Below are 81027 nucleotides of genomic sequence, written 5' to 3'. Positions count from 1 at the left end.
GATCCGCACTTCACGTTTCCCTTCTCGCCGCGTAAGCCGACCTGATAGACGCTACCTGAGCGCTCCGGCGGGCCCGCCCACCGCCACCTCGGCTGTGGGATGCCGGACTCCCCCCGAGCTCTCGATCACGACATGCCAGACTGTATTGCCGCCACCGCGACGCGCGCCGTCGGCGGAGGCCTGGAGTCGAGAGAGAAGGACCTGATCGTGGCCGCAGAAGAGCCGGTAACCTCGCCCGACCAGCACGCTCCCACCCCGGTGAAGGCCGCCCGGATCGCCGGGACCGTGGTGATCGTCATGCTGCTGCTGATGCTGTTCGGCAACCACGAGGGCAACGTCGAGTCGATCTGGCTGATCAGCATCGCCGGCATCCTCGCCGCGATCATGATCATCGACATCGTGCTGCGCCGCAACGGCCTGCGCGACTGATCCGGTCGCCGGGAGCTGTCAAAACGGCCCCGGCCGCGCCCTTCGCAGGGTCGCGGCCGGGGCCGTCGTGCTTTCGCGGTCAGCGCCGGGCGACGATGTCGCGCACCTCGCGCAGCGCCTGCTCGACCTCGGCCTCGTAGTAGCCGCCGGGAACCAGGCCGAGCCGGCCCGGGTCGAGCTCGCCCTCGTTGACCGTGCCGCCGGTGCGGCCGGACAGCGAGCCCAGGACGGTCTCGAACAGCCGGTCGACCTGCTGCGGGTCGTAGCCGCTGCCGAACCGGCGCAGCTGGAACGTACGCCGCAGCTGGTCCACCCGGGCCAGCTCACCGGTGTAGGCCGGGCCCGCGGGCGCCGCCGGCGGCGGGGGCGGAGGCGGGGCGAAACCGCCGCCGCCACCGTACGTGGACGGGTTCGCCGAGGCGGGCGGCACCGCGCCGAACGTGTTCGTGGCGTCGTTGTCGTAGCCGCGCTGGGGCGCGCCGCCGCCGTACACCGGCTGCTGCGCGGTCACCGAGCCGAAACCGCTGCTCGGCCCGTACGGGTCGACGCGCGGCGGCTCGTTGCGCGGGGGCTCCGGCATGCGCGGCGGCTGCGGCCGCTCCATCCGGATCTCACTGGTCATGTCGGCCCGGCCGTGGCCGCCGCCGAAGCCGTCGAAGCTGCCCTGCGGGCCGGGCGGCACCACCGGGACCTGGCCACCCGTGTTCGGGCCCATCCCGGGCTGGCCCGCGTACGACGGCTGCTCGTCGAAGCGCGGCTGCTCGTAACGCGGCAGGGCGCCGCTCGGCGCGTTGGCGGCCGGCGTGCGGGTCGGCAGCGGCGGGGGCGGCGGGCCCATGCGATCCGGCAGCGGCGCGGGGGCGGGCGTCGGCGCACCCAGGCCGGCGCGCAGCTCAGCGCCGCGACCCGGCGCGGCCGGCCGCTCCTCCAGCTCGGCGAGCTGGCGCTCGACCCGGTCGAGGTGCAGGTCGACCTGCCACTCGTCGTATCCGCCGAAGCGCACCCGGAACACGACGTCGCGGACCTCCTGCGACCTCACCTCGGGACCGACGGGGGCGCCGTTGAGCGTCGCCTCCACCCGGTCGAGGAAGGTGTCCACCTCGTCGACCTTGTAACCGCGACGGACCGCCCGGCGGCGGAACCGCTGACCATGCGAGCTCACGACGAAACCTCAATCCTGCTGACGCTCATGCCTTCTCCTCGCCGCGCTCGCACGCAGGCATGAGTCCAAGGCCTCATGATTCGCTCGCAACGCTCGCTCATGCCTCAACCTCGCTCGCAGCCAACTGTCCACATGCGCCGTCAATCTCGCGTCCCCGGGTGTCACGCACCGTAGTGGCCACTCCGGCCGCGCGCAACCTCCGGACGAACTCCCGCTCGACCGGCTTGGGACTGGCGTCCCACTTGCTGCCGGGCGTGGGGTTGAGCGGGATGAGATTGACGTGCGCCAGCCGCCCCGCAAGCAGGCGACCCAGCAGGTCGGCCCGCCACGGCTGGTCGTTCACGTCCCTGATCATGGCGTACTCGATGCTGACCCGGCGGCCCGTGCGAGCGGCGTACGCCCACGCGGCGTCGAGCACTTCGGCGACCTTCCACCGCTGGTTCACCGGCACGAGTTCGTCGCGAAGGTCATCATCGGGCGCGTGCAGCGAGAGCGCAAGAGTCACGGAGAGGTCTTCCTCCGCGAGCTTGCGCATCGCCGGGACCAGACCCACGGTGGAGACCGTCACGTGCCGCTGGGACAGCCCCAGGCCCTCCGGAGCCGGGCTGGTCAGGCGGCGCACCGCGGCGATGACCCGGTTGTAGTTGGCCAGCGGCTCGCCCATGCCCATGAAGACCACGTTGCTCAGCCGGCGGGGCTCGCCGCCCATCACGCCCGACTGCGCGACCCCGGCGAGGTACACCACCTGGTCGACGATCTCGGCGGTGGACAGGTTGCGGGTCAGGCCGGCCTGGCCGGTGGCGCAGAACGGGCACGCCATGCCGCAGCCGGCCTGGCTGGAGATGCAGACCGTGACCCGGTCGCCGTAGCCCATCAGCACGCTCTCGACCATGGAGCCGTCGTGCAGCCGCCACAGCGCCTTGCGCGTGGCGCCGTCGTCGCAGGCCAGCTCGCGGACCGGGGTCAGCAGTTTCGGCAGCAGCTGCTCGGACAGCCGCTCGCGGGCCGCGGCCGGGATGTCGGTCATGCCGGCCGGGTCGCGCTCCAGCCGCCCGAAGTAGTGCGTCGACAGCTGGGTGGCGCGGAACGCCTGCTCGCCCAGGTCGGACACGGCGCTGCGCCGACCGGCGAGATCCAGGTCGGCCAGGTGGCGCGGGGGCATGGAGGCGCGGCGCGCAGTGGCACCGTCACCATCGGTAACGGAAATCAACGGAAGGCTCGTCATGACTGGTCCAGTGTCCCACGTCCACGCGAGGGCGACAGCCCTCGATGGTGCCAACAGTGCTGCTCGGGGTGGTGCCACGCCTGCCCGCGCCGCCCGCTGTGTCTCACCTCACGCCACGGGCGCGAGCACGGACAGCAACAGGTACGCGGTCGGCACGGCGAAGACGATCGAGTCCAGCCGGTCCATGATGCCGCCGTGACCGGGCAGGATGTTGCTCATGTCCTTGATGCCGAGGTCGCGCTTGAGCAGCGACTCGGCGAGGTCGCCGAGCACCGCCGCGACGGACACCACCATGCCGAACAGCACGCCCTTCCAGGGCGCCACGTCCAGCAGGGCCCACAGGATCGCCGCGCTGCCCGCGCCGGTCGCGACGATCGAACCGGCGAAGCCCTCCCAGGACTTCTTCGGGCTGATCGTCGGGGCCATCGGGTGCTTGCCGAACAGCACACCCGCCACGAAACCGCCGGTGTCGGAGAGCACGACCGCGGCCAGCGTCGCCAGAATCCGGTACTTGCCGTCCTCGGGCGTGGTCAGCGGCGCGGCGAAGCCGAGCAGGAACGGGACGTACACCATGATCAGCGCGGCCGCGCCGATGTCGCGCTGGTAGCCGGCCGGGCCGTCGCCCATCCGCCACACCATGGTGGCCAGCACGGTGATCAGCAGGCCGATGCTGAGCGCGTCGACGCCGGAGAACCAGGCCAGGCACATCATCGCCACCCCGCCGCCGAGCAGCGGGATCAGCGGCGGCCGGGCCCCGGAGGTGCGCAGCGCCCGGGTCATCTCCCAGACGCCCAGACCGGCCGCGGCCACCAGGATCACCAGGAACAGCGGCTTGAAGAAGAACAGCGGCGTCAGGATGACCAGCAGCAGGCCGACCGCGACCAGGATGGAGACGGGCACGTTGCGCCCGGCCCGGCCGTAGTCCTTGGCGGCCGGGGCCGGCTCGTCGACGGGGCCGTCGGAGGGGTCGTCATACGCGTCGGGCGCGGCATCGTAGGGCTGCCGCGCCCGGGAAGCGCCGGACCGGCGAGGGTCCGTGTCGTATGGCTCGCTCATCAGACTTCGAGCAGCTCGACTTCCTTGTGCTTGATGAGCTCGTCGATGTGCGCCACGTACTTGGCGGTCAGGTCGTCGAGCTCCTTCTCCGCCCGGCGCCCGTCGTCCTCGCCCGCCTCGCCGTCCTTGACGATGCGGTCGAGCTCCTCCTTGGCCTTGCGGCGCACGTTGCGGATGGCGACCTTGGCGTCCTCACCCTTGCCCCGCGCGACCTTGGTCATGTCGCGGCGGCGCTCCTCGGTCATCGGCGGCACGAGGATGCGCAGCTGGGTGCCCTCGTTGCCCGGGTTGACGCCCAGGTCCGAGTCGCGGATCGCGCGCTCCATCGCGCCCAGCTGGGACGCGTCGTACGGCTTGATGATCACCATGCGCGGCTCGGGCACGCCGATCGAGGCCATCTGCGGCAGCGGGGTGGGCGTGCCGTAGTAGTCGATCACGATCTTGGAGAACATCGCCGCGTTGGCACGGCCCGTGCGGATCGCCGCGAACTCCTCCTTCGCGTGGTCGACCGCCCGGTCCATCTTCTCCTCGGCCTCGAGGAGGGTGTCGTCGATCACGGGCTTCTCCGTCTCTGATCGTGTGCCGCGTCCGACCCGGTGGCGGCGCGGCAGCCTGTGGGCCCCGTTCCGCGGCGCACCTGGTCGCCGGGCACTGACTCCGTGCTGTGCTCTGTCTTCGATCATCCGCCTGCCGGCGGCGTCATGCTCGTATCACGTCCGAGCCCGCGTGGACGTGTCCGCGAACCGCGTACCGTCTCCACGCCCGGAACCCGTCCGCCACGCGGCCATAGGGTACCGCCCGCCACGCCCGCCCCTGCGCGAGGCGTCCACCCCACCCGCCACCACCGTCCCACCGCCCCACCCCCCGTGCCGTAACTCTTGAAGAGTCGCGCTCACCGTGCCCGCCTGATGCCGCAAGTCTTCAAGAGTTGCGGCAGGAGGTGGGGCCGGCCGGCCCGGGCGGCCGGGCGTGGGGTGGGATGGGTGGGATGGGTGGGCAGGGTGTCAGGAGGCGGTGATGAGGGTGCCGATCTTGTCGCCGCTGACGGCGCGGACGATGGTGTCGTCGCCCTCGGCGCCGAAGACGAGCATCGGCAGGCCGTTGTCGGCGCAGAGGCTGAACGCGGCGGCGTCGGCCACCCGGATGTTCTGCCGCAGCACCTCGCTGAACGTGATCTGGTCGATCCGGACCGCGTCCGGGTTGGTACGCGGGTCGGCGGTGTAGACCGCGTCCACGCCGTTCTTGCTCATCAGCACCACGTCGGCGTGGATCTCCAGCGCGCGCTGGGCCGAGACGGTGTCGGTGGTGAAGTACGGCATGCCGGCGCCGCCGCCGAAGATCACGACGCGGCCCTTCTCCAGGTGCCGGATGGCGCGCAGCGGGATGTACTGCTCCGCGACCTGGGCCATCGTGATCGCGGTCTGCACCCGCGTCTCGATGCCCTCCTTCTCCAGGAAGTCCTGCAGCGCCAGGCAGTTCATCACCGTGCCCAGCATGCCCATGTAGTCGGCGCGGGCCCGGTCCATGCCGCGCTTCTGCAGCTCGGCCCCGCGGAAGAAGTTTCCTCCGCCGACGACCACGGCGACCTGCACGCCGCGGCGCACCACGGTGGCGATCTGGCGGGCGACCCCGGCCACGACGTCCGGATCGACGCCGACCTCACCACCGCCGAAGACCTCGCCGGAGAGCTTCAGCACGACCCGGTTGAACTGGTGTCCGGACATCAGCGACCTTTCGTCTCACCGTCGGCGACCCCGACGACGGTATGGAAAAGGGAGGCCGTGGCTGCCACCAGCGACCTCCCTCCTTCAGTACGTTCCGCTCGGGGCGGCTCAGGCCTGGCCGACCTCGAACCGCGCGAAGCGGGTGACCTCGATGCCGGCCTCGGCCAGCACCTGCTTCACCGTCTTCTTCTGGTCGGTGACCGACGGCTGCTCGATCAGGACGAAGTCCTTGAAGAACGAGTTCACCCGGCCCTCGATGATCTTCGGCAGGGCGGCCTCGGGCTTGCCCTCCTCGCGAGCGGTCTGCTCGGCGATGCGGCGCTCGGACTCGACGACCTCGGCCGGCACCTCGTCACGGGTGACGAACTTCGGGCGCATGGCCGCGATCTGCATCGCGACCGAGCGGGCGTCGTCCGCGCCGGCCTCGTCGGACTTGCCGGTGTACTGCACAGCGACACCCACCTGCGGCGGCAGGTCGGCGCTCTTGCGGTGCATGTACACCGCGACAGCGCCCTCCAGCACCGCGAAGCGGCCGATGACCAGCTTCTCGCCGATCTTCGCCGACTGGTCCTGCATGAGGTCGGCGACGGTGCCGTCACCGATCTTCGACGCGAGCAGCGCGTCGACGTCGGCCGGCTTGATCTCGGCGACGTGCGCGACCAGCTGCTCGGCGAGCGCGATGAACGCGTCGTTCTTGGCGACGAAGTCCGTCTCGCAGTTCAGCTCGAGGATCGCGGTGCCCTTGTGGGCGACCAGACCGTTGGCGGTGGAGCGGCCGGCGCGCTTGCCGACATCCTTGGCGCCCTTGACGCGCAGGATCTCCACGGCCTTGTCGAAGTCGCCCTCGGCCTCCTCGAGCGCCTTCTTGCAGTCCATCATGCCGGAGCCGGTCAGCTCACGGAGCCGCTTGACGTCTGCAGCGGAAATAGTGGACATCAGTTCCCTCTTTGGTAGAAGACTTCGCAAGTCGTACCACACGGTGCGGGTCCGGGACCCGCACCGTGTGACAGCGGGTCACTCAGCGGCGGGCGCGGCAGCAGCCTCGGCGGCCGGCTTGTCACCGGTCAGCAGCTCCTGCTCCCACTCGGCCAGCGGCTCGTCGGCCGCGACGGTGCCGGGCTCCGGCTTCACGTCGCCGCCGCGCGCGGCCTTGCCCGAGCGGGCGATCAGGCCGTCGGCGACCGCGGTCGCGATGACCTTGGTCAGCAGCTCGGCCGAGCGGATCGCGTCGTCGTTGCCCGGGATCGGGAAGTCGACCTCGTCCGGGTCGCAGTTCGTGTCCAGGATCGCGATCACCGGGATGCCCAGCTTGCGGGCCTCGTCGACGGCGATGTGCTCCTTCTTGGTGTCCACGATCCAGACCGCGGCCGGGAGCTTCTGCATGTCCCGCAGACCACCGAGGGTCTTGGTGAGCTTGGTCTTCTCCCGCGACAGCTGCAGGGTCTCCTTCTTGGTGTACCCCGCGGCGGTGCCGGTCAGGTCGATCGACTCCAGCTCCTTCATCCGCTGCAGCCGCTTGTACACCGTCTGGAAGTTGGTGAGCATGCCGCCCAGCCAGCGGTGGTTGACGTAGGGCATGCCCACGCGCGCGGCCTGCTCGGCCACGGCCTCCTGGGCCTGCTTCTTCGTGCCGACGAACAGCACGGTGCCGCCCTCGGCGACGGTGTTGCGGACGAAGCTGTACGCCTTCTCGATGTAGTCGAGCGTCTGGCGCAGGTCGATGATGTAGATGCCGTTGCGCTCGGTGAAGATGAAGCGCTTCATCTTCGGGTTCCAGCGACGGGTCTGGTGACCGAAGTGAACGCCGCTCTCCAGCAGCTGGCGCATGCTGACAACAGCCATGTGCAGGCCAATCTTCTCGGCACGGGCCTGGGGCCCGTGCGTTCCCTGGTTGAACCGGTGGCCGGTGGCCGCCGCCTGGCGCCCGATCGTCGGCCATGGTGGAACCCCGCGAACGGGGACCAGGGAGGCCGCCGCCCAGCCTGACGACAGGCGGGAGGGCGCGCGAAGTCGACCACGTGAAGTGGTCGCGATACCCAAGTGTACGCGGTGCCCCGGGTCACTCTCCCCCGGGACACCGTTCGCGGCCGCTACGCGGCGGTGGCGGCCGCCAGCATCAGCGCCGCGCCCACCAGCAGGTAGGCCAGCGGCGTGCGCAGCCAGACCCGGGGGCCCTGGAACTGCACCGCGGTGGCCGCGCCCGTGGTCAGCGCGTACAGGCCGAGCGCGAGGAACGGGAACGCGGTCATCGCCAGCAGCGGCGCCAGCACCAGCCCGGCATCGCTCTTGAACAGGCCCGCCAGCAGCGACTTGAACATCATCAACTCGCCGAAGCCGGCCAGCGCCCAGAACGCGACCAGCAGCGCCGGCCGCTTGCTGCGGTAGATCCCGTCGGACTCGGCCACCGAACGGCGTACCGCGGCCGAGTCGACGGTCGAGGTCGGCTGCTGGATCGGGTCCGGGTTGCCCATCGGCTGGCCGCCGAGCGCGGGCGGCGCGGCCGGTCCGCGCTCACGCGGGCTTCGCGGGGCGAAGTCGATGTCGGGCATCGGCTCGGCCGGGCGCTGGCCGCGCGGCACGAAGTCCGGGTCCGGCGCGCCCGAACGGCTCCCGCGCGGGGCGAAGTCGGGGTCGGCGGGCGGCATCTGCTGGCCGGACCGCTGGCCGCGCGGCGCGAAGTCGGGGTCGCCCTGGTAGCGGTCGCCGCCCCGATCCCAGTCGCGGTCGTCCCGGCCGCCGCCCGGGCCGCTGCTCAGCTCGGCGAGCGAGGAGTAGCGGCTGTCGCCGGAGCGGGGGGCCGGCACCCGGGAGTCGCCGTCGAAGTCGTATGCGTACTGGTCCGGCGCCCGGCGGTCGTCCCGGCCGCCCCGCTGCTCACGGAAGGGGCTGGGCCACTCGGCGAAGTCGTCATGTCCGTCCACGGCCGCCCACCGTAGAGCAGATTTCAGGTTCGCGCCAACGGGCGGCCGCCTTAACAGATCAACAACATGATCAGGCGTATATCCACAAGCGACGCCCCGTCCACAGCCGACGCCGTTGCGGCCGTGGCGATCCGGCCGGAGCACGTGTTCGCTCGGCGCTCATGACGAAGGTGACACAGGCCCTCGGCGCCTGGGGAGAACGCCTGGCCGCGGCCCATCTGCTGGCCGCGGGCATGGTGCTGCTCGACCGCAACTGGCGCGGCGCGGCCGGGGAGATCGACATCGTGGCGCGCGACGGCGACGCAGTCGTCTTCTGCGAGGTGAAGACCCGCCGTGGTGCGACGTACGGCACACCCGCCGAGGCGGTCGCCCACACCAAGATCCGCCGGCTGCGGCAGCTGGCCGCGCAGTGGCTGGCCGTCAGCGGCGTACGCCCCGGCGAGGTCCGCTTCGACGTGGTCAGCGTGCACGCCCCGCACGGCGGCGACCCCGTCGTCGAGCACATCCGCGGCGCGTTCTGACATGCCGCAGCGGAACGGAGGGACGCGATGAGCTACGCGATGGTGCTGTGCGCCGCGCTGGAGGGCGTCACGGGGCACGTCGTGCGGGTCGAGGCCGATCTGGCCGCGGGCCTGCCGGCGGTGGTGCTGAGCGGGCTGCCGGACACCGCGCTCCACGAGGCCCGCGAGCGGGTGCGCGCGGCGATGGTGAACTCCGGCGAGCCCTGGCCGCAGCGGCGCATCGCCGTCAACCTCGACCCGGCGGACGTACGCAAGCGCGGTTCGGCATTTGATCTCCCCATCGCGCTGTCGATCCTCGGCGGCACCGGCACGCTGCCGCTGGCCGGGCTCGACGACGTGCTGGTGCTGGGCGAACTGGGCCTGGACGGCTCGGTGCGCCCGGTGCGCGGGGTGCTGCCGATGGTGGCCGCCGCCGCGCGCCAGGGCATCGCCAAGGCGATCGTGCCGGTCGGCAACGCCGCCGAGGCGGCGCTCGTGCCCGGGATGCGGGTGCTGGCCGCGGACAGCCTGGGCCGGGTGATCGGCTTCCTGCGCGGCCGGTGCGCCCTGATCGAGCCGCCGGACGCGCTCCCCCAGCCGGCCGGCCCGGAGCCCGACCTGGCCGACGTCGCGGGGCAGGAGATGGGCCGGCTCGGGCTGGAGGTGGCCGCCGCGGGCGGTCACCATCTGGCGCTGTTCGGCCCGCCCGGCGCGGGCAAGACCATGCTGGCGCAGCGGCTGCCCTCGCTGCTGCCGCGGCTGGACGACGCGGCGTCGCTGGAGGTCACCGCGCTGCACTCGATCGCCGGTGTGCTCGCGCCCGGCGAGCCGCTGCTGCGCCGCCCGCCCTACCAGGCGCCCCACCACACCGCGTCGGTGCCGGCGCTGGTCGGCGGCGGCAGCGGGCTGGCCCGGCCCGGCGCGCTGTCGCTGGCGCACCGGGGCGTGCTGTTCCTCGACGAGGCGCCCGAGTTCACCCGGCAGGCGCTGGACACGCTGCGCCAGCCGCTGGAGGACGGGACGGTCACGCTGGGCCGCTCGCGCGGGGTGGTGGTGTACCCGGCGCAGGTGCAGGTGGTGCTGGCGGCCAACCCGTGCCCGTGCGCGCGGCCCACCGGCGATGCCGCGTGCGCCTGCACGCCCCAGGTGCGGCGGCGCTACCTGGGGCGCATCTCCGGGCCACTGCTGGACCGCATCGACATCCAGCTGGAACTGCCCCCGCTGAAGGCGGCACACCTGTTCACCGACGCGACCGCGCGGGAGTCCTCGCCGGTGGTGGCGCGGCGGGTGGCCGCGGCGCGGGACACGGCCGCCGTGCGCTGGGCCGAGCTGGGCGCGCGGTGCAACGGCGAGGTGCCGGGCACCGTGCTGCGGCAGCGCCGCTGGCGGCTGCCCGACGACGTGACCCAGGAGCTGCGCCGGCGGCTGGACACCGGCGTGATGTCCGCCCGGGGCCACGACAAGGTGCTCCGCCTGGCCTGGACGCTGAGCGACCTGGCCGGCCTCGACCGGCCCGGCAAAGCCGAGATCAACACCGCCCTGACCCTGCGTGACGGAGGTAAGCAGTGAACATCGTCGACATCCCCACCGGCTCCGCCGACGAGCAGGCGGTCCACGACGCCCGCCTGGTGCTCGGCAGCCTGGTCGAGCCGGGCAGCCGTCGCCTGTACGAGCTGGTCACCGCGTACGGCCCGGTGGAGGCGCTGGACCGGCTCGCCGCGGGACACGAGAGCGGGCCGCTGGCGGAGGCGGCGACGTTGCGGCTGAACGGCCGGCCGCACGCGGAGCTCGCCGAACGGCTCCGGGAGCGCGCCGAGCGGCTGGGCGTGCGGGTGCTCACCCCCGAGTCCGGCGAGTGGCCGGCCCGGCTGGCCGACCTGCGGCACATCAGCGTCGACGGCCCCAACACGATCGACCGGGACACGTACCCGCCGCACTGCCTGTGGCTGCGCGGGCCGCACCGGCTCGACGACACGGTCGAGCGGTCCGTGGCCATGGTCGGCGCGCGGGCCAACACGGTCTACGGCACGCACGCCGCCACGGAGCTGGGCTACGGGCTGGCCGACCGGGGCTGGACGGTGGTGTCCGGGGGCGCGTACGGCATCGACGCGGTGGCGCACCGGGCCGCGCTGGCCGCGGGCGGGCTCACCGTGGCGGTGCTGGCCTGCGGCGTGGACCGGCCGTACCCGCTGAGCAACAACAACCTGTTCGACCAGATCGCCGAGGAGGGCCTGCTGATCAGCGAGTGGCCGCCCGGGACCGCCCCGTTCAAGGTGCGCTTCCTGGTCCGCAACCGGGTCATCGCCGCGCTGTCGCGGGGCACCGTGCTGGTCGAGGCGGCCGCGCGCAGCGGCGCCCGGCAGACCCTGCGCCGGGCCCGGCAGCTGCGCCGCGCCGCGATGGCGGTGCCGGGGCCGGTCACCTCGGAACTGTCGGTGGGCTGCCACGAGGAGCTGCGCCGCGAGCCGCACGAGCCGGTGCGCCTGGTCTCCACCGTGGAGCAGGTGCTGGAGGAGGTCGGCGGCATCGGCGAGCTGGCACCGGTGCCCCGGGGCGCGGCGCGGCCGCAGGACGTGCTCGATCCGATGGAGCGGCAGCTGGTGGACGCGGTGCCGCGACGCGGCGGGGCGTACGCCGAGCAGATCGCCGCCGACGCCGGGGTGTCCCTGCGCGGCGCGCTGGCGATCCTGCCGTCCCTGGTCCTGCGCGGCCACCTGCGCGAGCACGGCGGCGGTTACGCCAGACCCCTGCCGGCCCGGAAGAAGGCCTAGACTCCGGGTACATGATCGGTGATCCCCCCGCCCCGCTGGACGGGGCCCGCGAACTGTTCGCGCTCGACCCGGCGGTCGCTCATGTCAACCACGGCTCGTTCGGCGCGGTCCCGCTGCCGGTCCGCGCGGCCCGGCAGCGGCTGATCGACGAGCACGACGCGAACCCGACCAGATTCGTCACGTCGCGGCTGTGGCAGCGGGTCGCCGCGGCACGCGAGGTCACGGCGGAGTTCTGCGGCGCGGACCCCGCGGGCACCGCGTTCGTCGCCAACGCCACCACCGGCACCGCGATCGTGCTGGCGGCGGTCGCGCCGGGCGCGGGCGACGAGATCGTGGTCACCGACCACGGCTACCACGCCGTCGAGCTGGCCGTGGACGAGCAGCGGCGGCGGCACGGCGTACGCGTGGTGACCGCCCCGGTCGAACTGGGCGCGTCCGAGGCCGACACGGTCGCCGCGGTGCTGGACCGGGTCGGCCCGCGCACCCGGCTCGTGATCGTCGACCAGGTGTCCTCGGCCACCGCGCAGCGGCACCCGGTGCACGCGCTCGCCGACGCGCTGCGCGAGCGCGGGGTGCCGCTGCTGGTCGACGGCGCGCACGCGCCCGGCATGCTGGACCGCCCGGTGGCCGGGCTGGCCGCCGACTTCTGGGTGGGCAACCTGCACAAGTGGGCGTACGCGCCGCCGGGGAGCGCGCTGCTCCAGGTCGCCCCGGACTGGCGGGAGCGCATGGTGCCGCTGGTCGTGTCGCACTCCCAGCCGGACGGCTTCCCACTGTTCCTGGAGCAGCAGGGCACCCTCGACCACAGCCCCTGGCTGGCCGCGCCGGTCGGGCTGGACGTGTTCGGCCGCTACGGCTTCGCCACGATCCAGCGGCACAACGTCGCGCTCGCCGCGTACGGGCAGCGGGTGATCGGCGAGGCGCTCGGCCTGGACCCGGACGCGCTGCCCGACCCGGGCCCGGAGGTGCCGATGCGGCTGCTCCCGCTGCCCGCGAGCGCGGCCCGCGACTTCACCGAGACGGCCGCGCTACGCACCCGGATCAGCGTCGAACTCGGCGCCGAACCGAACGTGATGTGGTGGCGCGAGCGCCCCTACCTGCGCATCAGCGCCCAGATCTACAACACGGCCGCCGACTACGAACGCCTCGCCGCGGGCCTGCCGGGCCTGCTGCGCGGCTGAGCGGGAACCGCAGCGGACTGCGGCCGCCGGGCAGCAGGCGCACCCGGGCGAGCCCGAGCACGGCGAGCGGGTCGAGGTAGACGACTCCGCGCCGCAGTCCCCAGTGCAGGCAGGCTGCCGCCGGGCAGCCCGCGTGCCCGGCGGCGAGCAGGCCCAGCGGGGTGCCCGCGGAGACGGCGTCGCCGGCCTCGACCAGCGGTTCGACGGGTTCGTACGTGGTGCGCAGGCCGTTCGGATGGTCGACGCTCACCACGCCGCGCCCGGCGAGCACCCCCGCGTAGACGACGGTTCCGGCACCCGCGGCCAGCACCGGCGTGCCCGCGTCCGCGGCCAGGTCCACACCGCGGTGGCCCGGCAGCCAGGGCAGCGGTGGCGGGTCGAATCGGCGGACCAGGCGTGGCGTGCCCGCCAGCGGCCAGCGCCAGCCGGCCACCGCCCGTGGCTCGGCGGCGAGGTGCGCTCGGACGCCGGGCGAGACCCGGTCACCCACGGGCATGGGCAACGACGAGCCGATGAGCAGCAGGAGCGCCGCGGTGGGCGCGATGGTCGTTCTCACGGCGGCAGCGTGCCCGACGAGCGGGCCGCCTCGCGACGAGCGACGGGGCACGCCTGTGGACAACCGGACGGTTGGGGACAACCGCCCGATCACGCGCCCGGTGTGCTAGTGCCGGATGCTCAGAAGCCGCCCTCGGTGGGCAGCGAGATGTCGGGCTTCTCCAGCTCCTCGACGTTCACGTCCTTGAAGGTCATCACCCGGACATTCTTCACGAAGCGGGCGGGACGGTACATGTCCCAGACCCAGGCGTCGTGCATCTCGACCTCGAAGTAGACCTCGCCGTCGGAGTTGCGCACGTGCAGGTCCACCTGGTTGGCCAGGTAGAACCGGCGCTCGGTCTCCACCACGTAGGAGAATTGGCGCACGATGTCGCGATACTCCCGGTAGAGCTGCAGCTCCATGTCGGTCTCGTACTTCTCGAGATCCTCTGCGCTCATCGCTCGCCCTCCTGCGGCCCACATCCTGCCGATGAACCGTACCGCGCCGCGCCCAGCGGCGCGCGTTTAGCCACGGAGGCCGGTCGACGCCGTCAGCTCGGCCACCCCGCGCGTCCCGTTCCGCCCCCGCTCCGCCCGTGCCACGTTCTGGTACGAGCGCCGGTGCACCGGGCTCGGCCCGTGCTCCTCCAGCGCCGCCTGGTGCTCGGCGGTGCTGTACCCCTTGTGCAGCGCGAAGCCGTACTGCGGGTACACCATATCGAGCTGTGTCATGATCCGGTCGCGCGACACCTTCGCCAGCACGCTGGCGGCCGCGACACAGGCCGCGACCTGGTCACCCTTCCACACCGCGAGGTTGGGCACGCCCAGCCCGTCCACCGGGAAGCCGTCGGTCAGCACGTACGCCGGGCGGGCCGTCAGCGCCGCCAGCGCGCGCCGCATCGCCGCCACGTTGCACACGTGCAGCCCGCGCCGGTCGATCTCGTCGGGTTCGATGACCACCACGGCGTACGCCACCGCGGTCGCCCGGACCACCTCGAAGATCCGGTCCCGGGTAGCCGGGGTGAGCAGCTTCGAGTCGGTCAGCCCCTCGATCTCGGCCCGCTTGCCGTCCGGCAGCACCACCGCCGCGGCCACCAGCGGCCCCGCACAGGCCCCGCGGCCCGCCTCGTCGGCGCCGGCCACCACCGCGAAGCCGCGGCGCTGCAGCGCGCGCTCCAGGGCGTAGACGCCGCCGTCCACGCGCAGCACCGGGCGCGACGGGCTCAGCACGGGCCGACCCCCGCGCCGTCCAGCACCGCGACCAGGTCGGCCGGGTAGAGGACCTCCGCGGTCTCCCGCAGCTCCGGCACGCTCCACCAGTGGTGGGCGTGCACCCACTTCTGCTCGACCTCGTCGAAGCCGCTGGTGTCGACGCGCCACTCGGGCACCCGTACCAGATAGAAGTCCTGCTCCTGGCGGTAGGCGACGCCGTCGAAGGAGAACTCCGCGACCTCCGAGTGCACGACGGGGCCGAGCTCGGCCGAGGGCACGGCGAGACCGGTCTCCTCGAAGAGCTCACGGGCCGCCGCCTGCGCGGTCGTCTCGCCGTCGTCGAGACCGCCGCCCGGGGTGAACCAGTACTGCACGTCCGGGTGACGGGGGTCGCTGCCGCGGAACAGCAGCAGCCGTCCGGCGGCGTCCACCAGCAGCACCCGTCCGGCCCGCCTCGACCGGCGCTCCACCTGCATGACATGCAGCCTAATTCGTGCGGCCCGCCCGGCACACGCCGGGCGCGGCGGCCTCAGGCGGCGGGCGACGGCCCCGGCACGGCCGCGAAGGTCTCCGGCACGGTCAGCCAGGTGGCCCGGCCGAACGGCCAGAACAGCACGAACGCGCGCCCGACCAGCGCCTCCAGCGGGATGGTGGCCTGCATGATGTCCTGGTTGTGGCCGTTGTAGTTGGCCAGCGAGTCCGCCGAGGCCTCGCGGTGGTCGCCCATCACCCAGACCCGGCCCGCGGGCACCGTGATGTCGAACTTCTGCGGAGCCATCTTGTTGCCCGGATAGACGTACGGCTCGTCCAGCGGCTGCCCGTTGACGGTGATCCGGCCCTGCGCGTCGCAGCAGACCACATGGTCACCGGGCACACCGATGATCCGCTTGATGAAGTCCTCCTGCTCCACCGAGCTGCGCCAGGTCAGCGGGGCCTCGAAGACCACGATCTCGCCCCGGGCCGGCTCGCCGAACTCGTAGGCGAGCTTGTTGACCAGCACCCGGTTGTCGACGAGCAGCGTCTGCTCCATCGAGCCGGTGGGGATGAAGAACGTCTGCACCACGAACTGCCGCACCAGCAGGGCCACGACGAGGGCCACCACCAGCAGCACCGGCAGTTCTCTCCAGAAGGACCCCCGGCCGCCGCGCGGCTTCTTCTCCTCGTCGATCATGCGCCGGAGCCTACGCGGCGCGCCGGGAACCGGTGGCCCCCGGCTCGCCGCGTGTCAGCCTCCGGACGCGGGCTCGGGCACTCCCGCGAACGTGTCCGGCACGGTCAGCCAGGTGGTCCGGCTGAACGGCCAGAACAGCACGAACGCGCGCCCGATCACCGAGTCCAGCGGGACCGTGGCCTCCTCGATGTTCTGGCCGTGGTTGTTGTAGTTGGCCAGCGAGTCGCCCGAGGCCTCCCGGTGGTCGCCCATCACCCACAGCCGGCCCTCGGGGATGGTGACGTCGAACTCCTCGGGCGCCATCTTGTTGCCCGGGTAGACGTACGGCTCGTCGAGCGGGTGGCCGTTGACCTGGATCCGGCCCTGCGGGTCGCAGCACACCACGCGGTCGCCGGGCACGCCGATCACCCGCTTGATGTAGTCCTCGTGCTCCGGGGTGTTACGCCAGCTCTGCGGCGACACGAAGACGATGATCTCGCCGCGCTCCGGCGCCCGGAAGTCGTAGACGAGCTTGTTGACCAGCACCCGGTCGTCGAGGTCCAGAGTGTGCTCCATCGACCCGGAGGGGATGAAGAACGTCTGCACCACGAACTGCCGCACCAGGAACGCCACGATGATGGCCACACCCAGCAGGATCGGCAGCTCGCGCCAGAACGACCCTTTGCTGCTTTTGGTCTGCTCGTCAATCACGCACGGAGCCTACGCGGCGAAACTGAAAACGACGATCACCCGAGCTGTGTTGCCCTGTCGCGTGTAAGCCTGCGGCGTACCACCACCGCGCCGAGCAGCAGCGGCAGGGCCACCGACACCGACGCGCCGGGGGCCGGGCCGGCCGCGCCCGCCGCCAGTTCCGCGTCGGGCACCTTGTCGAACACCTCCTGGTGGGCCACCGAGCCCCAGCGGCTGAACGGCAGCGCGACCACCATCGCCTTGCCGATCACGTCGTCGATCGGCACCTGGCCCTGGCAGCGCGAATCCTGTGACACCAGGCGGTGGTCACCCATCACGAACAGCATGCCGGGCTCGACGATGACCTCGTCGAAGTCGCGGGTGTTGCAGGTCTTGTCGCCCTTGTCGCCGCGCGGGGAGTTGCGGATCACGTACGGCTCGTCGATCGGCACGCCGTTGACGTAGATCCGGCCGTCGACGTCGCAGCAGGACACCCGGTCACCCGGCAGCCCGATGACGCGCTTGATGAAGTCCTTCTCCCCCGGCTGGCTGATGCCGACGAGGTCGCCGACGGTGCGGCCGAGCTTGGAGAAGAAGCCCGCATCCGGGTCCGCGCCGTTCTCCGGAGCCCAGTTGTCGGGCCCTTTGAAGACGATGACCTCGCCGCGCTCGGGGTCGCGGAACTCGTACACCACCTTGTTGACCAGGACGCGGTCGCCGACGAGGAGGGTGTCCTCCATCGAGCCGGACGGGATGTAGAACGCCTGCATCAGGAACGTGCGGATGAGCACCGCCAGGCAGAACGCCACCACCAGCAGCAACGGAAGCTCCTGCCACAGCGGCATGCCCTTACGGCCGCGGCCCCGCCGGCGCCGGCGCTTCTTCCACTGCTCGCCCGTGAACCCGTCGTCGTGGGAGGACCTACTGGTGGGGAGAAGTGCCACAGCTGCCGCCGCTCGTGAAGTTCGCCACTGGATGTCGGCCGCAAGCCTAGAAGAACGGAGAACTTTTCGGGAGTCCCGTTCCGGTACTGATACGAGCTTTAACAAAGGGCGCCTACACGAACGGGCGGTGACACCCGAAGGGGTGTCACCGCCCGTGATCGTCGAGGACGAGGTCTCAGGCGACCTTGGCCTCGCGCAGCTCCTTGATCTTCGCCTTCTTGCCGCGAAGGTCGCGCAGGTAGTAGAGCTTGGCGCGGCGCACGTCACCACGGGTCACGACCTCGACGCGGTCGATGGCGGGACCGTGGAGCGGGTAGGTGCGCTCGACACCCACGCCGAAGCTCAGCTTGCGGACCGTGAAGGTCTCGCGCAGGCCCGAGCCCTGGCGACGGATCACGACGCCCTGGAAGACCTGCACACGGGACCGGTTGCCCTCGACGACCCGGGCGTGCACCTTCACGGTGTCACCGGCCCGGAACATGGGAAGGTCGGTCCGCAGGGAGGCGGCGTCAAGTACGTCCAGCGTTTGCATCGCTGCATCCTTGAATCTCAGCGCATCGGTTGCCGATACGCGTGTGGGCGATACTGACCCAGGCTGGTGCCGCACGAGGGCGGCGGTCCGCTTGGGTCCTCGTCGTCGGCCACGGCGTGCCCGACAGACGGCAGCTGTCACCGTCCGCGGACGGCAACCTCTCTACTCTGCCACATCGACCCGGCGGGCCGGAAATCCAGCCTCGTCGAGCAGGGCAAGGTCACGTTTGTCCAGCGTGGCCGGGTCGAGCGCGGCCAGCAGGTCGGGCCGCCGGGATGCGGTACGCAGCAGCGCCTGGTCGCGCCGCCAGCGGGCGATTCTCCCGTGGTCGCCGGAGCGCAGGATGTCGGGCACGTCGTGCCCGCGCCACGACTGCGGCTTGGTGTACACCGGCGTCTCCAGCAGCCCGTGCGCGTGCGACTCGTCGGCCAGCGAGTCGGCGTTGCCGAGCACACCCGGGATCAGCCGGGTGATCGCCTCCAGCATCACCAGCACCGCGACCTCGCCGCCGAACAGCACGTAGTCGCCCAGCGAGACCTCGCTGACCGGCATGCGTTCCGCGGCGTGGTCCAGCACCCGCTGGTCGATCCCCTCGTACCGGCCGCACGCGAACACCAGGTGCGGCTCGGCGGCCAGCTCGTACGCGGTGGCCTGGGTGAACGGGGCGCCGGCCGGGGTCGGCACCACCAGCCGCGCCGGGGCGCCCTGCGGCACCAGCTCGTCCAAGGCCTGGCCCCACGGCTCGGGCCGCATCACCATGCCCGGCCCGCCGCCGTACGGGGTGTCGTCGACGGTGCGGTGCACGTCGTGCGTCCACCCGCGCAGATCGTGCAGGCGCAGGTCGAGGACCCCGGTGGTGCGCGCCCTGCCGATGAGCGACAGCTCCAGCGGGGCGAAGTACTCGGGGAAGATGCTGACGACGTCGACGCGGATGCCCGTCACAGGTCGAACAGCCCGCCGGGCGGGTCGACGGTGATCCGGCCGCCGGCCACGTCCACCTCGGGCACGATGGCGCTGACGAACGGGATGAGGCCGGTCCGGCCGTCGGGCATGCGTACCACCAGCAGGTCCGACGCCGGCGCGTGGTCGATGCGGAGGACCTTGCCCAGCGGCTCCCCGGCGACGGTGACCACGTCGAGCCCGACCAGCTGGTGATCGAGATACTCGTCCGGGTCCTCCGGCATGGGGACGTCGGCGGAGTCGACGTTGAGGACCGCGCTCTTGGCCAGCTCGGCCATGTTGCGGTCGGGGATCTCCGCGAAGGTCACGATCAGCTCGCCCGAGTGCGGGCGCGCCTCCTCCACGGTCAGCTTGCCCGGCAGTCCCGCCACGGCGGGCTCGACGATCAACGTCGAGCCCACCGCGAAGCGCAACGCGGGCTCGTCAGTACGCGGATGCACCAGGACCTCGCCCCGGATGCCGTGCGCGCGCATGACGTGTCCGACGATCAGAAGCATGTGACTGCTGATCCGCCGTCAGAACGCGTCGACGATGTCGACACGGATGCCCTTGCCGCCGACCGAGCCGACCACCTGGCGCAGGGCCCGTGCGGTGCGACCACCACGGCCGATGACCGTGCCGAGGTCCTCGGGGTGAACCCGGACCTCCAGCCGCGGCCCGCGGCGGTTGTCGACCAGACGCACCCGGACGTCGTCCGGGTGGTCCACGATGCCCTTGACGAGGTGCTCCAGCGCGGGCCGGAGGGCTGCGTCAGCTCTGCTGCTCGTCGCCGGCCGCAACAGCCTGCTCCTCAACCTTGGCCTCGGCTGCCGGCTCGGCAGCCTTCTCCGCCTTCGCGGCCTTCTTCGCCGGGGCGGCCTTGGCGGGCTCGAGGCCCGCGGCAGCCTGGGCGGCGGCCTCGTAGGTCGACTTGCGGTCGGCCTTCGGCGCGGCCACCAGCAGCGGCGGCGGGGCCGGCAGGCCCTTGAACTTCTGCCAGTCGCCGGTCTTGGAGAGGATGGCGATCACGGACTCGCTCGGCTGCGCGCCGACCGACAGCCAGTGCTGCACCCGGTCCGACTTGACCTCGATGACCGAAGGGTCTTCCTTCGGCTGGTAGATACCGATGTACTCGATCGCCTTGCCGTCGCGCTTGGTGCGCGAGTCGGCGACGACGATGCGGTACTGCGGGTTGCGGATCTTGCCCATCCGCAGAAGCCGGATACGAACGGCCACGGTTTTACACTCCTGTGGGATTGAGGTGAGCGCCATCGCCCTGCGTGGGGTTGCCGGGCTCCGTTGCTCGAGACATCGCCGCGCCCCGGAAGTTAGAGGGCAGCCGGAAACGCACCGAATATCAGCTAGCCATTGTGCCAGACGGAACCGGACGGATCGCGCGCGGGCGGTCCCAACCCGCTGTGCGTCGCGGCACGGGCCAGGCCGGATCGGGACGGAAATCACACCAGGTCCCGTCGAACGGGAACGCCCCCGCCTCGGCCAGCTCGATCAGCCGCGCCCCGTCAGCCCGGATGCGCGCCGCGCCCGCCTCGTCCCAGTACTCCGCATGGCCGGTCTTGGCGGCCAGCTCTCCCTCGTCCTTCCAGCGCCAGCTCAGGTCCGGCTCCACCAGCACGTCGAGCGCGTTGTCGGCGAAGTCGACGCCGCACACGCCGCCGTCGCGCCAGCGGACGAAGGGCTCCTCGAGGTTGCCGTACCAGCTGCTGAACTCACCGCCCGGGAAGAACCACCACACCGACCATGGCTCCCCCGGCCGCTGCCACATCAGCAGATCGTTGCCGGCCCAGGTCAGCGGCCGCAGGACGGCGTCCGGCCCCAGCTCGTCGAGCGTGCCGTCGTGGTGGCTGCGGCCGTCCTCGGTCAGGATCCGCCAGTACGTCGTGCCCGCCGGCAGCCACAGCAGCAGCCCGCCCGGCCGGTCCTCGACGACCGTGGTGGCCTGCAGAAACGTGATCCGCCCGCCGCGCCAGCACCGCCGCAGCACGGTCTGCCCCGTCTCGAAGTACATGCCCCGCGACCCTACCGACCCGCCCACTCCCCTGCCGCCCCACGGACGGTCCGGGCAGGGCGGTCAGGCGGGGCGGTCAGCCGGGGCGGTCAGGGGCGGTGGACGCGGGGGCGGTCCCAGCCGGCCGGGACCTCGGCGGGCACCGTCCAGGCCGGGTCGGGCTGGAAGTCGCACCAGGTGCCGTCGAACGGGAACGTGCCCGCCTCGATCAGCTTGACCACCCGCTCGCCCTCGGCCCGCACCGCCTCGCCGTCGGCCACCCAGTAGTGCTGCGGGTACGCCAGGCGCTCGGTGAACTCCTCCTCGTCCTTCCAGCGCCAGGACCGGTCCGGGGTCACCACGATGTCGAGGTCCTGGTCCACGATGTCGACCCCGGCCACATCGCCGTCGTCCCAGCGCTGCCCGGACTCCTCCAGGTTGACGTACCACCGGGTGAAGCGGCCATCCTCGTCACGGAAGAACCACACCGAGTGGTCCTCGTCGCGGGGCAGCCACTTGAGCAGGCTCGGCCCCGACCAGGTGACCTCCCAGAGCTTCGTCTCCGTCTCGATCCACTCCGAGAACGGCATGGCCCGCAGGCCGCGCCGGTCGACGGCGAGGCGGTCCAGCATCGGAGCCCCGCGGGGCACCCACAGCAGCAGGCCCTGCTCGTCGTCGGCGGCGACCACGGCGGTCTTGAGCAGGCCGATCCGGTGGCCGTGGAAGTGGCGGTGCAGGATCACCCGTCCGGGTTCGAAACGCATGTGCCAACCCTAGCGAAGAACTTGATTGACCAAGTCGTATGACACTAGAGTCGTCCCGACGCCACAGCACCACCGCAAGACCCCCGGCCGCCATGGGAGGGCGGAAATGGGCGGCTCACCACCGGACTACCGGACCGGATGGGAGTGGGGGCCGCTCCTGAGTAGTCCCGTTCCGCAACACGCTCAGGAGGACAGGGAATGTCGATTCCCATCGAACAGCACCAGCGGCCCGTCGAGAACAAGCGCATCCCGAAGATCGAGGAGGATGTGACCACGGTGATCGTGCAGGTCGGCGAGATCGCCGAGACGCAGCTCAAGCACACCGCGATGCTGGAACGGCACACCGTCTACCACCAGCAGCACCGGTCGGACCTGACCGGGCTGCGGCGCGACCTGGACGACACCCGCGCCGAGATGAACGCCCGCTTCTCGACACTGGACGACGACGTCGCCGGCCTGAAGACCGACGTCGCCGGCCTGAAAACCGACGTCGCCGAGCTGAAGACCGACATGGCGCAGGTCAAGGACACCCTTGGCGTGATCCTGTCGCGCCTGCCGGAGCGACCGGCCGCGTGAGACGGCGAAAGCGGCCCCCGGAGCCTGACCGGGGGCCGCTTTCGTGTCGTCCGGGTCAGTACGAGCGGGCCAGGATCGCGGTCAGGTCAGGCTCGTCCTGCGAGGCCGGGATCGAGCCGTCGGCCCGGAACAGGCAGCGCACCGTGACGGCGCGCTCGTTGGCCAGCGCCTCGCCGTCGACGCCGACCGCGGACCACGGCACCCGGGCCCAGCCGGTGCCGGCCGCTTCCAGGGCCTCGTCCAGGGTGGACACCTCGACGGTGTGCGCCTCGCGACGGGCCAGGGCCTCGTCGTACAGCGCCTTCTGGTCGGCCTCCAGCGCCGCGGTGACCGCGCCCACGGCCTCGCCGAGCTGCAGCGGCGTCTTCGAGCCGTCGAACCGGCGCACCAGCACGACGCGGCCCTCGGCCAGGTCGCGCGGGCCGACCTCGACCCGGATCGGGTAGCCCTTCAGCTCGGCGTCGACGGCGCGGCGGCCGAACGGGGTGTCGACCCGGTCGTCGAGCTTCACCCGGACCCCGGCCGCGGCCAGGTCCTCGACCAGCGTGCGGGCGGCGGAGGTGATCGAGCCGTCGGTCTCCTTGACCACGGTCACCAGCGCCTGGACCGGCGCGAGCGCCGGCGGGATGCGCATGCCGTTGTCGTCGCCATGGCACATGATCAGGCCGCCGAGCATGCGGGTGGACGTGCCCCACGAGGTCGTCCACGCGTACTCGCGGGTGCCGGCCTGCGAGGAGTAGCCGATGTCGAACGCCTTGGCGAAGTTCTGGCCGAGCTCGTGCGAGGTGCCCATCTGCAGCGCCTTGCCGTCGCCCATCATCGCCTCCAGCGTGTACGTGCTGGTGGCGCCCGCGAAGCGCTCGCGGTTGGTCTTGCGGCCCAGCACGACCGGGATGGCGAGCAGGTCACGCATGTGGCGCTCGTACACCTCGTGGTGGATCTTCAGCGTGTAGTCCTTGGCGTCGGCCTCGGTGGCGTGGGCGGTGTGCCCCTCCTGCCACAGAAACTCCGACGTGCGCAGGAAGACCCGCGGGCGCATCTCCCAGCGGACCACGTTGGCCCACTGGTTGAGCAGCAGCGGCAGGTCACGGTAGGAGTCGACCCACTTGGCCATGAACTCGCCGATGACGGTCTCGCTGGTGGGGCGCACCACGACCGGCTCGGCGAGCTGCTTGCCGCCGCCGTGGGTGACCACCGCGAGCTCGGGCGAGAAGCCCTCGACGTGCTCGGCCTCGCGCTTGAGGTAGCTCTCCGGGATGAACAGCGGGAAGTACGCGTTCTCCGCGCCCGCCGCCTTGATCCGGGTGTCCATGTCGGCCTGCATCCGCTCCCAGATGGCATACGCCGTCGGTCGGATGACCATGGTGCCCCGGACCGGGCCGTTGTCGGCCAGCTCAGCCTTGGAGATCAGGTCCTGGTACCAGCGGGGGAAGTCTTCCGCCCGGGGAGTGAGCACACGCGCCATAGCGGGTCATCCTACTGACCCGCCCGGCCCGCGCTCCCCCCAGCCCGCCCGTGTCCCACCCCGCCCGCCGCCCGAAGTGCTCAAGATCGCCCGACTTGCCAGGCACAGGGGCGAAAGCGCACCCAAGATACGCACACCTGCCCGGCAACTCGAACGATCACGGGCCGCGTGGGCCGAGTCAGCGGACGACGCGGCCGCGCAGGACGATGCGTTGCGGGGCGAGGAGGGTGCGCAGGTCCTGCCGGGGGTCTTCGGCGTAGACGGTGAGGTCGGCCAGGCCGCCTTCGGTGAGGCCGGGGAAGCCCAGCCAGTCGCGGGCGCGCCAGGAGCCGGCCGCGAGCACGTCGAGCGCGGACATGCCCGCGGCGTGCAGGCGCAGCATCTCCTGCGCGGCCAGGCCGTGCGCGATGCCGCCGCCCGCGTCGGAGCCGACGTAGATCGGGACCCCGGCCTCGGCCGCCGCGGACACGACACCCGGGAAGCGGTCGCGCAGGGCGAGCATGTGTTTGGCGTACCCGGGGAACTTCGCCTCGGCCCGCTCCGCGATGTGCCCGAACGTCTCGATGTTGATCATTGTGGGCACCAGGGCGGTGCCCCGGCGCGCCATCTCGTCGATCAAGTCGAGGGACAGGCCCGTCCCGTGCTCGACGCAGTCGATGCCCGCGCGGACCAGCGTCGCGACGCTCGACTCCTCGAAGCAGTGCGCGGTGATGCGCGCCCCCGCCGCGTGGGCCGCGGCCACGGCCGCGGTGAGCGTCGCCTCGTCCCAGGCCGGGGCGAGGTCGCCGCGGTCGCGGTCGATCCAGTCGCCGACCAGCTTCACCCAGCCCGTGCCCGCGGCCGCCTGCCGGGTCACTTCGGCGACCACCTGGTCGGCGGGCACCTCGACGCCGATCTCGGGCAGATACCGCCGCGGCGGCGCGACGTGCCGGCCCGCGCGGGCCAGTCGCGGCACGTCGTGGTCGTCGTCGAGCTGGGCGTACGGGAACGGCGAACCCGCGTCCCGGATCGCCAGCACCCCGGCGTCCCGGTCGGCGTACGCCAGCTCCCGCGCCTGCTCCAGGCTGGTCACCGGGGCCCCGCCGGGCGCGATGCCGATGTGGCAGTGCGCGTCGACCAGGCCCGGCAGCACCCAGCCGCCGTCGCTGATCGTCCGCGCCCCGGCCACCGGGGTCAGGGACACCCGGTCGCCGACCAGCCACAGATCGCGGACCTCGTCGTCGGGGAGCACCACGCCCCGCACATGCAGCGCCGTCGCCATGCTGGCACTGTGCCACACGGTTGATCACGGTGGTTAGGGTGTGCGCCATGTCGCCCCTGCCCCCGTTCCGCCAGGTCGCGCTCTGCCTGCTCGCGGTAGGGGTGCTGCTGCGGCAGGCCCAGCCGTTCCTCTGGGAGGCGTACGGACCCGAGCGGCTCGGCTACCCGGACGCCCTGTTCGCCGCCTTCCTGCTGCCGCTGCTGGCCGCGCTGGTGCTGCCGTACGCCGCGTACGAGTGGTTCGCTCATCGCCACCGGTCCCGGCCCGCCTCGTTTCTGGTCCGCGACGGCGGCTTCGACGCTCCGGTGTCCGCGCTCGCGGGCCGCCGGATCATCATGTTCGGCCTGCTGGCCTTCGCGGTGCCGGTGACCGAGTCGGGCGACCACGGGCGGCAGCTGCTCACCGACCGCCTCATGCTGCCGCTCGGCGTGATGCTGCTGCTGGTTGGCGGCACGATGGTCACCGACGCGCTGCGCCCCGGGCCGATCGTCCGGCTGACCCCGGATCACCTGATCCTGGGCGGATGGCGGCGCACGCGGGTGCCGTGGGACGCGGTCGCCCGGGGCGACGCGCTGCCGCCCGCGCCCGGCGACACGACCTTCTACGTGCGCGAGATCCAGCCGGGCCGGGTGCGCTGGCACAACCTGCCGGTGGACCTATCGCACGTCGACACGGCGTTCCTGGTCGCGGCCGTGCACCATTACACGTTCCATCCGGAGCACCGGCCGGCTGTGGGCACCGAGTCCGAGTTGCGGCGCCTGCGGCAGGTCTGCGCGACGGCGGACAAGAGCCAGGTCGCCACATAACGGCCGCGATGGGCGCGCTGTCTCGGCGGACCCGCCAGGCTCACGTTGATCACCGCGTTTACCGTGTGCGCCCGGCTCCGGATCACCATCGTGGGTTTCGCGCCGGCCGGGTTCGCCTTGCAGCTCGGCCGCAATGTGGCGGTGAACCAGCTCGTCACGGTCGAACGCCTTCCCCGGCGGCGTGTTCACGATCGCCGTCCTCGGGCTGACATTGCTCGGCAACTTCGCGCCGATCGGCGGATACCTGCTGGCTGTCATACGTGGGCGGCCGGTCCCGGCCCGCTTCGTCGTGACGGGAGGCAGGTTCGTCGCGCCCGCCTCCCCCGTGACCGGGTTGTTCGTCGTGCTGGCATGGACCGGCGCGGGCGGGAGCAGCAGTCTCGCCCGGCTGCGTTCGCGCACGTCGACGAGACCTTCCTGACGTGGGCTTGCGGGCACTACGCCGAGCACCGCGCTGCCATCGGCACCGAGGTCGAGCTGGCGCGACTACGCGCGGTGCTGCCCGTAGGCGGCCCAGTGCTTCCGCGCAGTTCCGCCCGGCTGCACGAATCCGAAGCCTGGCTCACGATGACGGGTCACCCGGGAGGCTGACGCGACAGTGGATCGAGGGTGATCCCTTGCGCTTGTTCGAACACATGTTCGATAATGGATGCAGGCGCGGGGCGTCGGCACAGCTGAGTTGATGGCAGTCAGCATCTGTGCCGGCGCCTCCCCGACTGCATGCATCGATCCCATGCAGACGAAGATCGCCACCTCAGGCCCGGCGTCGGGGGGTGACCGGTAGCGGACCCTGAGGTGGCGATCTTCGAAAACTCCGTGCGGCGGACGGGACCTACTTGTCCTTGTCCTTGTCGTCGCCCTTCATCAGCTTGCCGAAGTCGAGCTTCGGGGCCTTGAACGGGCTGCCGCCGCCCATACCCATCTGCTGCTCCAGGGCGGCCGGGTCCATACCCGGCGGAAGCTGCGGCATGCCGCCCATGCCGGGCAGGCCGGCCGGGAAGCGACCGCCGCCGCCACCGCCGCCCTTGGTGCCCTTGCGCTTGTTCTTCGGCGACTTCGTCGCCTTGCGGCGGCCGCCGCCGGGCAGGCCCATCATGCCGCCCATCTGCTTCATCATCTTCTGCGCCTGCTCGAAGCGGTTGAGCAGCTGGTTCACGTCGGTGACGGTGACACCCGAACCACGGGCGATGCGGGCCCGGCGGGAACCGTTGAGGATCTTCGGCGTGCTGCGCTCGCCCGGGGTCATCGAGCGGATGATCGCGGTGACCTTGTCGAAGTGGCTGTCGTCCAGCTCGGCCAGCTGGTCCTTCATCTGGCCCATGCCCGGCATCATGCCCAGCAGGTTCGCGATGGGACCCATCCGGCGTACCGCGATGAGCTGGTCGAGGAAGTCCTCCAGCGTGAACTGCTCGCCCCCGAGCAGCTTCGCCGCCATCTTCTCCTTCTGCTCCTCGTCGAAGGCCTGCTCGGCCTGCTCGATGAGGGTCAGCACGTCGCCCATGCCGAGGATGCGGCTGGCCATCCGGTCGGGGTGGAAGACGTCGAAGTCCTCCAGCTTCTCGCCGGTGGACGCGAACAGGATCGGCTGGCCGGTGACCTCGCGCACGGACAGCGCGGCGCCACCGCGGGCGTCGCCGTCGAGCTTGGAGAGCACGACACCGCTGATGCCGACGCCGTCGCGGAACGCCTCCGCGGTCGCCACCGCGTCCTGGCCGACCATCGCGTCGATGACGAAGATGACCTCGTCGGGGTTGACGGCGTCGCGGATCGCGGCGGCCTGCGCCATCATCTCGGTGTCGATGCCGAGGCGGCCGGCGGTGTCGACGATCACGATGTCGCGCATGTGGCGGCGCGCGTGCTCGATCGAGTCCTTGGCGACCTGTACGGGGTCACCGGTGCCGTTGCCGGGCTCCGGCGCGTACACCTCGACGCCCGCGCGCTGGCCGAGCACCTGCAGCTGGTTGACGGCGTTGGGGCGCTGGAGGTCGCAGGCGACCAGCAGCGGCTGGTTGCCCTGGGCCTTGAGCCACCGGGCGAGCTTGCCCGCGAGCGTGGTCTTACCGGAACCCTGCAGACCGGCCAGCATGATCACGGTGGGCGGCTGCTTGGCGAACTGGAGCCGCCGCGCCTGCCCGCCGAGGACCGCGACCAGCTCCTCGTGCACGATCTTGATGATCTGCTGGGCCGGGTTGAGCGCCTGCGAGACCTGCGCGCCGCGCGCCCGCTCCTTGAGCCGGAAGATGAAGGCCTTCACCACCGGCAGGGCGACATCCGCCTCCAGCAGCGCCAGCCGGATCTCCCGGGCGGTGGCGTCCACGTCGGCGTCGGTGAGCCGGCCCTTGCTCCGCAGCTTGGAGAAGATGCCGGAGAGCCGGTCGCTCAGGGTGTCAAACACAGCGCAACATCCCCAATTGTTCGAGTTCGTCTGAATGAGCGGCTACAGGCAGCCTTGGTAAGGGTAGCCGCTGCCCTCACGGCCCGGTCCCACTGCCGCCAGGGTCATCCCATACCCAAGCCACCACGTGCCACAACCGCCCACCCCACCGCCGCACCCTCCCACGGCCACCAGGCCCCGCCCCGCCCCGTCCCCCATCGACGCTGGCCTATCACGTCGACTGACCGTAGATCATTTTCGATGCGATAGGCCAGCGTCGATAAAATCGGGGATGGGCCGGGGTCAGACGGCGGCGAGGACGGCGGTTTCGACGGCGGGGCGGTCGATGTCGCCGACCAGGTAGAAGGCGTCGACGACGTCGGCGCCGAGGGTGGAGACGCGGGCGGTGCGCACGTCGACGCCGAGCTCGGCCAGCGCGGAGGTGACCCGGAAGAGCAGGCCGGGTGAGTCCGTGGCGCGCAGTTCCAGCAGCGTCGCGCCGGTGGCCTCGCCCCAGATGACGCGCGGCTCGGCCCCGGTGACCGGCTTGCGGCCGCTGCCCAGGCGGCGGGGCAGCCCGAGCTGGTCCAGCCCCACCCGGCGCAGGTCAGCGGCGAGCAGCTCCCGGTCGGGCGCCGTGCCGTACCGGTTGTTGACGGCGCATTCGATGATGGCCCGCTCGCCGATCGTGGACGTGCCCGCGGCGACGATCTCCAGCTTGTGCGTGGCCAGGCAGCCGGCGACGGCGGCGAGCAGCCCGACGCGGTCGTGCGCGGCGAGCGCCACCCAGTCGTCGGCGACCTGCACCACCGGCAGCGGCCCGGCCAGCAGCGCCGGGTCGGGCAGGGTGGGCTCGGGCAGCTGCCCGCCGCCGAGCACCTTGCGCACCCGCGTACACAGGTCGTCGATGAGCTTGGACTTCCACCCCGACCAGGCGGCCGGGCCGGTGGCCTGGGCGTCGGACCGGGCGAGCATCTGCAGCAGTTCCAGGGTGCCGGTGTCCCCGACGAGCTTGGCGACGTGGTTGATCGTCGCCGGGTCGTCGAGGTCGCGCCGGGTCGCGGTGTCGGGCAGCACCAGGTGGTATCGGACCAGCGCGGCGATGGTGTCGACGTCGGCGGGCGGCAGGCCGATCTCGGTGGCGATCTCGCGGGCCAGCTCCGCGCCGACCTCGCTGTGGTCGCCGGGCAGGCCCTTGCCGACGTCGTGCAGCAGGGCGCCGAGCACCAGCAGGTCCGGCCGGGCCACCTCGCGTGACCAGGTGGAGGCGTTGGCGGCGGCCTGCACCAGGTGCCGGTCGAGGGTGAAGCGGTGCACGGGGTGGTGCTGCGGGGTGCCGCGCAGCCGGGTCCACTGCGGCAGCCAGGCCGAGGTGAGCCCGAACCGGTCGCACGCCTCCCACGCGGTGACCAGCCCGGTGCCGGCCCCGAGCAGGGTCAGCAGGGCGGTACGGGCCGAGGCGGGCCACGGAGTCGGCAGCGGCGGGCAGAACCGGGCCAGCCACTCCAGCGTGGCCCGCGCGATGGGCATCTGGTGCTGCGCGGCGGCGGCCGCCACGCGCAGCGACAGCGACGGGTCGGGGTGCGGGCCGACCGCGGCGCGGGCCAGCACGATCTCGCCGTCCGCGGCGACCACGTCCCGGGCGATCGGGCGGCGCACGGCCACCGCCTCGCGGGCGCGCGTGTCGCCGCCGCGGGTGGCGGCGGCGTTCCAGCGCTGCACCGAGCGCCAGGCGTCGGTCAGCGACCAGGAGACGGTACGCGCGTCGAGCCCGATCCGGCGCAGCAGCGCGTCGCCGTCGGCGAGCCCGAGCAGCTCCGCCACCTGCAGGCGCTCCTGGGCCCGCAGCCGGTCGTTGCGGCGGCCGATGCTGACGTGCAGCGCGTCGCGTACGTCGAGCAGCCGGGTCGCGGCGGCGCGCACCTGGGGCGGCAGCGCGTCGGCGACTCCGGCGACACCGATGCCGCGCAGCACGCCGACGTCGCGCAGACCCCCGGCGGCCTCCTTGAGGTCGCCTTCGAGCAGGTACGCCAGCTCGCCGTGGGCGGCGTGGCGCTCCTCGACGAGTTCGCGCAGCCGCAGCAGCTGGCGGCGGGCGGTGCGCCGCCACTGGTCCACCGCGGCTCGGCTGAGCTGCCCGGACAGGGCCGGGTCGCCGGCGATGTGGCGGGCGTCCAGCAGTCCGAGGGCCACCTTGACGTCGTCGTGGGCCGCGTCGAGCGACTCGGCGACGGTGCGGGTGGAGTGGTCCAGGCCCATCCGGGCGTCCCAGATGGGATACCAGAGGGAGGCGGCCAGCTCGTCGATCCCCGGCACCCCGGTGTGCACCAGGATCAGGTCCAGGTCGCCGTGCGGGGTGCACTCCCGGCGGCCCAGGCCGCCGACGGCCACGAGGGCGACCCCGGGGATGTCCGGCAGCAGGCGGCCCAGCCAGCCGTCGAGTGCGCCGGCCCGCGCGAGCCGGGCGACCGCGCCGATGGAGCCCGGCTCGCGCAGCGCTAGGCGCGCATAGTCGGGCCCGGGGCCCGCCGCGCTGTCCGATGCGGAAGCTACGACGTTCCCCGGGCCCATGTGGTCCTCTTTCAGGTTGTTACGGCTACTGCCTCAGAGCGCGTCGAGACCGCGCTCGCCGGTGCGGACCCGGACCACCTCGGAGACCTCGGTGACCCATACCTTTCCGTCCCCGATCTTGCCGGTCCGGGCGGCGGTGACGATGGAGTCGACGACCTTCTCCACGTCCAGCTCGTCCGTGACCACCTCGATCCGGATCTTCGGCAGGAACTCCACCGTGTACTCGGCACCCCGGTACACCTCGGTGTGGCCCTTCTGCCGGCCGTAACCCTGGACCTCGCTGACCGTCAGCCCGGCGACGCCCATGGCGTGCAGAGCCTCCTTCACAGCGTCCAACTGGTACGGCTTGATGACGGCGGTGACCAGCTTCATGCTCAACCCCTCCATCTGGGAACCTTAGCCGGACACCTTTTCGGTGGCCGGTGCCGTCTCTTCCACATCGGCCTTGGGGGCCTTCGTGCCGGCGATACCGGCCAGCGCGAACGCACCGGCGCTGCCGCTGCCCGTGGTGGGCGAGAGGTCGTATCCGCTCTCCGCGTGCTCGGCCACGTCGATGCCCTCCACCTCGGCCTCGGGCTTGACCCGGAAGCCGATGGTCTTGTCGATCACGAACGCGAGCACCGCCGCGACCACGAACGAGAAGACCGTCACGATGCCGCTGGCCAGCGCCTGCCGGCCGAGCTGCGTCACGCCGCCGCCGTAGAACAGGCCGTCCTGACCGCCCAGCGTGGTGATGAAGGAGTTCAGCTCGGTGCTGGCGAACAGGCCGATGAACAGCGAGCCGATCCAGCCGCCGACGAAGTGCACACCGACCACGTCGAGCGAGTCGTCGTAGCCGAGCTTGTACTTCAGGCCGACCGCCAGCGCGCAGACCGCACCGGCCACCAGGCCGAGCAGCACCGCGGGCAGGGTCGGGATGAACCCGCAGGCCGGGGTGATCGCGACCAGGCCGGCGACCGCGCCGGAGGAAGCGCCGACCAGGGTGGGCTTGCCGTCACGGAACCACTCGACGACGAGCCAGCCGAGCAGACCGGCCGCCGTGGCCACCTGGGTGTTCAGGAACGCGACCCCGGTGATGGCGTCGACGGTGAGCTCGGAGCCCGCGTTGAACCCGAACCAGCCGAACCACAGCAGACCGGCGCCCAGGGCGACGAACGGCACGTTGTGCGGCTTGAACTTGTCCTTCGGCCAGCCGATGCGCTTGCCGAGCACGATGGCGACGGCCAGGCCCGCGGCACCGGCGTTGATGTGCACCGCGGTGCCACCCGCGAAGTCGAGCGCGAAGATCTTGGCGCCGATGAAGCCGCCGCCCCAGACCCAGTGCGCGACCGGGATGTAGACCAGGGTGACCCAGGCGAAGGCGAAGACGAGCCAGCCGGCGAACTTCGCCCGGTCGGAGATCGCGCCGCTGATCAGAGCGACCGTGATGATCGCGAACATCATCTGGAAGATGGCGAACACGTAGGTCGGGATGCCCGTCGACGCGCCGGCCAGGAACCAGATCTCGCCCGTCTTGTCGATCGGCATCCCCAGGTACGTGGAGAAGTTACCGATGACCGCGTTCAGTCCCGCGTCGTCGTTCGTGCCGAACGCGGCGGAGAAGCCGTAGACGACCCAGATGACCGATACGAGCCCGATGGAAGCGAAGCTCATGATCATCATGTTGAGGACGCCCTTGGCACGGTTCAGGCCGCCGTAGAACAGCGCCAGACCCGGAGTCATGAGCAGCACCAGAGCGGACGAGACCAGCAGCCACGCTGTGTTACCGGTGTCGATCGTCGGTGGATCTTCAGCGAGCAGCACGCTGCCCTCCTAAGTGAGTGGGTTCCTCCCAGCCAGCCCCCGAGGTCGACCGCCGTGGCTCCGCCGTGTCGGCGGAGTGCCGTTCGTGTCATCCCGGACCGATCGCCGCAGTGCCATCGGTGCTGGTTGGGGGGCAGCATTGCCAACCCACGTTTCACGCAATGACGCGGCTCGGTTTCCGGCACGTCACGATCTGTTTCGTACGTGTGAAGAAATGTTCACACGTGAGGAGACCATTCATGGCGCGTTTCAGCGCAGCGCGTGCTCCAGCGTGTACCGCTCGTAGTCAATCAGCCGAAGGTCGCGAAGCGGCCGCCGAAGGTGGCCCTTCTGCACGATCCGTACGAACGCCGGCTCCCCCGCTGTGGCGAGGCGGCGGATGCCCTCGACGTGGTCCACGATGCGCTTGCGGATGGTCCGCACGAGACGGTGCCGGTCGCGCGGGATCAGCCCGTACGCGTCGGCGAACAGGCGCAGCCGGCGCGGGCGGTCCGGCCGGTGCCAGCCGAGCGTGATCGAGTCCCGGTCACTGAAGATCGGCACCCAGGTCCACGCGGCGTACGCCACGTCGTAGATGCGCGACCCGGGCGAGGCCAGGTCGAAGTCGATCATCGCGAGGGTGCCGTCCGGCCGCCAGATGACGTTGTGCGGGGCGGCGTCGTGGTGGCAGATGATCTCCGCGTCCGGCGGGGGCGGCCCGAACGAGCGCCAGACCCCACCCGGCGGGGTCCGGAAACCGGCCTGTGCGTCGTGGAACATCCGCAGCATGGTGGCGACGGTGACCAGCGCCTCGTCGGTGACCCAGTGCGGGGCCAGCGGGTACTCCCCGCACTCGCCCGGCAGGTACGACAGCACCTCGCGGCCGTGCTCGTCCATGCCCAGGGCACGGGGGGAACCGGTGAAACCGGCGTACTCGAGATGGCGCAGCAGGGCGTGCACGGTCGGCGTCCACGGCCCGGCGTTGCGCCGGACCGTCTCGCCTACCCGCACCACCGTGCTGACGTTCCCGCCACGCAGCGGGATCTCGGTGGGATCCTGGAAAGGGGCTGTCACCATGGACTCGTCAGCTGCTCGTCGCTCGTCGGCTCGTCACTCGTCGCCCAGCAGGGCGGAGACGAACTGAGCGGGGTCGAAGGGTGCCAGATCGTCGGGACCCTCGCCGAGGCCGACCAGCTTCACCGGAATGCCGAGAGCACGCTGCACCGCGATCACGATACCGCCCTTCGCCGTGCCGTCCAATTTAGTGAGCACCACGCCGGTGACATCGGCGACCTCGGTGAAGACCCGAGCCTGGCTCAGCCCATTCTGTCCCGCGGTCGCGTCGAGCACCAGCAGGGTCTCCGAGACCGGGCCGTGCTTCTCCACCACGCGCTTGATCTTGCCCAGCTCGTCCATCAGGCCGACCTTGTTCTGCAGCCGGCCGGCGGTGTCGATGAGCACGGTGTCCACGCCCGCGTCGATGCCCTTCTTGACCGCGTCGAAGGCGACGGCGGCCGGGTCACCGCCCTCGGGACCGCGTACGACCTGCGCCCCGACCCGGCTCGCCCAGGTGGCCAGCTGCTCGGCGGCGGCCGCGCGGAAGGTGTCGGCCGCGCCCAGCACCACGGTGTGGCCGTCGGCCACCAGCACCCGGGCGATCTTGCCGCAGCTGGTGGTCTTGCCGGCGCCGTTCACGCCGACGACCAGGATCACCGACGGCTTGCCGTCCACCACCCCGGTGTGCAGCGAGCGGTCCAGCTTCGGGTCCAGCGCCTCGGTCAGCTCCTCGGCGAGCAGCGAGCGCAGGTCGGTGGTGGTCCGGGTGCCCAGCACCCGGGTGCGCTCGCGCAGCTTCGCCACGATCTCGGTGGTCGCCTGCACGCCCACGTCGGCGCTGATCAGGCTCTCCTCGACCTCGTCCCACGCGTCGTCGTCGAGGTGGTCGCGGGACAGCAGGCCGAGCAGGCCCTTGCCGAAGACGTTCTGCGAGCGCGACAGCCGGGCGCGCAGCCGCACCAGGCGGCCCGCGGTCGGCTCCGGCTTCTCGATCTCCGGCTCGGCCTTCGGCGGCGCGACCGGCGGCGCCGTCTCCACCGGGGCGGGCGGGGCCGGGGCGGGCACGACGGCCGGCTTGCCCGGCGCGGGCTGCTCCTTGGCCTTCTCCGGCGCCGCCTTCTCGGGTGCGGCCTTCTCCGGCGCGGGCGGGGCGATCACGCTCGGCGGGATCTTCTCGCCGCGCTCGATCCCCGGGCGCTCGCCCTCCGGCGCCTGCGGCAGCGTGCCGCGGCCCGGCCGGCGGACCAGGAACAGCGTCAGCCCGGCCAGCAGCAGCAGGCCGATGACGACGAGTACGGGGACGAGCGCGTCTTTCATGCTGGGCATCCTCTCAAACCTCGGGGCGTCCGGCGCACACCGGAGGCCGCGCGCGCCGATACGACAGCCCCGGCCCTGGCTCCCACCGTCCCGATCACGGAGGATGTCCGCGTGGCGAACCTCCTCCTCGGGCCCCTGCTCCGGCGCGTCGACGGTGACCAGGCGGTCATCTGGGTACAGACCGACCAGCCCGCGCGGGTGCGCGTGCGGGCCGGTGCGGCGAGCGTGACGTCGGACACGTTCGAGGCGTTCGGGGTGCACGTGGGACTGGTGGTGCTGGCCGGGCTGCCCGCCGGCGCGAGCTCGTACACCGTCGAACTCGACGGCGCGGCCGTGTGGCCGCTGCCGGGATACCCCGCTTCGGTGATCACCATCCGCGATCCGGGACACGCGGACGCGGTGATCGCGTTCGGCTCGTGCCGCGAGGCGAGCGCGCAGACCCACGCCGAGGCCGGGCACGACCCGGACGCGCTGGAGGCGCTCGGGCACCGGCTGCTCGCGCAGGCCCGGCACGGGCGCGCCGACCTGCCCGACCTGCTGGCGCTGATCGGCGACCAGATCTACGCCGACGGCCTGTCCGCCCCCACCCGCAGCTGGCTGGCCGGGCAGGCGAGGCCGGACTCCGCACCCGAGGGCCACGTCGTCACCTTCGCCGAGTACGTGCACCTCTACCACGAGTCGTGGACCGAGCTGCCGGTCCGCTGGCTGCTGTCCACCGTGCCCAGCGTGATGATCTTCGACGACCACGAGATCATGGACGACTGGAACTCCTCGGCCGCCTGGCTCGCCGAGGTGCGCCGCGAGCCCTGGTGGGACGAGCGCAGCACCACCGGCATCGCCTCGTACTGGCTGTTCCAGCACCTCGGCAACCTCACCCCCGACCAGCTCGACCGCGACCCGGTGTGGACGCGCATCCGGGCCGGCGAGGACGCCACCGCGGTGCTGACCGAGTTCGCGGCCCGGGTCGCCACTCCGGCCGGGCCGGACCCCTACCCGTGGGGATACACCGTCGACGTCGGGCGGACCCGGCTGATCATGCTCGACTGCCGCGGCAACCGGGTGATCGACGGGCCCGAGCGGCGCATGTGGCCCCAGGAGCACTGGGACGACCTCGCCGCGCAGGCCCGCGCCGACTGCGACCACCTCGTGCTGGCCTGCTCGCTGCCCTGGCTGCTCGCGCCCACGATCCATCACGGGGAAGCCGTGATCGAGGTGCTGGCCGCGAAACGGCCCGGCATGGAGCGGCTGCGCCAGAAGTACGACCTGGAGCACTGGGCGGCCGTCGGGCACTCCTTCGACGAGCTGACCGCGCTGATCGCCGGGGTGCGCGGTCCGGCGACGGTGAGCGTGCTCGGCGGGGACGTGCACCACTCGTACGTCGCCCGGGCCGCGATCCCCGGCGCGACCGCGACCGTGCACCAGATCACCTGCTCGCCGCTGCATCAGAGCATCCAGGGCGTCATGCGCACGCTGCTGCGGGTGGGCTGGTGGCGGGCGCTGTCCGGCCCGGCGGCCCTGGTCGCCCGCCTGTTCGGCGTGCCCCGTCCGGGTGTGCGCTGGCAGGCGTACGACCCGCCGTACTTCGGCAGCGCCGTCGCCACGCTGACCCACCACGGCCGCGCCGCCTCGGTCGTCATCGAGGGCACCACCGACGCCACCGGCCTGTCCCCCGTCCTCCGCCACGACCTCACCACCTGACCTCGCCGAGCCCCGTGTCGCCATTCCGACACCGGACCCCACCGGATAACCGCCGCGCCGGGTCGCCGGCTCCGACTCGCCATCGACGTTGGCCTATGACATCGACTGTCACGCGATCGAAGTCGATGTAATAGGCCAACGTCGATCGAAAACCGGGGCAGCGGGCGCGCCGGCCGTCAGGCGGCCTCTGACGCGACCGGCACCGACACCGAGTGGTCGTCCGTGACCAGGGTGACCTTGCCGTTGGCGTGCTCGACCGACAGCAGCGTGCCGGGCGGCAGCACATCCAGCACGTCCGGCGGCAGCTGCACGGTGCCGTCCCCGGCGATGACCGCGAACTCCCGCCCGTCGCGCCCCTCCGAGCCGACCCGGCCGTCCCGGATGGTCACCGCCCGCCCCAGCCGCGCGCCCACATCCGGGTCATGCGTCACGGCCACGATCGTGGTGCCGCGCTCGGTGTTGACCGCCTCCAGCGCCGCCAGCACCTCGTCCCGCGCCGTCCGGTCGAGCTGGCTCGTCGGCTCGTCGACGAGCAGCAACCCCGGCGAGGCGGCCATGCCGACCGCGATCGCGGCCCGCTGCGCCGCACCCGGCGGCAGGTCCTGCACCTTGCGGTGGCCCAGCCCGGTCAGCCCGAGCAGCGACAGGATGCGCTCCGGCGGCTCCAGATCGGCGGGGCGTACGTGCGCCGCCCGGCGCTGGGCCAGCCACACGTTGCTGAGCACGGTGGCGTACGGCAGCAGGTTGCGCCGCGCCCCCTGCAGCACCACGCCCAGGTCGGTGCCCCGCAGCCGGGCCAGCTCGGCCTCGCTGATCCGGCCGATGTCGACCAGGCCGATCTGCACCCGCCCCGCGCTGGGCCGCATCAGCCCGGCGAGCAGCGCGATCAGCGTCGACTTGCCGGAGCCGGACGGCCCGACCAGGGCCACCCGCTCCCCCGGCGCGATGTCCAGGTCGACGCCGGCCAGCGCCACCACGTCGCCGCCCTCGGCGCGGTAGATGTGCACGACCCGGCGGCACACCACGGCCAGACCGGTCAGGCTGGAGTTCTTCACGACGTCGCTCCCTCGCTCCCGCGCGCCACCCTCGTGGCGAGCAGGCACGTTGTCAACAGCACCAGCAGGGCCACCGCGATCGGGGCGGCGACCAGCGGACCCGGCAGGTCGGGCGGGGGCACGGCGGTGCCCCCGTCGCCGAACACCGGCAGCACGCCGCGGGCCAGCGCCCACGACAGCGCCGCGGCCAGCAGGCCTATCACGGTGCCCGCGAGCACCAGGGCGAACCGCCCGCCCAGGTCCGCACCGCGCAGCACCGCCTCGCGCACCCCCTGCGTACGCAGCGACGCCGTGCTCGCGTCGGCGCGGCCGCGTTCGAGCACCGCGGTGACCAGCAGGCCGCCCGCGGCGAAGAGCACGCCGACCAGCGCGGCCGCGGCCAGGAACAGCATCGCGAGCGCGGGGGCCTGCTCCTCGTAGAGGCGCAGCTGCCCGGCCGCGTCGCGCTCGCCGAGCACCTTCAGCCCGCTCGCCTCCAGGCGCTGGACCAGGTCGGCGGGCGCGTCGGCGGACAGCCACACCTCGGGCTCCTGGGCGTCCGATTCGCCGCCCACCCGCAGGTCGGCGTACTGCAGGTCGACCAGCGCGCCGTGCGCCCCGTACCGCGGGACCAGGGGCAGGGTGCCCGTCCGGACGATCGGGACCCGCACCGTGCCGCCCGCGCCGAGCAGCTCGGGCGGCAGGTCACCGGCGGCGACCAGGGGCAGCGGGTCGGGCGCGGGGTCGGCGGCGGCGCGCATGTCGGGGGTGAGCACGCTGTCCACCGACACCCGCAGGCCGCCGGCGGCGGGGGCCAGATCCGGCACGGGCCGCGCGGCGCTGGTCTGCGGCAGCCGCCAGCGGTGGCTCGCCAGGTCCGCGCCGCTGAGCACCGTCTTGCCGGCGGGGTCGCGCAGGTCGCCGACGGTCAGGTCGACCAGGTAGCGCTTGGGCGTGAACAGGTCCACCGACAGCTGCCTGAGCTGGCAGGGACCGGCCGCGCAGGTGGGCGTGGCGATCCGGTACGCGTGCGTGCCCGGCTTCAGCTTCTCCAGCCGGACGCTGGACTGCGCGCCGCCGACGCCGACCAGGCGCAGGGTGAGGCCCGCCGTGGCGCCCGGCTCGATCCGGTCCAGCGTGACGGTGACCTCGACCTCGGCCGCGGTCAGCGAGAGCGGCGTGACCTCGGCGGGCCGCAACTGCCGGGCCACCTCGGCCGGGGCGGTGGTCCCGTACGCGTCCGGCCACAGCGCCACCGCCGCGAGCCGGGAGCTGTCCACCGCCAGCAGTTTCGTCTCGGTGTTCACGTTGACCCGCATGGCCGCCATCGCGTACCGCCCGGCCGGGTCCGCGGTGTGCACCGCGTGCAGCAGGCCGGCCGCGGGCAGCGCCTCTACCTGCAGCACCCGGGCCGCGCCGACCTGCACCTCGGCCCGCTCGTACCAGGCCCGCGCGGCGACGTCCCGGGCCGACAGCGCGAAGCCGAGCAGCCCGAACACGACGGTCAGCAGCACCACGACCCAGTGCGTGCCGCCGCCCCGGGCCAGCGTCAGCGCGGCCAGCCCGGTGCGCAGCCGCCCGCGGCGCAGCGCCCGGCGGCCCAGCCGCTCGGCGGGCACGCCGATCGCACGCGCCGCGACCAGGCCCAGGCCCAGCGCGATGCACAGCGGCGCGAGCAGCCCGATGCCGCCCGAGCCGGTGTCCCCGCCCGCCGCGACCTGGTATCCGGCGACCAGCGCGAGCGCGCCGACCACCGCCTCGACGCCGCCGACGAGGCCGCCGCGGCGGCGCACCCGGGCCCGGCGCAGCAGGCCGAGCACCGGCGTGGTGAGGGCACGCACCTGCGCGAGCATCCCGGCCAGCAGCGCGCCGAGCACCGCCACGGCCGTGTACAGCGCCGACGCCGGGTTCAGGTACACCGGCGGCGAACCCGGCAGCGCGATCGTCGCGAGCAGCGCGGTCGCCGCGTACCCGAGCAGGTAGCCGGGGATCACCGCGACCAGCACCGGCACGGACGTCTCGGCGGTGGCCAGCCACCACCGGGTGCGGGCGGGCACGCCGCGCAGCGCGGTCAGGCCCAGCTCGCCGCGCCGCTGCTCGACGCCGCCGGCCACCGCGATGAACAGGACCAGCCAGCACAGCATCACCAGCGGCACGGCCGCCAGCAGCAGGCTCGACGCGAGCTGCTCCTCGCCGGCCCTGATCCGCGCGATGAGGTTGTCCAGCTCGGAGTCGGTGCCGAAGCCGCCCGCGTCCAGCTCGGACTCGGCGTCGCCGAGGTCGTCGCGCAGCCGGTCGATGTCGTCGAACGCCGCGGGGGTGACCAGGAGGTCCACCATGCGCATCCGGCTGCCGTCGACGGCCGCCACGGAGCGCTCGGTGGCGAACGCGGCGGGCTGATCGAGGCCGGTGAGGACCTGGCGGTCGCCCCAGTACGGGTCGGCGAGCCGGACCGGCTCATAGAAGCCGACGACGGTGAGGCGCACCGGCAAGGGCGGGTCGGGCTCCCACGAACCGGTCGGCGGCGTGCGGAACTCCAGGTCCTGGCCGAGCACTGCGCCGAGTTCGGCGCCGGCGTCCTCGCGCAGCACGACCTCGCGCTCGCCGGTGGCGCAGCGTCCCCGGACGATCACGAGGTGCTCGCAGATCCCGGTCCGGGTGGCCAGGAACATGCCCCGCTCGTTGTCCTCGCCCTGCTCGCCGGTGACGACGACCTGGGCCGAGGTGCCGCTGAGCGTGATCATGCCGGGCACGTACGGGCGCAGCGGCTGGTCGCCGCCCCGCTGGTCGTCCGAGGTCTGCGCGGTGACCACCCGTTCGCCGACGGTGGCCGCGGCCACCTCGACGCCGCGCAGCGACACGGCTGCCGCGTCCTGGTAGAGCGGTCCCGCCGCGGCGGCGGCCGCGGCCAGCGCCGTCAGCAGCAGCGTGATCACGGCCAGCCCGCGCCGGGCCCGCACCATCGCCCACAGCAGCGCCGTCATCGCTGTCCCTCCGCATTGCCGGGGCGGCCGGTGGTGGCCCTGACCAGGGAACGTCCGGCCGTCAGCGCGGCCACCAGCAGCACCGCCGTGGCCGCGGCGATTGCCGCCGCGACCGGCGCCAGACCGGGTCCCGGTGGTGCGAGCCCACCGCTGGCGGTGAGCATCTGCCGGGCCGGACCACTGACTGCCCACGCCACGGCGGCCGTCAGCGCGCCCACCGGCGCGGCGATCCCGATCATGGCGAGGTTGCCGAGGCGGCCCGCGCGGGCGGCCGCACCGGCGGGCAGTCCCTGCGTACGCAGGGCCGCCAGCTCGGCCGACCGGTTACGCCGGTCCGTCGCCGCCAGCACGAGCACGGCCAGTGCCACCAGCAGCACGCTCAGCACCGCCGCGGCCAGGTGCAGCCGCAGCGCCAGTCCCGCGCCCTGCTCGCGGTAGCGGTCGACGCGCTGGGCCACCACCTCGTCGCGCACCGGCACCAGGCCCGCCGCGCGCAACCGGTCCACCGCGTCGGCCGGAGCGGCGGCGTTCAGCCACACCTGCAACTGGATCGCGTTGTCCCGGCTGCCGCTGAGCCGGTCGGCGGCCTGCAGGTCGAACAGCGCCCCTTCGGTGCCCGCGCCCGGCAGCACCGGCGACACCCAGCGCAGGTCCACCGGCCGGGGCAGCGCCTGCAGCGGCTCGATCTCGGCCAGCTCGCCGGTGTGCGCCAGCCACGGCGGCCCGGCCGCGACCACCGGCAGCGGCAAGGGCGCGTCGGACACGTACAGCCTGATGTCGGTGCTGATCTGGCGCGGGTCGCTGGGCACGTAGTTCAGGCTCACCCCGTCGTCGAAGTTGAGCACGGTGACCTCGCGCTCGGCGCCCAGCTCGGCCCGCCACCGCGAGGCCGCGCCGGCGGCCCGTCCCTCCAGCAGGGTGCGGTCCGGGCCGAGCTGGCGCAGCCCGCTCAGCCGGAAGCCGTCGGGTGACACGGGGAAGCTGAGCCAGAACAGCCGGCAGCCGGGCGCGACGGCGCACGCGGGCAGATCCAGCCGGTACTGCGTGCGCCCCGCCCCGTCGGCGATCTCGACCGCGCCGGTGACCGGCGCCCCGTCCGGCCCGACCAGGGCGGCGGTCAGCCGCATGGGCCCGTCGAAGTCAGCGGTGGTGCTCACGTCGAACTCCAGGCCGCCACCTGCCACGATCACCGGCTCGCCCGCCGGGGCGCGCAGCAAGCGGGCGGTATCCGCCGCGGACACGGTCGAGCCGGCCGGCCACAAGGCGACGGCGGCAAGCCGGGCGCTGTCCACACCGAGCAGGGTCATGTCCGGATCGTCCTGGCGGGTCACCGCCATGGCCCAGGCGCCCGCCGGGTCGGCCTTGGCGACCGCGGTCAGCAGCGCGGTACGCGACGGGGCGTACACGGTCAGCGCCCGCGGCGCGCCCAGCGTCAGTTCGGCACGTTCCCGGGCCGCGTTCGCGGCCACGTCCCACGCGCTCACGGTGTACCCGACCAGGGCCACCGCGACGACGGTCAGCGCGACCAGGCGGTCCGCGCCGGGGCGGCGGGCCACCTGGAGCGCGGCGAGCCCGTGCGCGAGCCTGCCCCGGTGCAGCCGGGACGCGCCGAACCGGGTCGCCGCGGAGCGCACCACCCGGGCGGTGAGCAGGCCGACCACGATCGCCAGCAGCAGCGGCGCGAGCAGGGGCAGCCCGCCCTCCTGGCTGTCCGAGGCGTACGACTGCCCGATCGCGGCCAGGGCGACCACCGCCACCCCCAGCTCGACCAGACCGACGCGCCGCCGTCGCCGGGTCGGCACCTGCCGCAGCCCCTCCATGAGCGAGCCGGAGAACACCCGGCGCTCGGCGACCGCGGCGCTGATCATGACGACGAGCAGCGTGCCGCCGGCCGCCAGCAGCGCTCCCTGGCCGAGCACGACGTCCTGCGCCCGCGCGAACGTCGCCCAGGTCAGCAGCCGCACCAGGAGCCAGCCCAGCAGCACCCCGAACGGGGCGGCGACCAGCAGCACGAGCGCGGTCGGGCCGAGCGCGAGCAGCGCCCGGTGCCGCGGCGGCACACCCCGCAGCAGGCCCAGCGCCAGCTCGCTGCGCCGCTCGGAGGCGGTGTAGCCGATCGCCATCAGTAGCACGAACCAGCACACGACCAGCAGCTGCACCGCGCCGAGCGGGGCGGCCAGGCTCAGCACCGCACGGGTGTCCTCGATGCGCTGCAGCAGCCGGGGCAGGCCGTTGTCGATCCGTACGCCGACCAGCCCCATGCCGGGCTTGACCACCTCGGTCAGCCCGTCGAGGTTGCCGGCGGTGAACGCCTCGTCCCCGGCGATCATGTCCACGGTCGCGATCAGCGTGGTGGCCTGGAGCTCCGCCACCGTCGGCGCGGCCACGAACAGCGGGTTGCCCACCCGCTGCGGCCGCGGCGTGTAGCCGGCCCGGCCGGCCCAGTACGGGTCGCCGGTGGCCAGCGGGCCCGCCGGGTCGTACACGCCGACCACGCGCAGCGTCACCCGCTCCGGAGCCCGGTGCGCCTCGTAGACGAACTCGCCGCCGGTGCCGACCCCGAGCCGCTGCGCGGTGGGCTCGCTGATCGCCACCTCGCCCGCGGCGGCGGGGCAGCTCCCGGCGGTGAACACGAGGTGGTCGCACACGTCCGCGCGCATGGACAGCGGCGCGTCGACCGGGTCGGCGCCGGGCACCCGCCCGTCGGCGTGCACCCCGACGATCTCGGTGAGCCCGCTGCCGTCGGTGCGTTCGGCGATCTGGCCGCGCAGGCTGTCGAGCTGGGAGGTGTACCCGTTCGCCGCGGCGATCTCCGCGGTGAACGTGATGGCCCGCTCGGCCGCGGTGGCGGCGCGCAGCTCGGCGGCCACCACGGCGCGGTCGGCGGCGGAGGCGTAGAGCGGCGCGGCGGTGCCGGCGGCGACCGCCAGCACGGCGAGCACGGCCAGGGTGACGGCCTGGCTGCGGCGGCTCGCCAGCACGCCGAGCACCAAGCGAAGCATGCGCTACCTCTTCGGGGATACCCGTCGGGGCGCGGGAAGCGCTTCCACGGGCGGCGGATCAGGGGTGGAGCCCGGCGCGGTCACGGACCGGGGGTGAGGCCGGGCGCGATCGGGTCCGGACCAGGGGTGGGGTCGGGCGTGATCGCGCCAGGGCGGGGGCCGGGTCAGGCCCGGACCAGCTCGGCAGCGCCGTCGAGCAGGTGCAGTTCGGCGTCGCAGGCCGCGGCGGCCTCCAGGTCGTGGGTGGCCAGCACGACGCAGGCGCCCCGGTCCGCCTCGGCGCGCAGCAGGTCGAGCACCCGGGCCCGGTTGGCGGCGTCCAGCTCGCTGGTGACCTCGTCGGCCAGCAGCACCGCGCCGGACAGGGCCAGGCCGCGGGCGATCGCCGTACGCTGCTGCTGGCCACCGGACAGCTCCTCGACGAGCTGCCCCGCCTGCGCGGACAGGCCGACGTGCTCCAGCGACTCGGCCGTGGCGCGGCGGGCGTCCTCCGGGGAGAACCCGTTGGCCACGAGCACGACCTGCACGTTCTCGCCCGCGGTGAGGATGGTGGCGAGGCCGTTGTCCTGCGGGATGAGCACCACCCGGCGCGACACCGCGTCGTCGCGGTCGCGCAGCGGCTTGCCGTCCACGGCCACCGCGCCGCTGACCGGGCGCAGCACCCCCGCCATGGCCCGCAGCAGCGTCGTCTTGCCCGCGCCGGACGGGCCGGTCACCGCGAGCATGCGGCCGGCCTGGGCCGCCACGGACACGTCACGCAGCACCGGCGCTCCGGCGGTGTACTCCACCGTCACGCGGTCCACTACCAGCGACGACATCATCGCCGCGCTCCCCTCGCCGAATCGGGTCGTGCGCACCCTCGCGGCCACCGGAGATCGCTCTCTCAGCGAGAGGCGGCCCTGGAGATCGTCAAGAGTCCGGTAGTAGTCACGCGCAGCATGGAGATCCGGTTGTCACCGCCCCTTACCGGTTCCACGATTCGAGAGAAAGTTTCAGGAGGTCCGTCCGCGCCGAGCCCCGATCCACGCACAGCGTGTTGATCGGATCAGCGCTCCGTAGCGCTCGCGTTGTTGATGCTCTCGCCTGCGCCCACATCGTTTCTGATGTGGGCACATCTCCGAAGGTGTGAGCCGCCGACGAGAGGTCCACTGGTCTGACGTCACCCACCGTCACGGCCCGACCCGGATCCCGCCTCGCCTCGGCGAGCAGCCGACGCACGCAGGGAACGGGCGGGCAGTAGTGCGGGATCAGAGGCCGAGCGCGGCGCGGGCGTACCGCAGGTCGGCCGGGCCGCCCCAGCGCAGGGCGGACAGGCCCGCGACGCGGGCGCCACGGATGTTGCGGTCCGTGTCGTCGACGAAGAGGCACCGGTCGGCGGGCGTCTCCAGAGCCAGGCAGGCGGCCCTGAAGAACTCCTTCGTCGGCTTGTGCACGCCCAGCTCCGCCGAGGAGACGATCGCGTCGAAGTCGTCCTTGAGGCCCAGCACCGCCAGGTCGTCGTGCAGGTCGTCGGTGGCGTTGGTGGCCAGGCCGACCTTGCGCCCGGCCGCGCGCACCTCGCGGACGAACGCGAGCACGGTCGCGTCGACGTACCCGGGGTAGGCGTCCCATTCGGTCAGCGCCGCGGCGGGCGCCCCGGTGTGCGCCGCGATCGCGTCCAGCCACTGCTGCCGGGTCCAGTGCCCGGTGATCGCCGGCAGCTGGCGGGCCCACTCCAGCCCGGACTCCAGCAGGCGGGCCGGGGCGATGCCGTGCCTGGCCTCGAAGTCGCCGTACGCGGACGGGTCGAAGTGCCGCAGCACGCCGTCGAAGTCGATCAGCAGGGCCTCGGCCGGCCGGCGCCTCATTCGGACTCGCCTTTCAGACGCTGGCTGATCACCTCGGTCACACCGTTGCGCATGGTCACGCCGTACAGGGCGTCGGCGACCTCCATGGTGCGCTTCTGGTGCGTGATGATGATCAGCTGGCTGCGCGAGCGCAGCTCCTGGAACAGGGTGATCAGGCGGCCGAGGTTGACGTCGTCGAGCGCCGCCTCCACCTCGTCCATGATGTAGAAGGGACTGGGGCGGGCGCGGAAGATCGCGCACAGCATCGCCACCGCGGTCAGCGAGCGCTCGCCACCGGACAGCAGCGACAGCCGCTTGATCTTCTTGCCCGGCGGGCGTGCCTCGACCTCGACGCCGGTGGTGAGCATGTTGTCCGGGTCGGTCAGCACGAGCCGGCCCTCGCCGCCCGGGAACAGGATCGGGAAGACCACCTGGAACTCGCGCGCGGTGTCCTCGAACGCGGTGGTGAACACCTCAAGGATGCGGTCGTCCACGTCCTTGACCACGGTGAGCAGGTCCTTGCGCGTCGCCTTGAGGTCTTCGAGCTGGTCGGAGAGGAACTTGTAGCGCTCCTCCAGCGCCGCGAACTCCTCCAGCGCCAGCGGGTTGACCTTGCCGAGCAGGCCCAGGTCGCGCTCGGCCTTGGCGGCGCGCTTCTCCTGGATGGCCCGGTCGTAGGGCTCCGGCTCGGCGAGGTCCGCGGAGCCGAGCATGATCACCGGCACCGGGACCTGGGGGCCGTACTCGCCGAGCAGGGTCTCCACGTCCAGCGAGAACTCCTCGGCGGCGCGGGTCTCCAGCTGCTCGATGCGCATGCGCTGCTCGGCGCGGGCCACCTCGTCGCGGTGCACCTCGGAGGTGAGCCGGTTCAGGTCGTCGCCGAGCCGCTTCGCGCCGTTGCGCACCTGCGCCAGCTCGGCCTCCCGGGCCGTACGCGCCGCGGCGATGGTGTCCCGCCGCTCGGCGGCCTCCTCCAGCGCCACGTTCAGCCTGGTCAGCACCTCACGGGTGCCGGACTCGACGGCCTTGGCCACGGCGGCCCCGCGCTCGCGGGCGGCCCGGCGGGCGGCGGCCCGCTCCCGGGCGGCGCGCTCGGCGGCGGCCTGGCGCAGCAGCGAGTCGGCCCGGCCGGCGATCTGCGAGACCCGCTCCTCAGCGGTACGCACCGCGAGGCGCACCTCGACCTCGTTCTGCCGGGCCTGCGGCACCAGCGCGGCGAGCTGGTCGCGCTCGGCGGTGGACGGGTCCTCGTCGACGGGCACCGCCTCGGCGGCCGCCAGCCGCTCCTCCAGCTCGGCCAGGTGCGTCAGGTCCTGCTCGCGGGCGGCGACGGCCTTGTCCCGGGAGGCGGCCAGGCGCTGCGCCTCGGCCTGCGCGGAGCGGGCGGCGGCGCTGACCTCGGCCAGGCGGCGGGCGGCGGCGTTGCGCTCGCCCTCGGCGGCGCGCTTGGCGGCGGCGGCCTCGTCCACGTCGCGCTTGCGCTCGGTGGCGAGCTCGCGGGCCTCGGCGATCTCCTCGCGCAGGACGGCGATCGACTCCTCGGCCGCGGCGCGCTTGGCGCGGGCCTCGTCGACGGCCGCCTGCACCTCGATGTAGCTGGGGGCCTTGGCCGAGCCGCCGGCCCCGGCGAACGCGCCGACCAGGTCGCCCTCGGCGGTCACCGCGCGCAGCGACGGGTGCGCGGCGACCAGCGCCGACGCGGCCCGCAGGTCGGCGACCAGCACGACGTCGCGCAGCGCGCTGGTGATCGCGGGGCGGATGGTGTCGGCGCAGCGCACCACGTCGAGCACCCAGCGGGCGCCGGGCGGCAGCGCCACGTCGGGGCGCGACTGCGGGGTCGGCGTGCCGATCAGCAGCGCGGCGCGGCCCGCATCCTGGATCTTGAGCAGCCGCATCGCCTCGGCCGCCTCGTCGACGCCGGACACCGCGACCGCGTCGGCCAGCGCGCCCAGCGCCGCGGCGAGCGCCGCCTCACAGCCGGGCTCGACGGCCAGCAGCGACGCGACGCTGCCCAGCAGGCCGGGCACCTCACCGCCGCGGGCCAGCAGCGCACCCGCGCCGTCCTTGCGGTTGAGGCCGAGCGCGAGCGCCTCCTCGCGGGCCTTCCAGCCGGTGGCCTCCTTCTCGGCGGCGCGCTCGGCGTCGGAGGCGCGCTTGACCGCCGCGTTGGCCTCCTCGTACGCGGCGACCGCGAGCGCGTGCGCGGTGTCCAGGTCGGCGTTGTCGCGGTCGGCGTCGGAGGTCTGCTCGGCGACGGCGTCGACCTGCTCCTGTGCCGCCTCGGCCCGCATCGCGGCGTCGCCGTACGCCGTGGACAGGCGCTCGATCTCCTCCGACGCGGTCGCGGTCCGCGTACGCGCGGCGTTGACCTGGCCGGACAGCTTCGCCATGCCCTCGCGACGGTCCGCGATCGCCTTCACGGCGGCGACCAGCGCGCGTTCGGCGCCGGCGAGCTGGCGCTCCAGCTCCTGGCGGCGCTCGACGGCCTCGGCCAGGCGCACCTGGTCCTCGGTGAGCGCCTCGCGCAGCGCCTCCTCCTGCTCGCGTACCGCCTCGGCCTCGGCCTCCAGCCGCTCCGGGTCGCGGCCGGACCGCTCCTCCTCGGTCGGCGCGGCCAGGTGCCGGTGGCGCTCGGCGGCCAGCTGGGCGGTGGAGCGGAAGCGCTCCTGCAGCGCGGACAGCTGGTACCAGACGTCCTGGGCCTGGGTCAGCGCGGGCGCGTCGGCGGCGTGCGCCGCCTCCAGCACCGACAGCCGCTGCTGGACCTGCTCGTACTCCTCCTCGACCAGCTCCCGCCTGGTGCGCAGGGCCGCCTCGTCGGCGACCTCCTTGTCCAGGGTCGTGCGCAGCGTGAACAGGTCGTCGGCGAGCAGCCGCAGCCGGGCGTCGCGCAGGTCGGCCTGGATCGTCGCGGCGCGGCGGGCCACCTCGGCCTGCCGGCCCAGCGGCTTGAGCTGGCGGCGCAGCTCGTCGGTGAGGTCGGTGACGCGGTTCAGGTTGGCCTGCATCGCGTCGAGCTTGCGCAGCGCCTTCTCTTTGCGCTTGCGGTGCTTGAGGACGCCCGCGGCCTCCTCGATGAACGAGCGGCGGTCCTCGGGCCGGGCGTGCAGCACGCTGTCGAGCCGGCCCTGGCCGACGATGACGTGCATCTCCCGGCCGATGCCGGAGTCCGACAGCAGCTCCTGGATGTCCATCAGGCGGCAGGCGTCGCCGTTGATCTCGTACTCGCTCTCGCCGGAGCGGAACATCCGGCGGGTGATCGAGACCTCGGTGTAGTCGATCGGCAGCGCGCCGTCGGCGTTGTCGATGGTGAGGGTGACCTCGGCGCGCCCCAGCGGCTGCCGGCCGGACGTGCCGGCGAAGATCACGTCTTCCATCTTGCCGCCGCGCAGCGCCTTGGCGCCCTGCTCGCCGAGCACCCAGGAGATCGCGTCCACCACGTTGGACTTGCCGGAGCCGTTCGGGCCCACCACACAGGTGATGCCCGGCTCCAGCCGCAGCGTGGTCGCGGAGGCGAAGGACTTGAAGCCCTTCACCGTCAGGCTCTTGAGGTGCACGGCGCTCCGAAAATGATCATCAGCGATCCCGCCGGTCGGCGGGTGGCACATGCTATCTGGTCAAAGCTGCAGGGTACCCAACAGGAGATCGGCCACCGGACGCGCCGCCGTTGCCGCCGCTGTCGTATGCCCAACCCTGCCCGACGGTTAAACCGCCGCCGCCGCCCGTTCGGCCCGGCACATGAAAAAGCGCGCCGCCACAGGAGTGGAGGCGCGCATAAGGACTGGTGCACTGTGGCGACGCCGGCAGAAGCGGCGGTCGGCCACGGTCCCGCTCACGCGGGATTTGTTCAGGTCAGAGCCGGCTCGGCAATGCGGAAGAAGTCGTCAGCCTCGGCAGCAGCAGCCGCCAGCCGATCGTTCTCCGCACGCAACCGGGTTACCTCGAACTCCAGTGCCCGCACCGTGGCACGCAACCGGGTGACCTCGTCGAGCATACGCCGATCTGGCGCAGCGGCGACGTGGCCATAGAGGGCCTTCGCCATATCGTCTCCTTGTGAAGCGCTGCCGGTTCGCCGGCCAAACGCGCGCCCAGTTATTCGCGACTCCCGGCCCGTGCCATCCGGAATGTTTCTCCGGATATGGCTGGCGAGCGCGGTCGGGCGCGACTGGCGACGTATCCATACTCCGCCGATACGCCCGTAACGTCAAGTTGCCCTGCGCCACACGTCACGGAAGGTGTCGAGAGGCGACAAACCGCCCCGGCTTGCTAGCGTCAGACGGTGGCACCTCGTGGCCGTTACGCCGGCCGGCATCGTGCGCCTCTGCGGTGGTTGCCCGCGCTGGTCGGCTCGGGCGCACTGCTCGCCGCCCTGGTCGGCGGCGTGCTGGCACTGAGCGGACCCACCTCGACCGGAGGATCGCCCGCGGCCGGCCCCGCGCCTGTCACCGGTACGGGTGACACCGCGGCCTCCCTTTCCGGTGACACTCCGTCATCGCGGATCACCCCGCAGGGGTCGTCGTACCCGTCCCGCGCCCCGTCCGCCGCCACCCCGGGCGCCTCCACCGCGAACCGGCCCGCCGCCGCGCGCGGCGGCACCCCCGCCCCGCGGACCAGTCCCGAAAGCGACCGGATCACCGCCCTGGAAGGGCTGGTCGCCAGCCTGATCAACCGGGAGCGCGAACGGGCCGGCTGCGGCCGCCTGCACACCGACCAGCAGATGGCCGACGCGGCCCGCCGGCACAGCACCGACATGGCCCGGTACGACTACTTCAGCCACACCGGCCGCAACGGCAGCAGCTTCGTCGACCGGCTGGAGGACGCCGGCTACCCGCGCCGCCACGCGGCCGGGGAGAACATCGCCTACGGCTACTCGACCGCCCAGGCCGTCGTGGACGCGTGGATGGCCAGCACCGGGCACCGCAACAACATCCTGAATTGCGACGCGCGGGCGACCGGCGTGGGCCTGGCCTACCAGGATCGCCGGGCGTACTGGACGCAGGAGTTCGGCCGCGAGTAGTGGCGGGCGTGACCAGTCGGCTAGCCGACAGTCACTTCCGGGCAGTCGCGGCACCGCGATATCGGTCGTTGTACGGGCGTGACCCCCCTGCTGCCACTTCCCGCACATCCCCAGCTGAACCCGGAGCTGTGGGCGACGATCGAGGCCGCCGGCGTCGGCGCGACCGTCCTGCTCAACATCGACGCCGGACCCGGCAGCGGGCTCGACCCGACCTGGACCGCGGCGACCACCCGGCTCGTCCGCGCCGGTGCCGGGCTGCTCGGCTACGTCGACCTGGCCTTCGGCGCGCGCCCGGCCGAGCAGGTGCGGGCCGAGCTCGGCCGCTGGGCCGGCTACCCGGTCCGGGGCGTCTTCTTCGACCAGGCCCCGACCAGCCCGTACTCGATCGGCCCGGTCGCCGTCGCGGTCCGCGCGGCCCGCCGGATCGGCTTCGACACGCTGCTGGTGAACCCGGGCCGCCCCACCGACTCCATCTACCGGGGCCTGGGCGCGGTGCTGTGCACCTTCGAGGGCCCCTGGGACCGCTACCGGCACGGCACCGAGGAGGGCGTCCGGCCCGGTGACGCGCACCTGGTGCACTCGGTGCCGCTGGACCAGATCGCGGCCTGCCACGAGCTGATGCGCGGCCGCGGCGCACGGTTCGGCCTGGCCACCCACGAGGCGTCCATCCACGGGGCGTCCGCGGTCGTGCCGGTGCCGGTGTAGCCGTGCGGATCGCGGGGGTACGCGTGCCGGTCAGCGCGGTGGTCGTGCTGGGCTGCGTCGCCTGTGCCACCCCGGCCCGGCCGACGCACTGGTACGACGCCCCGCCGCCGGCCGCCGTACCCGATCGGCTGCGCTGGCAGTGGTCGCTGGCCGCGCCGCCGCAGGCCGCCGTGGCCGACGTGTTCGTGCTGGACGGGTTCACCACCGCGGCGGCCACGGTCGAGGACCTGCACCACGCCCGCCGCCGGGCGGTCTGCTACCTGCCGCTGGCCGAGGTCGAGCGCGACCGGCCCGACGCGGCGCGCTTCCCCGCCGAGATGACCAGCGACGCCGGGCGGGTGCGCTGGGACGCCCCGGAGGGCGAGCTGCGCACCCGGATCACGCCCATCCTCACCGACCGGCTGCGGCTGTGCCGCGACAAGGGCTTCGACGCCGCGGTGCTGGACCAGCTCGCGGGCGCGCCGTCCAGCGTCGTCGACGAGCTGGTCCAGCAGGCGCACCGGATGTCGCTGCCGGTCGGCCTGCTCGACGCCGATCACGCCGACGCGGACCTGACCGTCCCGGACTCCCCCGACCGCCCGCCGGGCTGACCGTCAGCCCGACCGGGCGGCCGTCAGGCCCGGCCCACCGTGCGCGGCCTGGGCTGGCAGCGCGGGCAGGAGAACGACGAGCGGTTCATGAACTGCTCGCGCCGGATCGGCGACCCGCACCGCGAGCACGGCTCGCCCTCGCGCCCGTACGCGTTGAGCGAGCGGTCGAAGTAGCCCGACTCGCCGTTGACGTTGACGTACAGCGCGTCGAAGGTCGTGCCGCCCACCGCGATGGCCTCGCCGAGCACGTCGCGCACGTGCCCGAGCAGCCGCGACGCGGCCGGCTTGGTCAGCTCGTCGCTGGGCCGCTCGCCGTGCAGCTTCGCCCGCCACAGCGCCTCGTCGGCGTAGATGTTGCCGACCCCGGAGATCAGCGTCTGGTCGAGCAGGGCCCGTTTGACCGCGGTGCGCCTGCGCAGCAGCGCCGCCACGAAGTCCGCCTCGACGAACGCGGGGTCCATCGGGTCCAGCGCGATGTGCGCGATCTCCGCCGGCAGGGTCGCGCCGCCCGGCGAGACCGCCAGCCCGCCGAAGGTGCGCTGGTCGACGAAGCGCAGCTGCGGGCCGTCGTCGGTGAAGTCGAACCGGATGTGCAGGTGCTTCTCCTCCGCCGCGGTGGCGGGCTGCACCAGCAGCTGGCCCGACATGCCGAGGTGGCCGACGACCGCGTCCCCGCTGTCCAGCGGCAGCCACAGGTACTTGCCCCGGCGCCGGGCCTCGGTGATCGTCCGCCCGGCCAGCACGTCGGCGAAGTCCTGCGCCCCGGCCGGGTGGCGGCGTACGGCACGCGGGTGCCGGACCTCCACGGTGGCGATGGTGCGGCCGACCACCCAGCGGGCCAGCCCGCTGCGGACCGTCTCGACCTCGGGCAACTCGGGCATGACTCCAGCCTCCCTCGCGGGCCGCCGCGCGTGGCGGCGGAGCAGTGACGACGCCGATGGCCGGGCCGTGGCCCGGGCGTCTCGCACATCATGAACAACACCACCGACGTTCCCGCCGACACCCGCCACGGGCGGCCGGCACAGCGGCGTGGGCCGGTGGCGGCCTCAGGCCTCCCGGGCCTCGGGGTGCGAGATGTCCACGGCCCGGTGCGACAGCAGCTTCCAGGCGTCCTCCGCCGCACGCTGCTCGGCGTCCTTCTTGGTGCGGCCGGTGACGCCGCCGAAGCGCTCGCCGCCGACGACCGCCCAGGCGGTGAACATCTTGGCGTGGTCGGGGCCCTGCTCCTCGATGGCGTACTCGGGCACGCCCCAGCCGTGCGCGGAGGTCAGCTCCTGCAGGCTCGTCTTCCAGTCCAGCGACGCGCCCCGGCGCGCGGACTCCGCCATCAGCGGGTCGAACAGCGCGCGGACCACCTCGGCGGCCTTCTCCATGCCGTGCTCGAGGTAGATCGCGCCCAGCAGCGCCTCGAGCGTGTCGGCGAGGATCGACTCCTTGTCGCGCCCGCCGGTGGTCTCCTCGCCCTTGCCGAGCAGCAGGTGCCGGCCGATGCCGCCGCCGCCGAGGGAGCGGGCCACCCCGGCCAGGGCGCGCGAGTTCACCACACTGGCCCGCAGCTTCGCCAGGCGGCCTTCGGGCAGGTCGGGATGCGCCTCGTAGAGCGAGGCGGTGATGACGACGCCCAGCACGGCGTCGCCGAGGAACTCCAGGCGCTCGTTGGTGGGCAGCCCGCCGTGCTCGTACGCGTACGAGCGGTGGGTCAGCGCCCGCTCCAGCAGCTCGGGCTCCAGCGTCACACCGAACGCCGCGGCGAGATCGGCCGCGGCGGCCTCCGCGGACCGCTCGGCGGCACGCGGATCCTGGGACGGCTTCGAGGCCATCAGTCACTCCCCTCCCGGCGGCTGAGGGGCAGCACAGGTACGGCGACGTCGCCGGCTGGTGAGAACCAGCCGGCGACGTGACGTTTCACAGCTTCCCGGGTGCACCGGGATCGCCTGAGACTCAGACCTCGAGAACCTGGCGGCCGTTGTAGGTGCCGCACACGCTGCACGCGGCGTGCGGCAGCTTGGCCGACTTGCACTGCGGGCAGGCGACGGTCGCGACCGCGCTCACCTTCCACTGCGCCCGGCGGTGACGGGTGTTGCTGCGCGACATCTTGCGCTTCGGGACTGCCACTGTCTTACTCCTCAGTAGTAGTCGGCTGGTCGCCGACCATTATCTCGGTACGGCCGCAGCCGTCGTACCCGGGTCTCGGCCCCCACCGCGGCGAACGCGGCGGGCGAATCACCGATCTAGGGCGCCGGCTCGGCCGGCTCGTCCGGCCCTGAAGAGCCGGTCAGCTTGCCCAACTTCGCCCAGCGCGGGTCGATCTGCTCGTGGGAGTGATCCTCGGGCAGGTCGTCCCAGCGCGCTCCGCATTCGGAGCACAGCCCTGGGCAGTCCTCTCGGCACAGCGGGTTGACCGGCAACGCCAGCACCACCGCGTCCCGCAGCGTCGGCTCAAGGTCGATCATGTCGTCCTGGAGCCGGCCCACCTCGTCCTCGTCCGTGGTCTCGTCCGTGGCGCTGTCCGCGTACGCGAAAAGCTCCTGGATGTTCACGGTCAACGACTCGCCGATGTCGGCGAGGCAGCGGGCGCACTCGCCCGTCACCTCACCGGAGACCGTCCCGGAGACGAGCACGCCCTCCGACACCGACTCCAGCCGCAGATCCAGCGTCAGGTCCGCGCCCTCGGGCACGCCGATCAGCTGAAGACCCAGCTCGGCCGGAGCCGGCACCACCCGTTGGACGGCACGCATCGAACCCGCTCCTCGCGGCAGGTCCCGAGTGTCGAGGACGAGCGGAGCGCGCGGGTCGAGGTGCTTCGTCGAGTGTGCAGACATGAGCTTTCACTGGGCAGGTAGATGGAGGCCGTCATCGCAGGCCGACGTAGAAGATTACCTGAAGCGACAGGCCCCCGTCGAACCGCCACCACCGGTTCGCGCGGTCACGCGCCACAGGAGCCCGTCGCAGCGGCCGCTCGGTGTCATCCGGAGCGCAGCGCAGGATGACACCGATCAAGGCCGCGTAGCGGGATCCGCATGACTCGGCAGCGGGATCCGCATGACTCAGAACGGCAGTGGGCGGTCGTCGTCCCCCGGGACGAACGAGCCGATCTCCCGCAGCGCGTGCATCTTGTCCCGGCCGCGCTCGATGGAGGCCAGCGCACGCGTCAGGAACTGCTCGAAGTTGCCCAGCGCGGTGTCGACGTACTCGTCGACCTCCTCGCGCAGGCGCTGCGCCTCGGCACGGGCCTCGCCGACGATGCGCGAGCCCTCGTGCTCGGAGGAGACAGTGATCTCGTTCACCGAGACGAGCCGGGCGTGTTCCTGCTCACCCTCGTGGATGATCCGGTCCGCCTCGCGCCGCCCGGAGTCGAGGATCTTGTCCCGCTCCTCCAGCAGCGCGGCGGATCGCCGCAGCTCCCCGGGCAACTCTGCCCGGAGCTGGTCCAGCGCGCCGATCAGCTCACCGCGGTCGACCATGCAGTTACGCGACATCGGCACCGATCGCGCGGCTTCCACCAGCGCGATGATGTCGTCAATCCGGTCGAGTGGGTCCACCGACGGTCACTCCTTGTCCAGCGTTGTTGTCCACACCATGATGCGTCCCCCGTCCACCCGTGTGGCAGACCGGGGACCCCTGCGGCGCGTCGCCGCGACGGACCTGCGGCTCAGTCGGTTCCGGCGTCCCGGTACTTCTCCAGCAGACGGCGTTCCACGAGCTCCGGAACGAAGGAGGAGACCTCGCCGCCCCACTTGGCGATCTCCTTGACGAGGCTGGACGCCACGAACGAGTACAGCGGGTTCGTCGGCATGAACAGGGTCTCGACCCCGGACAGGCCGATGTTCATCTGCGCCATCTGCAGCTCGTAGTCGAAGTCGCTGACCGCGCGGATGCCCTTGACCACGACCTGGGCGTCGTTGTCCCGGCAGTAGTCGACCAGCAGCCCGCGGAACGACTCGATCCGCACGTTGGGCAGGTTCTTGGTGACCTCGCGCAGGATCTCGATGCGCTCCTCGATGGAGAACAGCCCCTGCTTCGTCTGGTTCACCAGGACCGCGACGATCACCTCGTCGAACAGGCGCGACGACCGATCGATGATGTCCAGATGTCCCCGGGTGACCGGATCGAAGGATCCGGGACAGACCGCACGCCTCACTAGCTGCTCACCCTTCCGGTAAGACCGCTCCGCCACTCTGCGCAACGGCGCGACCGTACCAAAGGGCGGTCTCCCCGTAACGGCGGCTGCGTTCCCCAGTGACACCCTGCACCCAGGCGGGTTCCGGGGAGCGGCTGGAGCGCTCCACGACCAGCACCGCGTCCTCGGCGAGCCAGCCGTGGCCGGCCAGCCCGGCCAGCACCGCGGCGACGTCCGGCTCGCTCATCGCGTACGGCGGATCGGCGAACACGATGTCGTAGGCCCCGTCGGCCGGCCCGCCGGCCAGCACCGTCGACGCCTTGCCGGCCGCCACCCGGGCCGCGGCTCCCGCGCCGAGCGTGGCGATGTTCTCCCGGATCACCCGGACGGCCTTCGCGTCGGACTCCACCAGCAGCACGTGCGCCGCCCCGCGCGACAGCGCCTCCAGGCCCACCGCGCCGGAGCCCGCGAACAGGTCCAGCACCCGCGCGCCGGACAGGTCCGTCATGGCCTCCAGAGCCGAGAACAGCGCCTCGCGTACGCGGTCGGAGGTGGGCCGGGTGTCGCGGCCGGTCGGGGCATGGAGCCGTCGCCCGCCGTACCGGCCGGCCACAATCCTGGTCACGATCACGACGCTACGGCATGGCCGCCGACCCCCGGTCGTCGTCTGCTCGGTGACGCTGGTTCACCTGTTCATGCGCGCAGCGCCACCGAGATCGAACTCGTCACGCAAATGCGATAACGATTCGGCAACGGTTCCTTTAACTGCTCGCTGAGCACTTAGTGCCCCCGAAGGAGCTTCACTAGGGTCAGGCGGTCGCTTCACAGCTTCACCCTCGTCCCACACACCCCGAACTGGAGCACGTGTGAAGACCCCCTTCCTGCGCCGCCTCGCGGCATACTCCGGCAGTGTGCTGCTCGGCCTCGCGGGCGTCGCCGTTCTGGCCAGCCCCGCTCAGGCGCACCACACCACCGTCACCGCCAAGGCGAAGTGCACGCCGAGCGAGTGGATCATCACTTGGACGGTCGAGAACTGGGACACCAAGCTGACCGCGGTGATCGACGTCGTGGACGACAAGTCGTCCCCCGACAGTGCGATCACGAACATCGTCGACGGCGCCACCCTGCCGGGCAAGGCCAACGGCAAGCTCGGCAAGATCGTCGGTGAGCAGCGCGCCAGCCTCGACACGGCCACCGCCGACCTGACCATCTTCGGCAAGTGGTCCAACGGCGTCACCCAGACCAACGCGGGCCACATCGCGCTCGACAAGTCCGAGTGCGGCAACTACAAGGCCGACCTCACCGGTCAGGCCGCCTGTGACACCGAGACCGGCAACTGGAAGGTCTCCTGGTCGGCGATCAACAAGCACTACACCGACGCCGCCAAGGTCACGATCATCAACAAGGCCGACAACCCGAACGACCCGAAGTTCTCGGCGATCGAGCACGGCGCCGACAACTGGGAGCCGCTGACCGACCTGGCCAGCGTGGTCGGCCTGCACGGCGACGTCAGCATCCCGGGCGGCGGCACGGTCCAGGCCACCCAGTCGGTGCCCGGCAACGCCACCGCGGTGCGCCTGAAGATCCGCCTGAACTGGACCGGCTCCGCCGACACCCAGTCGCGCGTCGTCGCCTTCGAGGGCACCTGCGTGAAGAACGCGCCGAAGCCCTCGGCCGTGTTCGCCTCGGACTGCACCGGCGTCGCCACCGTCACCCTGATGAACGCCAAGGACGCCACCAAGGCGGCCGTGTTCGAGGTCAAGGGCGCGGGCGGCTTCACCACCGAGAAGATCACCATCCAGCCCGGTGAGGACCCGGTCAAGGTGACCGTGCCGAAGGCCGCCGCGAAGGCGATCGAGGTCTTCGAGAACGGCGTCAAGATCGACGAGTACCAGGCCGAGGCCAAGGACTGCCCGACGCCCACCCCGTCGGCCTCCCCCTCGGCTCCGCCGACGCTGCCCCGCACCGGCGCGAACGTCACCATCGTCGTGGTGTCCGGCCTGCTGCTGGTCGCGCTCGGCTTCGCCGTCTTCATGCTGGCGCGCCGCCGCCGGCTGAACATGACCGAGGTCTGATCACTCTGATCACCTGAAAGAAGGGGCGGGTCCGATTCGGACCCGCCCCTTCTTCGTCCCACCCCGGCCCCCTGCCGCAACTCTTAAAGACTTGTGGCCTGGAAGACGCCCGAATGCCCCGACTCTTTAAGAGTTGCGGCAGTGGGGGGCGGGGCGCGGCGGGGCCGAAGGCCGGACCTCGGGCGGTCAGCCCTTCTGGAGGTATTCGGCGCGGTCGTCGTCGACGAGGCGGGTGATCTGGGCGGCCAGGAGCGGGTGGGCGGAGAGGTCGGGGTCCTCGGCGAGCAGGGACTCGGCCTCGGCGCGGGCCTCGCCGATCAGGTCGCGATCGCGCAGCAGGGAGAGCAGGCGCAGGTGGGAGCGCCGGCCGGACTGGGCGGCGCCCAGCACGTCGCCCTCGCGGCGCTGTTCCAGGTCCAGTTCGGCCAGGCGGAAGCCGTCCAGGGTGGAGGCGACCGCGTCCAGCCGCTCGCGGGCTGGGGTGCCCGCAACGGCCTCGGTGACCAGCAGGCACAGGCCCGCGGCGCTGCCCCGGCCGACCCGGCCGCGCAGCTGGTGCAGCTGCGAGACGCCGAACCGGTCGGCGTCGAGGATGACCATCGCGGTCGCGTTGGGCACGTCCACCCCGACCTCGATCACGGTCGTGGCGACCAGCACGTCGAGCTGACCGGCCGAGAACGTACGCATGATCGCGTCCTTCTCGTCGGCGGGCAGCTTGCCGTGCAGCACCCCGATCCGCAGCCCGCGCAGCGGGCCCTCGGCCAGCAGCGGGGCGACGTCCAGCACGGCGACCGGCGGGCGGCGCTCGTCCTCGACGGCGTCGTCGGGCGGCGGGGTGTCGTCGTCGGTGCCGCTGTCGCCGATGCGCGGGCACACGACGTACGCCTGGTGGCCCTGCTGGACCTCCTCGACCACGCGCCGCCAGGCCCGGTCCAGGAACGCGGGCTTCTCGGCGACGGGGACGACGTGCGAGGCGATCGGCGAGCGCCCGCCGGGCAGCTGCGACAGCGTCGACACCTCCAGGTCGCCGTACACCGTCATGGCGACGGTGCGCGGGATCGGGGTCGCGGTCATGACCAGGACGTGCGGCGGCTGCTCGGCCTTGGCCCGCAGCGCGTCGCGCTGCTCCACGCCGAAGCGGTGCTGCTCGTCGACGACCACGAGGCCGAGGTCGGCGAAGTCGACGCCCTCGTACAGCAGCGCGTGGGTGCCGATGACCAGCCCGGCGCTGCCGTCGGCGAGCTTCGCCAGCACCTTGCGCCGCGCCGCCGCGCCCTGCGAACCGGTGACCAGGGCGACCTGGGTGCCGTTCGGGTCGCCGTCGAGTTCGTCGGCGCGCCCGGCGGGGCCGAGCATCCGGGTGATGCCCCGGTGGTGCTGGGTGGCCAGCACCTCGGTCGGGGCCAGCAGCGCGGCCTGCCCGCCCGCGTCCACCACCTGCAGCATGGCCCGCAGCGCGACCAGCGTCTTGCCCGCGCCGACCTCGCCCTGCAGCAGCCGGTGCATGGGGTGCGCGACGGCCAGGTCGGCGGCGATCTCCTCGCCGACGGCGAGCTGCCCGTCGGTGAGCGTGAACGGCAGCGCGGCGTCGAACCCGGCGAGCAGGCCGCCGTCGCGCCGCGGCCGGGGCTTGGCGGGCCAGGCGGCCGCGTCGCGCTTGCGGCGGACCAGCGTGAGCTGCACGGCGAAGGCCTCGTCCCAGGCCAGCCGGCGCTTGGCGATGTACAGCAGCTCCTTGGACGACGGGCGGTGGATCTCGTGCAGCGCCGTGGCCAGGTCGATCAGCTTGCGCTCGGCGCGGATGCGGGACGGCGTCGCGTCCGGCGGCATGGTCACCGTGTCCAGCACGACCCGCACGCAGCGGGCGATCACCCAGGTCGGCACGGCCGCGGCGGCCGGGTACACCGGGATCAGCGCCCCGGCGAACTCCTCCACCTCGGCGGCCACCTCGCCGTCGGCGGCGCCCTGGTCGAGCAGCACGTACTCGGGGCTGTTGAGCTGGCGGCGGCCGCGGAAGTCGCTGACCTTGCCCGCGAACAGGCCCCAGCGCCCGGGGCGCAGGTCGCGCTCGCGCCAGGCCTGCTGGAAGTACGTCAGCACGAGCTGCCCGCCCGCCCCGTCGCCGACGACGACCTCCAGCATGCTGCCGCGCCGCTGCCGCATCGGCCGGGTCGTGGTGCGCAGCACCTGGGCCAGGACCGTGACCTCTTCGCCGATCTCCAGCGTGCGCATGTCGGTGTGCTCGCCGCGCTGGTCGTAGCGCCGGGGCACGTGGTGGAGCAGGTCACCGGCGGTGTACAGGTCGAGGTGCACGGCCAGCGCCTTGGCGGTCTTCTCCCCGACCAGCTTGGTCAGCGGGGTGTCGACGTCAGCGGAGGTCATACCCGATCCTCTCCCGGCCCTGTGACAGGCCGGCCCTCACTCGACGCCCACCAGCAGCGGGTAGTGCGGCTGGCCGCCCGGGTACGCGTGCACCTCGACGAACGGCCATCGGGTGGCCACGTGCGCGGTCACCGCCTCGACCAGGCCGTCCGGGGCCTGCGCGCCGGTGAGCAGGGTCACCAGCTCGCCGCCGCTGGCCAGCATCCGGTCCAGCAGCCCGCAGCACACGACGGTCAGGTCGTCGCCGATCAGGTTGACCTCGCCCTCGACCAGGGCGATGACGTCGCCGGGCCGGCACCGCCCGGCCACCGTGAGCGCCTCCCGGCTGGCCGTGGTGACCTCCGCCGAGCGGCACGCGCCGGCCGCCTCGGCCATCGCGATCACGTCGTCCTCGAACCGGCGGGCGTGGTCGCGCACCGCCAGCGCCGCCAGGGCCTGCACCGGCGAGCGGGTGGGCACCACGCGCACCTTGACGCCCTCGCCGAACGCCTCCTCGGCCGCCGCCTGGCACACCGCGCGCAGGTTGGAGTCGGTGGGCAGCACCGCGACCCGGCCCGCGCCGGTGGCGAGGATCGCGTCGAGCACCTCCGCGGTGGACGGGTTGCCGCCGATCGCCACCGCGCCCTCGGCGATCAGCAGCTCCTCGATGCCGTCCCCGGCCGCGGTGACGACCACCGCGCGCGCCGTCGGGTCGGGCCGCCGCGGCGCGCCCTCGGCGGTCGAGCTGGTCAGGTGGGTGATCTGGATCTGGTACGGCCGCCCGGCCGCGAGCCCCGCCTCCATCGCCGCGCCCGCGTCGTCCACGTGCACGTGCACCCGCCATGTCGGCGCGCCGCCGACGATGACCAGGGAGTCCCCCAGCCGGTCCAGCGCCGCGCGCAGCCGTGCGATCTCCCCGGCGCCGGTGTCGATCAGGAACTGCACCTCGTACGCGGGCCCGCGGTAGGTCAGCGCCGCCGAGCCGTGCCCGTGCCCGGCGTGATCGTGGCCGTGCCCGTGCTCGCCGTCGCGCGGCACCGCGCCCTCGACCTCGCTCTCGTCGTGCTCGCCGGTCAGCGCCTCCAGCAGCGCCTCCAGCAGCAGCACCAGGCCCTGCCCGCCCGCGTCGACCACCCCGGCCGCGGCCAGCACCGGCAGCTGCTCCGGGGTACGCGCCAGCGCCTCCCGAGCGCCCAGCACCGCCGCGCGTACCGCCGCGGGCTCGTCGGAGCCCTGGTGCGCGGCCTCGGCGGCGGCCCGCGCCACGGTGAGGATGGTGCCCTCCACCGGCCTGGCGACCGCGGCGTACGCCGACTTGGCCGCCGCGTCGAGCGCCGCCGCCAGCCCGTCGCCGTCCACGGCGTCGGCCAGGCCGGCCAGCCACTGCGCGCTGATGACGCCGGAGTTGCCGCGCGCGCCCAGCAGCGCGCCGCGGGCCATGGTGCGCAGCACCGCCCCCGTCGACGGCGCGTCCGTCAGCGCGCCGCCCACCGCCTGCTCCGCCGCGGACAGCGTCAGCAGCAGATTGGTGCCGGTGTCGCCATCGGGCACCGGGTACACGTTCAGCTGGTTCAGCGCCTGCTCATGCCTGCTCAAACCGGCCACGGCCAGCGAACTCCAGCGCCTGACCGCCGCGATGTCCAGGACCTCCAGCACGGGCGCAAGCCTATCGGTGCCGCACCCGGTTCTCGCGTTGGGCGTGGTGGACGGTACAGTCATGTCAGCCGTCGCACGGGTCGGATACGACCGGGCGGCTCCGCCCCGATTGGGCACGTGCCCTGCGCGTCAGGTACCCTGGCAAAGTTCCCGGCACAGTGACGCTTGGTCGGGTAGTTGATCAAGACGAACTCAGGAGTATTCCGTGGCTAGCGTGTGCGACGTCTGTGGCAAGGGACCGGGCTTCGGTCACAACGTGCCGTGGTCGAAGAAGAAGACCAACCGCCGCTGGAACCCGAACATCCAGACGGTGCGTACCCCCGCCGGTGGCGGCACCTCCCGCAAGGTCCAGGCCTGCACCTCCTGCCTGAAGGCCGGCAAGGTCGCCCGCGCCTGACGCGAACTTTCCCAAAAGGCCGCCGAGCTGCGCTCGGCGGCCTTTTGCCGTCCCTGTCCCCACCCCGGCCCCGCCCTCCTGGCGCAACTCTTAAAGACCTGCGCCTTCACGAGCGGAGTGAAGGCGCGAGTGTTTAAGAGTTGCGGCCCGAGGGGGCGCGGTGGGCAGGCTGGGCGGGTGGGTCAGAGGTCGCGGCCGAAGGAGCGGCAGCCGGGCTCGTCGCGGTAGTGGCCGAAGTTGGCGATCAGCTGGTAGCCGATGGCCTGGTACATGGCCATGGCCTCAGGCTGGGCGGTGCCGGTCTCCAGGATCGCACGGACCCGGCCGTGCGACCGCGCGTCGGCTTCCAGCGCCGTCATGATCGCCCTGCCGACGCCCTTGCCGCGCACCGTGGCCGAGGCGTAAACGCGCTTGATCTCCGCGATCTCCTCCGAGCCGGCCCAGCTGCGCCAGCCGCCGCAGCCGACCGGCGAGCCGTCGAGGTATGCCACGAAGAAGCCGCCGTCGGGCGGGTCGAACTCGACGGCCTCGATCGGGGTCGCGTCGGAGCCGCCGTACCGTTCGGTGAGGTCGGCCATGAGTTCGGCGATCAGTTTTCGGGCGACCGACCCGCCGTAGCGGGTCGGTTTGATCTCAATCTCGGTCACGGCGCAGAGGATACTGCGCATGCCCGCTATGCCCGGAAGTGGTCCCACCCCTTCGGGCCGTACCACGGGCGGTTGTCGAGCGTCACCGTGCCGCCCTCGACCACCTCGCCGATCACGTGCCAGCCCTCCGGCAGCGCCACGTCCGCGGGGAACGTCGCGGCCAGCGCGTGGTCGTCGCCCCCGGCCAGCAGCCACTGGTACGGGTCCACGCCCAGCGCCAGCGCCGCGTCGCGCATCTGCTCCGGCACCTTGAACGCGCTGCGATGCAGGTTGACGCCGACCTTGCTGGCCTGCGCGATGTGCCCGAGATCCGCGATCAGCCCGTCCGACACGTCGATCATCGAGGTCGCCCCGGCCCGCCCCGCCGCCGGCCCGAGCGCGTACGGCACCACCGGCCGCCGGTACGCCTCGACCAGGATCTTCGGGGTGCGGAAGCCACGCGACAGCACCGTGTACCCGGCCGCCGCGAAGCCGACCCGCCCCGCCAGCGCCACCACGTCCCCGACCCGCGCGCCCGAGCGCAGCACCGGCGGCAGCCCGTGCAGGTCGCCGAGCGCGGTCACCGCGATGGTCAGCGTGGGGCTGGCGGTCATGTCCCCGCCGACGACGCTCGCCCCGACCAGCGCGGCCTCGGTGGCCAGCCCGTCGGAGAGCTGCTCGGCCCAGGCCACGTCCAGGTCCGGCGGCGCGCACAGGCCCACCAGCAGCGCCGTCGCGGTGGCGCCCATCGCGGCGATGTCGGCGAGGTTGGCGGCGGCGGCGCGGCGGCCGATGTCCTCGGCCTCGGCCCAGTCCCGCCGGAAGTGCCGGCCCTCGACGAGCACGTCCGTTGAGGCGACGACCCGCCCGTCGGAGGCGGTGACCAGCGCCGCGTCGTCGCCCGGCCCGACGATGGTGGCCGGCCCGGTCCCCAGCCGCGCCACCACGCGCTCGATCAGCCCGAACTCCCCCGTCCGCGCGATACTCATGCCGCCTCCCCGCTTCGCCCGCCGGCAGCACGGGCCGTCATCGAGATGACCCGGTCGCTCATCCGTTTTCCTCGCTGCGCCCGCTCACATTGGCTTCCTTACTCACCCTTGCGCCTCCTGCCGCAGCCTGTGCACCCTCAGTGAGGTACTTTCACAGGCGGCACGTGTGAAGGAGTCGTCCGTGGTCCACGCTTACATCCTGATTCAGACGTCGGTCGGCAAGTCCGTCGACGTCTCCGCGGCCATCGGCGAGATCCAGGGTGTCACCCGGGTGGACGCGGTGACCGGCCCGTACGACGTGATCGCGATGGTCGAGGCGAACACCGTCGACGAGCTGGGCAAACTGGTGCTGTCACAGATCCAGTTGATACCCAACATCACCCGTACCCTGACGTGCCCCATCATCCACCTATGAGTAACGACCAGACGGCACGGTCGGGCCCAGCGTCCGCCAAGACGATCGCGACCCTGGTCGCGCTGCCGCTCGCACTGCTGGCCGGGTTCGGTTTCTTCCAGGCCATGCGCCCGCCGGCCGAGCCCGCACCGCAGCCCAGCGTCGCGGCCGGCCCGCAGGTGATGCCCACCACGCCGGTGACGATGGCCGCGCCCGCCCTGAACGAGCGGCAGGCCACGGTGTGCCGCGCGCTGCTGTCGCAGCTGCCCGACCAGGTGCGCGACCTGCCGCGCCGTGACGTCAGCGCGGGCCACGAGCAGAACGCCGCGTACGGCGAGCCGGCGCTGACCGTCGCCTGCGGCGGCCCGGCCCCGAGCTTCGCCCCCACCGACGACGTGTACACGCTGGACGGCGTGTGCTGGCACAAGGGCGACGGCGCGTGGACGACGGTCGACCGCGAGGTGCCCGTCCGGGTGACCGTGCCGGCCGCGTACGACACGCCCGGCCAGTGGGTCATCAACTTCTCCAAGACCCTGCTCGCCACCGTGCCCCACGCCGAGCGCATCCCCGTGGGCTGCGGCACCCGCGCCTGACGCTAGTGCAGGCCGGTGCCGCGGCGCTGGGCGGTGCGGATCAGGCGCGAGACGAGCTTCGGGTAGTCGAGGCCGCTGGCCGCCCACATCCGGGGGAACATGCTGGTCGAGGTGAAGCCCGGCATCGTGTTGATCTCGTTGAGGTAGACCTTCAGGTCCTCGGTCACGAAGAAGTCGACCCGGCCCAGGCCCGCGCAGTCCAGCGCGGTGAACGTGCGCACGGCCAGCTCCTGCACCTCGGCGGCGATCTCGGCGGGCAGGTTCGCGGGCAGGTCGTACTCGCAGTCCTCACCGAGGTACTTCGCCTCGAAGTCGTAGAACTCGTGGCCCCCGGCGACCACCCGCACCTCGGCCAGCAGGGACGCCTCGGCGCCGCCGCCGGCCTCGCTCTCCAGCACGCCGCACTCGATCTCACGGCCCACGATGGCCGCCTCGACGAGCACCTTCGGGTCGACGGCACGCGCCTTGGCCAGCGCCGCGTCGAGCTGGTCCCAGCTGCTGACCTTGGTGATGCCGAACGAGGACCCGGCCCGCGACGGCTTCACGAACACCGGCAGGCCCAGCCGCTCCTTGTCGGCCTCGGACAGCTCCTGGCCGTTGCGCAGCACCGCGTACGGCCCGATCGGGATGCCCTCGGCGGCGGCGAGCTTCTTGGTGAACTCCTTGTCCATGGCGGCCGCGGAGGCGAACACGTTGGCCCCCACGTACGGGATGCCCGCCATCTCCAGCAGCCCCTGGATGGTGCCGTCCTCGCCGTACGCCCCGTGCAGCGCGGGGAAGACCACGTCGACCCCGGCCAGCGCGGCGGCGCCCTCGGCCGGCTCCAGGACGACCAGCTCGTGGCTGGTCGGGTCGGCGGGCAGCACGATGGCCTGCCCGGAGGCGGCGGTGATCTCGGGGAGGCTGCGCCCCTCGATGGCGAGCTGCGCCGGGTCGCCCGAGGTGAGCACCCAGCGGCCCTCCTTCGTGATGCCGACCGGCACGACCTCGAACTCCGCCGGGTCGAGCGCGGCCAGGATGCTGCCGGCGCTGACGCAGGAGATGGCGTGTTCGGTGCTCCGGCCGCCGAAGACGACGGCGACACGGGTCTTACGCTGGCTGCTTTCACTCACGCGGCTGACCCTACCGTGCGTTGTGGTGATCCGGTGAAGAGCACGTCGCACGGCACCCGAGGGTGGCACTACCCTCTCGGAGCGTGACCCCTCAGGCGCGCCTGCGGCGCATCCGGTACTGGCTCGTCTTCTTCATCATCGGCCTCGTGCTCAGCGGCGTGACGGCCTTCCCCCTGCTCGCCGAGGTGCGCTGGGTCGACGGCCTGCTGCACGAGGACTGGGTGCCCGCCCCGGCCGCGCTGGTCGAGTTCATCGGCACGGTCCGCGCCGGGGTGGAGACCGCCGACCGGGACTTCCCGTTCCTGGCGTACGGCACGGACTGGCTGGCCTTCGCCCACCTGGTGATCGCGATGGCGTTCTACGGCCCGCTGCGCGACCCGGTCCGCAACCTCTGGGTGATCCACTGGGGCATGCTGTGCTGCGTCGCGGTGATCCCGCTCGCGCTGATCGCGGCCCCCGTCCGCGGCCTGCCGTGGTGGTGGATCCCGATCGACATCTCGTTCGGCCTGTTCGGCATCATCCCGCTGCTGATCGTCCGCCGCCACACCCTGGCCCTGGCCGCGGCCGAAGCCGACCCCGCCCCGGCTCCGAAACCGGCCCCGGCCCCCACCTCGGCCCCCGCCTCGGCCTCGGCCTGACCCGGCGTGACCTACGCCTCCAACGCATTTGCTCTGCACCCATTCGCTTGCTCTGCACCCATGGACGCAACGTTGCGTGGGCGGGTGCAGAGCAAGCTTTTGGGTGCAGAGCAAATGCGTTCGGTAGCACATGTCCCCGCCGACGGCGGGGACCGGATCAGAGCTTCGCGGCCGTGTCCAGGGCCTGGGTGAGGTCGGCGAGCAGATCCTCGGTGTCCTCGACGCCGCAGGAGAAGCGCACGAAGCCCGGCGGCACGCTGTCGCCCCACTGGTGGCGGCGGTCGGCGCTGGAGTGCAGGCCACCGAAGCTGGTGGCCGCAGCGACCAGGGCCGACGCGCGCAGGAAGGCCGCGACGTGCTCGGCCGAGGGCAGCTCGAAGGAGACCAGGCCGGGGATGATGCGCATCTGGCGCTGGGCCAGGTCGCTGTCGCCGGCCCAGCGCACGTTGTCGGCCAGCGGGTGCTCGCGCAGCAGCTGCGCGACCGCGGCCCCGCTGGCGGACTGCTGCCGCAGCCGCAGGGCGAGCGTGCCCATGGACCGGCGGGCCAGCCAGCAGTCGAACGGGCTGGGCACCGCGCCGCCCAGGGTGCGGAACTGCCGCATGGCGTCGAGCAGTTCGGCCGAGTTCGTCGCCGCGTACCCGAGCAGCATGTCGGAGTGCCCGGCCAGTGCCTTCGTGCCGGACGCGACGACCACGTCGGCGCCGAGCTCCAGGGGCCGCTGGCTGAGCGGGGTGGCGGTGGTGTTGTCGACGGCGACCAGCGCCCCGGCGGCGTGTGCGGCCCGCGCGACCTCGGCGATGTCGACCAGGTCCAGACCGGGGTTGGCCGGGGTCTCCAGCAGCACCAGCCGTACGCCCTCGAACGAGGGGTACGGCCCCGCGGTGGGCGCCTCCACCGTGGTCACGCCGAGCCGGTCCAGCGTCGACGCGGCGAACGAGCGGACGTTGTAGTACCCGTCCGAGGGGATCATCAAGGTGTCGCCCGAGCGCAGCACCGACAGCAGCAGGGCGGTGATGGCCGCCTGGCCGCTGGCGAAGGCCAGGCAGTCGCCGCCCTCCAGCTCCCCGATCGCGCTCTCCAGCAGCCGCCGGGTGGGGTTGTCTCCCCGCCCGTACCCGTCGACGCCGGGCGTGTAGCCCTCGGGGTCGAGGTGGTAGGGCGCGGCGAACACGGGGCCGGGCAGCATCGGTGCTCCCGGGACGGGGTCGGGTATGCCTGCATGAAGGGAACGGGTGCTGTCCCCGTACTGCGTTGTCATGCAGAGAACGTAGCGCCTGGTCACTCCGCCTTGGTCGAGCGGGACATCAGGGCCGCGACGGCGACCTTGGGGTCGACGCCCTCGTGGCAGACCCGCTCCACCTGCTCGGTGATCGGCATCTCGACCCCGTGCGAGCGGGCCAGGTCCCGGACGGCCAGGCAGCTCTTGACGCCTTCGGCGGTGTACTTCGTCGCGGCCTGGGCCTGCTCCAGGGTCTTGCCCCGGCCGAGGTGCTCGCCGAAGGTGCGGTTGCGCGACAGCGGCGACATGCAGGTGCCGACGAGGTCGCCGAGCCCGGCCAGGCCGGAGAAGGTCAGCGGGTCCGCGCCGAGCGCGACGCCCAGCCGCGCCGTCTCGGCGAGCCCGCGGGTGATCAGTGTCGCCTTCGTGTTGTCGCCCAGCCCCATGGCGTGCGCGATGCCGAACGCCAGCGCGATCACGTTCTTCACCGCCCCGCCCAGCTCGCACCCCACCACGTCGTCGTTGGTGTACGGCCGGAAGTAGGGCGTGGTGATGGCGTGCTGCACCCGGGTGGCCCGGTCGATGTCGGTGCAGGCGACGACGGTCGCGGCCGGCTGCTCCAGCGCGATCTCGCCGGCCAGGTTCGGGCCGCTGACCACGGCGACGCGTTCCGGCGCGACCCGGGCGGCCTCGACGATGACCTGGCTCATCCGCTGGGTGGTGCCCAGCTCGATGCCCTTCATCAGGGACACCAGCGTGGAGTCGTCGGTCAGGTCGGCGGCCCAGTCGCCCAGGTTGACCCGCAGCGTCTGCGACGGCACCGCGAGCACGACCAGGTCCGCGCCCTTGATCGCCTCGGTCGCGGACGCGGTGGCGGTCACCCGCTCGCCGAGCGGGGTGGTCTCCAGGTATTCGGGGTTGCGGCCGGTGTCGCGGATGGCGGCGGCGATCTCCGGGCGGCGCGCCCACAGCACGACGTCGTTGCCCGCGTCGCCGAGGATCTTCGCGAACGCGGTGCCCCAGGAGCCTGCGCCGAGCACGGCCGCTCTCATCGGGTGCCCTCCACGGTCGCCGTGTCGCCGCCGGCCGGGCCGGCGGTCTCGTTCCTGGCCGCGGGGCTCCAGATCGGCGGGGCCTGGCCGCCGCGGATCTCGGCGAGCAGGTCCCGCAGCCGGATCATGACGGCGTCGGTCATCTCGTTGAGCACCGCCGCGCTCGGCTCCGCGCCGGCCCACTTCGACAGGTCGACCGGCGGACCGGCCCACAGCGACACCGGGATCTTCGGCATGAGCCGGACCTTCTTGGTACGCGGGTCGAAGATCTTCTCCGGGCCCCAGGTCGCGATCGGGATGACCGGGGCGCCGGTGGCCAGCGCCAGCCGTGCCACGCCGGTCTTGCCCCGCATCGGCCACAGCTCCGGTTCCTTGGTGGTGGTCCCCTCGGGGTAGATCACGACCGCGCCGCCCGCCCGCACCGCCTCGACCGCGGCGTCGAGCGCCTTGACCGCGTCGGACGTGCCCCGGTGCACCGGGATCTGCCGGCACCAGTACAGGATCTTCCCGGCGAGCGGGATCCGGAAGACGCTCTCCTTGCCCAGGAACTGCGGCCAGCGGCCGGAGTCGTAGACGTAGTGCGCGGTGGTGAACGGGTCCGCGTGCGACACGTGGTTGACCGCGAGGATCACGCCGCCCTCGGCGGGGATGTGCTCCCAGCCGCGCCAGTCCCGCTTGGTCAGCGCGATCAGCGGCGGCTTGACCAAGCACACCGCGAACCGCGACCAGAAGCCCAGCCTGCGCCGTGCCAACGAAGCCTCCCTGTCCTCCACCCGTTCACATGCCCGCGTCAGGGTGTCCGTAACGCCGCCCGCGAGTGAATCCTCACGGATCATGGTGCGCCCCCGGGCGTTGCGCCACGCACCGGGCTGCCCGGCCCGCCGCTGCCGCGACGCTCCGTCATGCCTCCATGTTCAGCGCATCATGCCATGTCCGTCCGGGTGACGGCCTCAGCCGCCGGAGGCTGCCACCCCGCTGACCGACCGGGCGGGCTGCCAGAATGGCCGAGTGTACGCACCCGGAGTCACCGTGCTGGTGCCGCTGAAGCCGCTGGCCGAGGCGAAGAGCCGGCTGCGCGGCGCCGCCGCCGGGCACGAGGACCTCGTGCTGGACCTCGCCCGCGCCACCGTGTCCGCCGCGCTGGCCGCCGACGGGGTCGCCCGGGTGCTGGTGGTCACCCGGGATCCCCGCGCCACGGCGGCGCTGCGCGACTGCGGTGCGGACGTGCTGCCCGACGAAGGCCGGGACCTGAACGACGCGCTCCGGCGAGCCGAGTCCGCGGTGACCGGGCGGGGATCGCGCGTGGTCGCGCTGCCCGCGGACGTGCCCGCTCTGCGCCCCGCCGAGCTGGCCGAAGCACTGGCCGGGGCGGGCCGGCGGCGCGCGTTCGTGCCCGACGCGGCCGGTGTCGGCACCGTGCTGCTGGTGGCCGCGCCCGGCGAGCCGCTCGATCCGCGCTTCGGCCCCGGGTCGGCCGCCGCGCACGAGCGCTCCGGCGCGGTACGCCTGGCCGGGGCGTGGCCCACGCTGCGCCGCGACGTCGACACCGCCGACGATCTCGCCGTGGTACGGGCCTGGGGGGTGCTCCGCGCGGAGTCGACCGCGTAGCGTGAACGCCATGCAGGGCACCGTCGCGACATTCGACCCCGAGACCCGGAGCGGCTCGCTGCTGCTCGACGACGGCACCCCGGTCGCCTTCGACCGGGCCGCGTTCGACGCCTCCGGACTGCGGCTGCTGCGCCTGGGCCAGCGGGTGCGGCTGGAGCACGACGCCGAGGGCCGGTTGCACCGGATCGCCATACCCACCATGCCCTGATCCGGGCTCACTGCGACCCGAGTCCGGTTGCCCGGGTTCCGCCATCGGCACGCTTAGCCGAGTTCATCTCTTGTTCACCCCGATAGGGCAAAAATGAGGTGGTGAGCGCAGCCCCGCGACGTCCCCGCAAGAAGGCCGGAAATGCCCCGACACCGGCCCCGTCCACTCCTGTGGAGGCCTCCGTGGCCGCCACGGACGTCCCCGTGCCCCCGTCCCCCGACGCCGCCGTCGCGCCGGACGTCATGGCACCGCCCGCCGGCACCGCCGTCGCCAAGGGCTCACCCGAGCAGACCGCCGCCCCGCTCGCCGTCAAAGCCCCGCCCGAGCAGGTGCCCCGGCCGCACCCGGCCACCCCTCCGGTCACCGTGGTGGTCCCGGAGTTCGCCAGCACCGCGCTGACCGAGCTGCCCGAGGACCGCTACTTCAACCGCGAGGTCTCCTGGCTCGACTTCAACGCCCGGGTGCTGGCGCTGGCCGAGGACCCGCGCCTGCCGCTGCTGGAGCGGATGAAGTTCATGGCGATCTTCGCCAGCAACCTCGACGAGTTCTTCATGGTCCGCATCGCCGGCCTGCGCCGCCGGCTGGAGACCGGCCTGCCCACCCGGGGCGCCGACCGGCTGCCGCCCCGGGCGCAGCTGGAGATGGTCTCCGAGCGCACCGCGGAACTGGTCGCCGACCACGCCGCCGAGTTCACCAAGGTGATCCGCCCCGCCCTGGCCAAGGCCGGGATCCACATCCTGGGCTGGACGGATCTGGAGCACGGCGAGCGCGAGCAGATGCGGGTGTACTTCCGCGAGCACGTCTTCCCGGTGCTGACCCCGCTGGCGTTCGACCCGTCGCACCCGTTCCCGTACATCTCCGGCCTGTCGCTCAACCTGGCCGCGGTGGTGCGCGAGCCGGAGACCGGCCAGGAGCTGTTCGCCCGGGTCAAGGTGCCCAACAACGTGCCGCGCTTCGTCCGGATCGAACAGGCGGGCCGCACCGCCGAGGGCCGCAGCACCTACCGCTTCCTGCCGATCGAGGAGCTGATCGCCAACGAGCTGGGCCAGCTCTTCTCCGGCATGGAGGTGGTGGAGCGGCACGTGTTCCGGGTGACCCGCAACGCCGAGGTCGAGATCGACGAGGACCGCGACGAGGACCTGCTGCAGGCCATGGAGCGGGAGCTGATGCGGCGGCGGTTCGGCCCGCCGGTGCGCCTGGAGGTCGCGGCGGACATCTCCGACCACGTGCTGGCGACCCTGGTCACCGAGCTGGAGGTGGACTCACGGGACGTGCTGCGGGTGCCCGGCCTGCTGGACCTGTCCGGGCTGATGCAGCTGTACGACTGCGACCGCCCGGATCTGAAGGACCCCCCTTTCGTCCCGGCCACTCACGCCCGGCTGCGTGAGGGCGAGTCGACCCGCAGCATGTTCAACATCCTGCGCGACGGCGACATCCTGGTGCACCATCCGTACCACTCGTTCTCGACGAGCGTGCAGCGCTTCATCGAGCACGCCGCGGCCGACCCGCACGTGCTGGCGATCAAGCAGACGCTGTACCGGACCTCGGGCGACTCCCCGATCGTCGACGCGCTCATCGCCGCCGCCGAGGCGGGCAAGCAGGTGGTGGTGCTGGTCGAGGTCAAGGCGCGCTTCGACGAGAAGGCCAACATCGGCTGGGCGCGCATGCTGGAGCGGGCGGGCTGCCACGTCGTGTACGGCCTGATCGGGCTCAAGACGCATTGCAAGACGGCGCTGGTGGTGCGCGAGGAGGGCGGGCAGATCCGCCGCTACTGCCACGTCGGCACGGGCAACTACCACCCCAAGACCGCCCGGTTGTACGAGGACTTCGGCCTGCTCACCGCCGATCCTGAGGTCGGCGCGGACCTGACCGACCTGTTCAACACGCTCACCGGCTACAGCCGCCAGACGGCGTACCGGCGGCTGATGGTGGCGCCGCACGGCATCCGGGCGGGCATCATCGAGCGCATCGAGCGGGAGGCCGGCTACGCCCGCGAGGGCCGCCCGGCGCTGGTGCAGATCAAGGTGAACTCGCTCGTCGACGAGCAGGTCATCGACGCCCTGTACCGCGCCTCGCAGGCGGGTGTGCACATCGACCTGCTGATCCGGGGCATGTGCGCGCTGAAGCCCGGCGTGCCGGGGCTGTCGGACAACATCCGGGTGCGCTCGATCCTGGGCCGCTTCCTGGAGCACTCGCGGCTGTTCCGGTTCGGCAACGGCGACGTGGCCGCGGGCCGGGGGCGGGCCGAGTTCTGGATCGGCTCGGCCGACATGATGCACCGCAACCTGGACCGCCGGGTCGAGGCGCTGATCCAGGTGACCGACCAGCCCTCCCGGGTGGAGCTGGCCGAGCTGCTGAACGTGTCGATGTCGGACCGCATCGAGGCGTTCGACCTGAACCCGGACGGCTCCTGGACCCGCCTCATCTCCACTTCGGAGCAGCCCAGGGTGGATTTGCAGGCTTCGCTGCTGGAGCGGATGCTCAAGCGGTGACCTTGGAAGAAGAGCGCAAGTACGACGTCTCCCCCTCGTTCGTGCTGCCCGAGCTGGCCGTGGCGGATGCCCGCCCGGCGGCTCGGGCGGCCGTGACGCTGACCGCGACCTACTTCGACACGGCCGGCCTGAGGCTGGCCCGAGCGGGGGCGTCGCTGCGGCACCGGGTCGGCGACGCGCTGCCGTGGACGGTGAAGCTGCCGACCGCGGCGCCCGGCGTACGGCAGGAGATCTCGCTGGCCGGTGCTGACCCGACGCAGCCGCCGGAGGCGCTGACGTGGCTGGTAGCGGCGCTGACCCGGGGGTCGCCGCTGGTGCCGGTGGCGGTGCTGCGGACCCGGCGGCAGCGGGTGGACCTGTGCGACGCCGCGGGGACACGGCTGGCCGAGGTCGCCGACGACACCGTCGAGGTGCTCTCCGGCACGGCGGTGCCGCGTACGTTCCGGGAGATCGAGGTCGAGCGCACGGGCGGGCCGGCCGAGCTGCTGTCCGCTGTGGAGGAGCGGTTGCTGGCGGCGGGGGCCCGGACGGGCGGTTTCACGCCGAAGCTGGTGCGGGCGCTGGGGGCCGCGGCGGCGTACCCCCCGGATCTGCTGCCCCCGGCCGCGACCCTGCCCGCGGGCGCCCGGGCCGCGGACGTGGTCCTCGCCGCGGTGCGCGGCGCGGTGGCCCGCATCGTGGCGCACGATCCCCTGGTACGCCTGGACGAGCCGCTGCCCGACGGGGACACGGCCGTGCACCAGATGCGGGTCGGCGTCCGCCGGCTGCGCTCGGACCTGCGCACCTTCAAGCCGCTGGTGGACCGGCGCTGGGCCAAGCCGCTACGTAGGGAACTCGGCTGGCTGGGCGATCTGCTGGGCGCGGCGCGCGACGCGGAGGTGCTGCGCGACCGGCTGCGCGCCACGGCCGCCGCCGACCCGGCCCACCCCACCGACGACCGTGATCTGGCCGCCCTGGACACGGTCCTGGCGGCACGGCGCGAGCAGGCGTACGCGGACCTGCTGGCCGCCCTGCGCACCCGCCGCTACCTGGCGCTGATCGACCGGCTCACCGCCGCCACCCGCCGGATCCCGCTGACGCCCGCGGCCGCCGAACCCGCCGCGCAGGCCCTGCCCGGCCTGCTCGCCCGTCCCTGGCGCCGCCTGGTCCGCGGCGCCAAGGGCGTGCCCGGCGCGCCCGACCTGTCCCCGACCGCGCCCGATGTGGACTGGCACCAGGTCCGCATCCACGTCAAGCGCGCCCGGTACGCCGCCGACGCGGCCGCGACCTCCGGCGACCGTCCCGCCCGCCGCCTGGCCAAGGCCCTGGCCCGCCTCCAGGACTCCCTCGGCGAGCACACCGACGCCGCCCTGGCCGCCCGCACCTGGCTCGCCCTGGCCGAATCCCACCCCGCCCTGGCATCCACCCTGACCCGCCTGGCCGAACACGAACGCACCCTGGCCACCACCACCCGCGCCACCTACCCCGCCCACTGGCGCAAGGCCGAAAGGAAGGGCACCTTCTTATCGCTACGCGTATAAGAAGGTGCCCTTCTTAACCCTCACCCCGTGAACCCGCCGGTCAGAAGCGGCCGATCGCCACGAACAGCGCCAGCGCCCCGAGGATCACGTTGACGACGATGCCCGGGTACTCCTTGCGCCGCGCGTGCACCACGGCCGCCAGCACCATGATGAGCACGAGGCCGGACGCGGCCAGCGGGGTGAGGATCGGCGCGATGCCGGTCGCCCACGGCAGGATCAGGCCGATGCCGGCCAGCAGCTCGGTGACGCCGATCAGCCGGAGCGTGCCGAGCGAGTAGTCGTTCACCCACGGCATCTTCGGGGCGAGGTCCTCCTTGCTCTTGGTGGACTTCATCACGCCGGCCCCGAGGAAGGCCGCGCCGAGCAGGATCTGCACGACCCAGAGGGCGATGTTCACGGGATTCTCCTTGTCGAACGGGAGGCTAAGTGGTGGATCTCCTCCGCTTGTGTCGGCACGGTAGCACTAACCGGAGGCTCGCCTCCAGTCCTGCTAAGCTGGTGATCATGGTGGAACCCCCGCTGCGCGCCGACGCCGCCCGCAACCGCGAGCGCATCGTCGACGCCGCCTGTGACGCATTCGCCGAACGCGGCTTCGACGTGCCGTTGGAGGAGATCGCCGCGCGGGCCGGGGTCGGCATCGCCACGCTCTACCGGCGCTTCCCGGCCCGCGACGACCTGATGGTCGCGGCCGCCTCCCGCAAGTTCGACCAGTACGAGCAGGCGCTGCGGGAGGCGCGGCAGGCCCCGGACGGCTGGACCGGCTTCGCCGGGTACGTGCAGGAGGTGTGCCGGATGCAGGCGGCCGACGGCGGGCTGGCCGACGTGCTCACCATGTCGTTCCCGGGAGCGCGGGAGTTCGAGGCCCGCCGCGTCGCGCTCTACCACGGTTTCGTGGCCCTGGTGGAGCGGGCCAAGGCCGAGGGTTCGCTGCGCGAGGACTACGTGCCCGAGGACCTGCCGCTGCTGCTGATGGCCAATGCGGGGGTGCTGCGCGGGACCGCCCAGGCGGCGCCGAACGCGTGGCGGCGGCTGGTGGGCTACCTGCTGCAGGCGTTCCGGACCGGCGGCGAGCCCGAACCCCTGCCCGCACCGCCGACCCCGCGCCAGACGATGCGCTCCATGCTGCGCATCTCCGGTTGCCAGGGCCGCTCCCAGCCGCCCCAGCACTGAGAGGGCCGGACAAAGCCGCACCCACGCCGTCTCATCGCGGCGTGGGTGCGATTTATTCAGGAAGGGATAACGGGACCGGTCAGCGTTTGGCGGCCTTCTTGGCGGGGGCCTTCTTGGCCGTGGTCGCCTTGGCGGTCGTCTTCTTCGCCGCGGTGGTCGCCTTCGCGGTCACGGTCTTCTTGGCCGGGGCCGTCTTCGCCGCCGTGGTCTTCTTGGCGGTGGCCTTGGCCGCGGTCGCCTTCGCCGTGGTGGCCTTGGCGGTGGTCGCCTTGGCGGTGCTCTTGGTCGCGGTCTTCTTGGCCGGAGCGGTCTTCGTCGCGGCGGTCTTGGTCGCGGCCGGGCGGGTGCCCGCGGCGCCGGCGGTCTTCTTGGCAGCGGCCTTCGCCGCCTTCTTCGCCGGGGCGGCGACCTTGCCGACGGAGACCGTCTCCTTGAAGCCCGCGCCGGGCCGGAAGGCCGGCACCGACGTCTTCTTCACCTTGACCGCCTCGCCGGTGCGCGGGTTGCGCGCCATGCGAGCGGCCCGGGCCCGCTTCTCGAAGACCCCGAAGCCGGTCAGCGAAACCTTGTCGCCCTTGGTGACCGCGTTCTGGATCTCGGTGAGCGTGGCCTCCAGCACGGCCGCGGCGGTCTTCTTGTCGACCACGGTCGGGTGAGCGGCGATCGCGTCGATCAGCTCAGTCTTGTTCACGGATTCCTCCCGTATGGTGCTACTGGACTTATAACAGTCATTCTGTGCGCACAGTAGGCCCAACGTCAGCAATATGCCAACAGGAGGGTTAAAAACCACCTATGTGTCGCAAAGAAAATTGCCCCCATCCTGATAACAGGACGGGGGCAATTACGTTGCTGTCGTGGTTCAGCACCTATCCGACAAGTACTCCGAAAGCCGGGCGATGGGCTTCGAACGCGGTGATCGCCTCTTCGTGGCGCAGCGTCAATCCGATGTCGTCCAAGCCTTCCATCAGCCGCCAGCGCAGGAAGTCGTCCAGCGAGAAAGCCCAGCTCTGCCCGCCGGCACGGACCTCCCGGGCGACCAGGTCGACCTCGATCGGGGTGGCCGGGTCGGCCTCCACCAGGTCCCACAACGCCTCCACGGCCGCCTGCGGCAGCTCGACCGTGAGCAGACCCTGCTTGAGCGAGTTGCCCCGGAAGATGTCGCCGTACCGGGGGGAGATGACCACCCGGTAGCCGTAGTCGTTGAGGGCCCAGACCGCGTGCTCCCGCGAGGATCCGGTGCCGAACTCGGGCCCGGCGACCAGCACGCTGGCCCCGGCGTAGGCCGGGTTGTTCAGCACGAACGACGGGTCCTCCCGCCAGGCGCTGAACAGGCCGTCCTCGAAGCCCGTGCGGGTGACCCGCTTGAGGTACACCGCCGGGATGATCTGGTCGGTGTCCACGTTGGAACGCCGCAGCGGCACCGCGGTGCCGGTGTGAACGGTGAACTTCTCCATTTCGATCTACCTCGGTTCAGCGGGCGCCGACGGCGTCCAGGTCGGCGGGAGCGGACAGGTGGCCGGTCACGGCGGTCGCCGCGGCCACCGCCGGGGACACCAGGTGGGTACGGCCGCCCTTGCCCTGCCGCCCCTCGAAGTTGCGGTTGGACGTGGACGCCGAGCGCTGGCCCGGGGCGAGCGTGTCCGGGTTCATGCCCAGGCACATCGAGCACCCGGCGAACCGCCACTCGGCCCCGGCCTCGGTGAAGACCTCGTGCAGGCCCTCCTCCTCGGCCTGCGCCCGCACCGCGGCCGAGCCCGGCACCACCAGCATGCGCACACCGTCGGCGACCTTGCGCCCGCGCAGCACGTCCGCCGCGGTGCGCAGGTCCTCCAGCCGCCCGTTGGTGCAGGAGCCCACGAACACCACGTCCACGGACAGGTCGCGCAGCGGCGTGCCCGGGGTGAGACCCATGTACTCCACGGCCCGGCGGGCCGCGGCCCGCTCGGAGTCCGTCCCGAACGACTCCGGGTCGGGGATCAGGCTGTCCAGCGAGGCGCCCTGGCCCGGGTTGGTGCCCCAGGTGACGAACGGCGTCAGCGTGCTCGCGTCGAGGAACACCTCCTTGTCGAAGGTCGCACCCTCGTCGGTGGGCAGGCTGCGCCAGTACTCGACGGCGTCGTCCCAGTCCTGGCCCTTGGGCGCGAAGTTGCGGCCCTTGAGCCAGGCGAACGTGGTCTCGTCCGGCGCGATCAGGCCGGCCTTGGCGCCCCACTCGATGGACATGTTGGAGACGGTCATCCGCCCCTCCATGCTCAGCTTCTCGATGGCGGGGCCGCGGTACTCCACCACGTAACCCCGGCCGCCGCCGGTGCCCTCCTGGGTGATCAGGGCCAGGATCAGGTCCTTGGCCGAGACGCCCGGGGGCAGCTCGCCGGTGACGGTGACCGCCATCTGCTTCGGCAGCGCCTGCGGCAGCGTCTGGGTGGCCAGCACGTGCTCCACCTCGGAGGTGCCGATGCCGAACGCCAGCGCGCCGAACGCGCCGTGCGTCGAGGTGTGCGAGTCGCCGCACACGATCGTCATGCCCGGCTGGGTCAGGCCCTGCTGCGGGCCCATGACGTGGACGACGCCCTGCTGCGGGTCGCCGAGCGGGTGCAGCTTCACGCCGAACTCGGCGCAGTTGGCGCGCAGCGTCTCGATCTGCGTACGCGACACCGGGTCGGCGATCGTCAGGAGGTTGTCGGTGGGCGTGTTGTGGTCCTCGGTCGCGATCGTCAGATCGGTCCGGCGCACCTTCCGCCCGGCCAGCCGGAGACCGTCGAAGGCCTGCGGGCTGGTCACCTCATGCAGCAGATGAAGATCGATATAGAGGAGGTCCGGTTCACCGTCAGCGCGGCGTACCACGTGTGCGTCCCAGACCTTCTGGGCAAGGGTCCTGCTCACTGGGTTGCTCCCACCATCTGGACATCCCGCATCTTGGGAGGTATGTTTCGGTCTGTGGGACACAGTATGTCTGGCGTGGGCGTCCTTGACAAGGCGGTAGTGATCCTTGCCGCGTGTGTCGACGGCGCCAGCCTCGCGGAACTCGTCGATCGCACCAAGCTGCCGAGAGCAACGGCGCACCGGCTGGCGCAGGCGCTGGAGATTCATCGGATGCTGGTACGGGACACGCAGGGACGCTGGCGTCCCGGTCCCCGCCTTGGCGAACTCGCGAACGCCGCCCCCGACGTCCTGCTGACAGCCGCAGAGCCGCTGCTGTCCGCACTGCGGGACGCCACCGGCGAAAGCGCGCAACTTTACCTGCGCAGGGCCGACGAGCGGCTCTGCGTCGCCGCCGCGGAACGGGCCAGCGGCCTGCGCGACACCGTGCCGGTCGGCGCGATCCTGCCGATGACGGCGGGCTCGGCGGCCCAGATCCTGCTCGCCTGGGAACCCCCCGAGGCGGTCATGCCCCTGCTCCCCCGCTGCAAGTTCACCGGCCGCACGCTGGCCGAGGTACGCCGCCGCGGCTGGGCGCAGTCCGTGGCCGAGCGCGAGGCCGGCGTGGCGTCGGTCAGCGCCCCCGTACGCGACCGCACCGGCCGCGTCATCGCCGCGATCAGCGTCTCCGGCCCCATCGAGCGCCTCGGCCGCCGCCCCGGCGACCGGCACGCGATGGCCGTCGTACGCGCCGGTCAACGGCTCTCCGGACTCTGATCGGGGATCCGCACTCCGATGATCGTCGTTGTTCGTGCCCCCTAGCATGAGCGCGATTTTCAACGGGGAAAGGAACCCTCATGGCAGACCCCCAGGCGCCGGTGGACGACTCGTCCACCGGCGCCTCAGCTTTCACTCCGGCCCCTGCCGACCCGGCCGCAGCCGCTGAGCCGGCCGCCGCCCACGCGGGCACGGGCGAGCCCGGCGCGGTGATCACCCTGGACCGCGAAGACACCGCAGCCCCTGAGCAGCCTCCGGCCCGGCCGCGCAGCGTGCGGGTGCTAGTCGCCGCCGCCGTCGCGGTGGCGCTGCTGCTCGGCGTCGGCGGGTACGCCGTCTACCGGTTCGTCTTCGGCGACGGCCGGCGGGCCGAGGAGTTCACCCCGGCGTCGATGTCGACCGGGACCTGCTGAGCTGGCTCGGCCGCCGGGTCGCGGTCAGCTTCTGGTTCGACGGCACGCAGCCGTCCGCCCTGATCACCGCGAGCAGCACCGACTCCGGCGACGCCGAGGCCGGGCTGGGCCGGGTCCGCGCCGGGCTCAAGAACGCCAGCCTGGGCTTCGTGGTCCGCGACGGAGTGGCCCTGATCGCGATCGGCGAGAGGGACGGCCCGCTCGGCGGCGCGAACCCGTTCGGCTCGCTCGCCGCGCTGGACGGGGCCGTGCTCAGCGTCGCGGTGCGGACGAAGGCGCAGCAGGACCCTGCGGTCCGGATCGTCGCGGAGGCGCTCGACGCCGCGTCGGCCGGAAAACTCGTGGAACTGCTCACCGGCATGGGCCGGTCCGAGCTGACCGCCACCGCCGAGGGCAACGTCGTCACCGCCACCAGCACCGGCTACGCCCCGGGCGCGGGCACGCTGGCCGGTCAGGAGGCCTTCCAGCACGCCGTGGCGGACGCACCGGCGGACGCCGGGGCCGCGGTCTAGGTGAAACCTGGCGGAGCTGCTGCCGGCCGCTGAGCGGGCCACGACGCCGTTCACGGCGCTGGTGCTGCTGCAGGGTGTCGACGGCGGCGACCAGACCGGCGTACTCAGCCTGGTCATGGGCTGACGTACCGGCGACCTTGCCGCGACGGCTAGACCCCGCCGCCGGTCGAGGTGGGCGTGCCGACCTCGCGAGCGACGTGGATCATCGGGTTGCCCTCGTAGTAGTCCTGCGGCGGGTTGATGTGGCCGTGCCGTTTGCCACGGCGGTCGGCGATGACCGCCAGCACCAGGATGACGGCGAGCGCCACGCCGCCGAGGATCAAGAACTCCATGGCCGCGGACGATAGCGGGCCAGCGCAATCACCGCAGCCCCGCACTCCTGCGCACAACGAGAGAAGCTCACGAGCATCGCTCGTGAGCTTCTTGGAAA

Annotated in this window: 81 protein-coding genes and 1 pseudogene; 25 read left to right on the top strand and 57 right to left on the bottom strand. The window is 72.7% G+C overall.

What is annotated here, in order from left to right; translation table 11 throughout:
• Positions 1 to 132 precede the first annotated feature (132 nt).
• Positions 133 to 429 carry a DUF2631 domain-containing protein gene (locus Cco03nite_RS23570; protein ID WP_203694354.1) on the top strand — a complete coding sequence of 99 codons (297 nt, stop codon included), beginning with the start codon at positions 133 to 135 and terminating at the stop codon, positions 427 to 429.
• A gap of 79 nt (positions 430 to 508) precedes the next feature.
• Here Cco03nite_RS23570 and Cco03nite_RS23565 read toward each other — a convergent pair whose 3' ends face one another.
• The 8 genes from Cco03nite_RS23565 to Cco03nite_RS23530 all read right to left on the bottom strand — a co-directional run bounded on the left by Cco03nite_RS23565 (position 509) and on the right by Cco03nite_RS23530 (position 8517).
• Positions 509 to 1591: a DivIVA domain-containing protein gene (locus Cco03nite_RS23565; protein ID WP_203694353.1), complete on the bottom strand. Its 1083-nt coding sequence runs from the start codon at positions 1589 to 1591 to the stop codon at positions 509 to 511.
• 97 nt (positions 1592 to 1688) lie between these two features.
• Entirely contained in the window at positions 1689 to 2816 is a 1128-nt protein-coding gene (rlmN, locus tag Cco03nite_RS23560; RefSeq protein WP_203694352.1) for a dual-specificity RNA methyltransferase RlmN, read from the bottom strand.
• A 108-nt stretch (positions 2817 to 2924) separates the two neighbouring features.
• Positions 2925 to 3872: a phosphatidate cytidylyltransferase gene (locus Cco03nite_RS23555; protein ID WP_203694351.1), complete on the bottom strand. Its 948-nt coding sequence runs from the start codon at positions 3870 to 3872 to the stop codon at positions 2925 to 2927.
• Positions 3872 to 4429, bottom strand: a complete 558-nt coding sequence (frr, locus tag Cco03nite_RS23550) for a ribosome recycling factor (protein WP_203694350.1) — start codon at positions 4427 to 4429, stop codon at positions 3872 to 3874. The genes Cco03nite_RS23555 and frr overlap by 1 nt, the downstream gene beginning before the upstream one ends.
• Positions 4430 to 4876: 447 nt before the next feature.
• Positions 4877 to 5596: a UMP kinase gene (gene pyrH, locus Cco03nite_RS23545; RefSeq protein ID WP_120318522.1), complete on the bottom strand. Its 720-nt coding sequence runs from the start codon at positions 5594 to 5596 to the stop codon at positions 4877 to 4879.
• 108 nt (positions 5597 to 5704) lie between these two features.
• Positions 5705 to 6532, bottom strand: coding sequence for a translation elongation factor Ts (tsf, locus tag Cco03nite_RS23540; protein ID WP_203694349.1), 828 nt, complete (start codon positions 6530 to 6532; stop codon positions 5705 to 5707).
• Between the two features lie 78 nt (positions 6533 to 6610).
• Positions 6611 to 7438 carry a 30S ribosomal protein S2 gene (rpsB, locus tag Cco03nite_RS23535; RefSeq protein ID WP_203694348.1) on the bottom strand — a complete coding sequence of 276 codons (828 nt, stop codon included), beginning with the start codon at positions 7436 to 7438 and terminating at the stop codon, positions 6611 to 6613.
• A 248-nt stretch (positions 7439 to 7686) separates the two neighbouring features.
• On the bottom strand, positions 7687 to 8517 hold the full coding sequence (locus Cco03nite_RS23530; protein WP_203694347.1) for a hypothetical protein: 831 nt from the start codon (positions 8515 to 8517) through the stop codon (positions 7687 to 7689).
• 161 nt (positions 8518 to 8678) lie between these two features.
• On the opposite strand from Cco03nite_RS23530, the gene Cco03nite_RS23525 reads away from it, so the two are divergent.
• From Cco03nite_RS23525 to Cco03nite_RS23510, 4 genes are read left to right on the top strand one after another with little or no spacing between them, the layout of a single operon-like run.
• Complete coding sequence (locus Cco03nite_RS23525; RefSeq protein WP_203694346.1) at positions 8679 to 9038, top strand: YraN family protein; 360 nt, start codon at positions 8679 to 8681, stop codon at positions 9036 to 9038.
• A 27-nt stretch (positions 9039 to 9065) separates the two neighbouring features.
• Positions 9066 to 10586, top strand: a complete 1521-nt coding sequence (locus Cco03nite_RS23520) for a YifB family Mg chelatase-like AAA ATPase (RefSeq protein WP_203694345.1) — start codon at positions 9066 to 9068, stop codon at positions 10584 to 10586.
• On the top strand, positions 10583 to 11788 hold the full coding sequence (dprA, locus tag Cco03nite_RS23515) for a DNA-processing protein DprA (RefSeq protein WP_203694344.1): 1206 nt from the start codon (positions 10583 to 10585) through the stop codon (positions 11786 to 11788). Before Cco03nite_RS23520 ends, dprA begins: the two co-directional genes overlap by 4 nt.
• Before the next feature lie 11 nt (positions 11789 to 11799).
• Positions 11800 to 12969, top strand: a complete 1170-nt coding sequence (locus Cco03nite_RS23510; RefSeq protein WP_203694343.1) for an aminotransferase class V-fold PLP-dependent enzyme — start codon at positions 11800 to 11802, stop codon at positions 12967 to 12969.
• On the opposite strand, the gene Cco03nite_RS23505 is transcribed toward Cco03nite_RS23510, so the two are convergent.
• From Cco03nite_RS23505 to Cco03nite_RS23440, 14 genes are all read right to left on the bottom strand, one after another.
• Complete coding sequence (locus Cco03nite_RS23505) at positions 12893 to 13525, bottom strand: M23 family metallopeptidase (RefSeq protein ID WP_373314309.1); 633 nt, start codon at positions 13523 to 13525, stop codon at positions 12893 to 12895. The genes Cco03nite_RS23510 and Cco03nite_RS23505 overlap by 77 nt on opposite strands.
• 119 nt (positions 13526 to 13644) lie before the next feature.
• Complete coding sequence (locus Cco03nite_RS23500) at positions 13645 to 13962, bottom strand: DUF2469 domain-containing protein (RefSeq protein WP_020523399.1); 318 nt, start codon at positions 13960 to 13962, stop codon at positions 13645 to 13647.
• A 66-nt stretch (positions 13963 to 14028) separates the two neighbouring features.
• Entirely contained in the window at positions 14029 to 14733 is a 705-nt protein-coding gene (locus Cco03nite_RS23495; protein WP_203694342.1) for a ribonuclease HII, read from the bottom strand.
• Complete coding sequence (locus tag Cco03nite_RS23490) at positions 14727 to 15191, bottom strand: NUDIX hydrolase (protein ID WP_203694341.1); 465 nt, start codon at positions 15189 to 15191, stop codon at positions 14727 to 14729. The genes Cco03nite_RS23495 and Cco03nite_RS23490 overlap by 7 nt, the downstream gene beginning before the upstream one ends.
• A 53-nt stretch (positions 15192 to 15244) precedes the next feature.
• Entirely contained in the window at positions 15245 to 15886 is a 642-nt protein-coding gene (lepB, locus tag Cco03nite_RS23485) for a signal peptidase I (protein ID WP_203694340.1), read from the bottom strand.
• A 54-nt stretch (positions 15887 to 15940) separates the two neighbouring features.
• Entirely contained in the window at positions 15941 to 16576 is a 636-nt protein-coding gene (lepB, locus tag Cco03nite_RS23480; protein ID WP_203694339.1) for a signal peptidase I, read from the bottom strand.
• A gap of 35 nt (positions 16577 to 16611) precedes the next feature.
• Positions 16612 to 17499, bottom strand: a complete 888-nt coding sequence (lepB, locus tag Cco03nite_RS23475) for a signal peptidase I (RefSeq protein WP_239167598.1) — start codon at positions 17497 to 17499, stop codon at positions 16612 to 16614.
• Positions 17500 to 17674: 175 nt separating this feature from the next.
• On the bottom strand, positions 17675 to 18031 hold the full coding sequence (gene rplS / locus Cco03nite_RS23470; RefSeq protein ID WP_203694338.1) for a 50S ribosomal protein L19: 357 nt from the start codon (positions 18029 to 18031) through the stop codon (positions 17675 to 17677).
• 162 nt (positions 18032 to 18193) lie between these two features.
• On the bottom strand, positions 18194 to 18964 hold the full coding sequence (gene trmD, locus Cco03nite_RS23465; RefSeq protein ID WP_203694361.1) for a tRNA (guanosine(37)-N1)-methyltransferase TrmD: 771 nt from the start codon (positions 18962 to 18964) through the stop codon (positions 18194 to 18196).
• Between the two features lie 5 nt (positions 18965 to 18969).
• Positions 18970 to 19488, bottom strand: coding sequence for a ribosome maturation factor RimM (gene rimM, locus Cco03nite_RS23460; protein WP_203694337.1), 519 nt, complete (start codon positions 19486 to 19488; stop codon positions 18970 to 18972).
• A gap of 18 nt (positions 19489 to 19506) precedes the next feature.
• Positions 19507 to 19770: an RNA-binding protein gene (locus tag Cco03nite_RS23455; RefSeq protein WP_120318507.1), complete on the bottom strand. Its 264-nt coding sequence runs from the start codon at positions 19768 to 19770 to the stop codon at positions 19507 to 19509.
• Positions 19742 to 20206, bottom strand: coding sequence for a 30S ribosomal protein S16 (gene rpsP, locus Cco03nite_RS23450; protein ID WP_203694360.1), 465 nt, complete (start codon positions 20204 to 20206; stop codon positions 19742 to 19744). The genes Cco03nite_RS23455 and rpsP overlap by 29 nt, the downstream gene beginning before the upstream one ends.
• Positions 20207 to 20327: 121 nt before the next feature.
• On the bottom strand, positions 20328 to 20996 hold the full coding sequence (locus tag Cco03nite_RS23445; protein WP_203694336.1) for a DUF402 domain-containing protein: 669 nt from the start codon (positions 20994 to 20996) through the stop codon (positions 20328 to 20330).
• A gap of 89 nt (positions 20997 to 21085) precedes the next feature.
• Positions 21086 to 21739: a ribonuclease FAU-1 family protein gene (locus Cco03nite_RS23440; RefSeq protein WP_203694335.1), complete on the bottom strand. Its 654-nt coding sequence runs from the start codon at positions 21737 to 21739 to the stop codon at positions 21086 to 21088.
• Positions 21740 to 21937: 198 nt separating this feature from the next.
• Between Cco03nite_RS23440 and Cco03nite_RS23435 the strand changes: the two genes are divergently transcribed.
• Positions 21938 to 22315, top strand: coding sequence for a hypothetical protein (locus Cco03nite_RS23435; RefSeq protein ID WP_203694334.1), 378 nt, complete (start codon positions 21938 to 21940; stop codon positions 22313 to 22315).
• A gap of 55 nt (positions 22316 to 22370) precedes the next feature.
• On the opposite strand, the gene proS is transcribed toward Cco03nite_RS23435, so the two are convergent.
• Positions 22371 to 23780 carry a proline--tRNA ligase gene (gene proS, locus Cco03nite_RS23430; protein WP_203694333.1) on the bottom strand — a complete coding sequence of 470 codons (1410 nt, stop codon included), beginning with the start codon at positions 23778 to 23780 and terminating at the stop codon, positions 22371 to 22373.
• A 178-nt stretch (positions 23781 to 23958) separates the two neighbouring features.
• Complete coding sequence (locus Cco03nite_RS23425; RefSeq protein WP_203694332.1) at positions 23959 to 25041, bottom strand: amidohydrolase family protein; 1083 nt, start codon at positions 25039 to 25041, stop codon at positions 23959 to 23961.
• A 47-nt stretch (positions 25042 to 25088) separates the two neighbouring features.
• Between Cco03nite_RS23425 and Cco03nite_RS23420 the strand changes: the two genes are divergently transcribed.
• Positions 25089 to 25847, top strand: coding sequence for a hypothetical protein (locus tag Cco03nite_RS23420; RefSeq protein ID WP_203694331.1), 759 nt, complete (start codon positions 25089 to 25091; stop codon positions 25845 to 25847).
• Between the two features lie 181 nt (positions 25848 to 26028).
• A complete protein-coding gene (locus Cco03nite_RS23415; RefSeq protein ID WP_203694330.1) occupies positions 26029 to 26268 on the top strand; it encodes a hypothetical protein in 240 nt (79 codons plus the stop codon).
• Positions 26269 to 26679: 411 nt separating this feature from the next.
• On the opposite strand, the gene ffh is transcribed toward Cco03nite_RS23415, so the two are convergent.
• The 6 genes from ffh to ftsY form a co-directional block, all read right to left on the bottom strand.
• Positions 26680 to 28242 carry a signal recognition particle protein gene (gene ffh / locus Cco03nite_RS23410; protein WP_203694329.1) on the bottom strand — a complete coding sequence of 521 codons (1563 nt, stop codon included), beginning with the start codon at positions 28240 to 28242 and terminating at the stop codon, positions 26680 to 26682.
• A gap of 282 nt (positions 28243 to 28524) precedes the next feature.
• Positions 28525 to 30792, bottom strand: coding sequence for a [protein-PII] uridylyltransferase (locus Cco03nite_RS23405; RefSeq protein WP_203694328.1), 2268 nt, complete (start codon positions 30790 to 30792; stop codon positions 28525 to 28527).
• 33 nt (positions 30793 to 30825) lie between these two features.
• On the bottom strand, positions 30826 to 31164 hold the full coding sequence (locus Cco03nite_RS23400) for a P-II family nitrogen regulator (protein WP_166386781.1): 339 nt from the start codon (positions 31162 to 31164) through the stop codon (positions 30826 to 30828).
• Between the two features lie 24 nt (positions 31165 to 31188).
• Positions 31189 to 32514, bottom strand: coding sequence for an ammonium transporter (locus Cco03nite_RS23395; protein ID WP_239167599.1), 1326 nt, complete (start codon positions 32512 to 32514; stop codon positions 31189 to 31191).
• A 330-nt stretch (positions 32515 to 32844) separates the two neighbouring features.
• Positions 32845 to 33651, bottom strand: a complete 807-nt coding sequence (locus Cco03nite_RS23390) for an aminoglycoside phosphotransferase family protein (RefSeq protein WP_120318496.1) — start codon at positions 33649 to 33651, stop codon at positions 32845 to 32847.
• 33 nt (positions 33652 to 33684) lie between these two features.
• A complete protein-coding gene (gene ftsY / locus Cco03nite_RS23385) occupies positions 33685 to 34947 on the bottom strand; it encodes a signal recognition particle-docking protein FtsY (RefSeq protein WP_203694326.1) in 1263 nt (420 codons plus the stop codon).
• Between the two features lie 111 nt (positions 34948 to 35058).
• Here ftsY and Cco03nite_RS23380 point away from each other — a divergent pair, with 111 nt between their 5' ends.
• On the top strand, positions 35059 to 36645 hold the full coding sequence (locus Cco03nite_RS23380) for an alkaline phosphatase D family protein (RefSeq protein WP_239167597.1): 1587 nt from the start codon (positions 35059 to 35061) through the stop codon (positions 36643 to 36645).
• Positions 36646 to 36821: 176 nt separating this feature from the next.
• Here Cco03nite_RS23380 and Cco03nite_RS23375 read toward each other — a convergent pair whose 3' ends face one another.
• From Cco03nite_RS23375 to Cco03nite_RS23345, 7 genes are all read right to left on the bottom strand, one after another.
• The gene (locus Cco03nite_RS23375; RefSeq protein WP_203694358.1) at positions 36822 to 37685 is read right to left on the bottom strand and encodes an ABC transporter ATP-binding protein; all 864 of its coding nucleotides are present in this window, start codon (positions 37683 to 37685) and stop codon (positions 36822 to 36824) included.
• A gap of 11 nt (positions 37686 to 37696) precedes the next feature.
• Positions 37697 to 40663: an FtsX-like permease family protein gene (locus tag Cco03nite_RS23370; protein ID WP_203694325.1), complete on the bottom strand. Its 2967-nt coding sequence runs from the start codon at positions 40661 to 40663 to the stop codon at positions 37697 to 37699.
• Complete coding sequence (locus tag Cco03nite_RS23365; protein ID WP_203694324.1) at positions 40660 to 43665, bottom strand: hypothetical protein; 3006 nt, start codon at positions 43663 to 43665, stop codon at positions 40660 to 40662. Before Cco03nite_RS23365 ends, Cco03nite_RS23370 begins: the two co-directional genes overlap by 4 nt.
• Positions 43666 to 43829: 164 nt before the next feature.
• Positions 43830 to 44483, bottom strand: a complete 654-nt coding sequence (locus Cco03nite_RS23360) for an ATP-binding cassette domain-containing protein (RefSeq protein WP_203694323.1) — start codon at positions 44481 to 44483, stop codon at positions 43830 to 43832.
• Between the two features lie 429 nt (positions 44484 to 44912).
• Positions 44913 to 45512, bottom strand: a complete 600-nt coding sequence (locus Cco03nite_RS23355; RefSeq protein ID WP_203694322.1) for an HAD-IA family hydrolase — start codon at positions 45510 to 45512, stop codon at positions 44913 to 44915.
• Positions 45509 to 49048 (bottom strand): chromosome segregation protein SMC, encoded by a 3540-nt coding sequence (gene smc, locus Cco03nite_RS23350; protein WP_203694321.1) that lies wholly within the window; start codon positions 49046 to 49048, stop codon positions 45509 to 45511. The genes Cco03nite_RS23355 and smc overlap by 4 nt, the downstream gene beginning before the upstream one ends.
• A 290-nt stretch (positions 49049 to 49338) precedes the next feature.
• The gene (locus tag Cco03nite_RS23345) at positions 49339 to 49533 is read right to left on the bottom strand and encodes a hypothetical protein (protein ID WP_203694320.1); all 195 of its coding nucleotides are present in this window, start codon (positions 49531 to 49533) and stop codon (positions 49339 to 49341) included.
• Positions 49534 to 49770: 237 nt separating this feature from the next.
• On the opposite strand from Cco03nite_RS23345, the gene Cco03nite_RS42490 reads away from it, so the two are divergent.
• The 3 genes from Cco03nite_RS42490 (at position 49771) to Cco03nite_RS23330 (ending at position 51803) form a co-directional block, all read left to right on the top strand.
• Entirely contained in the window at positions 49771 to 50508 is a 738-nt protein-coding gene (locus tag Cco03nite_RS42490) for a CAP domain-containing protein (RefSeq protein WP_239167596.1), read from the top strand.
• A gap of 78 nt (positions 50509 to 50586) precedes the next feature.
• The gene (locus tag Cco03nite_RS23335) at positions 50587 to 51213 is read left to right on the top strand and encodes a spherulation-specific family 4 protein (RefSeq protein WP_203694319.1); all 627 of its coding nucleotides are present in this window, start codon (positions 50587 to 50589) and stop codon (positions 51211 to 51213) included.
• Between the two features lie 2 nt (positions 51214 to 51215).
• On the top strand, positions 51216 to 51803 hold the full coding sequence (locus Cco03nite_RS23330) for an endo alpha-1,4 polygalactosaminidase (RefSeq protein ID WP_203694318.1): 588 nt from the start codon (positions 51216 to 51218) through the stop codon (positions 51801 to 51803).
• Positions 51804 to 51826: 23 nt separating this feature from the next.
• Here Cco03nite_RS23330 and mutM read toward each other — a convergent pair whose 3' ends face one another.
• The 7 genes and pseudogenes from mutM to rsmD all read right to left on the bottom strand — a co-directional run.
• A complete protein-coding gene (gene mutM, locus Cco03nite_RS23325) occupies positions 51827 to 52684 on the bottom strand; it encodes a bifunctional DNA-formamidopyrimidine glycosylase/DNA-(apurinic or apyrimidinic site) lyase (RefSeq protein WP_203694317.1) in 858 nt (285 codons plus the stop codon).
• A gap of 165 nt (positions 52685 to 52849) precedes the next feature.
• Complete coding sequence (rnc, locus tag Cco03nite_RS23320; RefSeq protein WP_203694316.1) at positions 52850 to 53623, bottom strand: ribonuclease III; 774 nt, start codon at positions 53621 to 53623, stop codon at positions 52850 to 52852.
• A 121-nt stretch (positions 53624 to 53744) separates the two neighbouring features.
• The gene (gene rpmF, locus Cco03nite_RS23315) at positions 53745 to 53918 is read right to left on the bottom strand and encodes a 50S ribosomal protein L32 (protein ID WP_120318486.1); all 174 of its coding nucleotides are present in this window, start codon (positions 53916 to 53918) and stop codon (positions 53745 to 53747) included.
• A gap of 116 nt (positions 53919 to 54034) precedes the next feature.
• A complete protein-coding gene (locus Cco03nite_RS23310; protein WP_203694315.1) occupies positions 54035 to 54625 on the bottom strand; it encodes a YceD family protein in 591 nt (196 codons plus the stop codon).
• Between the two features lie 225 nt (positions 54626 to 54850).
• Positions 54851 to 55345, bottom strand: a complete 495-nt coding sequence (locus tag Cco03nite_RS23305; RefSeq protein WP_203694314.1) for an ATP synthase subunit B family protein — start codon at positions 55343 to 55345, stop codon at positions 54851 to 54853.
• Positions 55346 to 55455: 110 nt separating this feature from the next.
• Positions 55456 to 55944, bottom strand: coding sequence for a pantetheine-phosphate adenylyltransferase (coaD, locus tag Cco03nite_RS23300; protein ID WP_203694313.1), 489 nt, complete (start codon positions 55942 to 55944; stop codon positions 55456 to 55458).
• 7 nt (positions 55945 to 55951) lie between these two features.
• Positions 55952 to 56560, bottom strand: a pseudogene (rsmD, locus tag Cco03nite_RS23295) (16S rRNA (guanine(966)-N(2))-methyltransferase RsmD); the annotation flags it as partial.
• Between the two features lie 229 nt (positions 56561 to 56789).
• Between rsmD and Cco03nite_RS23290 the strand changes: the two are divergent.
• Entirely contained in the window at positions 56790 to 57998 is a 1209-nt protein-coding gene (locus tag Cco03nite_RS23290) for an LPXTG cell wall anchor domain-containing protein (protein WP_203694311.1), read from the top strand.
• Positions 57999 to 58184: 186 nt separating this feature from the next.
• Here Cco03nite_RS23290 and recG read toward each other — a convergent pair whose 3' ends face one another.
• Together recG and fakA are read right to left on the bottom strand one after the other, a co-directional pair.
• Entirely contained in the window at positions 58185 to 60380 is a 2196-nt protein-coding gene (recG, locus tag Cco03nite_RS23285; RefSeq protein WP_203694310.1) for an ATP-dependent DNA helicase RecG, read from the bottom strand.
• 36 nt (positions 60381 to 60416) lie between these two features.
• Positions 60417 to 62015 (bottom strand): DAK2 domain-containing protein, encoded by a 1599-nt coding sequence (fakA, locus tag Cco03nite_RS23280; RefSeq protein ID WP_203694309.1) that lies wholly within the window; start codon positions 62013 to 62015, stop codon positions 60417 to 60419.
• Between the two features lie 205 nt (positions 62016 to 62220).
• Here fakA and rpmB point away from each other — a divergent pair, with 205 nt between their 5' ends.
• Entirely contained in the window at positions 62221 to 62412 is a 192-nt protein-coding gene (gene rpmB / locus Cco03nite_RS23275; protein ID WP_203694308.1) for a 50S ribosomal protein L28, read from the top strand.
• A gap of 182 nt (positions 62413 to 62594) precedes the next feature.
• Here the strand turns inward: rpmB and Cco03nite_RS23270 are convergent, their stop codons facing one another.
• Both Cco03nite_RS23270 and Cco03nite_RS23265 read right to left on the bottom strand, forming a co-directional pair.
• Positions 62595 to 63080: a GNAT family N-acetyltransferase gene (locus Cco03nite_RS23270; RefSeq protein WP_373314305.1), complete on the bottom strand. Its 486-nt coding sequence runs from the start codon at positions 63078 to 63080 to the stop codon at positions 62595 to 62597.
• Between the two features lie 5 nt (positions 63081 to 63085).
• Entirely contained in the window at positions 63086 to 64027 is a 942-nt protein-coding gene (locus Cco03nite_RS23265) for a thiamine-phosphate kinase (protein WP_203694306.1), read from the bottom strand.
• Between the two features lie 181 nt (positions 64028 to 64208).
• Between Cco03nite_RS23265 and Cco03nite_RS23260 the strand changes: the two genes are divergently transcribed.
• Positions 64209 to 64442 carry an Lrp/AsnC ligand binding domain-containing protein gene (locus Cco03nite_RS23260; protein ID WP_203694305.1) on the top strand — a complete coding sequence of 78 codons (234 nt, stop codon included), beginning with the start codon at positions 64209 to 64211 and terminating at the stop codon, positions 64440 to 64442.
• Positions 64439 to 65014 (top strand): DUF3515 family protein, encoded by a 576-nt coding sequence (locus Cco03nite_RS23255; RefSeq protein WP_203694304.1) that lies wholly within the window; start codon positions 64439 to 64441, stop codon positions 65012 to 65014. The genes Cco03nite_RS23260 and Cco03nite_RS23255 overlap by 4 nt, the downstream gene beginning before the upstream one ends.
• A 2-nt stretch (positions 65015 to 65016) precedes the next feature.
• On the opposite strand, the gene Cco03nite_RS23250 is transcribed toward Cco03nite_RS23255, so the two are convergent.
• Positions 65017 to 66126: a D-alanine--D-alanine ligase family protein gene (locus Cco03nite_RS23250; RefSeq protein WP_203694303.1), complete on the bottom strand. Its 1110-nt coding sequence runs from the start codon at positions 66124 to 66126 to the stop codon at positions 65017 to 65019.
• A gap of 83 nt (positions 66127 to 66209) precedes the next feature.
• Between Cco03nite_RS23250 and Cco03nite_RS23245 the strand changes: the two genes are divergently transcribed.
• A complete protein-coding gene (locus Cco03nite_RS23245) occupies positions 66210 to 66764 on the top strand; it encodes a hypothetical protein (RefSeq protein ID WP_203694302.1) in 555 nt (184 codons plus the stop codon).
• Between the two features lie 157 nt (positions 66765 to 66921).
• On the opposite strand, the gene Cco03nite_RS23240 is transcribed toward Cco03nite_RS23245, so the two are convergent.
• Genes Cco03nite_RS23240 through Cco03nite_RS23230 form a run of 3 tightly spaced genes read right to left on the bottom strand, consistent with a single transcriptional unit; the run spans position 66922 to position 69790 of the window.
• Positions 66922 to 68025, bottom strand: a complete 1104-nt coding sequence (locus Cco03nite_RS23240; RefSeq protein WP_203694301.1) for a cystathionine gamma-lyase — start codon at positions 68023 to 68025, stop codon at positions 66922 to 66924.
• Between the two features lie 20 nt (positions 68026 to 68045).
• Positions 68046 to 69038: an NAD(P)H-dependent glycerol-3-phosphate dehydrogenase gene (locus tag Cco03nite_RS23235; protein ID WP_203694300.1), complete on the bottom strand. Its 993-nt coding sequence runs from the start codon at positions 69036 to 69038 to the stop codon at positions 68046 to 68048.
• The gene (locus Cco03nite_RS23230) at positions 69035 to 69790 is read right to left on the bottom strand and encodes a lysophospholipid acyltransferase family protein (RefSeq protein ID WP_203694299.1); all 756 of its coding nucleotides are present in this window, start codon (positions 69788 to 69790) and stop codon (positions 69035 to 69037) included. The genes Cco03nite_RS23235 and Cco03nite_RS23230 overlap by 4 nt, the downstream gene beginning before the upstream one ends.
• 256 nt (positions 69791 to 70046) lie before the next feature.
• On the opposite strand from Cco03nite_RS23230, the gene cofC reads away from it, so the two are divergent.
• From cofC to Cco03nite_RS23210, 4 genes are all read left to right on the top strand, one after another.
• Positions 70047 to 70646, top strand: a complete 600-nt coding sequence (gene cofC / locus Cco03nite_RS23225; protein WP_203694298.1) for a 2-phospho-L-lactate guanylyltransferase — start codon at positions 70047 to 70049, stop codon at positions 70644 to 70646.
• Between the two features lie 10 nt (positions 70647 to 70656).
• A complete protein-coding gene (locus tag Cco03nite_RS23220) occupies positions 70657 to 70854 on the top strand; it encodes a cold-shock protein (protein ID WP_203694297.1) in 198 nt (65 codons plus the stop codon).
• A gap of 242 nt (positions 70855 to 71096) precedes the next feature.
• Positions 71097 to 73346, top strand: coding sequence for an RNA degradosome polyphosphate kinase (locus Cco03nite_RS23215; RefSeq protein WP_203694356.1), 2250 nt, complete (start codon positions 71097 to 71099; stop codon positions 73344 to 73346).
• Positions 73343 to 74866, top strand: coding sequence for a CYTH and CHAD domain-containing protein (locus Cco03nite_RS23210; protein ID WP_239167593.1), 1524 nt, complete (start codon positions 73343 to 73345; stop codon positions 74864 to 74866). Before Cco03nite_RS23215 ends, Cco03nite_RS23210 begins: the two co-directional genes overlap by 4 nt.
• A 40-nt stretch (positions 74867 to 74906) precedes the next feature.
• Here Cco03nite_RS23210 and Cco03nite_RS23205 read toward each other — a convergent pair whose 3' ends face one another.
• Complete coding sequence (locus Cco03nite_RS23205; RefSeq protein ID WP_203694296.1) at positions 74907 to 75263, bottom strand: DoxX family protein; 357 nt, start codon at positions 75261 to 75263, stop codon at positions 74907 to 74909.
• Between the two features lie 107 nt (positions 75264 to 75370).
• Here Cco03nite_RS23205 and Cco03nite_RS23200 point away from each other — a divergent pair, with 107 nt between their 5' ends.
• Complete coding sequence (locus Cco03nite_RS23200; protein WP_203694295.1) at positions 75371 to 76036, top strand: TetR/AcrR family transcriptional regulator; 666 nt, start codon at positions 75371 to 75373, stop codon at positions 76034 to 76036.
• A gap of 79 nt (positions 76037 to 76115) precedes the next feature.
• On the opposite strand, the gene Cco03nite_RS23195 is transcribed toward Cco03nite_RS23200, so the two are convergent.
• From Cco03nite_RS23195 to leuC, 3 genes are all read right to left on the bottom strand, one after another.
• Entirely contained in the window at positions 76116 to 76742 is a 627-nt protein-coding gene (locus Cco03nite_RS23195) for an HU family DNA-binding protein (protein WP_275412071.1), read from the bottom strand.
• A 160-nt stretch (positions 76743 to 76902) separates the two neighbouring features.
• Positions 76903 to 77490, bottom strand: coding sequence for a 3-isopropylmalate dehydratase small subunit (gene leuD / locus Cco03nite_RS23190; protein ID WP_203694293.1), 588 nt, complete (start codon positions 77488 to 77490; stop codon positions 76903 to 76905).
• A gap of 16 nt (positions 77491 to 77506) precedes the next feature.
• A complete protein-coding gene (leuC, locus tag Cco03nite_RS23185; RefSeq protein ID WP_203694292.1) occupies positions 77507 to 78919 on the bottom strand; it encodes a 3-isopropylmalate dehydratase large subunit in 1413 nt (470 codons plus the stop codon).
• Between the two features lie 66 nt (positions 78920 to 78985).
• Between leuC and Cco03nite_RS23180 the strand changes: the two genes are divergently transcribed.
• The 3 genes from Cco03nite_RS23180 (at position 78986) to Cco03nite_RS23170 (ending at position 80597) form a co-directional block, all read left to right on the top strand.
• Positions 78986 to 79672, top strand: a complete 687-nt coding sequence (locus tag Cco03nite_RS23180; RefSeq protein ID WP_120318463.1) for an IclR family transcriptional regulator — start codon at positions 78986 to 78988, stop codon at positions 79670 to 79672.
• An 80-nt stretch (positions 79673 to 79752) separates the two neighbouring features.
• Positions 79753 to 80085 carry a hypothetical protein gene (locus Cco03nite_RS23175; protein ID WP_203694291.1) on the top strand — a complete coding sequence of 111 codons (333 nt, stop codon included), beginning with the start codon at positions 79753 to 79755 and terminating at the stop codon, positions 80083 to 80085.
• A 149-nt stretch (positions 80086 to 80234) separates the two neighbouring features.
• The gene (locus Cco03nite_RS23170) at positions 80235 to 80597 is read left to right on the top strand and encodes a hypothetical protein (protein WP_203694290.1); all 363 of its coding nucleotides are present in this window, start codon (positions 80235 to 80237) and stop codon (positions 80595 to 80597) included.
• 149 nt (positions 80598 to 80746) lie between these two features.
• Here the strand turns inward: Cco03nite_RS23170 and Cco03nite_RS23165 are convergent, their stop codons facing one another.
• Positions 80747 to 80929: a hypothetical protein gene (locus Cco03nite_RS23165; protein WP_203694289.1), complete on the bottom strand. Its 183-nt coding sequence runs from the start codon at positions 80927 to 80929 to the stop codon at positions 80747 to 80749.
• Between the last annotated feature and the right edge of the window lie 98 nt (positions 80930 to 81027).

Source organism: Catellatospora coxensis (assembly GCF_016862635.1).
In the GTDB taxonomy this organism is placed as follows: domain Bacteria; phylum Actinomycetota; class Actinomycetes; order Mycobacteriales; family Micromonosporaceae; genus Catellatospora; species Catellatospora coxensis.
The sequence above is the reverse complement of the archived record's forward strand: the minus strand, read 5'-3'. Positions and strand labels throughout refer to the sequence as shown.

Excerpts from the sequence above, each read along its gene's own strand:
- Cco03nite_RS23570 (WP_203694354.1), top strand. The coding sequence starts at position 133 with ATGCCAGACTGTATTGCCGCCACCGCGACGCGCGCCGTCGGCGGAGGC.
- rlmN (WP_203694352.1), bottom strand. The coding sequence starts at position 2,816 with ATGACGAGCCTTCCGTTGATTTCCGTTACCGATGGTGACGGTGCCACT.
- Cco03nite_RS23555 (WP_203694351.1), bottom strand. The coding sequence starts at position 3,872 with ATGAGCGAGCCATACGACACGGACCCTCGCCGGTCCGGCGCTTCCCGG.
- pyrH (WP_120318522.1), bottom strand. The coding sequence starts at position 5,596 with ATGTCCGGACACCAGTTCAACCGGGTCGTGCTGAAGCTCTCCGGCGAG.
- tsf (WP_203694349.1), bottom strand. The coding sequence starts at position 6,532 with ATGTCCACTATTTCCGCTGCAGACGTCAAGCGGCTCCGTGAGCTGACC.
- rpsB (WP_203694348.1), bottom strand. The coding sequence starts at position 7,438 with ATGGCTGTTGTCAGCATGCGCCAGCTGCTGGAGAGCGGCGTTCACTTC.
- Cco03nite_RS23525 (WP_203694346.1), top strand. The coding sequence starts at position 8,679 with ATGACGAAGGTGACACAGGCCCTCGGCGCCTGGGGAGAACGCCTGGCC.
- Cco03nite_RS23520 (WP_203694345.1), top strand. The coding sequence starts at position 9,066 with ATGAGCTACGCGATGGTGCTGTGCGCCGCGCTGGAGGGCGTCACGGGG.
- Cco03nite_RS23510 (WP_203694343.1), top strand. The coding sequence starts at position 11,800 with ATGATCGGTGATCCCCCCGCCCCGCTGGACGGGGCCCGCGAACTGTTC.
- Cco03nite_RS23500 (WP_020523399.1), bottom strand. The coding sequence starts at position 13,962 with ATGAGCGCAGAGGATCTCGAGAAGTACGAGACCGACATGGAGCTGCAG.
- Cco03nite_RS23490 (WP_203694341.1), bottom strand. The coding sequence starts at position 15,191 with ATGCAGGTGGAGCGCCGGTCGAGGCGGGCCGGACGGGTGCTGCTGGTG.
- lepB (WP_203694340.1), bottom strand. The coding sequence starts at position 15,886 with ATGATCGACGAGGAGAAGAAGCCGCGCGGCGGCCGGGGGTCCTTCTGG.
- rplS (WP_203694338.1), bottom strand. The coding sequence starts at position 18,031 with ATGCAAACGCTGGACGTACTTGACGCCGCCTCCCTGCGGACCGACCTT.
- rimM (WP_203694337.1), bottom strand. The coding sequence starts at position 19,488 with ATGCTTCTGATCGTCGGACACGTCATGCGCGCGCACGGCATCCGGGGC.
- Cco03nite_RS23445 (WP_203694336.1), bottom strand. The coding sequence starts at position 20,996 with ATGTACTTCGAGACGGGGCAGACCGTGCTGCGGCGGTGCTGGCGCGGC.
- Cco03nite_RS23440 (WP_203694335.1), bottom strand. The coding sequence starts at position 21,739 with ATGCGTTTCGAACCCGGACGGGTGATCCTGCACCGCCACTTCCACGGC.
- Cco03nite_RS23435 (WP_203694334.1), top strand. The coding sequence starts at position 21,938 with ATGTCGATTCCCATCGAACAGCACCAGCGGCCCGTCGAGAACAAGCGC.
- proS (WP_203694333.1), bottom strand. The coding sequence starts at position 23,780 with ATGGCGCGTGTGCTCACTCCCCGGGCGGAAGACTTCCCCCGCTGGTAC.
- Cco03nite_RS23425 (WP_203694332.1), bottom strand. The coding sequence starts at position 25,041 with ATGGCGACGGCGCTGCATGTGCGGGGCGTGGTGCTCCCCGACGACGAG.
- Cco03nite_RS23420 (WP_203694331.1), top strand. The coding sequence starts at position 25,089 with ATGTCGCCCCTGCCCCCGTTCCGCCAGGTCGCGCTCTGCCTGCTCGCG.
- Cco03nite_RS23405 (WP_203694328.1), bottom strand. The coding sequence starts at position 30,792 with ATGGGCCCGGGGAACGTCGTAGCTTCCGCATCGGACAGCGCGGCGGGC.
- Cco03nite_RS23400 (WP_166386781.1), bottom strand. The coding sequence starts at position 31,164 with ATGAAGCTGGTCACCGCCGTCATCAAGCCGTACCAGTTGGACGCTGTG.
- Cco03nite_RS23395 (WP_239167599.1), bottom strand. The coding sequence starts at position 32,514 with ATGACTCCGGGTCTGGCGCTGTTCTACGGCGGCCTGAACCGTGCCAAG.
- Cco03nite_RS23390 (WP_120318496.1), bottom strand. The coding sequence starts at position 33,651 with ATGGTGACAGCCCCTTTCCAGGATCCCACCGAGATCCCGCTGCGTGGC.
- ftsY (WP_203694326.1), bottom strand. The coding sequence starts at position 34,947 with ATGAAAGACGCGCTCGTCCCCGTACTCGTCGTCATCGGCCTGCTGCTG.
- Cco03nite_RS23370 (WP_203694325.1), bottom strand. The coding sequence starts at position 40,663 with ATGACGGCGCTGCTGTGGGCGATGGTGCGGGCCCGGCGCGGGCTGGCC.
- Cco03nite_RS23365 (WP_203694324.1), bottom strand. The coding sequence starts at position 43,665 with ATGCTTCGCTTGGTGCTCGGCGTGCTGGCGAGCCGCCGCAGCCAGGCC.
- Cco03nite_RS23360 (WP_203694323.1), bottom strand. The coding sequence starts at position 44,483 with ATGTCGTCGCTGGTAGTGGACCGCGTGACGGTGGAGTACACCGCCGGA.
- Cco03nite_RS23355 (WP_203694322.1), bottom strand. The coding sequence starts at position 45,512 with ATGAGGCGCCGGCCGGCCGAGGCCCTGCTGATCGACTTCGACGGCGTG.
- Cco03nite_RS23345 (WP_203694320.1), bottom strand. The coding sequence starts at position 49,533 with ATGGCGAAGGCCCTCTATGGCCACGTCGCCGCTGCGCCAGATCGGCGT.
- mutM (WP_203694317.1), bottom strand. The coding sequence starts at position 52,684 with ATGCCCGAGTTGCCCGAGGTCGAGACGGTCCGCAGCGGGCTGGCCCGC.
- rnc (WP_203694316.1), bottom strand. The coding sequence starts at position 53,623 with ATGGCCTCGAAGCCGTCCCAGGATCCGCGTGCCGCCGAGCGGTCCGCG.
- Cco03nite_RS23310 (WP_203694315.1), bottom strand. The coding sequence starts at position 54,625 with ATGTCTGCACACTCGACGAAGCACCTCGACCCGCGCGCTCCGCTCGTC.
- recG (WP_203694310.1), bottom strand. The coding sequence starts at position 60,380 with ATGACCTCCGCTGACGTCGACACCCCGCTGACCAAGCTGGTCGGGGAG.
- Cco03nite_RS23270 (WP_373314305.1), bottom strand. The coding sequence starts at position 63,080 with ATGCGCAGTATCCTCTGCGCCGTGACCGAGATTGAGATCAAACCGACC.
- Cco03nite_RS23265 (WP_203694306.1), bottom strand. The coding sequence starts at position 64,027 with ATGAGTATCGCGCGGACGGGGGAGTTCGGGCTGATCGAGCGCGTGGTG.
- Cco03nite_RS23255 (WP_203694304.1), top strand. The coding sequence starts at position 64,439 with ATGAGTAACGACCAGACGGCACGGTCGGGCCCAGCGTCCGCCAAGACG.
- Cco03nite_RS23240 (WP_203694301.1), bottom strand. The coding sequence starts at position 68,025 with ATGACAACGCAGTACGGGGACAGCACCCGTTCCCTTCATGCAGGCATA.
- Cco03nite_RS23235 (WP_203694300.1), bottom strand. The coding sequence starts at position 69,038 with ATGAGAGCGGCCGTGCTCGGCGCAGGCTCCTGGGGCACCGCGTTCGCG.
- Cco03nite_RS23220 (WP_203694297.1), top strand. The coding sequence starts at position 70,657 with ATGCAGGGCACCGTCGCGACATTCGACCCCGAGACCCGGAGCGGCTCG.
- Cco03nite_RS23215 (WP_203694356.1), top strand. The coding sequence starts at position 71,097 with ATGGCACCGCCCGCCGGCACCGCCGTCGCCAAGGGCTCACCCGAGCAG.
- Cco03nite_RS23200 (WP_203694295.1), top strand. The coding sequence starts at position 75,371 with ATGGTGGAACCCCCGCTGCGCGCCGACGCCGCCCGCAACCGCGAGCGC.
- leuD (WP_203694293.1), bottom strand. The coding sequence starts at position 77,490 with ATGGAGAAGTTCACCGTTCACACCGGCACCGCGGTGCCGCTGCGGCGT.
- Cco03nite_RS23180 (WP_120318463.1), top strand. The coding sequence starts at position 78,986 with ATGTCTGGCGTGGGCGTCCTTGACAAGGCGGTAGTGATCCTTGCCGCG.
- Cco03nite_RS23175 (WP_203694291.1), top strand. The coding sequence starts at position 79,753 with ATGGCAGACCCCCAGGCGCCGGTGGACGACTCGTCCACCGGCGCCTCA.
- Cco03nite_RS23165 (WP_203694289.1), bottom strand. The coding sequence starts at position 80,929 with ATGGAGTTCTTGATCCTCGGCGGCGTGGCGCTCGCCGTCATCCTGGTG.